Consider the following 113340-nt stretch of genomic DNA (forward strand, 5'->3'; position numbering starts at 1 on the left):
CGGCGAGCCGGTGTTCAAGGTGTGGTGCCACTGGGTGACGATGTCCGCGGCCCGGTCGGCTTTCCAGGACTCGGGGAGGTAGATGCTGAAGCCGTACCAGCGTTCCCCGCCCAGCTCGTCGCCCGCCAGCTCGGCACGGGGTCCGTCCTGCGGGCCCGGGTTGTTCCTGTCCAGCTCGAACCGGACCGCGCTGGCTCCTGCCCGGACGGGTTCGGGCGACCGCGCGATCGAGGCCTGTGGCCGGCCGCCCGGGTTGCGCAGGTCCGCGTCGTACTGCGCTTCCCAACCCGGTGGTGGCTCTGCGGGAATTCGTTGCTGCGCCGTGCTTTCCCAGTCCAACGTGTGCTGCACCGCCGCTTGCACCGGAGTCGCACCCAGTGCGGCGCAGAAGACGGCGAGCGCGACGACTGATCTGCTCGATTTCATCGGCTTCTCATTCACGAGATGGTCACTGACGCGTTCGGACCGTAACCACGCGTTGAGGGACCTCTCCCGCGTCAGACCGCGAGGCGGTAGCCGACCCCTCTGACCGTCTCGATCTTGATGTGCCCGCCGAGCTTGCCGCGCAACGCCGCGATGTGCGTGTCGAGCGTGCGCGACGGCGCCTCCCAGTGCGCCTGCCACACCTGGTCGACGATGAAGTCGCGGCTCACCACCTCACCGGCCCTGGTCGCGAGCAGGGCGAGGAGGTCGAACTCCTTGCGGGTCAACGAAAGCGGCGTGCCGGCCAGCGTGACGGCGCGGGTCGACGTGGAGAGCTGCAGCTCGCCGACCTGGATCGGCGCGTCGTTCTCCGGGCCGGCGCGGTGGGTGCGGGTGCGGCGCAGCACCGCCTCGATGCGGGCGAGCAGCTCCGACGTGCCGAACGGCTTCACCACGTAGTCGTCGGCGCCCGCGCGCAGCCCGAGCACGCGTTCGCGCTCCTCGCCGCGCGCGGTCACCGTGATCACCGCGGTGCCCGGACGGTGCCGCAGCTCGCGCAGCACGTCCAGGCCGTCGCCGTCGGGCAGGCCGAGGTCGAGCAGCACCACGTCGGCCGGCGCGGCCCGGAGCGCGTCCGCGGCCGTGGCCACCCGGTGCACCTCGTAGCCGGCGTGCCGCAGTGCGGTCAGCAGGCCTCTGGCCACCCGGTCGTCATCTTCGACGACGAGCACGCGCACAGATCACTCCGGTTTGACGGTCTCCGGGGAGTTGACGGACTCCTTGGAGCTCTTCTCGTCCGCTGCAACGTCTTCTTCGGCTTTGGGTTCTTCAGGTGCTGCGACGGGTTCCTCACCGGCGGGCTCGTCGGTGGCGCGCAACGCGGCGACGTCCTCGCGCTCACCCCGCGACCTGGCGAGGATGAAGTAGACGACCGCGCCGATGAAGACCAGCCCCGACACGAACACGTTGACGCGCGTGCCGAAGATCAGCGTCGCCTCGTCCGTGCGCATCAGCTCGATCCAGAACCGCCCGGCCGTGTAGCCGGCGACGTAGAGCGCGAACACCCGCCCGTGGCCCAGCCGGAACTTGCGGTCGGCCCACACGATCAGCAGCGCGACGCCGAGGTTCCACAGCAGCTCGTAGAGGAACGTCGGGTGCACGATCTGGATCGGCGTGTGGTCGCGCGCCACACCCGCCAGCGCGTCATCGCTGCCGTCCGGCATGACACGGCGGTAGATCTCCAGGCCCCACGGCAACGTCGTGTCACCGCCGTAGAGCTCCTGGTTGAAGTAGTTGCCGAGCCGGCCGATGGCCTGCGCCACGACGATGCCGGGCGCCAGCGCGTCCGCCATCGCGGGCAGCGGGATGCCCTTGCGGCGGCAGCCGATCCACGCACCCACCGCGCCCAGGGCGATCGCGCCCCAGATGCCCAGGCCACCGTTCCAGATCTCGAGCGCCGCGAGGGGGTTCTTCCCCGGCCCGAAGTACTTCTGGTTGTCGGTGATGACGTGGTAGAGCCGCCCGCCGACGAGGCCGAACGGCACCGCCCACACGGCGATGTCGGTCACCTCGCCCTTGATGCCCCCGCGCGCGACCCAGCGGCGCTCACCCCACCAGATGGCGACGATGATGCCGGCGATGATGCACAGCGCATAAGCCCTGATGGGGAGCGGACCGAGGTACCACACGCCTTGGTCGGGGCTCGGGATCGTGGCCAGGATGCCGTTCAACACGTGGCCCACCGTACCGGTGGCCATGTTCAGGTCTCGTTCGGACGCGCCTTCGTTAGTGGTTCGCGACCTTCACGGTCAACTTAGGGGGTTCGTGATCGCTGAGCCGAGATACTCGGACGCATGACGGTCCTGGTGGTCGGCGGCGGTATCGGTGGCCTGGCTGTGGCGCTCGGGCTGGCGCGTGCCGGGCACCGCGTCACGGTGCTCGAGGCCGCCGCGGTGTTCGAGGAGATCGGCGCGGGCATCCAGGTGGGTCCCAACGGGTTCCGCATGCTCGACGCTCTGGGCGTGGGGCCGGCGGTGCGCTCACGGGCTGTGCACGTGGACGAACTGCGGCTGCGCTGCGGGGTCTCCGGCTCGTTGATCTCCCGATTACCGATCGATGCCGGTTTCGTCGACCGCTTCGGCACGTACGCGGTGGTGCACCGCAACGACGTGCTCACGCCGTTGCTCGACGCCTGCCAGAACGACGAGCGCGTCGACCTGCGGGTCAACAGCGGCGTGGAGGCCTACACGCAGGACTCCTCCGGGGTCACCGCCGTGCTTCGTTCGGGTGATCTCGTGCATGGGACGGCTCTGATCGGCGCGGACGGGTTGCGGTCGGCGGTGCGGCGGCAGCTCGTCGGTGACGGGGATCCGCGGGTGTCCGGGCACACGACCTTCCGCGCCGTCATTCCCGCTGCCGATGTGCCGCGCGACCTGAAGGAGAACGTCGTCACGCTCTGGGCGGGGCCGCGCTACCACGTCGTTTGGTACGTCATCGCTGGTGGGCGGTACGTGAACCTCGTGGCCACGACCGACAACGGCGCCCCGGACCCGATGACCGGCAAACCAGTCGAGCACGAGGACGTGGTGCGGCACTTCAGGCCGTTGTGCGACGACGCCGCGCGGATCATGGAACTGGCCGACGAGTGGCGGGCCTGGGTGCTGTGCGATCGCGAGCCGATCACCGACTGGCAGGACTCGCGGGTCGTGTTGCTCGGGGACGCCGCCCATCCCGTGCTGCAGTACGCCGCGCAGGGCGCCTGCCAGGCGTTGGAGGACGCCGTGTGCCTCTCGTCGGTGTTCGATCCGCAGGACGTGGACGGCTCTTTTGCGCGTTATGTCGCAATGCGTAGTGCTCGGACCGCGCGCGTCCACCACGTCTCACGGTTGATGGGACGGGAGGTTTACCACCCAGCCGGTGACGCCGCCGCGGCCCGTGACGCGATGTTCGCCTCGTGGACCCCGGTTGACCTGCACGAACGACTGGAGTGGCTCTACGGTTAGAAGTTGATGGTGACCGGGAACGGTCGCTTGATCGTCAGCACGCCGTTCTCGCTTCGCGCGATCTCGATGTACTCACCCTCGTCGCCGAGTTCGAGCAAGGTCGCCTCCGGAACGTCCTTCACCGGATCGATGATCAGGTAGTAGGAAACACCGGCTTCCGCATACACCTGGCGCTTGACGACCAGATCCTTCAACCGAGTGCTCTTGGAGAGCACCTCGCCGGCGAGCAGAACGTTGGAGACCGGGAACGTGATATCGGCATCACACGGTTCGACCACGGTGAAGTCGGGGATCAGCAGTCGGCCGGTGGCCAACTCGACGTTGAGCTCGACGGTGGCCTCGAACTCCTCGGGACACGCGCGATCCAGTGCTGCGAACATCCTGCCCACCAGCAGCTGGTGCCGGTAGCTCCCCAGCGGGCTCACGTAGAGCATCCCGTCAACGAGTTCGATGCGTTGACTGTTGTCCTCCGGCAAAGCGAGGACGTCATCGAGCGTCCACGGACCCTCGTGGTTGGGCAACAGGAAGTCAGGCTTGGCCTCTGCTGGAGCCGCCACAGGGCATCACCTCCGAAAACCGCCCGGCGACCACCAGTGTGGCACGCCGGGCGGGTAGCTGGCTTGTGCATACAACCAAGATCGCAGTTGGAGGGTCCTCCAAGCCATCACACGATGGCGGCCGCCGAGCGCACACCCTTCGCCAGGTCAGCGGCCAACGCGCGCACCGCGGCGTCGCCCTCGTTCGCTGCCGACACGAACGCCGACCCGACGATCACGCCGTCCGCGAACCCAGCGATCTCGGCGGCCTGCGCACCGGACTTCACGCCCAGCCCGACCCCGACCGGGATCGACGAATGCGCACGAACCCGCGCCACCAGCTCAGGAGCCTGCGACGACACGACGTCACGAGCACCGGTGACACCCATGACCGCGGTGGCGTACAAAAACCCGGACGACGCACGAGCCGTCATGTCAATGCGGTCCTCCGTTGACGACGGCGCCACCAGGAAGACTCGGTCGAGCCCGTGCGCCTCGGAAGCCGCCATCCAGTCGTCGGCCTCGTCCGGCACGAGGTCCGGTGTGATGAGCCCAAGGCCGCCGGCCGCCGCGAGGTCACGCGCAAACGCGTCCACGCCGTACTTCAGCACCGGGTTCCAGTACGTCATCACGACCGCACGCCCACCGGCCTCGGCCACCGACGAGACGACGTCGAACACGTCCCGCACGCGGAAACCAGCGCTCAGCGCCTGCTCGGCCGCCGCCTGGATGGTCGGACCGTCCATCACGGGGTCGGAGTACGGCAGGCCGACCTCGATCAGGTCGCAACCCGCCTCAACCATCGACCGCAGGTAGTCCTGGGAACCGGAAACCGTGGGGAACCCGGCCGGCAGGTACCCGACCAGCGCGGCCCGCGACTCGGCCTTGGCCGCCGCGAAAACGTCAGACACCAACGACATCAGGCCTGTCCCCCGTCACCCAGGCCGAAGTACTTCACGGCCGTGTCCATGTCCTTGTCGCCACGGCCGGAGAGGTTCACGACCAGCAGGCCGTCCGGTCCGAGCGACGGCCCCAGCTTCAGCGCACCGGCGAGGGCGTGCGACGACTCGATCGCCGGGATGATGCCCTCGGTCCGCGACAGCAGTGCGAACGCGTCCATGGCCTCGGCGTCGGTCACCGGGAAGTACTCGGCGCGGCCGATGTCCTTCAGGTGCGAGTGCTCGGGACCCACGCCGGGGTAGTCGAGGCCAGCGGAGATCGAGTGGGCCTCGGTGATCTGCCCGTCCTCGTCCTGCATCACGTACGACATCGCGCCGTGCAGCGAACCGGGCGAGCCGGCGGTGAGGGTCGCGCCGTGGCTGCCGGTCTCGACACCGGCGCCACCGGGCTCGATGCCGACCAGGCGCACGTCCTGGTCGTCGATGAAGCCGTGGAAGATGCCGATCGCGTTCGACCCGCCGCCGACGCACGCGACGACGGCGTCGGGCAGGCGGCCTGCCTTCTCCAGGATCTGCTCGCGCGCCTCGATGCCGATGATCCGGTGGAAGTCGCGGACCAGCAGCGGGAACGGGTGCGGGCCCGCGGCCGTGCCGAGCAGGTAGTGCGTCTCGTCGACGTTGGTGACCCAGTCGCGCAACGCCTCGTTGATCGCGTCCTTCAGCGTGCGCGAGCCGGACTTCACCGGGATGACCTCGGCGCCCAGCAGCCGCATGCGCGCGACGTTCAGGCCCTGCCGCTCGGTGTCGACCTCGCCCATGTAGACGACGCAGTCGAGCCCGAGCAGCGCGCACGCCGTCGCGGTCGCCACGCCGTGCTGGCCGGCGCCGGTCTCCGCGATCACGCGCTTCTTGCCCATGCGCTTGGTCAGCAGCGCCTGGCCGAGCACGTTGTTGATCTTGTGTGAACCGGTGTGGTTCAGGTCCTCGCGCTTGAGGAAGACGCGCGTCCCGGCGTGCTCCGCGAACTTCGGGGCCTCGGTCAGCAGGGACGGACGGCCCGCGAAGTCCTTCAGCAGCCGCTTGAACTCGCCCACGAACTCCGGGTCGATGCGCGCCTTGTCGTACTCGGCGGCCAGCTCGTCCACCGCCGCGATCAGGGCCTCCGGGACGAACCGGCCACCCCACGGGCCGAAGTGGCCACGTGCGTCGGGATCATGCGGCGTGGGCGTGAACTGGCCCATCGAGTCACTCCTCTTGCAGAACGCCTTATCGGCTCGGCCTCGGGCACGCCGGGTGCGACCCGGCGGTCACGAGCTTGTTCACGGCGGCCTTGGGGTCACCGCTGGTCACCAGGCTTTCGCCGACGAGCACCGCGTCGGCGCCCGCACCGGCGTACGACATCAGGTCGCCGGGCCCGGTCACGCCCGACTCGGCGATCTTGATCGTCTCGAAGGGTAGTCCCGGAGCGATACGGCCGAAAACGTCTTTATCGACCTCCAACGTGTGGAGGTTGCGCGCGTTCACACCGATGACCGTCGACCCCGCCTCCAGGGCCCGGTCGGCCTCCTCCGCCGTGTGCACCTCGACGAGCGCCGTCATCCCGAGGGACTCGACGCGGTCGAGCAGCGACACCAGCGCGTTCTGCTCCAACGCCGCCACGATCAGCAGCACCAGGTCGGCGCCGTGCATCCGCGCCTCGTGCACCTGGTACGGCGAGACGATGAAGTCCTTGCGCAGCAGGGGGATCTTCACCGCCTTGCGCACCGCGTCGAAGTCGGCGAGCGACCCGCCGAACCGCCGCTGCTCGGTGAGCACGCTGATGACCGACGCGCCACCCGCCTCGTAGGCGGCCGCGAGCTCGGCCGGCTCCGGGATCTCCGCCAGCGCGCCCTTGGAGGGGCTGCGGCGCTTGACCTCGGCGATGACACCCACGTTGGGCCCGCGCAACACAGACATCACGTCGAGCGGCGGGGCTGCCTTGGCCGCGCGCTCCTTGACGACGTCGAAGGACAACTGAGCCTCGCGAGCGGCGAGATCCTCACGCACACCTTCGAGGATCGACTCGAGAACCGTCACAGTCTTGCTCCCCTTCCCGCTAGGGGGATGCTAACCCCGGCGGAGTAACGCCCCAGCCACCGGGGGTTCAGTGTCCACGCAGCTAGCCGAGGCCATGCGTGCGTCACATGCGTGAACGCGGATGAATGATCTTCACTCGTTCGAGGAAGGCCCACCGGCCGCCTTATCGTCGGTTGGATCATCTCCACGCTCCAGTGCGCGCCACATGTCGGTCTCGGGGTCGTGCGCGCGGGTCTTCTGCCCGCCCACTCCGATCTTCGGCATCCGGCCCCCCAGTGCTACCTGAAGCACACCGGAGGCCACGACGAGCACGCCACCGGCGATCGCGAGCCAGTGGCCGTTGAACGCCGCCACAACGCCCACGAGGACCAGCAACACGCCGAGGATCCGGCGCGCCACGCCGCTGAGCGCAACCACGGCCGCCACGGACGCGAGGCAGAGCAACGCGACCGGCACCGAGCCCGCGCCCCAGAACGCACCCGCCGCGCCCACGAGCAGGAGCGCGGCGATCCACAAAGGACGGCTATTGGTCAACAGCGGGCCGCATCGTCTGGGCGGTGGCGATCGCGGCCAGCACCGCGCCCGCCTTGTTCAGGCACTCGTTGTCCTCGGCCAGCGGGTCCGAGTCGGCCACGATGCCGCCACCGGCCTGCACGTAGGCCACGCCGCCCCGCACGAGAGCGGTCCGGATGGCGATCGCGGTGTCCGCGTCCCCGGCGAAGTCGAAGTAGCCCACCACGCCGCCGTAGAGGCCGCGCCGGGTGGGTTCCAGCTCCTCGATGAGCTCCATCGCGCGCGGCTTGGGCGCACCGGACAGCGTGCCGGCCGGGAAACAGGCCGCGACGGCGTCGTAGGCCGTCTTGCCGTCGGCCAGCTCACCGGTCACGGTCGACACGATGTGCATGACGTGGCTGTACCGCTCGACCTTGAAGAAGTCGACGACGTGCACCGAACCCGGCTTGCAGACGCGCCCCAGGTCGTTGCGGCCGAGGTCGACGAGCATCAGGTGCTCAGCGCGTTCCTTGTGGTCGGCCAGGAGGTCCTTCTCGAGCAGGGCGTCCTCCTCCGGGTCCTCGCTGCGCCAGCGGGTGCCCGCGATGGGGTGGGTGGTCGCCTTGCCGTCGCGCACCGTGACCAGCGACTCGGGGCTGGAGCCCACGATGTCGAAGCCCTCCAGGCGCAGCAGGTACATGTACGGGCTGGGGTTGGTCGCGCGCAGCACCCGGTAGATGTCGAGCGCGTCGGCGTCCGTCTCGATCTCGAACCGCTGCGACACGACGACCTGGAACGCCTCACCCGCCCGGATGGCCTCCTTGGCCTTCTCGACGGCCGCGAAGTGCTCGGCCTGCGAACGCCGGCGCCGGAACGCGGGCTTCGGCCTGCTGAACACCGCGGCGGTCGGCGGCGCGGGCGTGTGCAGCTCGGTCGTCATCTCGTCGAGCCTGCGCACCGCGTCGTCGTACGCGGCGTCCACGAGCTCCGGCGAGTCGTCCCAGTTGATCGCGTTCGCGATGAGCGTGACGGTGCCCTCGTGGTGGTCGAGCGCGGCCAGGTCGGTCGCGAGCAGCATGACCAGCTCGGGGATCTGCAGGTCGTCCTCGGCGATGACCGGCAGCCGCTCCAGCCGCCGCACCGCGTCGTAGCCGATGTAGCCGACCATGCCGCCGGTCAGCGGGGGCATGCCGGGCAACGGGTCCGTGCGCAGCACCTCGACGGTCTCGCGCAGGGCCTGCAGCGGGTCGCCACCGTCCGGCAGTCCGACGGGCCGCGTGCCCGTCCAGTACGCCTCACCACCGGTCGCCGTGAGCGCCGCGGAGGACCGCACGCCGATGAACGACCAGCGCGACCACGAACGCCCGTTCTCCGCCGACTCGAAGAGGAACGTGCCGGGCCGGTCCGCGGCCAGCTTGCGGTAGAGACCGACCGGCGTCTCCGCGTCCGCCAGCAGCCTGCGCACCACCGGGATCACCCGGCGGTTCACCGCCAGCTCGCGGAACTCCTCGCGCGTTGGGCTCACGGCCCCAAGACCAGCGGCGGCCACAGCCCCGATGACGCTCACCATGTCCGCAATTGTTGCATAAATTCAACATCTGTTGAACTATGACCCGTGTGGAGCAAGTGAACCAGAAACGCCGCGGCCGCCGCGCCGCGGGCGAGGACACCAGGGCGGCGCTGATCGCCGCGGCTCGCGAGGTGTTCACGGAAAAGGGCTTCGACGGCGCGACGGTCCGCGCGATCGCGGCCAGGGCCGGTGTGGACGCCGCGATGGTCAACCACTGGTTCGGCGGCAAGGAAGGCCTCTTCGCCCAGGCGGTCCTGCAGGTCCCGATCGACCCGGCGGAGATCATCAAGCGCCTGCTCGACGGCCCCGTGGACCAGCTCGGTGAACGCATCATCCGCACGTTCCTGACCATCTGGGACGCCACCGGCGGTGGCGCGTTCGCGGCCATGGTCCGGAGCGTGACGAGCAACGACAAGGTGGCAAGCGCCCTGCGGGAGCTCTTCGTGAACACGATCTTCCGCAACCTGACCGGACACCTGGGCGTCGACCGGGCCGACCTCCGCGCGACGCTGTGCGCGACCCAGATGATCGGGCTCGGCATGGTCCGCTACGTCGTCCACTTCGAACCGCTCGCCTCAGCCGACGTCGAAGCCCTGGTCAACGCGATCGGTCCGAACCTGCAGCGCTATCTCACGGGCGACCTGGACTAGCCGTCCGCGAGCAGCACCGTCGCGTCGAAGCACGTGCGGTCACCCGTGTGGCAGGCGGCGCCCACCTGGTCGACGACCAGCAGCAACGTGTCGCCGTCGCAGTCGAGCCGCACCTCGTGCACGTACTGCGTGTGCCCGGACGTCTCGCCCTTCACCCACAGCTGCTGGCGGCTGCGCGAGTAGTAGGTGGCGCGGCGCGTCGTCAACGTGCGGTGCAGCGCCTCGTCGTCCATCCACGCCACCATGAGCACCTCGCCGGTGCCGCGCTGCTGGGCGACCGCGCAGACCAGCCCGTCCGGCGTGCGCTTGAGCTTGGCCGACAGAGCAGGATCGAGCGGGCTGCTCAACGGGTTCCTCCCAGGTGTTCGCGAGCCGGTGCGGTGTTGAGCAGGACCACTCCGTAGATGTGCACGGCGGCGAGCACGCCGGACGCGACGCGGGCCCACACCGGTCCGTTGGCCAGCACGATGACGAGATGCAGCAACGCCACGAGGATGAACGCGATCATCGCCGGGTAGTGCATGAACCGCAGCCGCAACAACAACGCCACCGCCACGGGCAGTTCGACCAGCGCGACGAACGACGGCAGCTTCAGCACGTCGGCGTCCCCGGTGGCGCGCCACAGAACGAGCCCCACTACGAAGAACACCGCTGCCCCGCCGAACGCGACCGCCGAGGCCACCCGCACCTCGACCGGCGTCATCGCACCACGACGCCGGCTGCGCGCAGGCCGTCCTTGACCTCGCCGATGCGGAGCTGTCCGAAGTGGAACACGCTGGCCGCCAGCACGGCGTCGGCACCGGCCGCGACCGCAGGCGGGAAGTGGTCGATCGCACCCGCGCCGCCGCTCGCGATCAGCGGCACGTCGACCTCGCGCCGGACCAGCTCGATCAGCTCCAGGTCGAACCCGGCCTTGGTGCCGTCGGCGTCCATCGAGTTCAACAGGATCTCGCCGACGCCCAGCTCCTGACCGCGCGCCGCCCACTCCACGGCGTCGATGCCCGTGCCGTTGCGCCCGCCGTGCGTGGTGACCTCGAACCCGGTGCCGCCGGGCACGCGCCGTGCGTCGACGGACAGCACGATGCACTGGGCGCCGTACCGCTGGGAGCACTCTTTGAGCAGCTCCGGCCGTGCAATGGCGGCCGTGTTGAGGCTGACCTTGTCCGCCCCCGCGCGCAACAGCTTGTTCACGTCCTCGGGGCTGCGCACGCCGCCACCGACCGTGAGCGGGATGAACACCTGCTCGGCCGTGCGCCGCACCACGTCGTACGTCGTCTCGCGGTCGCCGCTCGACGCCGTCACGTCGAGGAACGTCAGCTCGTCGGCACCCTCGGCGTCGTACGCCCTGGCCAGCTCGACGGGATCGCCCGCGTCGACGAGGTTGGTGAAGTTGACGCCCTTCACCACCCGGCCCCGGTCGACGTCGAGACAGGGGATGACGCGAACAGCCACTGACATGCGCGAAAGCCTACAAGGGGTGCCGTTCCCGCACGTCGCCGACCAGCGCAGGTCACATCAGTCCGAGCCGCTGCACCAGCTGCCCGGCCTCGCTCGACGCGCCAACGCCGAAGTCGGCACCGCGTCCGGCCACCACCGGGCGGTCTCCGCCGAGTCGATCCCGTCCACCGCGACCGCAACCCTTGCTGACGCATCAGCGGGCGCAACGCGGCACTAGGCTCAGTGACGTGATCACTGAGCTGGGCAAAGGCGAGTACCTGCTGCTGACGACGTTCCGCAAGGACGGCACCCCGGTGCCCACGCCGGTCTGGGTCGCTCCCGGCCCCACCGACGACGTGATCTACGCCTGGACCCCCAAGGAGACCGGCAAGGTCAAGCGGATCCGGCGCAGCGGCGACGTGGAGATCGGGCCGTGCGACTTCCGCGGCAACCCCAAGGGCGAGTCGGTCAAGGCTCGCGCGCGGCTGCTTGACGACGACGCCAGCGACGACGTCCGTTCGCGGATCGTCAAGAAGTACGGGTTCATGGGCTGGCTGACCATGACCGGCAGCAAGCTGCGCCGGGGCCGCACGGGCACGATCGGCATCGAGATCACGCCGGCGAGCTGAGCGTCAACCCGAGGTTGACCCGCCCGCAAACGTCAACCTAAAGTTGACGCATGATCCAGTTGACCGACCTCATCGTCACGGTCGCTCAAGAGGCCGACGACGCCCTCGTGCGCCTCGCGAAGGCCGTCGAGCTGAGCGGTCAGCTGAACGAGCTCGGCGACCACCTGATCGGCCACTTCGTCGACGAGGCACGGCGTGGTGGTGCGAGCTGGGCCGAGATCGGCGAGAGCCTCGGCGTGACGAAGCAGGCCGCGCAGAAGCGGTTCGTGCCCAAGGAGTCGCCGGAGCTCACCAAGCCGTCGATGGAGCGCTACACCCAGCGCTCGCGCCGGGTCATCGCCCTGGCGCGGCACCACGCGCGGTTCAGCGAGCGCATCGGCACCGAGCACCTGCTGCTGGGGTTGCTGGACGAGTCGGGCGGGCTCGCGGCCAAGACCATCGCGAAGCTCGAGTCCGGCGACGGCAGCACGCGCATCGCGGTGCTGCACCGGCTCGACAACGAGGCCAAGCAGCGGCCGGAGAAGCAGCCGTACTCGACGCACTGCAAGAAGTCACTCGAACTGGCCGTGCGGGAGGCGCTGCGGATGGGCCACATGTTCATCGGCACCGAGCACATCCTGCTCGGCGTGCTGCTCGAGGAAGGTGGGACCGCGGCCGACGTGCTGCACTCCACCGGAGTCACGCACGCGGCCGCGGCCGCTCACATCGAGAAGATCGTCAACGGACCGCAGCGAGTGCTTCCGGGAGCGTGAAAGCACCGGCGTACAAGGCTTTGCCGATGATCGAGCCTTCCACGCCGTCACGCGAGAGCTTCGCCAGCGCGACCAGGTCGTCCACAGTGGACACGCCGCCGGACGCGATCACCGGCGCGTCGGTGCGGGCGCAGACCTCGCTCAGCAGCTCGAGGTTCGGGCCCGTCAGCGTGCCGTCCTTCGACACGTCCGTCACGACGTAACGCGCGCAGCCGTCGCGGTCGAGCCGATCGAGGACCTCCCAGAGGTCGCCGCCGTCCGACGTCCAGCCGCGGCCCTTCACCCGGTGGCCCTGCTCGGTGATGCGGACGTCCAGGCCCACGGCGATCTTCTCGCCGTGCGCCGCGATGGCCTTCGCGCACCACTCCGGGTTCTCCAGCGCGGCCGTGCCCAGGTTCACGCGGGCACAACCGGTGGCCAGCGCGGCCTCCAACGACGCGTCGTCGCGGATGCCGCCCGACAGCTCCACCTGCACGTCCAGCTCGCCGACGACGCGGGCGATCAGCTCGCGGTTCGAGCCGCGGCCGAACGCGGCGTCCAGGTCGACGAGATGGATCCACTCCGCTCCGTCGCGCTGCCACTGCAGGGCCGCGTCCAGCGGCTCGCCGTAGTTCGTCTCGGTACCGGCTTCGCCCTGCACGAGCCGGACAGCCTTGCCATCAGCCACGTCAACAGCGGGGAGGAGTGTGAACGTCACCCGCTCAGCCTAGCGTCCCCCAGCACGAGGGCGGCCACGCGCTCCTGGGCGTCCGCGGTGCGCGCAAATGTCGCCGGCACGGGCGTGACCAGGAACCCGACGAAGCTCGGGTACTGCTGCGCCAGCGCGAGGTGCATGTACTGCGTGCTTTCAAGATCGGCGTCGGTGCGGTCCGCGCACGGCGCCTGCGGCGACCCTTCCGGCATCAGGAAGAGCTCCTTGCCCGGCGCCCGCTGCTCCAGCTTGGTCATCCGCTCCTCGAGCTCCACGTAGCCGGCGCAGTGGTCGTGGAACGCGACCGCGTCGGCCTCCGCCGGCGGCTGGAACGCGTCGTCGATCGCGGGACCGGCCACGACGAACACGACCTTCTTGCCGGGGAAGAGCTTCTTGATCTGACGCGCGGTGCCGGCGTCCCTGACCACGAAGCCGTCGACGTGCCGCTCGGCGGCCGCGGACGCACCGACCTCGACGAGGTTCAGGTTGCTGTGCCCGCGCACGTCCTGGGCGCGGGCACCGAGGTAGCCGTAGTAGCGCAGGGTCGCACCGAGCCGCTTGCGCAGGTGATCGGAGTTCAGCGCCTCGATCTTCAGGTCGTCGACGAGGCTCGCCGTCGTGGCGCTGCCGGAGCCGAGGTAGACCCACAGCCGCTCGGTCGGGACCTCGGCGCCGAGCGCGATGTTCCGCTGTTCGCCGTTGACGGTGACGTCGAGCGCGGCGCCGGAGAGCTTCAGCGTCACGGCGAACGAGTTGCGCGGCGTGACCGACGTGGACACCACCGGCTTGCCCGGCTGCGAGATCTCCACGGTTCCGTTGGCGCGCAACCGGAAACCGAGATCGATGTCCTGTCCGGACGGATGCCCCGTGATGTTCGCAGAGCGGGCGAGCACGATCGACGACCACCCGTCCGCGGCCGGCGTGAGCTTCGCCGAGATCGTCGAACCGGTGGAGGGCGCGTCGAGGCGCACTGCGGTCGTGTCGCCGCGCATCGACAGCGTTCCTGGCCGGCGCGGATCGTTGACGTGCACGGAGCCGCCCGCGACGCGGCTGTACGTGACGGCGCCGGTGCCCTGGCGTTGTCTGAGGTTGTCGTTGAGGCCGTTGGTCAACGGGTTGTGCACGGCCCCGTCGAAGTTGTCGTGGAACGGTGCCGGTACGGCGAGTGCGCCCCCAGGCACAGCAACGGAGGCAGCCGTCAAAGCGGCTACCGTCAGCAGTCGTGTGATCACGACAAGGTAGTCAACCAGTTCTGCAGCAGCTGCGCGCCCGCATCGCCGGACTTCTCCGGGTGGAACTGGGTCGCCCACAGCGGTCCGTTCTCCACCGCGGCCACGAACTCGTCGCCCGAGTGGTCGGCCCACGTGACCAGCGGCGGCTTGATGTGGTCGGCCGCCTCCAGCTCCCACTTGCGCACGCCGTAGGAGTGCACGAAGTAGAACCGGGTGTCCTCGTCGAGCCCGGCGAAGAGCTGCGAACCCTCCGGCGCGCGGACCGTGTTCCAGCCCATGTGCGGCACGATCGGCGCCTCGAGGCGTTCGACCGTGCCCGGCCACTCGCCGCAGCCCTCGGTCAGCACGCCGTGCTCGATGCCGCGCTCGAACAGGATCTGCATGCCCACGCAGATGCCGAGCACCGGCCGGCCGCCCGCGAGGCGCTCCCCGATGATCCGGGCGCCGCGCACGGAGTTCAGGCCCTCCATGCACGCGGCGTAGGCACCGACGCCGGGCACGACCAGGCCGTCGGCGTCGCGCGCGGCCTTCGGGTCTGCTGTCACCTCGACATGGGCGCCGACCCGCTGAAGCGCGCGCTCGGCCGAGCGCAGGTTGCCGGAGCCATAGTCAAGTACGACGACACGTGCCACGACCACAGGTTAGTCGGTCGGGGCGGCACCCTGCGTAACCGGTATGACCGGCAACACGGTGTTGATCGGTTTCCGGCGCACCAGCTGGCGCTGCAGCGACACCAAGAGGACGACCAGCAGCACGACGAGCAACGCGCTGAGCGTGTAGTACACCACCATCGACAGTTGCAGCAGCACCGTCACCAGCCCCGCCAGCGCGATCAACGGCAGGAACAGCGCGAGCGGCCACCTCTGCGCTCGTGGCGGCTGCAGCGACTCCAGCACGCCGTCCGCCCGGCCCTCGCCGGTGAGCTCGGCGACCTGCGCCACCTCCGCGAGCCCTGCGGCGCGGAAGAACTCCGGGATCGCCTCGCGGCCGTTGTCGAAGTCGCGGATGCGTTCGAGCGCGCCCTTGCGGCTGGCCGCCGGGTGCAGCGCGGTGAGCTTGTCGATGGCGTCCTGCTGCCACTTGTCCTTCTCGCGCAGGTTGACCAGACCGGCCGTCGAGCGGTCGAAGAACCTGCCGACCGGGCCCGACTGCTTGGCCTGCGCCGAGAGTTCGAGGATCGCCTCTCGCGAGCCCCACATCGAGGCGCGGCCGAGCGTGGTGGTGAAGAGGTAGAGCAGCGCGGCGTCGTCGTTCCACACCGCCAGCGCGGCACCGCCCCCGATCTTGCGCACCCTGTTGGTCATGTACGCGGCCTCGCTGAGCGTGGTGGCCGGCGAGGGCAGCAACACCGTGCCGGACTGCACGGGGACGAGCGCCGCGGGGCCCACGTTGCGGCTGTGCATGGCCTTCTGCAGCTCGGCGGCACCCAACGGGGTCCAGATCAACATTCTCACGCGCACATCATTCCTCCTCGGCCGCGCGGGCCCAGGCCGACATGCCAAGAACGTCGCGCTCGGGGAACGGCTCGGTGCGTCGCGCACGGAGAATCGACACGACGCTCTGCCCGGATCCCACCACGAACGCGAGCGTCAACAGCACGTACAGCACCACGGTGAACTCCGTGGGGAACGGCGCCCAGCTGAAGACCCACCCGGACACGGCCAGCCCGGCGATCGCGCCGAGGAGGTGGACGACCGGGTTTCCCGCAGGGATCTGAGCTGCCCCGCTGCGCTCGCCGAAGAGACGTTCCCACCACTGCTTCTCGTGCTGCGGCACGGCATCGTCGACCTCGCCGGCGTCGATCTTGATCAACGCGGCGGCGTCCAGCGCGAAGCCGGCGGACTCCAATGCGATCCGCAGCGCGCTGAGCCCGTCGAGCACACCGTGTGCGCGCACGGCCTCAACGGCGCCGGCGAGCCAGCTCAGCCCGTCCGGCAGACGTCTCGGCGGGGCCGGCTCGAAGATGTCATCAGGACCGAACCGCCACCCGCGCACCGCGCCGTCGGAGTAGACGATCCACGCGGTCGTCTCCGTCCAAACCAGACCGACCCGCACGCCTTTCACGGCGCGCAGGTTGTCCGCCACCGTGTCGGACGTGTACGGATCCGGACCGAGCACGAACGTGCCGTGCGGAACGGGCACCAGCAACCGAGGCCGGGCCGCGCGTCTGCTCAACGCCGTCCGTGTCGAGTCCGGATCTGATGTGGTCCAGATGACCACCCGCGGGGTGTGCACGGTCAGGCATCTTGCCTGACCGTGCGGCTTTTCACCCCTAAACGACGCGAGAAGGCGCGCCGGTCCAGTCATCCCCCATGACTGCGAACATGTTTCTTCACCCCCTGAAGAAACTCCGCACAGCACTCCCCAGCCCCACCACGTCGAGGTCGTGCGCGGCGTCATGATCCTCGGCCGTGCCGTAGTTGCGGAGCTCTGCGTGTCGTTTGACGCCTATACAACGCACGCGGTGCGGGAATAGTTGCAAGGCATCGGAAATCAGATGAGCTGAAGTTCCCTCGAGGTACGGCTCGACCACCATGACGTCGGCGTGGTCGGTGGCGCTCACCGCCTTGACCAGTCCGTCCGAGTCGAACGGTCGGACCGTGGCCGCGTACAGCACCGTGACGTCGGCGTTCTCCGCGTCCACCGCCTTCAGCACGCGGTCGAGCATCGGTCCAACGGCAAGCACCACCCCCCGTTTTCCGTGACGCAGTGCGGTGAATCCCTCACCCACCGGATACGCCTGACTGTTCTCGTGCAGCGAAAGCCTGACGTAGACCCGGTTGTCGCCCATCAAGGCTTCCTTGAGCAACGGCGTGACCTCGTCCGCATGGCCGGGCACGTGCACCGTCCAGCCCGGCAACGTGTCGAACAACGCGACATCGCCCGGCGACTGGTGCGTACGCCCCCACACCGGGTCGTCGTAGGAGGCGCCGATGCTCACGAACACCGCACCCACGTCCTGATGACCGATGTCGAGCTTGATCTGCTCATACGGCCGTTCAACGAGAAACGGCGCATAGCTGTGCACGACCGGCCGCAGTCCGGCCAACGCCAGACCGCCCGCCACGCCCACCATGGTCTGCTCGCGGATCCCGACGTCCACGACGCGTTCGTTCTCCTGCGGGAACTCGTTGCTCGAGATCACCGCCGTCACCACGGCGATCCGCGGGTCGTTGTCGATCTCCTCGTTGACCGTCTTGACGAAGGCCTGGCGCATCGTGGTCATCAGTAGCTCTTCTCGATCTTGGCGACGACCACGTGCGGGCGGTCGTGCGGCGCGGTCAGTGCGGCGAAGACGGCCTCGTGGTCGCGGCCGTCGACCTCGGCGGTCGACCAGCCCTCGACGGCGAACCTCTGCGCGATGCCGCCGGGCCACCCGTACATCGCGGACTGGTTGTCGATCACGATCGCGGTGAGGTTCGCGACGTTCAGCCTGGCCGCCACCGCGATCGCCTCGTGGTTGCTGCCCTCGTCCAGCTCACCGTCACCGACCAGCACGAACGTCCTGCCCGGGCTGCCGTGGATCCGCTGCCCGAGCGCCGTCCCCACCGCGATCGGCAACCCGTGCCCGAGCGAGCCGCTGCTGATCTCGACACCTTTGACGAGCACCCGGTCGGGGTGCTGGCCGAGCGGGCTGTCCCACGACGTCCATTCGTCCAAAGTGGACTCTTCGATGAACCCCTTTTCGGCGAGGACGGCGTAGTACGCCATCGGCCCGTGCCCCTTGGAGAGCAGGAACCGGTCGCGGTCGGGGTCGTCAACGGTCGCCGGCGTGACGTTGAGGACGCGGTCGTAGAGGACCCAGAGCACGTCGATCGTGGAAGCCGCAGCCCACTCGTGCTTCTCGTCCCCGGTCATCCTCGCGAAGAGCTCTGGTATCCGTTGCATGCCACCAACTGTTCAACCTCGACCATGCTGGAGGTCAAGCAGCTACGATGATCGGGTGAGCAAGTTGCCGGAAATGCTGACCATCGGCCAGGTGGCCGACCGCAGCGGAGTCCCCCACACCGCCCTGCGCTTCTACGAGGACCGCGGCCTGATCGCCTCGGTCCGCACCGCGGGAAACCAACGCCGCTACCAACGCTCGGTGCTGCGCCGTCTGGCCTTCATCCGCACCGCACAACGCGTGGGCCTGACTCTGGAGGACGTCCGCGACGCCCTGGCCCAACTTCCCGACAGCCGCACGCCCACCAAATCCGACTGGGAACGCCTCTCCCGCTCCTGGAAGACGGAGCTCGACGCCCGCATCGACGCGTTGTTCCGGCTGCGCGACCGGCTGACCGGCTGCATCGGGTGCGGCTGCCTTTCGCTGCGCAGTTGCGCATTGCAGAACATCGACGACGAGCAGGCGTCGCACGGCCCCGGCGCTCCCAAGCTCAAGCCGGTGCTGGAGGGCGGCACGGTCTAGCCGGTTGCCAGGAACTCCCGCACCGCGCTCAGGTACCCAGCGGGCTCGTCTACGTGCACCATGTGGCCCGCCTCCTCCAGCACGACGGCACGCGCCCGCGGGATCAGCTCCAGCGTCGGCTCGACCAGACCGACCGGGAACGTCATGTCCTGCCGCCCGTGCAGCAACAGCACCGGGATGCCGAGCGCCGCGATCCGTTGCGCCGCATCGGGGAGCCGCGGTGAGACCAGACTCCCTGCCAGGAACGGCCGCGCCCACTCGCCGCCGAACCGGATCTCCTCCAGCCGCCGCAGGTAGCCGGGCATCGCCTCGGCGCGCCTGATGTTCGCGGACGCGGCCGCAAAGGCCTCGGCGCGCACGCACTCTTCTGGCGAGAGGTTCGACTGCCACGGGTCTTCCTGACGTGCCAGGATCTCGTCCCGCTCGGTCCACCCGGCGAAGGCGTCCGGCGGCACCGGCAACACGCTGCTGCCCGACACGATCAGGCTGCGCACGCGCGACGGATGCGTGATCGCGAACCGCTGCGCCACCATGCCGCCGTACGAGTGGCCGAGCACGTCCACGCGCTCGACGCCGAACGCGTCCAGCACGCGGACGAGGTCCCGCATGATCCCGTCCGGGTGGTACTCCTCCTCCGGCACGCGGCCTGACCTGCCGCAGCCGCGCAGGTCGGGCATCAGCAGCCGGCAGTCGAGGCGCTCCAGCGGGTCGCGCAGGTAGCTGTGGTCCCAGTCGGGGCCGCCGTGGATCGCGAGCAGCGTCCGGTCGGTCGTGCCCTCCTGCCAGGCCACGAAGATCTCGGGCCCGCCGGGCACCACTCGGTCACGCAACACGTTCCCCCCGAAGTTTCAGCACACACCAGAGCAGCAGCAACAGGGCCATGCCGCTGAACACGAAGTCGCCGACCTCCGTGCCGCCCAGCTCCGGCTTGACCGGGAACGAGCACCACACGTAGGTCAGCACGGCACCGGCGGCCAGCGCGAACCGGTGCCGCTGGTCCCACCCGTCTCGCCGCGACCAGCGGGACACCAGCACGATCCCGAGTGCCACGACCACGCACCAGATCGCCACACCCACCCATTCGAACCAGTCCGCGCCGATCAGCGTCACCGAACCCCAGTACGCGCTGGTCCCCACCAGTGAAGCGACACCGACCAGCAGCGGCGCGGGCGGCGAGCCGGGCAGCGCCTCGGCAGACCGAACCCGGAACGCGAGCACGACCAGCAGCACGATGGCCACGCCCGCATAGGCGAACTGCCACCACTGGGCCATGAAGCGTTCCTCGGTGTAGTTGCCGTAGAACACGAACGCCGAGCCGGCCAGGAACAGCAGGCCGAACAGGACGAGGCCGCGCGTGCGCAGCCACGGGCCGCGGCGCGACAGGGTTTCGACCAGGGCGATCGGGACGCAGATGCTCCAGATCGTGTGCAGCGCCAGGATCGACTGCACGACCTCGACGCTCGTGCCGAGGAACGGGACGTAGGACGGGCCGGTCAGGTAGTCGTGGCCCGCGTAGGAGTGGTTCCAGATCAGCTGGTCGACCGGGCCCTCCTCGATCAGCGCGTACGCCGCGGCGAGCAGGAACATCGACGGCCAGCCGCCTGCGCGTCTACCCAGCTCGCGGACCAGCACGGCCCCGGCGCCGTACAGCGGGGCGAGCAGGAGGCCCAGGCCCATGTCCGTGATCGGGATGTTGCCCAGGAGGAACTCGCCGACGAACGGCGCGAGGAAGAACAACCCCAGTACCGGCCACACCGGACCCATCGAACCGCAAAATCGGTGGACGTGTTGTGGTTTCCTGAGGAGCAAATGGAAGAAGACAGAATGATCCGCTTGTCGAAGCGGATGTCCAAGGCGCTGCGGCACCAGCCGGAGCGCATCGGCCTCACCCTCGACGCCAACGGCTGGGTGCCGGTGGCCGAACTCCTCGCCGCGCTGAAGGTCTCCGCGGACGAGCTGCGCGAGGTCGTGGACCGGAACGACAAGAAGCGCTTCACGATCGACGGCGACCGCATCCGCGCCAACCAGGGGCACAGCGTCGAGGTGGACCTCGGGTTGCCCACCGCCACGCCGCCGGACACGTTGTTCCACGGCACGGTCGCGCAGTACCTCGACGACATCATGCGTGACGGCCTGCGCCCCATGTCACGGCACGACGTGCACCTCTCGCCCGATCAGGAGACGGCGCGGCGGGTGGGCTCGCGGCGCGGGCGGCCGGTGATCCTCACGGTCGACGCCAAGGCGATGAACGACGACGGGCACGAGTTCCGGCTCAGTGCCAACGGGGTCTGGCTGACCCAGCACGTCCCCGCCCGATACCTGGCCGCGCCGTGAGAGAGGTCGTCGAGACCGGCTACGACGCGATCGCGCGGGCCTACCTCACCTGGTCGGCGCAGATCGCCGACGACCCGCGGCTGCACTACCTCGAAGAGTTCGACAGCCGCCTCGAGACCGGTGCGAAAGTCCTCGAACTAGGCTGCGGCGCGGGCGTCCCGGTCACGCGCAAGCTCGCCGAACGCCACGACGTCCTGGGTGTCGACCTGTCCCAGCAGCAGATCGATCTCGCCAGGACCAACGTGCGCGGTGCGCGGTTCGAGAAGGCCGACATGACGGCACTCGACTTCCCGGACCACACGTTCGACGGCATCGCCGCGTTCTACTCGATCCTGCACGTGCCGCGCGCCGAACAACCCGAGCTCATCGCGAAGATCGCCCGCTGGCTCAAGCCCGGCGGCCTGTTCCTCGCCTCACTCGGCACCGGCACGCCGGACGTCACCGAGACCTGGCTCGGCGTGGAGATGTTCTTCAGCAGCAACCCGCCCGCCCGCAACCGCGAGCTCCTCGCCGAGCACCTGGAGATCGTCATCGACGACCTGGTGACCATGCACGAGCCGGACCCGGCCACGTTCCACTGGGTGCTCACACGAGCCAGAGGACCGCGCCAACCACCGCGATGACGAGCAGCACCAGCAGGATGATCGCCATGAACTTGGCGGTCTTCCACGTCGAGTAGACGCCACCGGCCAGAAAGCCCGCGAGGGCCAGCAGGCCGATGACGACGACTTCCTTCGGCATCAGAGCACGCCCTTGGTCGACGGGATGCCGCCGACGCGCGGGTCGGGCTCCACGGCCGCACGCAGAGCGCGCGCGATCGCCTTGTACTCGGCCTCCGCGATGTGGTGCGGGTCGCGGCCGTACTCGACGCGCACGTGCAGCGCGATCTGGGCGTGGAAGGCCAGCGACTCGAACACGTGCCGGTTCAGCACGAACGGGTAGTTGCCGCCGATGACGAACGAGTTGAACTGCTCCGGCTCGCCGCGGTGCACGGTGTAGGGGCGGCCCGAGACGTCCACCGCGGCGTGCGCCAGGGTCTCGTCCATCGGGATCCAGCAGTCGCCGAAGCGGCGGATGCCCTTCTTGTCCCCCAACGCTTCCCGCAGCGCCTGGCCCAGCACGATCGCGATGTCCTCGACCGAGTGGTGGGCGTCGATCTCGACGTCACCGGTGGCGCGGACGATCAGGTCGAAGCAGCCGTGCACGCCGAACGCGGTCAGCATGTGGTCGTAGAACGGCACGCCGGTGCTGATCTCGACCTGGCCGGTGCCGTCCAGGTCGATCTCCACGTAGACCGACGACTCCTTGGTGGTGCGCTCCACCTTGCCAACGCGACTCACCGGCTGACCTCCTTGCTGGCCGCGAGGAAAGCGTCGTTCTCCGCGGGCGTTCCGATGGTCACCCGCAGGTGACCCGCGATTCCGACGTCCCTGATGAGCACGCCGTGGTCCAAATAGGACTTCCAGACCTCACGTGCGTTCTCGAACCAGCCGAACAGCACGAAGTTCGCGTCCGAGGGCACGACCTGGAAGCCCATGCCCGTCAACGCCGCCACCACGCGGTCGCGTTCGGCGGCCAGCTTCGCCACCGAGCCCAACGTCTCGGCGGCGTGCCGCAGCGACGCCCGCGCGGCCGCCTGCGTCAACGCGGACAGGTGGTACGGCAACCGCACCAGCTGCAGAGCGTCGACCACGGCCGGTGCGGCGGCGAGATAACCCAGCCGCCCGCCCGCGAACGCGAAGGCCTTCGACATCGTGCGCGAGACGATCAGCCGCGAGCCGTACTCGTCGAGCAGCCCGATCGCGCTCTCCTGCGACGAGAACTCCGCGTACGCCTCGTCCACGACGATCATGCCGGTGGTCGACGCGATCAGCAGGCGCAGGTCTTCCAGCGGGATCGACTGCCCCGTCGGGTTGTTCGGCGACGTCACGAAGACGACGTCCGGCCGCGTCTCGGCGATCACCGCGGCGGCCTTCTCCACGTCCAGCGAGAAGTCCGGCCGGCGCGGCGTCGGCGTCCACTCGGTGCGCGTGCCGGCGGCGATGATCGGGTGCATCGAGTACGACGGCTCGAAGCCCAGCGCCGTCCGCCCAGGCCCGCCGAACGCCTGCAGGATCTGCTGGAGGATCTCGTTGGACCCGTTGGCAGCCCACACGTTCTCGGCGGTGAGCGTGACCGACGTCGCCTCGGTCAGGTACGCCGCCAGGTCGTCGCGCAACGCCACCGCGTCCCGGTCCGGGTACCGGTGCAGCTCACCCGCGATCTCGGCCACCGCAGCGACCACGTCCGCAGCCAGCGCGTCCGTCGGCGCGTACGGGTTCTCGTTGGTGTTCAAGCGGTACGGCACGTCGAGCTGCGGCGCACCGTAGGGCGTGCGGCCGCGCAGATCCTCGCGCAGGGGCAGATCGGACAGCTCCACCCGAGCGCCGACGACAGGCTTCATCGAGCGAACCTCGCTGTGACGGCCTGCCCGTGCGCGGGCAGGTCTTCCGCGTTGGCCAGCACGACGACCTTGTCCGCGACGTCGCGCAGTGCTTCCTCGGAGTAGTCGATCACGTGGATGCCGCGCAGGAACGTCTGCACGGACAACCCGGACGAGTGCCGCGCACAGCCACCCGTGGGCAGCACGTGGTTCGAGCCCGCGCAGTAGTCGCCGAGCGACACCGGCGAGTACGCGCCCACGAAGATCGCGCCTGCGGACCGGATCCGCCCCGCCACCTCGCGCGCGTCGCGCGTCTGGATCTCCAGGTGCTCGGCGGCGTAGGCGTTGACGACCCGGACACCTTCGTCGACAGAAGACACCAGCACGGTGCCGGACTGCTTGCCGCCCAGCGCCGTGCGGATCCGCTCGACGTGCTTGGTGGCAGCGATCTGGCGCTCCAGCTCGACGTCCACGGCGTCGGCGAGTTCGACGGAGTCGGTCACCAGCACCGACGCGGCCAGCGGGTCGTGCTCGGCCTGGCTGATCAGGTCGGCGGCCACGTGCACCGGGTCGGCCGTCGAGTCGGCGAGAATCGCGATCTCGGTCGGCCCCGCCTCCGCGTCGATGCCGATCAGACCGCGCAGCAGCCGCTTGGCCGCGGCCACGTAGATGTTGCCGGGACCGGTGACGACGTCGACGGGAGCCAGTTCACCGCCGTCGGAGTCCACGCCGCCGTACGCCATCAGCGCCTGCGCCTGGGCGCCACCCACGGCCCACACCTCGTCGATGCCGAGCAGTGCGGCGGCGGCCAGGACCGCCGGGTGCGGCAGGCCACCGAACTCGGCCTGCGGCGGCGAGCACACCACCAGCGACTCGACACCGGCGATCTGCGCGGGCACGACGTTCATGACCACGGTCGACGGGTACATGGCCAGACCACCGGGCGCGTACAGACCGACGCGCGCGACCGGCACCCACTTCTCCGTGACGGTGCCACCGGGCACGACCTGCGTCGTCGTGTCGGTGCGGCGCTGGTCGGCGTGCACGCGGCGGGTGCGCGTGATCACCTCTTCCAACGCCTCGCGCACGGCCGGGTCCAGCGAGGCCAACGCCGACTCGATCGCTGCGGCGGGCACCCGGACAGAAGTGGGACGAACGCCGTCGAACTTCTCCGTGTACTCGAGTACCGCCTCGACGCCACGAGCCGCGACCGCGTCCACGATCGGACGCACCTGATGCAGCGCCGCGTCCACGTCCATCTCGGCGCGCGGCACGGCGGCGCGCAGCTGAGCGGGAGTCGTGGTGCGACCTCGCAGGTCGATGCGGCTGAGCATGCCCTACAGGGTAGTTCCTGCCGAATTCTGTCAACGGTCAGCCCGCTAACGGCGCTACCTCTGCCTGTTACCGCACGGCCACGCTCGGTTGCGCACCACTCCGTCGCAAACCCCTGCTGATGATGGAGGAAAGATGTTCAGCAAGAGCCGCGGCAAGATCGCCGCAGTGCTCGCCATCTGTCTGCCCGTGCTGGTCGCGGGCATGGCGACGCCCAGTGCCGCCGACTCCGGCCGCTATCTGCTCGAAGTCACCGCGAACACCTCGGCCGAACGCACCCAGATCGCCGAGATCGGCGTCGACGTGCTCGGTGCGACGAAGCTCACCACGGTCTCGGTGGTCGCGGACAAGGCCCAGTACCAAGCCCTGCAGGCGACCGGTCTGCCGATCAAGTACGTCGGCGACTTCGAGCAACAGCTCAAGAGCCTGGGCAAGGTCCAGTTCGCCGACCCGCAGCCGGGCCAGATCGGCACCCAGGACTTCCCGTCCGGCTACACCGGGTACCACAACTTCGCGGAGATGACCGCGGAGCTGCAGCAGACGGTCCGCGACCACCCGAGCCTCACGAGCATGCGCAGCATCGGCAAGAGCTTCCAGAACCGGGACATCTGGGCGCTCAAGCTCAGTGACAACGTGGCCTCCGACGAGAGCGAGCCGGAGGTGCTGTTCGTCTGCGGCCAGCACGCCCGCGAGCACCTGACCGTCGAGCAGTGCCTGCAGATCATCAAGCGCTACACCGACAACTACGCCACCCCGGCGATCAAGAACCTGGTCGACAGCCGCGAGGTCTGGATCGTCCCGATGATGAACCCGGACGGCGCCGAGTACGACATCGCCTCCGGTTCGTTCCGCGGCTGGCGCAAGAACCGCCAGGGCAACGGCACCGACCTCAACCGCAACTGGGGCTACAAGTGGGGCTGCTGCGGCGGCTCCAGCGGCAGCTCGACGTCGGACACCTACCGCGGCACCGCAGCGTTCTCCGCGCCGGAGACCGCCCGCATCCGCGACTTCGTGAACTCGCGCGTCGTCGGTGGCACCCAGCAGATCAAGACGTTCATCGACTTCCACTCGTTCTCGGAGCTCGTCCTGTGGCCGTACGGCTACACCAAGGCGGACACCGACACCGGCCTCAACGCGGACGAGGCCCGCGCGTTCCAGACGCTCGGCCGGCAGATGGCCGCCACCAACGGCTACACGCCGGAGCAGGCGAGCGACCTGTACATCACCGACGGCACCAGCGACGACTGGATGTGGGGCCAGCACAAGATCTGGGCCTACACCTTCGAGCTGTACCCGAGCAGCGGCGGCCTCAACGGCTTCTACCCGCGCGACACGGTGATCCCGGCGCAGACCGCCCGCAACGACCGCGCGGTCGACCTGTTCCTGGGCTACTCGGACTGCGTGAAGCGGGTCATCGGCCAGACGTGCTGACGATCCCGCCGACCCGGTCCAGCGCCTGATCGATCTCCACGGGAGTGACGAAGTAGTGCGGGGAGGCCCGCACTACTTCGTTCAGGCCCCGCACGCCGTCGACACGTTCGTCGGCGTCTCTGACCGCGCGAAGAAGGTCATCGGCCAGACGTGCTGAGGATCCCGGCGACCTGCTCGGCCCGCAGCCGATCCTTGATCTCCATCGCCGGCACCGTCGACGACGCGGCACAGCCCGCAACGACCGCGCGGTCGACCTGTTCCTGGACTACTCGGACTGCGTGAAGCGGGTCATCGGCCAGACGTGCTGACGATCCCGCCGACCCGGTCCAGCGCCTGATCGATCTGCTCGGGAGTGACGAAGTAGTGCGGGGAAGCCCGCACCACCTCGTCCAGCCCCCGCCTCGTCATGTCGATCCGCGTCGAACCGACCTGCGACACCGTCACGGCGACCTGCTCGTCCCACAACCGGTCCTTGATCTCCATCGCCGGCACCCCCTCCGCCGTGAAGGTGACGATGCCCGACTGGCGTTCGCCGAGATCCCGAACCGTGATCCCGTCGATCGCCCGCAGGCCCTCGCGCAAGCGCTTGGCACGGTCGGCGACCTCGGCCTCGATGACGTCGAGGCCCTTGTCCAGGGCGTAGCGCGCGGCCGCGATCATGCCGAGCCGGTCGGCGATGCTGCACTCCCACAGCTCGAACACCCGAGCGTCGTCGCGCAGCCGGTACTCCATGGGCCCGGTCCAGGCGCCGCTGTGCAGGTCCACCAGACGGGGGTGGAGCTTTGCTCGCACTTCGTCGCGTACGACCAGAGCGCCCGTACCGCGCGGTCCGCGCAGCCACTTGCGACCTGTACACGCCAACATGTCGTAGTCGAGGCCACGCAGATCGAGCTGTCCGGTCGACTGGCAGGCGTCGAGCAACACCAGCGCACCGACCTCGCGGGCCGCCGCGGTGATCTCGTTCACGGGGTTGACCAAGCCGCCGTTCGTCGGAACGTGCACGAGCGAGATCAGCTTGACCCGGTTGTCAAGGTTCAGGGCGTCGAGGTCGACCTGTCCGTGGACGTCGGAAGGGATGACCTCGACGACCGCCCCGGTCTCCGCCGCACGGCGCAGCACCGGGATCGCATTGCCACCGTATTCGACCTCGGTGACGAGAATTCGGTCCCCGGCCGACAGCGGCACCGCGTCGAACGCCGCCAGCCATGATCGAGTTGCACTGTCCGTGAAGGCGACCTCGGACGGGTGACACCCGAAGAACTCGGCGAGCACCCCGTAGCCCGCCTCCAGGTCATCCCGGCGTTCTGCGGCGGCGCGGTAGCCGCCGATCTCCGTTTCCCGGCGAAGATGCCCGATGACCTCGTCCACTACCGGAGCCGGAGGGATCGAGGAACCTGCGCTGTCCAAGAAGATCAGATCGCTCACCAGCCCAACTGTGCCACCATCGAGTACATGGGGGATCGCTCGTTCGGGTACAGCGCCCAGGTACGGCCGTTCTTGTGGGTTTTCCTCGTGCTCACACCCGTGGAAATCCTGCTCATCGACCTGCTCGTGCCGTGGTTCTGGTTGCGCGCCGTGCTGCTCGTGTTCGGCCTCATCAGCGGCCTGCTGCTCGGGTGGCTGCTCTGGATGCTGCACAAGTTCAAGCACGAGATCGACGACGAGTACCTCTGGCTGCGGTACGCGCGCGAGTTCGAGTACCGGATCCCGTTGAGAGCCATCGAGAACGTCACGCAGGGCATGACCAGCCGCTCGCTCAACAAGACGCGGTCCGTTGTGGACGGAACGCTCGTGCTGGAGATCGCCAACACCACCAACGTCCGCGTCAGCCTCAACGAACCGCAGGAGATCGACCTCGGACGGCGTGGCGCACATCAGGTGACGAAGATCGAGTTCTGGGCCGACGACCCCGACGGCATGGTTCGCGCGCTGCGAAAATAGGCTCCCCACCATGGTGGAGATCCCCTACGGCAAGCGCATGCGGCCGCGGTACCTGCGGTTCCTGATCATCACGGCGGTCGGGATCGCGTTGGTCGCGTTTGCCTTGGACATCCCGTGGCTGCTCATCACGCTGATCGTGCTCGGCGTGCTGAACGCCGTCGTGTGTGTGGGCGCTCTCTACGTGCTGTACCGCCAGCCGCACACCATCACGGACGGCGAACTGCGGCTGCGTCAGCTGGGCTTCTTCGACTGGCGCATCCCCACCGCAGATCTGAGCACGGCGCAGGTCGCCGAACGCTCCCACAAGGGTCAGCGCAGCGTCGAGGTGATCGGGGAGGCGCTGGTCATCCAGTCGCTGACCAAGACGAACGTCTCGGTGCCGTTCCGCGAGCCGCAGCTGGTCGACCTGGGCAAGACCGGGCCCAAGCAGGTGCGCAAAGTCGAGTTCTGGGCGGACGACCCGGAAAAAGCCGTCCGCGAGATCAACCAGAGGACTACTTAGGCTCCCACTTGTCGAGGTTCCACCACGGACCCCAGGCCAACGCGCCGTAGGAGTTCGGGTCGACCACGGCCTGATAGCCGTTCCACGAGTCACGCAGCACGTACGCGTGCTCGGGGAAGACCAGCACGGCCATCGACGGCGCCGCGACGAACGCCTGCTGGAAGAGCTTGTACGACACCGCTCGCTGGGCCGGGTCGATGAGCTTGCGGCCGTTGTCCAGCGCGGCGTCGGCTGCGGGACTGCCCTGCCCGCGCAGGTCGTAGAGCATCAGGTCCGGGTCGAACGGCGAGCCCTCGCCGTACAGCAGCGCATCGGCTCCCATCCGCGGCCGGATCGCCTCCCACGACAGGCCGGCCAGCTGCACGTCCACGCCCACGGCCCTGGCGTCGGCCGCGAACGCCGTCGCCAGGTCGGCGCGCAGGTCGTCGCCGAGCGGGTACATCAGCGTGAAGCGGGCCGGGACGCCTTCGCGCACCCGGATGCCGTCCGCACCGGGCACCCAGCCTCCCGCGTCGAGCTGCCGGGCGGCCTCGGTCTTGTCATAGCGGAACTTCGCGGTCGGGTCGAACTCCTCGGCCAGCGCGTCCGGCACCGGCGTGTAGGCGATCGTGCCCTTGCCGTCCAGCAAACTGTCGATCATGCCCTGGCGGTTCGAGGCGTAGTTCAGCGCGAGGCGGATGGCGGCGTTGCCGGTCACCGGGTTCGCCGCGGGCAGCCGCACCGCGCGGTAGTCGGCGCTGCGGTGGTACTGCACGAGCAGGCCCGACTTACCGGTGAACTGCGCGGCGATCTTGGGCGGCAGCACCGTGCCGTCGAACTCGCCGTCCTGCATGCGGCGCGCGCGCTGGTTGTCGTCCGTCACGAACACCACGGTCAGCTTCTTGACCTTGGGCACGCCGTCGAAGTACGTCTCGTTGGCGTCCAGCAACAGCCGGTCGCCCTTCTTCCACTCGGTGACCTTGTACGGACCGGTGCCGACGGGCTGGCCGTCCGGCTTCGCCTGCTCGCTGGGCAGGACGCCGAGGGTGAGCAGATGTGGGAACGCCGCGTACTGCTGGTCGAGGGTGAAGCGGACCGTCGACGGGCCGATCTGCTCGACGGCCTTGAGCGTGCTGAACCTGTCCTTCACCGGGTTCTGCAACGCGGCGGTGTAGGTCGCGACCACGTCCTCCGCGCCGAACGTGCTGCCGTCGGTGAACTTGACGTCACCCCGCAGCTTCACCGTCCAGCTCAGCCCGTCCGCGGCCGGTTCCGGCAGGTCGGCGGCCAGCTGCGGCTTGAGCGAACCGTCCTGGCGGTGTTCGACGAGACCGTCGTAGATCTTCGACACGCCCTGCGCGCCGTAGCCGAGCAGCGGGTTCAGCGTGGCCGGCTCGTCGCGGTCGGCCAGCACGATGGACGTGCCGTTCGTGCCACCGTCCGGGCGGGGCGTGGCGGTCTCGGTGCAGCCCGCGACGGCCAGCAACACGACGAGCAGCAGTGGGAAACGCACGGTTCCGGACCCTACAGTGATCCGCATGCGCATCGCTGTGAGTCAGATCAGCTCCACCACCGATCCCCGGTCCAACCTGGAGCTCGTCCGCGACGCGGTGCGCAGGGCCGAGGGCGCGCGCGTCGTCCTGCTGCCCGAGGCGACCATGTGCCGGTTCGGCGTGCCCCTGAGCCCCGTCGCGGAGCCGTTGGACGGTCCGTGGGCGTCTGCGGTGCACGAGATCGCCGCCTCGCACGACGTCGTGGTGGTGGCCGGCATGTTCACGCCCTCTGGCGACCGCGTCACGAACACGATGCTGGTCACCGGGCCGGACATCCACGTGGGCTACGACAAGATCCACCTGTTCGACGCGTTCGGGTTCCAGGAGTCGCGCACGGTCGCTCCTGGCTCCACGCCGCTGACCTTCGAACTGGACGGCGTCACCCTGGGCGTCGCCACCTGCTACGACATCCGCTTCCCCGAGCTGTTCCGCGCGCTGGCGGACGAGGGTGCGTCAGCGGTGCTGGTCGGGGCGTCGTGGGGCGCGGGGCCGGGCAAGAAGGAGCAGTGGGAACTGCTGGTGCGGGCACGGGCGCTGGACTGCACCTCGTGGGTGGTGGCGTGCGGGCAGGCCTACCCCGGCGAACTGGGCTCGTCGGCGCCGACCGGCATCGGGTACTCGACGGTCGCCGACCCGTTCGGGAACGTGGCTCTGCAGCTGGACGACAAGCCCGCCGTCTCGGTCGTTGAAATCGACACCGAGGGGACGGTGGAACAAGCTCGCTCCGTCCTTCCTGTGCTGGCGAACCGACGGCTACGTTGACCTTCATGCGCATCGTTTCGGCTGTAGTGGCCGCTTTGCTGTTGTTCTCCGGTGTCGCCTCGGCGACGCCCTCGCGCGGGGTGACCGCTCGCGAGATCGCCAAGTGGTCCGTCGGCGACCGCGACTACGTCGTCCGCGAGATCACCGTGGCGCCCGGTGGCAGCACCGGCTGGCACCACCACGACGGCACGCTGTACGCGGTGGTGAAGAAGGGCGTGCTGACCCGCACGATGTCCGACTGCACCACCAACTTCGTGCACCACCGCGGGGACGCGTTGATCGAGGAACCCCACCACGTGCACATCGGACGCAACCTCGGCACCGAACCGATGGTGCTGCAGGTGGTGTACGTCAACCCGGCCGGTACGCCGCTGTCGCGCGACGAACCGAATCCGGGTTGTTCGTTCGAGTGAGCTAGCGAAGGTCCAGGCCGAGGTCGAGTGACGGCGACGAGTGCGTGAGACCGCCGACCGCGAGGTAGTCCACGCCCGTCTCGGCGTACTGGCGGGCCACGTCCAGCGTGAGCCCGCCGGACGCCTCCAGCCGCACGTTCGCCGGCCGACGGCGAACGGCCTCCAAGCACTGCTCCGGCGTGAAGTTGTCCAGCAGCACCAGTTCCGCGCCCTCTGCCAGCGCCTCGTCGAGCTGCTCCAGGCTGTCGACCTCGACCTCCATCAGCAGCTCCGGCGCGTGCGCACGGGCTGCCCGGATCGCGGCACCGACGGAACCCGCCGCGGCGACGTGGTTGTCCTTGATCAGGATCGCGTCGCCGAGGCCCATGCGGTGGTTCACGCCGCCGCCGCAGCGCACCGCGTACTTCTGCAGCAAACGCAGGCCCGGCAACGTCTTCCGCGAGTCGCGGACGGCAGCGCCGGTGCCCTCGATCGCGTCGACCCAGCGGGCGGTCTGCGTGGCGATGCCGGAGAGGTGGCAGATCAGGTTCAACGCCGTGCGCTCGACCGTGAGCAGGCCGCGGGCCGGGCCGGTGAGCACCAATGCGGGCTCGCCGGGCACGGCCTTTGAGCCGTCCGTGGCCTCGGTCAGCACCTCGACCTCGGGCAGGTAGCGCTGGAAGGCCGCGCGGGCAATGGAAACGCCGCACAGCACTCCGCCAGCGCGGGGTGTGATCTCCGCGGTGGCAGTGGCCTTCTCCGGCACGGTCGCCAGGGTGGTGGCGTCCAGGCCGTAGCGGAGGTCCTCCTCCAGGGCGAGCTGGATGACCCGGTTCGCGTCGTCCCAATCGATGGTCATGCGACCCCCTCTGCCAGAACAGGATCGGCCAGCACGGGCTGACCGGTCGGGGTGAGCCGGACGAGCTGACTGCGTTGCCACGCCTCGGAACGCGAGGTGTGGTCGGTGCGGACGTGGCAACCGCGCGACTCGGTGCGCTCGGCGGCCGCGGCGATCAGCGCGCGGGCGGCCATGGTCAGCGCCGCGTCCTCCACGAGCTCGCGCGACTCCAGCTGCTTGTCCACAGTGGACACGTCGAGCACCGAGCCCACCACCGCAAGCCCCTCGGCGTCACGGCCGATCGCGGCGTAGCGGGACATCACGCGCTGAAGCATGTCGCGGTCCGCGACGGGCGCGGTCGGCAACGCGACCTCGGGCGTCCTGGCCGCAACCACCAGACCGAGGGCGAGATCCGCGGCCACGGCTTCGGCGGCACGGGTGCCGCAGACCAGGCCTTCGAGCAAGCTGTTGGAAGCCAGGCGGTTCGCACCGTGCAGGCCGGTGCGGGCGACCTCACCGACGGCGTAGAGACCGGTCACGCCGGTGCGACCGTCGACGGACGAAACCACGCCACCACAGGCGAAGTGAGCAGCCGGGGCGACGGGAATCGGGTCCACCGCCGGGTCGATGCCGACCGAAACGCAGGCCGCGTACACGGTCGGGAACCGGGAAGCCATGTCGTGCAACGAAGTCGCGTCCAGGAAGACGTGGTCGTCGACGCCACCGGGTTCCAAAGCCATGTGCCGGGTGATCGCGGCCGCCACGACGTCGCGCGGGGCCAGGTCTTCCAGCGGGTGCACGCCCTGCATCACGCGGGCGCCGGTCGCGTCGACCAGCACGGCACCCTCGCCGCGCACGGCCTCCGTGACGAGCGGGCAGCGGCCACGAGCGCCGCGGCCGGTGTACAGCACCGTCGGGTGGAACTGGATGAACTCGACGTCGGCGGCCAACGCTCCGGCACGCAACGCCAGCGCCAGGCCGTCACCCGTTGCGACAGCGGGGTTCGAGGTCGCCTGGTACATCTGGCCGATGCCACCGGTCGCGAGCAGCACGGCCGGTGCGGAGAGAACGCCGGGCACGCCGTTGCCGTCCAGCACCAGCAAACCGCACACCGCACCGAGCGGTGTCTTCACCGCGTCGACCGCGACGTGGTTCTCCAGCAGGGGAACCCGTCCGTCCACAGTGGCCTTCAACAGCGCCCGCTCGACCTCGGCACCGGTCGCGTCACCACCGGCGTGCACGACGCGGAACGCGCTGTGCCCACCTTCGCGGGTGCGCTCCAGCAGTCCGTCGGGCCGGGCGTCGAACACGGCGCCGCGCTCGCGCAACCGGGCAACAGCAGCAGGTCCGTCGGAGATGATCGCCGTGACCGCAGCGGAGTCGCAGAGGCCCGCGCCCGCCGTCAGCGTGTCCTCGATGTGCCGCCCGACCGAGTCGCCGGGGTCGTGCTGGTCCTCCATGACGACGGCGACGCCGCCCTGAGCCCAGCGGGTGTTGCCGTCGTCGCCCGCCGCCTTCGTGACGACGAGAACGCGAAGTCCCAGCTCACGAGCGTGCAACGCGGCCGTCAGCCCCGCCACGCCCGTACCGACCACGATCAGGTCGGCCCGCGCCTCCCAGCGCGCGGCCATCACTCACCGCCGCCGGGCTGGCCGATCTCGATCATGCGCTGCACGGCACCCTGGGCCCGACGAGCGGTCTCCAGGTCCACGTGCACCTCGTCCAGGCCGTCACGCACGCACCGCAGCAGCGCGGCCGGGGTGATCATCTTCATGTAGGTGCAGGACGCGCGGTCGTTGACGGCGCGGAAGTCGATCTCCGGGGCGGCCTTGCGCAGCTGGTGCAGCATGCCGACCTCGGTCGCGACGAGCACCTTGCGGGCGTTCGTCGAACGCGCGGCGGTGATCATGTCGCCGGTCGAGAGGATCTTGACCTTCTCCGCCGGCACGATGCCCTCGCCGCTCAGGTACAGCGCCGACGTCGCGCAGCCGCACTCCGGGTGGATGAACAGGTCGGCGTCCGGGTTCGCGGCGGCGCGCTCAGCCAGCTCCGGGCCGTTGATGCCGGCGTGGACGTGGCACTCGCCCGCCCAGATGTGCAGGTTCTCGCGGCCGGTCTCGCGCTTCACGTGCGCGCCCAGGAACTGGTCCGGGCAGAACAGCACCTCGCGGTCGGCCGGGATCGAGCGCACCACGTCGACGGCGTTCGACGACGTGCAGCAGATGTCCGTCTCGGCCTTCACCTCGGCGGTGGTGTTCACATAGGACACGACGACCGCGCCGGGGTGCTGCGCCTTCCACTCGCGCAGCTGGGCGCCGGTGATCGAGTCGGCGAGCGAGCAGCCGGCGCGCTCGTCCGGGATCAGCACGGTCTTCTCCGGCGCGAGGATCTTCGCCGTCTCGGCCATGAAGTGCACGCCGCAGAAGATGATGGTCTGCGCGTCGGACTGCGCCGCGATGCGCGACAGGGCGAGGGAGTCGCCGGTGTGGTGGGCGATGTCCTGGATCTCGGGCAGCTGGTAGTTGTGCGCCAGGATGACGGCGTCGCGTTCCTTCGCGAGTCGCAACACCTCGTCGCGCCACGCGGCGTTCGGCTCGACGCCACCGAATACACCTGACGCGGTTCGCTCCACAGTTGCGGTAGCGACCATGACTGCCTCCTCGGTCCAGGTTTTCGCCTGATGGTCGAAAACGTCGCCGATAGTATCAGCCGAGTGGCGGGCGTGGGACATGAAGTTCTGGCAGCTGTGCTGCGGGTGAGAGGTGCGTCACTCCAGGTCATGCTGTGGGAGCGCGCACGGGAGCCGCACGCTCACCGCTGGTCGCTGCCCGGTGGGGAGCTGCGGGTGGACGAGGACGTGGAGTCCTCCATCCGCCGTCAGCTGACCGAAAAAGTCGACGTGCGACAGTTGTCACACGTCGAGCAGCTCGCGGTTTTCAGCGCCCCGGACCGCGTACCCGGACCCCGCGTCGTGGCGACCGCGTTCCTCGGCCTGGTCCCTTCGGACGCCGATCCGGAGCGTCCGGCGGACACCGAGTGGCACTGCGTGGACACGCTTCCTCCAATGGCGTTCGACCACGCCGCGATCGTGCATCGAGCGCGGCACCGGCTCGCCTCGAAGCTGTCCTACACGAACCTCGGCTTCGCTTTGGCGCCACCGGAGTTCACGATCTCGCTGCTGCGCGACCACTACTCGGCCGCACTGGGTTACCGGGTGTCCGCGACGAACCTCCAACGGGTGCTGTCGCGCCGGTTGCTGCTGGAACCGACGGGTGGTACCGCTCCCCCCGGCCCGTCCGGTGGCCGCCCGGCCGCCCTGTTCCGGTTCAGCGCCAAGGGAATCAAGGTGACCGATCCGTTCGCCGTGTTGAGACCGCCGGGATCCGGCCGTCCGGCGGGCGGGAGTGGCACCCCGTAACGTGGACGCGTGGCCGAGACGCTTCCACTCTTCCCCCTGGGCACGGTGCTGCTGCCTGGGGCGTCTTTGCCGCTGCACATCTTCGAGCCGCGCTACCGCCAGCTCGTCGTCGACCTGATGACCGGCTCGTTGTTCGGCCGCACGTTCGGGGTCGTGTGCATCAAGGAGGGCTGGGAGGTCGGCGCGGACAACGTCCGTTCCCTCGAGGACATCGGCTGCTCCGCCGACCTGCTGGACGCCCGCCCGTTGCCGGAGGGCCGCTTCGACATCGTCACGCGCGGAGTGCGCCGCTTCCGCCTGCTGGACGTCGACTCCACGACCGCGCCGTACCTGCTCGGCCGGGTCGAGTACCTGGACGACGCGCCGGTGCCGGAGGCCGCGCTGGAGGTCGTGCCGATCCTGGAACGCGGAGCGCGCGCGGCACACGAGCGGTACTGCGGCGCGGCCTGGCACCGCGAGGACTGGTCCTCCCCCGCCGACGACGTGGAACTGGGCGCGCTGTCGTACCTGCTGGCCGCGGACTGCCTGCTGCCCGTCGAGGACCGGCAGCGGTTGCTGGAGGAGACCTCGCCGGCGCGGCGGCTGCGGTTGGTCCGGCGGATGCTGCACCGGGAGACGGGGATTCTCAGCGCGTTGAAGGCCGTTCCGGTGCCGTTGACCGAGTTCGGGCACGTGCCGAACCCGAACTAGAAGAACCTCTTGAGCGCCGGCACGAGCAGGCTCGGACGTTCCGCCGGACTGTCGTGGCCTGCTTGCTCGACGAGGACCTTCTCGGCCTGCGGCAGCAGATCCCCAAGTGCGTGAAGGGCATTCCGGTGGTGGCGCGCCGACTTGGCGCCGCCGAGCAGCAGCACCCGGCTGCGGAGCGCCCTGAACCGCTCCAGGTACCTGCTGCCCTCCTTGGCGAGCCGGAAGTCGTGCCGCACCGTCGGCGGCCGGCGCGGCATCATTCGCAACCTGCGTTCCCGTTCCGGGCTGATCGGCGGCTCGTAGGCGGCGACGTGCGTGATGCCGGACAGTCGCAGTGCCGCCTCCAGCGCGATCACCGCACCGGAACCCACGCCGAACACCCGCCCGGCGCCGGTGGCCTCCAGCACCGCCCAGACGTCCTCGACCTCGGCCAGGAGGCCGTGTTCGCCACGACCGCGGCGGTCGACGACGTGCACGGTGAAGTCGCTCGCCAGCTCGTCCGCCAAGTCCTGGTAAACGTGCGAGGTGTCCAGCACGCCGTGGACGACGAGCAGGCCGGGGCCCGTGCCGGTGCTGCGACAGCCGATGGTCGTGCCGTCCGCTGAGGTGATCACCTCGTCGCCCCCTCTGCTCGCCTGTCACCCCAACGCCCGCACCCCCGTGAACCGTTGAACCGCATCCGGGACCGGCCGTTCGTCGGATCGTTGAATTGTGGCCTTGTGGGATTGTTGAACAATCCTTAGAGTGAGTGCCACATCACAGTCGACCACTCCTCCACCACGCTGCGAGGTGTCCCATGAGCACGACCACGACCGAGGACACAGGCCGTTTCGCCTGGTTCCGCAGTCTCGGCCAGAAGGGCAGGCGCGCGTTCGTCGGCGCGTTCGGCGGCTACGGGCTGGACTCGTACGACTACTGGGTCCTGCCGCTGAGCCTGGTCGCGATCACCGGCTACTTCGGCCTCACCAAGGCGGAAGCCGGGTTGCTGGGCACGTCCACCCTGCTGATGAGCGCGATCGGCGGCGCGGTGGCGGGCATCATGGCCGACCGCTTCGGCCGTTCCAAAACGCTGATCATCACGGTGGCCGCGTACGCGTTCTTCACCGTGCTGTGCGGGTTCGCGACCAACTACGAGACCCTGCTGGTCTTCCGCGCCCTGCAGGGACTGGGCTTCGGTGGCGAGTGGGCGGCCGGCGCGATCCTCGTGGCCGAGTACTGCAAGCCGAAGTACCGCGGGCGCACGGTGGCGTTCATCCAGAGCGCGTGGGCGGTCGGCTGGGGACTCGCGGTCATCGTCAACACCCTGGTCGCGTCGCTGGCCGACCCTGCGTGGTCGTGGCGGATCATGTTCTGGACCGGTGCGCTGCCCGCGATCCTCATCTTCTACGTGCGCCGCAACGTCGACGACGCACCAGTGGCCAAGGCGCAGGGCAGTCAGAGGGGCACGTTCCCGAAGATCTTCCAAGGTCCGATTCTCAAGACCACGCTGTTCGCGGCACTGCTCGCCACCGGTGTCCAGGGCGGGTACTACACGCTCGCGACGTGGCTGCCGACGTTCCTGCAGACCAGCCGCGGTCTCACCATCATCGGCACCGGCGGCTACCTCGCGTTCCTAATCACCGGCGCGTGGATCGGGTACGTCTGCGGCGGCTATCTCACGGACTACCTGGGGCGCAAGAAGACCTTCGTGCTGTTCGCGACCTCCAGCGCGCTCCTGATCGTCGCGTACACGCAGATTCCCAACGGTGCCAACACATTGGTGATGTTCCTCGGCTTCCCGCTCGGGTTCTGCATGTCCGCCATCTTCAGCGGGTTCGGCAGCTACCTCAGCGAGCTCTACCCGACGCACCTGCGCGGCACCGGACAGGGCTTCACGTACAACCTCGGGCGCGCGTTCGGCGCCGTGTTCCCCGGCCTCGTCGGATTCATGGCCGACCGTCTCGGCATGGGTGGTGCGATGCTGTTCGGGGCGGCGGCCTACGGGATCGCGGTCGTCGCGCTGATCTGGCTGCCGGAGACCGTGAACAAGGAGCTGGAATGACGACCGCGGGCAAGGCACCTGGCCAGGCGCAGGCCAACCTGATCGCCATCCCGAAGGACTGGGCGTACGACTTCCTCCTCTTCACCCACCGCAACCCCAAACCGTGCCCGGTGCTCGACGTGCTGGATGCCGGCGAGACGGTCAGCGCGCTCAAGCAGGACGCGGACGTGCGCACCCACGCGCCGCGCTACCGGATCTGGGAGCACGGCGAGCTCGTGGCCGAACCCGAGAACGCCACGGACTTCTGGCGCGACGACCTGGTGACGTTCCTGATCGGCTGCAGCTTCACGTTCGAGACCGCACTGGAAAGCGCGGGAGTGCCGCTGCGGCACGTGGATCAGCGCAAGAACGTCTCCATGTTCGTCACGGACATCCAGTGCCGGCCCGCGGGACGGCTGCACGGGCCGATGGTCGTGTCGATGCGCTGGATTCCGGAGTCCCTTGTGGACATCGCCCACAAGGTGACGGCGCTGATGCCGTCGGTGCACGGGGCTCCGGTCGGTGCGGGCGACCCGCGGATGCTCGGGATCAAGGACATCGAGCAGCCGGACTTCGGCGACGCGATCGAGCCGGAACCCGGTGACGTGCCGGTGTTCTGGGCCTGCGGGGTGACTCCGCAGGCGGTGCTGATGAAGTCCAAACCGCCGTTCGCGATCACGCACGCGCCTGGTCAGATGTTCGTGACCGACATGCCGGACTTCGCCTACCGAGTGGGGTAGGAACCCGGAGGGCGGTGCCTCAACCGAGGCGCCGCCCCAAGTCGTCCAGGCCGTTCCAGGCCGCGCAGCAGCCGTACGCCAAGGCAGCGGCGAGCGGCCACGCCAGAATTCCCCACCACGTCTCCAGCGTCGGCGCCACGAGCAGGGTGTCGTTCGGCTTGATCGTCGACGGCATCGGGTACGCGCCCGCGGCCAGGTTGCCGCCCAGGTACTGCGCGAACCACGCCGCCGCGAACGAGCCCGCCGTCATGCCCAGCATCACGACCGGCCCGCGCCGCTGCCGCAGCAGCCACACCGCGATGCCGGTGATCGCACCCGCGCCGAGCCCGATCAACACGAACACCATCAGCGCGTCGAGCCGGTGATAGCTCTCCACCCCGATCGGGTAGAACTTGTTGTCCTGCGCCGAGACGATCTTGAGCTGCGCCGGGGCGAGCCACGACCACAGGTAACCGGCGGGCAGCCCGAACGCGAACGTCGTCAGCAGCACCACCAGGCCCGGCAGCAGATCCCGCTTGACCACGACCTTCGGCCGCGGCCGGATGTAGTGGTAGACGTACGGCGGCTCCGGCAGGGGTTCGATGCGAACCGGGGCTGCTTTCTCGTCCATTCGCGAGAGGTTACTACCGCGCGCTGGTGATCTCGCCGTGGCGGCTGCAGCGCGCCGCCCAGCCGTCCGGTGTCACCTGGACGACCATGCGGCGCGCGCACTCCGAGCAGTACCTGGGCGGGTCGATCATGGACAGGCGCTGACGGCAGAACGCGTGGTCGCCGTCAGCGGTGTCCTTCCCGCAGAAAGAGCAGTACGTCATCACAGGAGTCACAGGGTCTGGCTCAGCGCCTTGATCGGCATCGACAGCTCTTCCAGCATGTCGAGGTCCTGCTGGGCCGGGCGGCCGAGGTTCGTCAGGTAGTTGCCGACGATGATCGCGTTGATGCCGCCGAGCATGCCCTGCTTCGCGCCCAGGTCGCCGAACGTCAGCTCACGACCGCCGGCGAAGCGCAGGATCGTGCGCGGCAGGGCCAGCCGGAACGCGCCGACCGTCCGCAGCGCCTCGGCGCCCTCGACAACCGGGTAGTTCTCGTACGGCGTGCCGGGGTTCGGGATGAGGAAGTTGAGCGGCACCTCGTCCGGCTCCAGCTCGGCCAGCTGCACGGCGAACTCCGCGCGCTGCGCCAGCGACTCGCCCATGCCGATGATGCCGCCGCAGCAGACCTCCATGCCGGCGTCGCGGATCATCTTCAACGTGTCCCAGCGCTCCTCCCAGGAGTGCGTGGTGACGACGTTCGGGAAGTGCGAGCGGGCGGTCTCGAGGTTGTGGTTGTAGCGGTGCACGCCCATCGCGACGAGCTCGTCGACCTGCTCCTGCGTGAGCATGCCGAGCGAGCAGGCGATCTGGATGTCGTTGCCGTCCGCGCGAATGGCCTTGATGCCGTCCCGCACCTGCGAGAGCAGCCGCTTGTCCGGTCCGCGCACGGCGGCGACGATGCAGAACTCGGTCGCGCCGGTCTCCCGCGTCTGCCTGGCCGCGCGGACCAGGCCGGGGATGTCCAGCCACGCACTGCGCACCGGCGACGGGAACTGGCCGGACTGCGAGCAGAAGTGGCAGTCCTCCGGGCAGCCACCGGTCTTCAGCGAGACGATGCCCTCGACCTCGACCTCGGGGCCGCACCAGCGCTCACGCACCTCGTGCGCCAGCGCCAGGAGCTCGGGGATCCGGTCTTCAGGTAGCTCGAGCACCTTCAGCACCTGAGCTTCGGACAGGCCGACACCTCGTTCGAGCACCTGCTCACGAGCCTCGTCGAGCACGTCGATCTGTTCCGGAGCTGCGGTCACGGTCTCTCCTCCTCCTGTGGCCTGGCGAGCACTATGCCTCACTGAATCCTTCATCGTGGAGCGACGTAGGTCACTGGACCGCGAACTGAGCCGCGAACGTCTCCGGGTCGAACTCGCCGCCGAACCACGGTGAAAACGATCTCTTGGCCACCGCCAGGAAATCCACAGAACCGAGCTTCGTCACACCCTGGGGCAGCGCGCCGAGCAGCGGACCGCTCGCCGCCTGCGGCAGATCGGCCAGGTTGGTCAGGGAGGCGAGGTCGGGGTGCAACGGCCAGCTGCCGACCACCACGCCCAACGACTCGATGCCGCGCCGTTGCAGCGCCTCGGCCGTCAGCGTGGTGGCGTTCAACGTGCCCAGGCCGGCCTGCGCCACGATCAGCACGGGCGCGTTCACCGCCCACGCGATGTCGGCCAGGGTCGACCCGCTCTCGTCGAACCGCACCAGCAGCCCGCCCGCGCCCTCGACCAGCACCAGGTCGTGGTCGGCGTCGAGCTCGACGACCGCCGACGCCACGTCGGCGGGGTGCACGGTGGCCATCCCCGCCCGTCTCGCCGCGGTGTCAGGCGCCAGCGGGTCGGGGTATCTGGCCAGCTCACGGGTGGTCACGTCACCCGCCAGCCGGGCCACCTCGGCCACGTCACCCGGCTCCCCCGGCAGCAGGCCCGTCTGCGCGGGCTTCAGCACCGCGACCCGTCTGCCTTCTGCCCTGGCCAGCGCCGCGATGCCCGCGGTGACGGCGGTCTTGCCGACCTCGGTCCCGGTTCCGGTGATCACCAGCACGCTCACAGGCACTCACCTTAGGACGTGACCTACCGTGACAGCATGAGTGAGCAACCGATCGTGATGTACGGCGCCGAATGGTGTGGCGACTGCCGCCGGGCAAAGTCGTGGCTGACCCGCAACAACGTGCCGTTCACCTACGTCGACGTCGAGAACGACGACGCTGCTCGCGACAAGGCGATCGAGATCTCGGGCCGCAAGCAGATCCCCGTCGTGGTGCTCCCGAACGGTGAGTTCCTGGTCGAGCCGACCGACACTCAGCTCGCCGCCGCGATCACGCCCTGACAGATCGCCGCGACGTCGTCGTCCGTGCTGATGAACGGCGGCATCGTGTAGATCAGGTCGCGGAACGGCCGCAGCCACACGCCGGCGTCCACGGCCGCCTTGGTGACTCGTGCCATGTCCACGGGCTGATCGAGCTGCACAACGCCGATAGCGCCCAGCACGCGCACGTCTTTCACACCGGGCAACGCGCGTGCGGGCGCGAGGCCGTTCTTGAGCCCGGCCTCGATGCGCCCGACCTCGCGCTTCCAGTCCTGGGACAGCAGCAGGTCGATCGACGCCAGTGACACCGCCGACGCGAGCGGGTTGCCCATGAACGTCGGCCCGTGCGCGAGGACCGGCACCTCGCCCTTGCTGATCCCGTTCGCCACCCGTGACGTGCACAAGGTCGCGGCCATCGTCAGATAACCACCGGTCAGCGACTTGCCGAGGCACATCACGTCCGGGCTGACGTTCGCGTGGTCGGCGGCGAACAGCTCGCCCGTGCGCCCGAAGCCCGTGGCGATCTCGTCGAACACCAACAGCACGTCGTGTGTGTAGGCAAGCTCACGCAGCACGTGCAGGTAGCGCGGGTCGTGGAACCGCATACCGCCGGCACCCTGCACGACGGGCTCGACGATGATCGCGGCGAGCTCGTCGGCGTGCTGCTCGACCAGGTCAGCGAGGTGCTGGACGTAGGCGGTGTCCATCTCGGCCGGCGGCGCGTCCGCGAACACCTGCTGGGGCAGAATTCCATGCCAGAGCGAATGCATGCCGCCGTCGGGGTCGCACACGGACATCGGGTTGAACGTGTCCCCGTGGTACCCGCCGCGCCACGTCAGCAGCCGCCGCTTCTCGGGCCGGCCCTGCGAACGCCAGTACTGCAGGCACATCTTGATCGCGACCTCGACCGACACCGAGCCCGAGTCGCACAGGAAGACGTGCTGCAACGGCTCAGGCGTGATCTCGACGAGCTTCGTCGCCAGGCGGATCGCGGGCTCGTGCGTGAGCCCGCCGAACATCACGTGGCTCATCCGGCCGAGCTGGTCCCGCACGGCCTCGTCGAGCACCGGGTGCCGGTAGCCGTGAATGGCCGCCCACCACGACGACATGCCGTCGACGAGCTCACGGCCGTCCGCGAGCGTGAGCCGGACACCCGAAGCCCCGGTGACGAGCAACGGCTCCTGGGTGCCCGGCATCGGGCCGTACGGGTGCCAGACGTGCGCCTGGTCGAGCTTCAGCAGGTCGTCCACCCGCCGAAGGTTAAGCGAGCTTCACCGGCAGCGTGTGCAGACCGCGGATCAACGTGCTGTCCCGCCACACCATCGTCTCCGGCTCGGCGGCCAGCTGCAGGTTCGGGAACCGCGCCAGCAGCTGCGTCAACGCCACGTCGAACTCCAGCCGGGCCAGCGGCGCGCCCAGGCAGAAGTGGATGCCGTGACCGAACGCGACGTGCCCCTGCGCGGACCGCGTGACGTCGAGCTGGTCGGCGTTCTCGTACTTCTCCGGGTCCCGGTTCGCCGCGATCAGCGACACCATCACGAGCTCGTCGGCGGGGATCGTGACGCCACCCAGCTCGACCGGCTCGGCGGTGTAGCGGAACGTGGCGATGTTCACCGGTCCCTCCAGCCGCAGGAACTCCTCCGTGCTGGCCGGGATCAGCTCCGGGCGGTCCTTGAGGATCTGCAACTGGTCCGGGTTGCGCAGCAGCGCCAGCACGGCGTTGCCGATGAGGTTCACCGTCGTCTCGTGGCCGGCCACGAGCAGAAGGAACGCCATCGACACCAGTTCGGCGTGGTTGAGCCGGTCGCCCGACTCGTCCGCGTGCACGAGCGCGGAGAAGAACGTGTCGTCCGGTTCCTCGTTCGCGACGCGGTCGACGTGCCCGATCAGGAACTGCGCCATCTTCCCGGACGCCTCGGCGATCTGCTCCTGCGTGCCGTAGGACAGCAACGTGTTCGACCACTCGCGGAACTCGTCGCGGTTGTCGATCGGGATGCCGAGCAGCTCGCAGATCACCGTGATCGGCAGCGGGAACGCGAAGGCCTCCAGCAGGTCGACCTCGTCGCCGTCGGTCAGCTTCGCGATGAGCTCGGCCGCGATCTCCTGCACGCGCGGGCGCATCAGCTCGATCCGCCGGGCCGTGAACGCCTTGGTCACGAACTTGCGCAGCCGGGTGTGGTGCGGCGGATCCATGTTCAGCATGTTCGCCGAGAAGGTGCTGGCCGGCGGGCGGCGCTCCGCGTCCGGAGGCGAGTGCAGCTCGAAGACGTGTCCCCCGGCCGTCACGTCCTTGCTGATCCGCGGATCGGTGAGGGCGATCTTGGCTTCTTCGTAACGAGTCACGAGCCAGACCTTGAGCCCACGCGGCAGGTGGACTTCTTGCACGGGCCCCTCGGCACGCAACATGGCGTGCACTTCGTGCGGGTTCTGGACGTAGTCGGCGGGCAACTGGGTGAGTGTCGTCACCTCACCCAGTTAACCCCGTTAACTCATCGCTCGCCACTAATTCTCGAGCGATCCTCAGCGTTGGATCGTCACGCCCCGGATGGTCTTGAGGTCACCGAAGAGCGACGGCGTCGGCTGGACCCGGTAGTTGTCCACCACCAGCAACTCCTTGGTGCGGTCGCGCTTCTGGACCTCCAGGTGCACCGCGACGTGGCCCTCGTGCGACTTGAGCGTGATCTTCAGTTCCTCGATCAGCTCCGGCGTCAACGTCTTGGTGTGCAGGCCGAGCACGAGCGGCGGGTCCGCGTCGGGGTTCATCTCCGCGTCGCTGATGTCGAGCGGGACGACGCCGTCACCGAAGATCGCCATCTTGTCCTCGCGCCAGTTCACCCGCCCCTTCACGCACACGGCGGAGTCGAGCTCCAGGTCGTCGCGCAGGACCTCGTAGGACTTCGGGAAGAACAGCACCTCGATGGACGCGTCCAGGTCCTCGATGACGGTGATCGCCCACGGCAGGCCGTTCTTGTTCACCCGGCGCTCGATCGACGAGATCATGCCGGAGACGATCAGCTCGCCTTCCTTGGGCGGGTCGTCGAGCACGACCGCGATCGGCCGGGGCGCGAACTTCCGCAGGATCCGCTCCGCGCCGTCGAGCGGGTGCGAGGACACGTACAGCCCCAGCATCTCCTTCTCGAGGCTGAGCATCTGCTTGCGCGGGTACTCGTCGGTGCCGAACTTGAGGTGCGCGAGCGGGGAGGTGCTGTCGTCCGGTTCGTCGCCGCTGTCGGCACCGAACAGGTCGAACTGGCCCTCCGCCTCCTTGCGCTTGATCGGGACGACGGCGTCGACCGCGTCCTCGTGCACCTGGATCAGCGACAGCCGGGTGTTGCCGAACGAGTCGAACGCGCCGGCCTTGATCAGCGACTCGATCACGCGCTTGTTGCAGGCGACGAGCTCGGACTTGTCCATGAAGTCCGTGAAGGACGTGTAGGCGCCCTTCTCCTTGCGGGTCTTGATGATCGACTCGACGACGTTCGCGCCGACGTTGCGGATCGCGCCGAGACCGAAGCGGATGTCCGTGCCGACCGCGCTGAACCGCAGCGCCGACTCGTTGACGTCCGGCGGGAGCACCTTGATGCCCAGCCGGCGGCACTCGGCGAGGTAGACCGCCGACTTGTCCTTGTTGTCACCGACCGACGTGAGCAGGGCGGCCATGTACTCGGCGCGGAAGTTCGCCTTGAGGTACGCCGTCCAGTACGAGATCAGGCCGTACGCGGCAGCGTGCGACTTGTTGAACGCATAACCGGCGAACGGGAGAATCGTGTCCCACAACGCCTTGATCGCCTCGTCGGAGAAGCCGCGCGGGTCGTTGCGCATGCCCTCCTGGAAGCCCTCGAACTCCTTGGCCAGAACCTCGGCCTTCTTCTTGCCCATCGCCTTGCGGAGCACGTCCGCTCGACCCATGGAGTAACCGGCGACCTCCTGGGCGATGAACATGATCTGCTCTTGGTAGACGATCAGACCGTGCGTCTCGCCGAGGATCTCCTTGAGCGGTTCCTCGAGCTGCGGGTGGATCGGCTTGACTTCCTGACGGCCGTTCTTGCGGTCCGCGTAGTCGTTGTGCGCGTTCACACCCATCGGACCGGGCCGGTACAGCGCGCCGACCGCGACGATGTCCTCGAACGACGTCGGCTGCATGCGGCGCAGCAGGTCGCGCATCGGCCCGCCGTCCAGCTGGAACACACCGAGCGTGTCACCGCGGCCGAGCAGGGCGTACGTCTCCGGGTCGTCCATCGGAAGCGTGTCGAAGTCCGGGACCGCGTCCTTGCCGCGGTTCATCTCGATGTTCTCGATGGCGTCGCCCATGACCGTGAGGTTGCGCAGCCCGAGGAAGTCCATCTTCAGCAGGCCGATGTTCTCGCACGACGGGTAGTCCCAGCCGGTGATGAACGAGCCGTCGTCGCGGTACCACAACGGGATGGAGTCGGTGAGCGGGTCCTTCGACATGATGACCGCACACGCGTGCACACCGGCGTTGCGGATCAGGCCCTCGAGACCGAGCGCGGTGTCGAAGATCTCCTTCACCTGCACGTCGGTCTCGAGCAGCGTCCTGACCTCGGCGGCCTCGCCGTAGCGCGGGTGGCTCTTGTTGATGATCCCGTTGAGCGGGATGTCCTTCGCCATGATCGGCGGCGGCAGCGCCTTCGAGATCTTGTCGGCGATCGCGAAGCCCGGCTGCCCGTGGTGCACGCGCGCCGAGTCCTTCAGCGCCGCCTTGGTCTTGATGGTGCCGAACGTGATCACCTGCGCGACCCTGTCCGCGCCGTACTTCTCGCTGGCGTACCGGATCATCTCGCCGCGCCGGCGGTCGTCGAAGTCGATGTCGATGTCGGGCATGGCGGTGCGCTCGGGGTTGAGGAACCGCTCGAACAGCAGACCGTGCGGGATCGGGTCGATGTTCGTGATGCCGAGCGCCCACGACACCGCCGCACCCGCGGCCGAACCACGGCCGGGACCAACCCGGATGCCGACGCTGCGCGCGTAGTTGATGAGGTCGGCGACGATCAGGAAGTACGCGGGGAAGCCCTTGTCGATGATGACCTGGGCCTCGAAGTCACACCGCTTGATGTACTCGTCCGGCACCTCGGAGCCGCGGAACCGCCACTCGAGCCCGCGCCTGATCTCCTTGCGGAACCACGAGGCCTGGTCCTCGCCCTCGGGCACCTCGAAGTTCGGGATGCGATCCTTGACGGTCCAGATGTCGTCGTAGGACTCGATCATCTCCGCGACGAGCAGCGTGTTGTCGCACGCCTCCGGCAGGTCCTTCCAGACCTGCCGCATCTCCTCAGCCGACTTCAGGTAGTAGCCGTCGCCGTCGAACTTGAACCTGTTCGGGTCGGTCAGCATCTTGCCGGACTGCACGCACAGCAACGCCGAGTGCGTGTCCGCCTGGTCCTTGGTGACGTAGTGGCTGTCGTTGGTCGCGAGCGGCGGGATGCCGAGCTTCTTGCTGATGTCCAGCAGCCCCTCGCGAACCCGGCGCTCGATGTCGAGGCCGTGGTCCATCAACTCCAGGAAGAAGTTCTCCTTGCCGAAGATCTCCTGGTAGTCGGCCGCGGCCTGCAGCGCCTCGTCGACGTGCCCGAGCCGCAACCGCGTCTGCACCTCACCGGACGGACACCCGGTGGTGGCGATGATGCCCTCGGCGTGCTGCGCGACGAGCTCGCGGTCCATCCGGGGCTTGTAGTAGTACCCCGTCTTGCTCGCCTCGGTGTGCAACCGGAACAGGTTCCGCAGCCCAGTGGCGTTCTTCGCCCACATGGTCATGTGCGTGTAGGCACCGGCACCGGAGATGTCGTCGCCGCGCTGACCGGGGTCACCCCAGAACACGGGCTTCTTGTGCAGGCGGTTGTGCGGGGCGAGGTAGGCCTCGATGCCGATGATCGGCTTGATGCCGGTCTTCGTGGCCGTCTGGTAGAACTCGTCGGCCCCGTACATGTTGCCGTGGTCGCTCATACCGACAGCGGTCATGCCGAGCCGCTCGGCCTCCTCGAACAGCGGGGCCACCTTGGCCGCACCGTCGAGCATCGAGTACTCGGTGTGCACGTGCAGATGCACAAACGAGTCCGCCACCAGCAACCCCCTTGTGTAGCAAGCATTTAAGCGCGAACAAGGGACTGTCACGTCCTGCGCCGGTCAACCCTACAGGCCTGCGCTCAGAACGGTGTCAGGACACCCCGTGCCGAACCTCACCCGCTCGTTGATCTCGATCGGGTACGCGGTGACACGACCCCGCGCGGCGCCAGGTAGCGTTCAATTCGTGGTGGCCCCTGATCCCGTAGACGCACGCCTGCTCGCCCTCCTAGCGGAGTCGGGCCGCGCCGCCGTGCACGAGATCGCCCAACGCCTGGGCATGGACCCCCGCGAAGCGGCTATGCGCCTGATCACGCTCTCCGGCAGCGGCCTCCCTCTTCTCGTCGGCGTCGAATGCGACCCGAACGGCATCCGCCGAGCCCTCGCCAACGCCGCCGCCTACGGCAACTACATGGGCGGCCCGCCGAGCGGCCCCTACTCCGTGCACCAGAGCGGCCCCCACCAGGTCCCGTACGCGCAGCAGCCCCCGATCAGCCAGCCGTTCCCGGCCCAGCCCCAGGCAGCACCGCAGCAGACCACCTGGGGCCCGCCCCAGTCCGCGGGGCGGGTGCGTGCGGACCAGCCGCAGCCCAGGCCCGTCTCGCGCACCGGCAAGATCGGCGCGGCGCTGGAGGCCGACAGCCTGGAGGGCGCGCACCTCTCGATCCAGCTGGTCGAGGTCGTCGACCCGGCGGACTTCCTGTTCACGGCGGCCGGATACAAGCTCGCCGAGGGCGAACGGTCCGTCGTCGTGCACACCGAGGTGATGAACACCTCGCAGGTCCCGTACACGTCGTTGCCGGACATGTACCTCGTCCTGGTCACCAAGACCGGCGAGACCGTGACGAAGGCCCCGGTGTCGTTGTCCTCGCGGCCCGCGCACAAGCTGGGTGTGCAGCCCGGTGAGACCGCCGGCGGCCACACCGTCTTCGTGCTGCCGGACACGACCGAGGTCATCCAGGTCCGCTGGAGCGTCCGTCCCGAGGTCGACCTCAACACGCTGGTGTGGACCGTCGAGGACTGAGCACGTCCAGCGCCGCGGCGTGCAGTCCTGGCGCGGCGGCCACGTACTCGCTGCTGGTCACCGTCCACGGTTCGCCGTCTAGGTCGGTGACGACTCCGCCCGCTTCCTGCACGAGCAGCACACCGGACGCGTGCGAGCGCACGTTGTCGTACTGCCAGTGCAGATCCATCCGACCAGCGGCGACCTGCGCGAGCTGATGGGTCACCGGCACGGAGATCCGGACGTAAAGCGCCTCCTTCGCCATCGCGCTGTACGACGCGCCCACCCGGTCCGCCATCTCCGGTCCCTGACCTGGCTGGGCCTGGCCGGTGCCCGCCAGCGCACCGTCCAGTGAGGTCTTGCCGGAGACCTTCAGCCGCACGCCGTTCAGGAACGCGCCGCCGCCCTCGGTCGCCGTGAACATCTCGTCGGACAACGGGAAGTACACGACGGCCAGCACCGGACGGCCGTCGCGGACCAGGCTCACGCCGATGTTCCAGTCGGCCATGCCGTGGACCGCGTTCAGGTTGCCGCCGACCGGGTCGATGAGCCACCACTCCCCCGGCTCCAGCGGACCGGAAGCGTGCTCGTCGTTGAGCCAGCTCGCACTCGGGCGAATCTCGGCCAGTTCGGGCTTCAGCAGGTCGACCACGGCGGCATCGTTGGCCTGCAGCGCCGGGAGCAGCTCGGTGAGGCTCGAGGTGCGGGACTCCGTCGAGTACCGCTTCAGCACGCGCGCTCCGGCACGGCGGACGGCGGCGGTGGTGGCGGGGAGCATGGTTTCCTCCAAGATTGACTGTCATGCAAGCGGATCTGAACCTGTTGACCGTGCTGGACGCCCTGCTCGAGGAGGGCAGCGTGATGGGGGCGGCACAGCGGCTGCACCTGTCGTCACCCGCGGTCAGCCGCACGCTCGGCCGGATCAGGAAGGTGACCGGCGACGACATCCTCGTGCGGACCGGCCACACGATGACGCCGACGCCGTACGCGTTGGGGATCAGGGAAGAGGTGCACCGGCTGGTGCGGGAGGCCAACGCCGTGCTGTCGCCGAGCCGGGAACTGGACCTCGCCGCGCTCGACCGCACGTTCACCGTGCAGTGCCACGACGCGCTGACCTCGTCGTTGGTGCCGGTGCTGGTAGGCAGGATCGCGGAGCAGGCACCTGGCGTGCGGTTGCGGGTGCTGGCCGAGCATTCCGCCGACACCGACGGCCTGCGGCACCGGGTCGACCTGGAGCTCGGCGGCGGCACCCCGGACCTGCCCGAGTTCCGCTCCGAGACGCTCGGCACCGATCCGCTCGCCGTGGTCATGCGGTCCGGTCACCCGTGCGCCGGCCACCTCGACCTGGCCGGCTACGCGGCCCAGCCGCACGTGCTGGTCTCCCGGCGCGGCCGGCTCACCGCCCCGATCGACGACCTGCTGGCGTCGGAAGGCTTGCACCGCAAGGTGATCGCGACCGTGGCGACGGTCGGGGCGGCCCTGCAGATCGCGGCCGCGAGCGACGCCCTGGTCACCACCACGGCGATCCTCTGCCGCCCGCTGGTCGAGGCGTTCGGGCTGATCACCCGGCCGTTGCCCGCCGAGTCACCGGACGCGCCGATCAACTGCAACTGGCACCAGCGCTACGACTCGGACCTAGCCCACGCGTGGCTGCGCGACCAGGTGCGGACGACCCTCACCCAAGTGCTAGCGCCGTGACCGGCGCCCTTCGCCGCGTCTTCCGGCGCTCAGCAGGGCACCTCGCGGCACCGGCCCACGCCCACAGCCGACCAGGATGAGGACGCGGGGCCGGCACCACGATGCACCCGTCTGAGCGGCGAAACACGGGGCGAAGGCTGCCGGTCACGGCACTAGCGCGATCACGCCTGGGAAACGCGGATCTTCGGCCTCGTCGAGCATGGCGGCCGCGACGGTCTCCCTGCTGACCTTCGCGCCGAGATCGAACGGCGGCGCCTCGTCCAGCCCGACCGTGCGCCGACCGGGGCTCTCCGGTTCGTCGCTGAGCACCCCGGCGTGGAAGACGGTGCCCCCGGCGGCGAGGACGGCGTTGTCGGCCGCGATCTTGTCCGGGATCCGGTCGCCCAGGAACTTCCAGAGCACGGCGGCGCCCTCGCCCGCCGCCTCGGCCGACGCGCCCGTTCCGTACGCGCCGAGCCAGATGATCCGGCGCGGCCCGGCTGCGACGACCGCCTTGGCGCCGTCGAGCAGCACGCCCGCGCGGTCGGTGCCGAGGCCGGACAGGACGACGGAGTCCGCGCCGACGACCGCCGCGATGCTCGCCGGGTCGCTCACATCCCCGGCGACGCCGCGCAGGTTCGGGTGTTCCAGGCCGATGTTCCGCGGATCACGGGCGATCGCGGTGACGGTGTGACCGCGCTCCAGGGCCTTGCGGGTGAGAGCGAGACCGGTCCGGCCGGAAGCCGCGAGAATTGTCAGGTGCATGCGGAAAACGCTATTGAGCACACCGATTAACATCAAGTGCAACGTCGTCAACCGGTGATTTACCCAGGCGCAATCAGCCTTCTTCGCGGAGCTTTTCCAGCGAGGACGCGAGGTCCGCTGGGTATTCCGACGTGTAGGTGACCCACTGGCCGTCGGCCGGGTGGTGGAAGCCGAGCTGCCGCGCGTGCAGCCACTGCCGGGTGACGCCGAGCCGCTTGGCCAGCGTCGGGTCGGCCCCGTACGTCAGATCGCCCACACACGGGTGGTGCAGCGCCGAGAAGTGCACACGAATCTGGTGCGTGCGCCCGGTTTCCAGGTGCACCTCGACGAAGGACGCCGCCCGGAACGCCTCGATCACCTCGTAGTGGGTGATGGACGGCTTGCCGGAGTTCATCACGGCGAACTTGTAGTCGTGCTTCGGGTGCCGGTCGATCGGCGCGTCGATGGTGCCCTTGATCGGATCCGGGTGGCCCTGCACGATCGCGTGGTAGACCTTGTCGACGGTCCGCTCTTTGAAGGCGTGCTTCAAAGCCGAGTACGCCGACTCCGACTTCGCGACGACCATCACGCCCGTGGTGCCGACGTCGAGCCGGTGCACCACACCCTGGCGCTCGGCAGCTCCCGACGTGGCGATGCGATGACCAGCGGCCGCGAGCCCACCCACGACGGTCGGACCCGTCCAGCCCGGCGACGGGTGCACGGCCACACCCACGGGCTTGTCGACGACGATGATGTCGTCGTCCTCGTGGATCACGATCAGACCCTCGACCGGGATCGCCTGCACGGTGATCGGCTGTGGGGGCGCGGGCAGCGTGATCTCCAGCATCGCCCCGGCCGTCAGCCGGTCTGACTTGCCGACGACCCGCCCGTCGATGAGCACGTCGTCCGCGTCGGCAATCGCCGCCACGACAGTCCGCGACAACCCGAGCAACTTGGCGAGGCCCGCGTCAACGCGCATGCCGTCCAGCCCGTCGGGAATCGGCAGCGTTCGGTATCCGCTCACGCGTCGACCTTCTTCTCTTCTTTGTGAACGGTCCCGTCGTAGTCGTGCTGCATGAGCGCCAGCACCACGATCGTCACGCCACCGCAGACGATCGCCATGTCGGCGACGTTGAACACCGGCCACACGCGGCCGAACGGGTCGAAAAGCGACAGGAAGTCCACCACGTGGCCGCGCATCGGGCCCGGCTGCCGGAACAGCCGGTCGGCGAGGTTGCCGACGGCACCGCCCAGGACCAGGCCCAGGCCGATGGCCCACGGCTGGGAGCGGAGGTTGCGCGAGATCCACAGGATGAACCCGGCGACGCCCAGCGCGATGAGTGCCAGGATCCACGTCATGCCCTCGGCCATGCCGAACGCGGCGCCGGGGTTGCGGACGAACGTCAGGTAGAGCACGCCGCCGAACAGCTTGATCGGGTCGGCACCCTCGAGGAACGCCACGGCCAGGACTTTCGTGAGCACGTCCAGGGCCAGCACGACGCCCGCCAGGATCGCGAGGATCGTGGTCCGCGGCTCCGGCAGCGAACCCGTGATCGAGAACTCGGGCTCGACGACGTCGTCGTCGGCCACGACACGCTCGGCGGGCTTCTCCTCGGCGGGCTTCTCCTCGGCGGCCTTGCCGGTCTCGACGGCTTTGCCCGCCTTGGCGGCCTCGGCGGCTGCAACCACCTCGATGGCTTCGGTGGCTTCGGCTGCCTCGACGGCCGCGACCGCCTCGTCAGCCCACGAGGTATCGGGTTCCTCGACCGGCTTCGGCGCGCTGACCTGCTCCTGCGCAGGGTCGGCGGCAGCCTTCTCGGCGGCCTTGGACTCGTCACTCACCAGGTCATTGTCCACTACCGGAACTACGCGAGGAACGGCGGCAGGGTTCGGCTGTCGTCCTCGGGCACCCAGCGGCCGTCGCGCTGCGTGTAGGTCCACTTCGGACCTTCGGTGACCAGAGTGCGCAGCGCCGCCACCAAACGGTCCACGTGCTCGGTCGTCGTGCCCAGGCCGATCGACGCGCGGACGGCGCGCTCCTCGTGCGATCCGACCTGCTTGACGAGCCGGCCGACGATCACGTGCGCGCAGAACGCGCCGTCGCGGACGCCGATGCCGTACTCGCAGGAAAGCGCCGCCGCGAGGAAGCCCGCGTCGAAGCCGGAGATCGTGAAGCTCACGACGCCCACCTTGTCGGCGTCGGTCAGGATCGACAGCTCGCGGAAGCCCGGCACCCCGCGCAGCCCCTCACGCAGCCGCTGCAGCAGCTCCTGCTCGTGCGCGACGGTCTGCTCCCAGTGCCGCGACAGGATCTCGCAGGCAGCGGCCAGCGCGTGCACGCCGACTACGTTCGGGCTGCCGGCCTCGTGCCGCTCGGGCACCGCGGACCAGGCGACGCCCAGGCGGTCGCCGTGGTCGGTGACCTTCGAGGTCGCACCGCCGCCCACGAGGTACGGCTGGGCTTGCTGCAGCCAGTCCGCGCGGCCGACCAGCACACCCGCACCGAACGGCGCGTAGATCTTGTGGCCGGAGAACGCGATGTAGTCGACACCCAGCTCACGCACGTTGATCGGTCGGTGGGGCGCGAGCTGCGCGGCATCCAGGGCGATGCGCGCGCCGTGCGAGTGAGCGACCCGAGCCAGCTCCGCGACCGGCCACAGCTCACCCGTGACGTTGGACGCCCCGGTGACGATCACGAGCCGAGGACCGACCGGGGCGGCGGCCAGAGCCCGGTCCAGCGCAACAACAGCAGCAGCGGCGCCGAACGCAGTGTTTGATTCTTTGGCGAGTGCGGGAATGCGCTGAACGTTCGGCCCACGCCACGGCAGCAGAGCAGCGTGGTGCTCGCTGTCGAAAAGCACCACTGCGGTGCCGCGAGGAACGCTGCGCGCCAACAGGTTCAGCGAATCGGTGGTGTTGCGGGTGAAGACGACGGTGTCGGACGAGTGCGCGCCCACGAACTTGCGGATGCGGTCACGCGCCTGCTCGTAAACGCGGGTCGAGACCTGCGAGGCGAACCCGGCGCCGCGGTGCACACTCGCGTACCAGGGCAGCAGCTCGTCGACCGCGTCGCGCACCTCCTGCAGACACGGCGCCGAAGCCGCGTGGTCGAGGTTGGCGTAGCTGACGCGCTCGCCGGTGACGAGCGGAACCCGCAGGTCAGAGCCGACGACAGCCGGGACCGTGGTGACCGTGCCAGGGGTGATCGCGAGCGTCATCGAGCTGCCTCCGAGGCCAGGGGCCCCGTTTCGCGAAGGCCCGCGCTTGACCGGCGCCCCACGCGCCGGACCAGGTCCTCACCAAGGGCACCCCACCGCGGTTGGAGGGTTGCCGGCCAGCAAGCTTGGGCTTGACGCTGGCTCTCATGACCTGCCGATGACGTTAGCGGAGCCCACAGCCAGGAGTCGACCTCTGATCACATGCTGAGAAGCCTCGCAGACCGACCTATTCGCCGGTCTCGCCCTTCCACCGTGCGTAGCGGCCGGCCCGGTCGACGGCACGTATGCGCCGCTCAGTGGCGTCGCGCGATTCTTCGGTGGTGACGATGAGCAACTGGTCGTCGGTGTTCAGCCGGGTCGTCGGCTGTGGCGTGAAACTCTTCCCGGCCCGCACCACGAGGCTCACCGTGGCACCGCTCGGCAGCCGCAGCTCGGACATGTAGACGCCGTGCAGCTTCGACCCGCGCTGGATGTGCACCTGCAGCAGCTCGGCACCGAGCTCGTCCAACGGCGAGGCGTCGACCTGGACCTCCTGCGCCTCCCCCGTGCGCACCAGGCCGAGCCGCCGCGCGAGGAACGGCAGCGTCGTGCCCTGCACCAAGGTCAGCACGATGACCAGCACGAACACCGCGTCGACCAGCTCGCGCGCGCCCTCGACGCCCTGGATCAACGGGATCAGCGCGAACACGATCGGCACCGCACCGCGCAGCCCCGACCACGAGAGGAACGCCTGCTCCCGCCACGGCACCTTGAACGGCAGGGCGGCGAGCACGACGGACAGCGGCCGCGCCAGGAACGTCACCACCACCCCCGCGATCAGCGCGGGCACCAGCACGTCGAACAACCGCGACGGGGAGGCGTAGAGGCCGAGTAAGACGAACAGCCCGATCTGGGCGAGCCAACCGAGGCCCTCGGCGAACGAGAGCGTGTCGGCGCGGTGCGGCAAGCGCGCGTTGCCGAGCACCAGAGCGGCGACGTAGGTGGCGAGGAACCCGGACGCGTGCGCAAGATCGCCCGCCGTGTAGGCCATCACGCACACCGCCACGGTGGCGAGCGGGTACAGACCGGTGGCCGGCAACGCCGCGCGTCTCAGCCCGGCCCCGCTGAGGAAGCCGAGCGCGACGCCGATGAGCGCGCCCGCGGCCAGTTCGTAGAGCACCAGCAACGGCGCGGTCCACGTGATCTGGTCCGAGGATGCCAGCAGGACGACGGCGATGTAGACCGGCGCGTCGTTGAGGCCGGACTCGAGTTCGAGGGCGCCCGTGAGCCGTGGTCCCACGCCCAACGACCGCAGCACGCTGAAGACGGCCGCAGCGTCCGTGGACGACAGCACCGCGCCCCACAGCAGCGCCATCCGCCAGTCGAGGCCGAGCAGGTAGTGCAACGCCGTGCCGGTGATCGCCACGCTCACCGCAACGGCCACTGTGGACAGTGCCACGCCTAACCACAGCGACGTCTTCACGGCGTGCCAACGGGTCGTGAGCCCGCCCTCGGTCAGGATCAGCACGAGTGCCGCGATGCCGAGGGACTGCGTGAGGTCCGCGTCGTCGAACTTGATGCCGAACACCGACTCGCCCAGGAGCACGCCGATGCCGAGATACAGCAACAACGAGGGCAGGCCGAGCCGAGTCGACACCCGCACCGCGATCACGGAGATCAGCAGAACGGCTGCGCCGATGCCCAGCACGACCGTGATGTCACCCACCTGGACCATTCTGGTTGATCACCACCGGATTGGACGAATCAGGCGCGTTAACAACACCAGCCATTCGCACCTACCTCGTTCATGCGCAGCGGAGCATGTTGATCAGTGGCTCAATCCCAACCCTGCACGGAGTTGAACCATGAGGATCCTCATCGCACTGGCGGCCGCCTTGACGGTGGCCGGAACCACGACGGCGGCTCAGGCGGCACCGACCGTCCTGGCAGCACCGAACATCAACGTCGCGAACGTCCAATCGCACCTCAACCAGTTCCAGTCGATCGCGAACGCCAACGGCGGCAACCGCGCGCATGGACGTCCGGGGTACCTGGCCTCGGTGAACTGGGTGAAGAGCAAGCTCGACGCGGCGGGCTTCACCACGCGGGTGCAGTCGTTCACCTACAACGGCGCCACCGGCTACAACCTGATCGCCGACTACCCCGGCGGTGACGCGAACAACGTCGTCATGCTGGGCGGCCACCTCGACAGCGTCACCTCGGGCCCCGGCATCAACGACAACGGCACGGGCTCCGCGTCGATCCTGGAGGTCGCCCTCCAGATGAAGGCCACGAACTTCAAGCCGGCCAAGCACGTGCGGTTCGGCTGGTGGGGCGCGGAGGAGCTCGGCTTGCGGGGCTCACGGGCGTACGTGGCCTCGTTGCCCGCCACGGAGATCTCGAAGATCAAGGCGTACCTGAACTTCGACATGACCGGCTCGCCGAACCCCGCCTACCAGGTCTACGACGCCTCCCACTCCACGTTCCCGCCGGGTTCGGCGGCGTTGCAGCAGCGACTGCAGGCGGGTTTCACGTCGCTGAACGTCCAGTCGGAGCTGGTCGACGTCCAGGGCCGCTCCGACCACGGTTCCTTCGCCGCGAAGGGCATCCCGGTCGGCGGCACCTTCTCCGGCGCCGAGAAGACCAAGACCGCTGCCCAGGCGGCGAAGTGGGGCGGCACGGCCGGCCAGCGCTTCGACCGTTGCTACCACCAGGCCTGCGACACCACGTCGAACATCAACGCCACGTCACTCGACCGGCACGCGGACGTGATCGCCTACGCGTTGTGGGCGACCGCAGCCTGAGTCAGCACCTGCACGGCCTCGTCGAGCACCGGTTCGACGAGGCCGGGCACGGTCGCGAACATCTGCACCTGCCCCAGGTAGAGACTGAACGCGATCAACGCGCGCTTGCGCGCGTGGTCCTCGTCGAACCCGAGCTGCTCGAACAGCTCAGCCAGGTAGCCGATCCGCTTCTTCGTGACGCGCTGCAGGACCGGCGCGATCACCTCGTTCTCCGCACCCGCCAGCAACGCCAGCTCCACCGAACCCTCGCGGTCGCGGTCGAGCACCGTGCCGAACAACGTCCTGAGCTTGTCGTGCGGGGTCTGCTCGGCCTCGACCAGCTCGATGACCTTCTCGGTGTGCTCCCGCTCCCACCGCTCGGCCGTGGCCTTGAGCAACGCCTCCCGGTTCGGGAAGTGGTGGTAGACGCTCCCCTTCGTCGCCCCCGCCCGCGCCGCGAGCGGCTCGATCGCGACGGCCTGCAGCCCGCCCTCGGCCAGCGCTCTCAGCGCTATCTCAGTCCAGTCGTTGCGATTCCTCCGCACCACGCTTCCATACGCTACCGTACGGTTCAGGAACATACGGTTGCGTATGGAAGGGGCGAATCATGATCAAGAACGTCCACACCCGAGACCTCGGCGTGCCCGCCGGCCAGTTCGTCGAGCGCATGCCGGAGCTGTGGCCGCCCGCGTGGGGCAAGCAGGAGTTCGACCGGCCGCTGGGCGTCGGCGCCGACGGCGGCCACGGCCCGATCCGCTACCACTGCACGGACTACACACCGGGCGAGTCGATCACGTTCGCCTTCTCGGACGGCGAAGGCACGCACACCCTCTCCGCGTCGGGCACCGTCGTGCGCCACGAGCTCATCGGCCACTTCAGCTTCGCGAACCGGGTGCGCTGGGCGCTGGTGATCCGCTGGCTGCACGACGCGTGCCTGGAGGACCTGTTCGACAACTTCGAGCAGGCAGCGGGCCGCGTACCCGCCGCGCCTGCGAAGTGGTCGCTCTGGGTCCGGCTGGTGCGGCGAACGTTTCGGCTGAACAGCCGTCAGCCGGCGCGCACCAGCAGCTGAGCCTGCCGGAACCGCTCACCCTCCTGCGGCTCCCGCACCATCCGCGCGACCTCGGCGAGACCGGCCTGCCGCAGCAGGTCCGCGAGGCTGTCGGGCGACCACCGGTAGGCGAGCGTCACCTTGTGGTCGAACTCCTGTGGCTGCGGGTCGTCTCCGGCGAAGAACCCGAGCAGCAGGTGGCCGCCCGGCTGGAGCACCCGCGCGAACTCCGCGAACACGCCCGGCAGCTGCGGCGGCGGTGTGTGGATGACCGAGTAGAACGCGAGGATGCCGCCGAGCGCCCCGTCCTCGACGTCCAGAGCCGTCATCGACCCCTCGTCGAACCTGAGGCCCGGATGTGCTTGGCGGGCAAGGGAAATCATCTCGGACGACAGGTCGATGCCGAACGCGTCCAGGCCGAGCCCGTGCAGGTGCGCGGTCAGATGACCGGGACCGCAACCGATGTCGGCGACCGGTCCACCGGCCCGCACCAGATCAGCGAACGCGGCCAGCAGCGCCCGTTCCAGCGGCAGGGTTTCGAGGATGTCGCTGAACAGCTCGGCGTAAAGGGTTGCCACGGCGTCGTACGCAACTTTGGTGTCCTGCAAGGAGAACTGGTCGGTCACGACTGAAGACCGTACTGCCTCTGGGGGCGAGGCGGCATCGCCTCGCCCCCAGAGATCACGCACAGCGCGCGCGAACCGGTGTGTACGTGCCCTCGCGGTACGAGCCGCCGTACAACGACCCGTCGTCCGCGAACTTCTCGTAGACCGCGGTGACCGGAGGCTGTTCGACCTCGCCGTTGGCGCGCCAGACCTTTGCCGGGCCGGGCATCTCACCGTCCGGCGTGATCCCCAGGACGTCGCCGGACGGCGTGACGTCCCTGCTGTCGACCGAACCGGTCAACGTGCGGACGACGTTGCCCTGCAGGTCCCACTCCACGCCGACCGCGCCGGCACCCGTGGAGTAGCCGACGATCCGGCTGTTCCGGATGGCGCGGACCACGGTTTCGGTGTGGCCGGGTAACGGCCGTAAGAGCGTGCGAACGCCGTTCTCGTCCCACACGTACGACTGCGTGGCCTCCTCGGCGAGGCCGAAGCGCCAGCCCGCCACCCGACCCTGCTCGTCGATGCCCGCGACGGTCCAGCTGGCACCGTCGTCGGTGCCGGAGAGCATGCTCGGCACCGACGAACCCGCCGGCCAGATCACCATCGGGGCACCCGACCGGCCCACCGCCGCACCGGCCGAGTTGATGGCCGCCGCCCAGGCGTAGTTGTGCCCCGGCAACGGGTTCAGCTCCGTCCCACCGCGGAACGCCCGCCCCTCCGAGGAGTTGATCAGCACGGTGCCCGCGGCGTTCACGTCGTTCGGGAACCGGCCGGACTCCAGCCGCACGGACTCCACAGAACCGTTGTGCCACAACAGCGCCACGTCCTGCCAGCCCGAAACTCCCACGCCCAGCACGTAGCTGCCGTCGTGAGCAGCGCCGGTGATGACCGAGAAACGCGTGTCCGCCGGCAGCGGCAGCTCTTCGGAAGCCCACGTGCAGGCAGCTGCCGAGGCCGAGCCGGACGCGAACACCGCTGAAGCGACCAGGGCCGCGATCAGCAGGGCTCTCATCGCGTGCCATTCGCACAGTCGAGGAGGAGCGGAGTGCCCCGATCGCTGCCGCCGCCCCAGGACGTGTAGATGTCATCGTCGTCGGTCAGCGCTGCGTAGTTGGCCCCGGACGAGTTGAGCACCTCGCGACCCGACTCGGCGTCGAACCACACCGACATGCCCCAGGAATCCTGGGACAGCACGTGACCGCGGGTGTTCACGGCCGCCGGCGTGACGAAGTACGGGTAGGTGGCCGTGATCTCGCCGGAAGTGTTCCAGCGCACCGCCTTCGCGTCCTCGGTACCGGCGTCGAGCGTGCCCACGGCGTGCGCACCGCGCACCGCGCGCACCTCGGCCGTCGCGCCGAGCGGAACCGCGCCGGACGCTCCGATCCAGTACGTCCCACTGGAGTTCGACGCGAGCACCGAGCCGTCGTCGGCCAGGCCCCGCACCGTCCAGGACTCGTCGAGGCCCGGCACCCTCTGCGGCGTCGAGGAACCGGCCGGCCACAGCACGGGTAAACCGGCGGACAGGCCGAGGACATCGCCACGTTCGTTCAGGTCGACAGCCTTGACCTGATACTCCCCGGACAACCCTCGCAGCGGCTCGTAGCCGCCGGCCTGCTGCCAACGCGACGCCGACGAGGGCGACGTCACCAGCACGACGCCGGACGAGTTCACGTCGTGCGCCCAGATCGGGCCCCCGCGAAAGACCGCCAGCTGGTCGAACTCCTGCCCGTCCTTCCAGATCAGGATCGTGGAGCCGTACATCGACCAGAACGACCCGTTGCCGACCGCGAACGAACCGGAAGCCGCAGTCACGTGGCCGAACTTCACCGCGGGCGGCACCGGAAGCTCAACCTGGTTCCAAGTTGTGCAGGCAGCCGGATCAGCCGACGCGGTGGCGGGCGCCACCACCCCGGCGGACAGCACCAGCGCGCCCACGAAGACGCGCCATCCCCCAGACAAGACCATCGCAATCCCCTTTGCTAGTTGGCCTGGTTCGACCGTAGCGACGGGGTCTGACAATTTTCTGCCGCGGAGACGACGCGGGGCCGCTGTCCGAGAACAGCGGCCCCGTACAACTGCGATCACACTCGGGCGACAGCCACCTTGACCTTCAGGCCGTCACCGACGGTGCCCTCGGAAACGCCCTCGCCGAACACCACCGACGACGTCAGCGTCTCCGCCTGCACGAACTCCAGGTGCGGCGTCACGGCCGAGCGCACCTCGTCCGGCAGCTCCAGCGTCAACGTGATCCGGTCGGACACGTCGAGCTGAGCGTCCTTGCGCGCCTGCTGCACCACGCGCACGAGGTCACGCGCGATGCCCTCGGCCTCGAGCTCAGGCGTCACCACGGTGTCGAGCACGACCACGCCCGCACCGCCCGGCAGCGCCGCCGTGGCAGCCGGATCCGTTGCCACCAAACGCTGTTCGTACTCGCCCTCGAACAGCTCGACACCGGCGGCGACCACCCGACCGTCCACTTCGGACCAGTCACCGGCCTTCACGGCCTTGATGACCTTCTGCACGTTCGGCCCGAGGCGCGGACCGGCCGCGCGCGCGTTCACCACGAGCTGGAACTGTCCGTAGGCGTCGACGTCCGTGGACAGCGTCACCTCCTTGACGTTGACCTCGTCGCGCACGATCTCGGCGAAGTCCTCCAGCGAGGCCGCCACCGGCGACGCGACCGTCAAGCGCGCCAACGGAAGCCGCACGCGCAGCTTGTTCGCCTTGCGCAACGACAGCGCCGTCGAGCACACGTCGCGGACCTCGTCCATCGCCGCCACGAGCGCGTCGTCGGCCGGCACGTCGGACACCGACGGGAAGTCCGTCAGGTGCACCGAACGCCCACCGGTCAGGCCCCGCCACACGACCTCGGTCGTGTACGGCAGCAACGGCGCCGCCACGCGCGTGACGACCTCCAGCACGGTGTGCAGGGTGTCGATCGCGTCCTGCTCACCGTCCCAGAACCGCTGCCTCGACCGCCGCACGTACCAGTTCGTCAGCACCTCCAGGTACTCACGCACCAGCTGGCACGCACCGGAGATGTCGTAGACCTCCATCGCTGCCTGGACGTCGCGCACCAGGTCGTGCGTCTTCGCCAGCGCGTACCGGTCGAGCACGTTCTTCGAGTCGACGCGCCACGTTCCCTCCTTCCCGGAAGCGTTGGCGTACAACGCGAGGAAGTACCAGGAGTTCCACAACGGCAGCACCGCCTGGCGCACCGCGTCCCTGATGCCGCGCTCGGTCACCACCAGGTCGCCACCGCGCAGGATCGGCGACGCCATGAGGAACCACCTCATCGCGTCCGAGCCGTCGCGGTCGAAGACCTCGTTGACGTCCGGGTAGTTCTTCAGCGACTTGGACATCTTCTGGCCGTCGTCACCGAGCACGATGCCGTGCGCCATGCAGTTGCTGAACGCCGGCCGGTCGAACAGCGCCGTCGCCAGCACGTGCATGGTGTAGAACCAGCCGCGCGTCTGCCCGTTGTACTCGACGATGAAGTCGCCGGGGTAGTGGTTCTCGAACCAGTCCGCGTTCTCGAACGGGTAGTGCACCTGCGCGAACGACATCGAACCCGACTCGAACCAGCAGTCGAGCACGTCCGGGATGCGCCGCATGACCGACTTGCCGCTAGGGTCGTCCGGGTTCGGCCTGGTCAGCTCGTCGATGAACGGCCGGTGCAGGTTGTCCGGGCGCACGCCGAAGTCGCGCTCCAGCTCGTCCAGCGACCCGTACACGTCCGTGCGCGGGAACTCGGGGTTGTCCGACACCCACACGGGCAGCGGCGAGCCCCAGTACCGGTTGCGCGAGATGTTCCAGTCGCGCGCGTTCTCGAGCCACTTGCCGAACTGGCCGTCCTTGATGTGCGTCGGCACCCAGTTGATCTGCTGGTTGAGCTCGACCATCCGGTCCTTGAACTGCGTGACCGCGACGAACCACGCCGACAGCGCGCGCTGGATCAGCGGGTTGTTGCACCGCCAGCAGTGCGGGTACGGGTGGTCGTAGGTCTCGTGCCGCAGCAGCAGACCGGCCTCGCGCAGATCACGGATGATCTGCTTGTTGGCCTCGAACACGTGCACACCCGCGTACGGGCCGGCCTCGGCGGTGAACTTGCCGTCCGGTCCGACCGGCACGACGACCTCGATGCCCGCCGCGTCCGTCACGACCTTGTCGTCCTCACCGAACGCCGGTGCGATGTGGACGATGCCCGTGCCGTCGTCGGTGGTCACGTAGTCGGCCGTCAGCACCTGGTGCGCGTTCTCGCGGCCCACGAAGAAGTCGAACGGCGGCAGGTACTTCTTGCCGACCAGGTCCGAACCCTTGTAGCGGGCGACGACCTCGGGCTCCTCGCCGAGCTCACGCGCGTACGCCGCGACGCGGGCCTCGGCGAGCAGGTACTTGTCACCGTCCGCGCCCACGACCGTCACGTAGTCGACGTCCGGGTGCACGGCGGCGGCCAGGTTGCTCGGCAGCGTCCACGGCGTGGTCGTCCAGACCAGGGCCTTCTCACCGGACTCGAGACGCAGCGCCACCGTGACGGCCGGGTCCTGCCGGTCGCGGTAGGCGTCGTCCATCTTGGTCTCGGTGTTGGACAGCGGCGTCTGGCAGCGCCAGCAGTACCAGAGCACCCGGAAGCCCTCGTAGATCAAGCCCTTGTCCCACAAGGCCTTGAACGCCCACATGACGCTTTCCATGTAGTCGAGGTCGAGCGTCTTGTAGTCGTTGTCGAAGTCGACCCAACGAGCCTGGCGCGTCACGTAGTCGCGCCACTGGTCCGTGTACTGCAACACGGACGTGCGGCACGCCTCGTTGAACTTCTCGATGCCGAGCTCGTCGATCTCGTGCTTCTGCGTGATGCCGAGCTGCTTCTCCGCCTCGTACTCGGCGGGCATGCCGTGGGTGTCCCAGCCGAACCGGCGCTCGACGTGCTTGCCGCGCATCGTCTGGTAGCGCGGCACGACGTCCTTGACGTAGCCGGTCAGCAGGTGCCCGTAGTGGGGCAGGCCGTTGGCGAACGGCGGGCCGTCGTAGAAGACGAACTCGTTGTCGCCGTTGGCGCCGGCCGGGTTGCGGTCGATGCTCGCCTGGAAGGTCTCGTCGTCCTTCCAGTACCCGAGCACGTCCTGCTCGAGGTTCGGAAAGGACGGCTGCGCCGGGACCTCGTTCTGTCCGGCCCTGGGGTAGGCCATCTCCACTGCTCCTCGCGGTCACGTAGGACACGCGAGGACGACACGCCGATGTGGCTCGGCCTGCCGCGGTACCACCCCGCTTGCTCACCCCTGCTTGTCGAACACAGCGGGTGAGCCTCTCGTTCTTCGGCTGTGACGGGCCGGTCCCGTCCGGTTCTACTGAGGTTCGCTGAACCCGTTCTTCCGGAGGCTCCCCGGTGATGGCCGGATCGGTGCCTGTAGCTACAGGGTACGGGTGCGCGCAAACCGTATGCTCGCCGGATGTCGTTGACCATCGCGTTGTCGATCGTGCTGGCCCTGCTGTTCGTGGCCACGGGTGCGGGCAAGCTGTTCGGGGCGAAGGCGTCGCTGGAGGCCCGCGACCACTTCCGGATGAGTCCCGTGTTGTGGCGCACCATCGGCTCGCTGGAGTGGGCCGGCGCGGCGGGCCTGGTGGTCGGCCTGGTCACCTGGGACTGGATCGCGCACGCGGCCACCGTGGGGCTCGGGCTGCTGATGGTCGGCGCCACGATCACCCGGTTGAGGTACGACTCGAAGCCGAGCGGCGTCGTCGTGGACCTGGTGCTGCTGGCACTGCTGAGCACGCTGCTGTTCCTGGACCGGTGACGCACTCCTTCCACGTCCTCGGCACGCCGGAGGTCCGGCGCGGCGCCGCGCTCGTCGACGTCGGGCACGCCCGGCAGCTCAGCGTGCTGGCCGTGCTGCTGGTGGACGTCAACCAGGTGGTCAGCGTCGACAAGCTGCTCGTGCGGGTCTGGGGCGAGGCGCCGCCGCGGCAGGCCAAGTCCGCGCTCTACAGCTACATGTCCCGGCTGCGGACCGCGTTGGACGGGCTGCCGATCGTGCGCCGTTCCGGCGGGTACGTGCTGGAAGCGGATCCTTTGTCGATCGATCTGCACCAGTTCCGGTCGCTGGTCGCTCGTGGTTCGCACGGTGAGGCCATGGCGCTCGTGCGCGGCGAACCGTTCGAGGGCCTGCACGGCGCGTGGTTCGACGGTCTGCGCGAGACACTGGCCGGCGAGATCACGGCCGCCGAACTGGACCACACCGACGCACGGCTAGCGGCCGGCGAGCACCGCACGTTGGTCGCCGAACTGACGGCGCGCACTTCCGAACGTCCACTCGACGAACGGCTCGCCGGACAGCTGATGCGCGCGTTGGTCGGCGCCGACCGACGGTCCGATGCGCTGGCCTACTACTCGCGGCTGCAGCACCGGCTCGCGGACGAGCTGGGCCTCGACCCAGGCCCCGCGCTGCGCGACCTGCACGCGTCGCTCGTCCAACGTCCACAGTGGAGTCCACACCAGCTTCCGCCGGCACCAGAGGGTTTTGTCGGCCGGGAAACCGAGCTCGCGGCGCTCGACACCGGCCCGATCGTCACGATCACGGGACCGGCGGGCACCGGCAAGACGTGGCTCGCGTTGCACTGGGCGCACGCCCACACCGCCGACTACCCGGACGGCCAGCTGTTCGTGGACCTGAACGGCAGCGACCCGGCCGATGTCGTCCGCGAGTTCATCACCGCCTTGGGCACCAGTCCGGACGGCATCCCACCGGAACCGCACGCGCAGACAGCGCTCTACCGCACGTTGCTGGCAGACCGGCGCATGCTGATCGTCCTCGACAACGCCGCCGACACCGCACAGGTCGTACCGCTGCTGCCGGGAACGCCGCAGTGCCGCGTGATCGTGACCAGCCGCGAACGCCTGCCGGGCCTCGTCACGGCCCACGGCGCGCGCCCGGTGGTCCTCTGAGTAGATCCACTCATGGCTGCGGCGCCGTCGCCTGCGCCAGACTTCGCCTGAGGTGATCGGGGGATCACCTCGGAACATGATTGGGGGCTTCATGATTCGCTCTGTGCTGGCCGCGGCCGCCTTACTGCTCGCCACCGCCGTTCCTGCCTCGGCCGACGCCACCGGCTACCTCATCTGGGACTCAGATCCAGACGCATCGCCCACCCACGGCAATTCGGGCAGCTGGACGCCGCCCGAGCTGTTCTCCGTGCGCGAGGACCCGGAGGACGGCAACCTCATCCGGATCAAGGGCGAATCCCCGGACTCGCGGGACTACATCATGATCGAGCTGGCCCGCAACGACGGGCAACGCATCGGTGAGGGCCACTTCGCGGACCAGAAGGTGCTCGTCGTGTACCACGGAATCGGCACGTGGGACGACGGCGGAGACTTCGCCGTCGAACACATCGCCTACAACGCGGAGGGCCTGATCTCGGAGTTCGACGGGGCCGTCGAGCACCACAACGGGGACCGGCCGAACTCGACGTTCCGCGCGAAGATCAGCTACCGGCGCTGACCTCCGGCACGGTGGTCGTGTTCCGCCGGGCACGCTTGCGGAGCACGACCACGCCGACGATCACCGCCAAGAGCAGCACGCCGCCACCGATCGGCAACCACCACCGCTCGAGAAAGGTCGGCGGCGGCGCGGTCTCGCGGACGAACGCCCGCACCTTGTCGCGCAGCGCCGCGTCCTCGACGAGCTTCACGAAGCCCGCCGTACCCGGCACGATCTCCAGCTTCGCGTTCGACGCGGCATCGGCGACCTGCCGCGCGTGGTCCGCCAGCCGCGTGTCCTCGAGACCCTCGACTCCAGCTTGATGCCTTGAACGGCGTGAGCAGGAACATCGCCTTCAGGTCGGGGATCTTCGCAGCTGTCGAGGCGATCGCGGTGGCGCCGGTGCCGGCACCGCCCGCCACGATCGAGGTGGCACCGCGGCTGCCGAGCTCCTTCGCGGCACCCAGCACGTCGAGGTCGTACCGGTTCCTGTTCTCCCGGAGGCGCAAGGTGCGCATCTCGTAGAGGAGCACCTGATAACCGTCGTCCGCGAGCTGCCGCGCCAGCGGGAACCAGTCGCAGAGGACCTCGGTCTGGGTGTGCGCGAGCAGCACGCCACTGGATCCGCTGCCGAACACCAGACCGGGCAGCTCGACGCCGTCCTCGGTCTTGAACCTGATCGCGTCCTCGCGGAGGTCCGCCGGCACGGATCTCAGCGACATGAAGTCTTGATAGCGGGCGACCGCGCCGCTCGTCCGCGAAACGGACGCAATGCGCTGGATCAGCCGAGCGCGCCCAGTTGCTGCAACATGCCCAGATCGTCCCGCACCGCCCAGTGCTCGACGATCTTGCCGTCACGCAGCCGGAACATGTGCGCGAGTTCGACGGAGACCTTGCCGCTCGAAGGGGTGGGCACGCCGCGGAACCCCGGCGCCTGCCAGGTGCCCTCCCGGCGGCCGTAGACCACCACGAGATCACCGTCGGCCACGAGGTGCTGCTCGACCCAGCGCTGGTCCGGCTGGGCAGCGAGGGAGAAGCCGAGGACGGCCTTGATGTTGTCGACGCCGTGCTGACGTTCGGGTGCCGCCGCGTGGTTGACCACGTCGGGGGCGCACAGCTCGTCGGCGAGGTCGAACCTGCCTTGGCCGACGACCTCGTCGAGGAACCTGCGGACGACCGCCTTGTTCTCAGTCATCGGAGACCTCGCGCTGGGCGACGCGGTGGCGGGACACCAAGGTCGCGTCGGGCCGGCACACGGCGCACGGCGTGAACTGCAACTGCCGTGCCTCCTGCACCGGGAGGCCCAGTGCGGGCCTCCCGGCGAGCCAGGAACACGAGCTCAGGTGGTACCGGGGCCGCTCGTCCAGCACCCGCACCTCGTCCACCAGATCGGCCACCGCGAGCAGGTCTGCCGCGTCGGTGTCCTCTTCCGGTGGTTCCTCGTCAGCGGGCGTGTCGGCTTCAGCCACGCTTTCTGGCGAAACCACTACCCGTTGATCATCAGCTACAGCATGTTGATCTACACTCCGCGCGACGGCTGCGGGGTCCCCCGGACGTCGTCGCCACCAGTCCCAGATCAGGACCAGGGCGGCGAGCACACTCGCGCCCACGGACGACCACGCCCAGATGTTGTTGGACGTGGTCAGCGCAGGAACGAGCAGCCCGAGGGCAGCCAGCACCAGAAGTAGAACTACGAAGAGCACCTAATGAACAGTAGTTCAGCCCGCTTCGGCGCGTGCGCCGAAGGAGTAGCCCTGGGAACGGCCCTCGGACGGTGCGGCCGGGCCGCGGTCCTGGAGGTCGCGCAGGGACGACTCGAGCATCGTCTTCAGTCGCGTGCGGTACTCGCGCTCGAACGTCTGCAGCTTGTCGATCTGCTTCTCGAGCGTGTTCTTCTCCTGGGTGATGTTGCCCATCACCTCGGCGTGCTTGCGCTGCGCGTCGCGGTCGAGCGCGGTGGCCTTCTCACGGGCCTGCCGCTCGAGCGTCTCAGCGCGCGTGCGCGCGTCGTTCAGCATGGTCTCGGCACGCGTGCGCGCCTCGTTGACCATCGTGTCGGCCTTGGCACGAGCCTCGGACAGCAGCTGCTCCGACTTCGTGCGAGCCTCGGACAGCATGCCGTCGGCCTCGGCCTTGGCCTCGCCGGTCAGCCGGTCCGCCATCTCCTGGGCGAGACCCAGGACCTTCGCGGCCTGCACGTGGTGGTCACCGCCACCACCGGGAGACGTCTGCTCCATCACCGTGGGCGGCGGGACCGGCGCCAGGCGGCGCGGCTCCTCGACCGGCATACGGCTCGTCATGGGACCAGCGGAAGAAGCCTTCGCGCGCGCATCGTCGAGGTCGGCACGCGCGGTCTCGAGCTGCTGGTCGAGCTGCTCGACCTGCTGACGGAGGTCGTTGTTCTCCTCGATCAAGCGGGCCAGCTCGCCCTCAACCAGGTCGAGGAACGCGTCCACCTCGTCCTCGTTGTAGCCCCGCTTGCCAATCGGCGGCTTGCTGAATGCAACGTTGTGCACGTCAGCGGGGGTCAACGGCATCGGATCACCTCTCGCACTCCTGGGCTGCGGTCATCCCCGGTTCCCCGTCACCTGGGATCTGCGAATCGCATCAGAATGATAACGACCAGCCACAGCACAATAATCGATAGGTCCAGCCCGACGCCCCCGATCCGCACAGTCGGGATGATCCGACGCACAGCACGGACCGGTGGGTCGGTCACGGTGTAAACGGTCTCCAGCGTCACGGCTACGCCGCCCGCGGGGCGCCACTCCCTCGCAAAGGTCCTCACCATCTCGACCACGACACGCGCGGTCAGGAACAGGGAGAACGCGAAGAGGACGTAGAAGATGACGAGTCGGATCGGGTCCACGGGGTCAACTCTAACCGTGGTTGCCGAACCCACCTTCCGCCAGCTTCCTCCGGTCCTCCGCCGTCACGTCAACGTTGGGCGGTGAGAGAAGGAACACCCTGCTCGTGATCTTGTCCATCGACCCGCGCAGAGCGAACGCGAGACCGGCCGAGAAGTCGACGAGACGCTTGGCGTCCGCGTCGTCCATGTCGGTCAGGTTCAAGATCACCGGAGTGCCGTCGCGGTAGTGCTCCCCGATCGTGCGCGCCTCGCTGTAGTTACGGGGGTGAAGCGTGGTGATGCGCGCCAACGGGTTGCCTGCCGGCTCAGCGACCGGGCGCAGTCTGCTCACGGGCTCGCGCTGCGGCTCGACTGCGAGTGCGCCGTGCACGGGTGCATCGGCGTTCCAGCGTCGCGTGCTCGAGGGGCTGCCCCCGCGCCGCGACTCCGGCTCGTAGTCGTCCGACTCGTCGATGTCGGCCCGGTACCCGGAGCCCGAGAGCTCCGACCGGCCCGGTGTGAACACACGGCTGCGCCGCGGATAGGGGTCGTAGTCGTCGGCCTCGGCCGCGTACTCGGACCGGTAGTCGCCGTAGCGGCCGCGGTCGTCGTCGTAGCCGGGGTCGTCTGCGTACTCGGCGGGGACCATCCCGAAGTAGGCCTTCAGCTTGTGCAAAGCGCTCATTCCAGCCCCTCCTCGGCGGTTCCCCACTCTTAGGGACGGTGCGGACGGTCCCGAGGTTCCCGACAACCTAAGGCAACGTTAGCCGTCGACTGCCGAGCAACGCCGTTCCGACACGCACACAGGTCGATCCGTGCGAGATGGCATCCTCCAGGTCTCCGCTCATCCCCGCTGACACATCGCGGACACTGGGATGATCATCACGTAGGCCTGATACCACTGACGCCAACGCCTCAAACGCCTGCGATGGCTTCATCGTCAGGGGAGCGACAGTCATCGCACCTCGGAGAATAAGATCACCCGAACGAGTGATCGCGCCAGCGAGTTCACCGACATCCGGGATCGGGCAGCCGCCTCTCGACGTGTCGCCGTCGATGCTGACCTGCAGCAACACGTCGAGCTGGACGCCCTTCGCGTGAGCCGCTCGCGCCAGTGCCTCGGCCAATCTGACGCTGTCCACCGAGTCGACCTGATCGGCCCATTCGACGACGGACTTCGCCTTGTTCCGCTGCACTCTGCCGACCATGTGCCATCTCGCATCGACGAGATGTCTCAATTGGCCGACCTTCGCACTCGCTTCCTGATCGCGGTTTTCGGCGAAGTTCCGCAGCCCGAGTTCGTACAACAGCTCGACATCGCTCGCGGGCCAGGTTTTCGTCACCGCGAGCAACATCACTTCGGAACGATCACGCCCGGCCGCTTCGCACGCGTTCGCGATGCGTTCTTCGACCTCCGCGAGGTTCGCTTTCAGCTCTTCCCGGCGACTGCTCACGGCTCGATCCAAATGACCGACGCGAGCCGCCCGGTCGGAGCTTGCCTGCGGTGGCTGAAGAGGTCCTTCTCCTCGAACGTGCAGCGCGGATCGACGCCGATCTTGCCGACCCCGGCGCTCGCCAGCTGGTTCCACAGCCCGGCGCGCAGATCGAGAGCGGGAGTGCCCTTGCGCGACTTCGAGGCGCTGCCGGGCAGGTGCTTCTCGACGTCCTTCTGCATGTCGGCGGGCACCTCGTAGCACTCGCCGCACACCGCTGGGCCCAGCAGGACCTCGATCCGTTCCAGCTCGGCGCCCTGAGCCAGCATCGCTTTGAGCGTCTCGACGACGACCCCGACACGCGCGCCGACACGCCCGGCGTGGACCGCGCCGACCACGCCGGCCTCCTGATCACCGAGCAGCACCGGGACGCAGTCGGCCGTGAGCACCACGAGCCCGAGACCAGGCTGTTTCGTCACTGCGCCGTCGGTCGCCTCCAGCGGCTCGGCCCGCGGACCGTCGACCACCCCGACCGTCCGGCCGTGCACCTGTTCCATCCACACCAAACGGTCCGGCGTGAGACCGATGCCCTCGGCCAGGCGAGCGCGGTTGGCTTCAACGGCCTTCTGATCGTCCCCCACGTGATCACCGAGGTTGAACGAGTCGAACGGAGTCTTGGAAACGCCACCAGCGCGTGTGGTGACAACACGACGAATGCGCACACCCACACCCTAAAACGATGAAGGGCTCCTTCCTCCACCTGAGGTGGAGGAAGGAGCCCTTCATCGAGCTCTCAGCGCCGCATGAAGGGCGGCACGTCCACCTCGTCGTCCGGGTCCTCCGTGACCGGGACCGGACGCGACGGCAGCGAGCCGTTCTGCGACAGCGACCGCGGCACCGAAGGCACGTATCCGTTGCCCTGCACCGGCGAGGGCTGCGGCGGCACCGTGGTGGGCGGCTGCGGCTGTGGCTGCGGCACCGGCGGGGCGGGCTGCTGGACCGGAGGAGGCGTCTGCACCACGGGCGGCGGAGGCGTCTGCGCGACCGGCTGAGGCGTCGGGGCGTGCGTCGGCGCGGCCGTCGCCGTGGCGATCGGCCCGGTAGCCGTCCGCGGCGCCGAGGACAACGCCGTCGGCTCCAGCTTCTTGTGCGTGGGCCCACCGCTGTCGAACCCGGCCGCGATCACCGTGACCCTGACCTCGTCGCCGAGGGAGTCGTCGATGACCGTACCGAAGATGATGTTCGCGTCCGGGTGCGCGGCCTCCTGGACCAGCGACGCGGACTCGTTGATCTCGAACAGGCCCAGGTCCGAGCCGCCGGCGATGGACAGCAGCACGCCGTGCGCGCCCTCCATCGAGGCCTCGAGCAGCGGAGAGTTGATCGCCTTCTGCGCGGCCTGGACCGCGCGGCCCTCACCGCGTGCGGAACCGATGCCCATCAACGCCGATCCCGCGCCGGACATGACCGACTTGACGTCGGCGAAGTCCAGGTTGATCAGACCGGGGGTGGTGATCAGGTCGGTGATGCCCTGGACACCGGAGAGGAGGACCTCGTCCGCCGAGCGGAACGCGTCCATCAGGCTGACACCGATGTCGCCCAGCTGGAGCAGCCGGTCGTTGGGGATGACGATCAGGGTGTCGCACTCGTTGCGCAGCGCCTGGATGCCGTCTTCCGCCTGCTTGGCGCGGCGCTTGCCCTCGAACGAAAACGGCCGCGTGACGACACCGATGGTCAGTGCCCCGAGCTTGCGGGCGATCGAGGCCACCACCGGCGCGCCGCCGGTGCCCGTGCCGCCGCCCTCACCGGCGGTCACGAAGACCATGTCGGCCCCCTTGAGGACCTCCTCGATCTCCTCGCGGTGGTCTTCGGCGGCCTTGTGCCCGACCTCGGGGTTCGCGCCGGCACCGAGGCCGCGCGTCAACTCGCGGCCGATGTCGAGCTTGACGTCGGCATCAGACATCAGCAAGGCCTGTGCGTCGGTGTTCACCGCGATGAACTCGACGCCCTTGAGCCCGACCTCGATCATGCGGTTGACGGCGTTGACGCCGCCACCACCGATGCCGACGACCTTGATCACCGCGAGGTAGTTGTGCGGGGGCGTCATCGGATCCGCCTTCCTGATCGTGGTCCGTGCTGTGGTGCTGGGTGGTGATGCACCCGGATTGAAACTCTCAACCTCTCGTCGAGGTCCAGAGTTATGTCAACCCCATATGTTCCTGCTGGACGGTAAGCACCGGCGGTGCGTCGGTCCAGCAGGCGCGCCGTAGGGTCCCAACACTGTGCGCTACTACTCCCCGGTCGTGCCGTCAAGTAGTGCGCACGGCCCTGAGGACGACGCACCACAAGCGTAGTCGGACCTCGAATCAGAGATCGTCTCGCCCGCCTTATCGATGCTTTTCTGTCGGTGGTGCTCGCTAGCGTCGCCTCATGGGGATGAAAAAGCTGTGCATCGCCCTCGTGGCGATCGCACTGGGGGCAGTGACGGTCGCACCCGCGAGTGCGGCGCAAGACGGAAACCAGATCATCGAGATCGAGAACGTCGCGTTCGGGCAGTGCCTGCAGCCCTCGACGCCGGAGCCGCACTCCCGGATCGCGTTCGGCGACTGCGGCGGCGCGGTCAACCAGCGGTGGGAGCTGATCCCGGTGGGCGGGGGCAAGCACCTGCTGCGCAACCTGGCGAGCAACGAGTGCGTGGGCGACACGTACGGCCACTACTACTGCGACGACGAGGAGGTCACGGCACAGACCGAGCTGGTGACGGCCGCGGACGGCACCACGCGCTTCAAGTTCGGGGACGAGTACCTGGAGGGGTTCGCGTACTCCGACGGCAGGCGGGACGCCTGGATCACCCGCTTCGCCGACACCCGCGAGCAGCGCTGGCGGGTGCGCCAGGTCGGCACGACGACGCCGGTCGACACCACCGGGCAGATCGTCCGGATCCGCGCGGTCAGCTTCGACTACGGCTGCATCAGGGTGTCGGACGGCCCGTGGCAGCTACCGACCGGCAAGTGCGTCGACTCGCCGGAGGAGAAGTTCCAGCGGATCGAGCTCGGCGACGGCAGGACGGCGTTTCGCAGCGTCGCCAACGGCAAGTGCGTCACCGCGAGGAACGACACGCAGTCGTACCTGGACGTCAACGTCGACTGCACGCCGGACGACGTCCGCCAGCAGTTCACCGTCGAGCCGACCAGGACCGGCTCGGTGCGGATCCGGCAGTCTGCCGGCGATCGTTACATCACGCCGGGTTCCGACGTCTACCTCAGGACACGGGACCGCAGCCTCAACATGTGGCAGCTCTGGGAGCTGCTGCCGGCCTAGCTTGAGTTTTAACCTCTGAGTGGCTGGGCGAGACCCTGGTTGATCATGAGTGAAGCCCTTGGTTGATCATTCTTCTTGTCTAGGGAAGAAGATCGTCACCAAGGGCTTCAGTTGATCAGTGTGCACGATGCCGGTTCTGCCGGTGCGGTCGGGGAGCTGTCCGGGCTACGGCAGGAGTTCTACCGGTGCCTGACGCGGCGGGCGGACGCGTTGTTCGAGCTGACCGACGCTGTGTTGTGTGCGGACGGGCCGGTCCGCTCGGTCGCGGAGTTGTCACTGGCCGGTGAGCATCGCCGCGGGCATGGCAGCGGCTATGCCGCGCTGGCCCGGGGCCGGGTGGACATCGACCGGTTACGCACCGCCCTGGCGGCGGTGTCGCTGCCTCGTGCGGCGGACGGGCGGCTGGTGCTGGCGGTGGACGTCACCTGCTGGCTGCGCCCGGAGGCGCACACGTGCCCGCAGCGGATCCTGTGTCACACCTACGGCCGGGGCAAGGACCAGCACATCATGGTGCCAGGCTGGCCCTACTCGATCGTCGTCGCCTTGGAGAGCGGGCGGCACTCGTGGACCGCGCCGCTGGACGCGGTCCGGCTCGCGCCCGGCGATGACGCCGCGAGCGTGACCGCCCGCCAGATCCGTGGTGTCGTGGACAGGCTGGTCACCGCCGGGCACTGGTCGCCGGGGGACCCGGAGATCCTGCTCGTCGCCGACGCCGGCTACGACGGACCCCGGCTCGCGCACGTGCTGGCCGATCTTCCGGTCGTCGTGCTGGTGCGGATGCGGCCGGACCGGGTGTTGCGCCGGCCCGCGCCGCCGCTGCGGCCTGGCCCCAGTCCGGGCCGGCCTCGCCGCCACGGCGACGAGTTCGCCTTCGGCGACCCGAACACGTGGGGCGAGCCGGATATCACCCTCGAGACCACGACCCGGCTCTACGGTCCCGCGCTGATCCAGGCCTGGGACCGGCTGCACCCCAAGCTCACCTCCCGCACCGCCTGGACCGGACACACCGGAGACCTGCCCATCCTCGACGGCACCGTGATCCTCCTGCAGGTCGAGCGCCTGCCCTCCGGGGCGATCCCGAAACCCGTGTGGCTCTGGCACTCCCGCACCAGCCTCACCCAGACCGAGATCGATCTGGCCTGGCAGGCGTTCCTGCGCCGCTTCGACATCGAGCACACCTTCCGCATGCTCAAACAGACTCTCGGCTGGACCACCCCGAAACTGCGCTCACCCGAAGCGGCCGACCGCTGGACCTGGCTTCTCCTTGCCGCCTGCACCCAGCTCCGCCTCGCCCGCGATCTCACCACCGATCTGCGCCGCCCCTGGGAGAAACCCCGGCCGGCCCAACGACTCAGCCCGTCACGGATCCGCCGGGGGTTTCGCAACCTGCGTCCACAACTGGCCTGTCCCGCCCGTGTCCCGAAACCCTCACACCCCGGCCCAGGACGCCCCGCAGGACTGCCCAACCACCGGCCCGCAGCACGCCATGACGTCCACACCGTCACCAGCGCAAACAAGCAGAAACCCCAGCGCGGCAAGAAGACCCAGTCGAGCAACCCACGACCTCGCCGAACAGGTTAAAACTCAAGCTAGTCGCGCCGGATGATCGGGCGGTCTCCTCGACGGAGATCGCCCGATCTCGTCACTTTCCGCTCTGCAGCGAGTGATCAACCGCTACCGTCGGTAGATGGGGACGAAGATGCTGAGCGTCGCGCTGGCCGCGATCGCTCTGGGGGCAGTGATGGTCGCACCAGCGAGTGCGGCGCCGGAAGGCAACAAGATCGTCGAGATCAAGAGCGCGGCCGAGGGGCTGTGTCTCGACTTCAGCAGAACTGACACGCCCTACGCGGGCCTGGGTGCCTGCACGGGCAGTGCCGCGCAGCAGTTCGAACGGATCCCGACCGCGACGGGCTCGTACCTGCGCAACGTCGGGGACGGGCGCTGCCTGGACGGGTACCGCGTCAGCGTGGTGGAGAAGCGGTGCGAGCCCGACATCACCGGCCAGCGGTTCCAGGAGGTGCCCGATTCCGACGGCGCGGTGAGACTCTCGGCCACGGGGCAGAAAGGCACCACGTTCCTCGACTCGGTGCTGTTCCCCCTCTACGGCGAACTGGCCATGTCGGACGACCCCGCGCGGCCGACGCAGCGCTGGTTCGTCCGCGAGGTCGGGACGGTGCCGCCGCCGCAGCTCGCCACCGTGGTCAAGGTGCGGCACGCCGAACAGGACATCTGCCTGTCCGACAGCCAGAAGTACATGAACGAGCTGAAGCCCTGCGACACCGCGCCGGGCTTCGAACGAATCGACGCGGGCAACGGACTCGTCGCGCTGCGCAGCCAGGCGAGTGGCAAGTGCCTGGCGCTGTTCCGCAGCGAGTACGTGTGGCTGCAGACCTGTGCCGTCAGCTCGGCCGCACAACAGTGGAAACTCTCCGATGACGAGCTCGGCAACTACACGGTGTCGAACGGGGACCGATACCTGACACCACGGGACAACCAGGTGAAGGCCCTGAGCTTCTTCGGAATCGGCCTCGCGCAGCACTGGCAGCTCCCGGCGGCCTAGTCGCCCGCGTGCCGGGCGGTCTCTTCGACGGAGACCGCCCGGTCACCGCATCGCAGTCACACGCTGCGCCGCGAGCCGTCCGGAGATGAGCACCGGCGGCACCCCGACACCCGGTGTGGTGCCCGCGCCGGCCAACGCCACGTTGTCGGCCCCCTTGACGACGTTGCGCGGCCGGAACGGTCCGGTCTGCGCGAAGGTGTGCGCGAGCCCGAACGGCGTGCCGGCCGCGTTGGCCCAGTCCGGTGGCGTGACGAGGTGCTCGTCCTGGATCGCCGCGCCGAATCCCGTCAGGCCGCGCTCTTCCAGCGTGGCGACGAGCTCGTCGCGGTACCGGGGGCCGATGCGCTGCCAGTCGATCGGGCCGGTCTTCAGGTTCGGGCACGGTGCCAGCACGTAGTGCAGGCCGTTCTGGGCGTGCGTGACGAGCAAGGACGGGTCTGCCATCAACCGTCCCTTGTGGACGATCTCGGCGAACGTGTCGCGCCAGGCCGCGCCGAACAGGATGTTGTGGTGCCCGAGGTCCCACGTGCGATCCGTCGCGGCGTGCAGCACCACGGCCGATGGCGACCAACGGTGCTTCAGCAGCCGTTGCGGGCGCTTGCCGAGCAACCGGTACGCGTCTGGCAGCTCGCACGCCAGCACCACGGCGTCTGCAGCGATCCGCTCGTCGGCGGTGTGGACGGCTCGGACCCGTGCGCCGCTCCACTCCAGACGTGTGACTGTTGTGCCGTAACGGAACTCCGCGCCGTGCTTCTCCGCGGCCTTGCTGAGCGCTTGCGGCACCGCGTGCATCCCGCCGCGTGGGTAGTACACGCCCGCGATGGTGTCCATGTACGCGATGACCGCGTACGCCGCGAGGGCCTGCTGCGGCGGCACACCGGCGTACAAAGCCTGGAACGAGAACAGCCGGATCAGCCGCTCATCCGTGATGAACCGGCGCAACTGCGGTTCGAGCCGGCCGAACCCGCCGAGCAGAGCCAGTTTCGCGAGCTCCGGCCGGACGAGGTCCAACGGCGAGTCGAAGTTGGCGCCGATGAAGTGCTCGCGCTGCACCGCGTACAGCTCGCCCAGCCACCGTCGCAACGACCGATACCCGGCCGCTTCCCTTGCACCGCAGACGTTCCGCACCTCGTCCTCCATCGCGGCGGCGTCCGTGTGCACGGCGATCCGAGAACCGTCCGCGAACCGCGCGTGGTAGGCCGGATCGACCCGGTCGAGGGTCAGCCAGTCCTGCCGCCGCTCCCCCACCGCGGCGAACGCCTCGTCCAGGTACTCCGGCATCGTCAGCACCGTGGGCCCGCTGTCCGCGGTGAACCCGCCCACCCGCACGGTCCCGGCGCGACCGCCTGGCACATCAGCCTTTTCGAGCACGGTGACCTGCCGGCCGGTGCCTTGCAGGTGCAACGCGGCCGACAGTCCGGCAAGACCGGCGCCCACCACCACGACGTGTCCTGCCATGCGTACTTCCTTCGGGTGACAACGGCAAATATCGCTAATGCCGCGCGGACCAGTCCGATGAGCACGGTAGTCGTTCATCACCTGGAGGCATGTCTTGGCATCCGCACCCGCGTCCGTCCGTTCGCTCCTCATCGAGGCGATCGTGTTGGAACTCGTGACAAGCAGGTGGGGCAGCCTGTTCGCACGAGTCGCGATGGCGCGACTGAAGCCGAGCGGCTGGTAGGACGCGGCCAGCCGACGTCGACTAAAACTTGCGGGGCCCGCATATTTGCGGGTCCCGCAAGTTTTGGTAGCGTGGGGTCATGGGGTTGCGGGAGCGCAAGAAGGCCGAGACACGCGCGGCGCTCAGCTGGGCGGCGGTGCGGCTGACCGTCGAGCGCGGCTACGACAACGTCAAGGTCGAGGACATCGCCGAGGCCGCCGGTGTCTCGCCGCGCACGTTCAACAACTACTTCTCCAGCAAGGGCGAGGCGATCGTCGCCAGGCACGTCGACCGGTGGACGGGCATCGCCGAGGCGTTGCGCGAGCGTCCGGCGGACGAGCCGTTGTGGGAGGCGATCAGCCACTCGGTGCTCCTGCGGTTCCAGCCGGACGTCCACGCGACCGCGAGTCCACCGCCGGAAGGAGTGGACTGGGCCGCCGGCGTGCGCACGATGGTCGCCCATCCGGCCTTGCTGGGCGAGATGTTGCGGGGCGCGGCCGGGGCGGAGGCGGAGATCGCCGCCGCTGTCGCCGAGCGCACCGGCACCGATCTCACCGAAGACCAGTACCCGCACCTCGTCGCGGCCGCGGTCGCGGCCGCGATCAACACCGCCACCGCGCACCACCTGCGCACGGATCAGCAGGCCTCACTGCGAGAGCTGCTCGAGGACGGTCTCGCCCGGCTGGCGGTCGGCTTCTCCTAGACATCCATCGCGGACGATCAGCCCGGCGGCAACGGCCGGGCCGATGTCCCCTGCCCGGAAACGGAAATCCTCATGATCGACGTCGTCATCGCAGGAGCAGGACCCAACGGGCTCATGCTCGCGTGCGAACTCGCCTTGGCCGGTGCACGGCCGCTCGTGCTGGAACGCCGCACCGGCCCGTCCGACGAACAACGCGCCAACGGACTGGTCGGCCAGGTCGTGCGCATGCTCGACCGGCGCGGCCTGTACGAACGGCTGACCGCGCCCGGCGCCACACCCGAGCCCACCCCGGGCTTCATGTTCGGCGCGTTTCCGTTGGCCCTGCACGACTTACCGGACAACTCGCTCTACGCGCTGATGGTGCCCCAGCGCCGCATCGAGGAGATGCTCGCCGAACGCGCCGACGAACTGGGCGTGGAGGTCCGGCTCGGCCACGAGGTCACAGGACTCACGCGGCACGAGCATTCCGTGACCGTCGAGGTGAACGACACGGCGGCGGTCGAGGCGGCGTTCCTGGTCGGCGCGGACGGCGGCCGCAGCACCGTCCGCAAGCTCGCCGGGATCGAGTTCCCCGGCGTCACCACCGACGACTCGGTGTCGTTCACCGGTCACGTGAGCGTCCCGCCGGAGTTCGTCGCCGCGGACGGCAGCCTGGTCGTGCCCGGTTTCGGCGTGGTGCCAGCGTTTCAGCACCTGCGGACCGAGCGCGGCCTGATCGTGTGGGCGCTCTTCCCCGACCGGGACCCGCTGGTCGCCACGATCGAGTGGGGACAACCCGCCGAGGGCGAGGCAACGCTCGAGGAGCTGCGCGCCAGCGTCGCCCGCGTTCTCGGCGCGGACGTGCCACTCGGTCCACCGGCCGGAGCAGGACCGCATCTCCTGCGCCGGCTCTTCGGCGGCAACACCCGCATCGCGGCTCGCTACCGCGACGGTCGCGTGTTCGTGCTCGGCGACGCCGCACACGTGCACTCGGCCATCGGCGGCCCTGGGCTCAACCTGGGTCTGCAGGACGCGGTGAACCTCGGCTGGAAACTGGCCGCGGTGCTGCGCGGCCGGGCACCCGTGGGGTTGCTCGACACCTACGAGTCGGAGCGGCGCCCCGCGGCCCAGCGCGTCACCATGCAGACCCAGGCCCAGTCGTTGCTCGTCCGGCCCGGCAGCGAGGTGACGGCGCTGCGGGAGCTGTTCGGCGAGCTGCTCGCGTTGGAGCCGACGCGCCGGCACATCGCGCACCTCATGTCCGGCGCCGACATCGCCTACGACATGGGCAAGGCGACCGGCGATCTCGTCGGCCGATGGGCACCGGACTTGCCCGGCCTGCGCGACCTCACCCGCCACGCCCGGCCACTCCTGCTGGACCCGACCGGCGAACTCGACGCAGGCCCCTGGGCGACGCAGGTCGACACCGCGACGATCCCCGAGCTGGACACCGCTCTGCTGCTGCGGCCTGACTGCTACGTCGCGTGGCAGGGAACCACGGACGAGGGCCTGCACGAAGCGCTCGCCACGTGGGTCGGGAACCAGGCCTAGGAAACCGTGGCCAGGTCCGGGGACGACACGTCGTACGTCGTGCCCGGCCGCGAGAGCAGCACCAGCAGCACGGCCGCCTTGCGCGGGGTGTCGTCGGAGCTGCCCCACTTCACCACGCGGTTGCCGCTCAACGTCACCTTCACGTCCGCACCGGACGTGGCAGCAACGGAAACCACGTCGGGACGGAGCTTCTCCGGCAGCTCGTTCAAGACCCCGACCACGGCGCGGGTGGCCGGGTCCGCTGACGACGGAGCGGCGAGCACCAGCTCAGGCACACCTGGTGCCGCGGTGGGGAGAACCGCGTAGTCCTTGCCGGTGGAGTCGACCAGGTGGAAGCCGTCCGGCAGCTTCACCGAGCCGATCGGCACGCGTTCGGTGATCAGCAGCCGGACGGTGCCCGGCAGCTGGCGTTCCACCTCGATGGACGCGATCCGGGGGACGGCGGCCACGCGCTCGCGGATGCCGACGAGGTCCAGGCGCACCAACGGAGAGCCCGGCTCGATGGCGGCGGCGCGGCGGACCTCGTCTTCGGTGAGGACCACTGAGCCGTGGACGTCAACGTGGCGGACGCCCAGCAACGGCGTGAAGAACACGCTGTAGGTCAAACCGATGATGGACAACAACGTCAGCAGCGCGACCAGGCGGCGGCGCAGGATGATCCTGCGCCGCGCCCGGTACTCGGCGCTCTTCGGCCGCCGGTTCGAGGCGGGGCGTACTCGCGTGGACCTGCCGCGAACCGGGGCGCTCATGCCTGCTCTTTGTGCGACAGCGCGCTGACGATCTCGGGGCCGAGCATCGTCACGTCGCCCGCGCCCATGGTCACCACCAGGTCGCCCTCGCGGACCAGTGCCGCAACCAGGACGGGCACGCGGTCGAACGACGGCTCGTAGTGGACGGAGGTCGTCACCTGCTCGGCGATCAGCCCACCGGACACACCCGGCTCCGGCTCCTCGCGGGCGCCGTACACGTCCAGCACCACGACCTCGTCGGCCAGCGACAGGGCGGTGGCGAACTCGGCAGCGAACATCCGGGTCCGGGAGTACAGGTGCGGCTGGAACACCACGACAACACGACCCGCTCCTGCGACCGGACGCGCCGCACGCAGCTGTGCGTCGACCTCGGTCGGGTGGTGCGCGTAGTCGTCGTAGACGGACACGCCACCGGCACGGCCCTTGAACTCGAACCGCCGCCGCACGCCACCGAAAGCGGCGAGGCCTTCGAGCAACCCTGCCTGGTCGGCACCCAGCTCCAAACCGGCCAGCAGAGCAGCGATGGCGTTCAACGCCATGTGCTCGCCCGGCACCGCGACCTGGACCTCGACGGCCACACCGTCGATCTCGACCGACGCGAGGCCACCAGACTCAAACGGCTTGTAGTCGACGATCCGTGCGTCAGAAGCAGTTCGGCCGTACTCCCGCACACGGATGCCACGAGAGCGCGCCTCTGCGATCAACCGCGCCGCGCCCGGATCGTCCACACAGGACACCAGCACGCCGCCCGGCACGATCCGGTCCAGGAACGAGTCGAACACGGCCGTGTACGCCTCTACGGTGCCGTGGTGGTCGAGGTGGTCCGCCTCGACGTTCGTCACGACGGCGACCGACGGCGAGAAGAACAGGAACGAGCCGTCGGACTCGTCGGCCTCAGCGACGAAAACGCCGCCGGTGCCCTGGTGCGCGTTGGCACCGGACTCGTTGAGGTCACCACCGATGGCGAACGACGGGTCCAACCGGCAGTGCTGCAACGCGACGGTCAACATCGAGGTGGTCGACGTCTTGCCGTGCGTGCCGGCGACGCACACGACCCGGTGGTCTTCCATCAGCGCGGCAAGGGCTTCCGCACGACGCAACACCGTGATGCCGCGCTCGCGAGCCGCCGCGTACTCCGGGTTCGTCTCCTTGATCGCGGTCGACACCACGACCTCGGTCGGACCGCCGACGAGCTGATCGAGGTTCGCCGCGGCATGTCCGACGGCGATCTGCGCGCCCTGGGCACGCAGCGCCAGCACGGTCCGCGAGTCCTTGGCGTCCGAACCGGACACCTGCACACCGCGAGCCAGCAGGATCCTGGCGATGCCGCTCATGCCGGCACCACCGATGCCCACGAGGTGAACGCGCTCGAGGCTCACTTCTTGATCACCTCCAGCACGGCGCGGGCGAGAATTTCGTCGGCTTCACGACGGCCGGTGCCCAGCGTCGCCGCGGACATGGCGGCCAGCCGGGCCCGGTCGGCCATCAGCGGCACGACCAGCGACGCGACCTTCTCCGGCGTCAGCTCCTCGTCCGGCACCAAAATCCCACCGCCGGCGGACACGACCGGACCGGCATTGAGAGCCTGCTCGCCGTTGCCGTGGGGCAGCGGCACGAACACTGCGGGCAGTCCGACGGCCGACACCTCGGCGACCGTCATCGCACCCGAGCGGCACAGCACGGCGTCCGCGGCGGCGTAGGCCAGGTCCATGCGCTCCAGGTACGGCACCGGCACGTACGCGGGCGCACCCGGAACCTGTTGCACCGCAACGGTGTTCTTCGGGCCATAAGCGTGCAGCACGCCGACGCCCGCCTGAGCGAACGCGGCCGCGGCGGGTGCCACGGCCTCGTTGATCGAGCGCGCACCCTGCGAGCCACCGAACACCAGCAGTACCGGAGCGTGCGGGTCCAGGCCGAAGAAGCGGCGGGCCTCGTCGCGCAACGCCGCGCGGTTCAGCAACGTGATCGACTGGCGCAGCGGAATGCCGATGATCTGCGCGTCCGCCAGGCCGGAGTCCGGCACGGCGGCCGCGACGTGCTCGGCGAACTTGGCGCCGACCTTGTTCGCGAGACCGGCCTTGGCGTTCGCCTCGTGCACCACGATCGGCACGCGGCCGCGCGCGGCCAGGTACGCGGGCAGCGCCACGTAGCCGCCGAAGCCGACGACGACGTCCGCGCCGACGCGCTCCAGGACCTCACGCGTCTGCTTCACCGCGCCGCGCACGTTCAGCGGCAGCTTGAGCAGGTCGAGCGTGGGCTTGCGCGGCATCGGCACCGGCGGGATCAGCTCCAGCGGGTAGCCGCGGGCCGGCACGATCTTGGTCTCCAGGCCGCGCTCGGTGCCGAGTGCGACGACGCGTGCGTCCGGTCGCAGCCGCATGACCGCGTCGGCCAGCGCCAGTGCCGGCTCGATGTGGCCGGCGGTGCCACCACCTGCGACCACGACGCACGGACCACTGGGGGCAGGGTGCCCGGTCAAGACTTGCCTCCGGATATTGGTTTTGACTACGAACAATCAGTTGTAGCGCCCGCGACCGCGGGTCGACCGGCCTTGTTCGGAACGGCTCTGGTTCACCCGTCGCGTCTCGCGGCGACGGTACTCCGAGGGAGGAGCGGACCTTCCTGCCATACGACGTTCGTCCACGACCGGAAGTTGCGCGGTGCGCCGGCCGGGCGCGCGCGGAGGTGTGGACGGACGCACCGGCTTGCGCTTGGGCGGCGGCTTGTAGGCCTCGGGGGCGGGCAGCTTGAGCAGCCCGCCGACCCGGCCAGGACCCAGGGACCGCAACGCCGCCACGGCCTCGGGCTCGTGCCGGGCGCAGTTCGCGAGGATGCCGAACACGATCATGGTCATCACGACGGACGTGCCGCCGGAGGAGATCATCGGCAGCGTGATGCCGGTGACGGGCAGCAGCCGCACGACGTAGCCGATGTTGATCGCGGCCTGCGCGACCAGCCACACCGTCAGCGTCGCGGACACGATCCGGATCCACGGGTCGGTGTTGCGCGAGGCGACCCGCAGGCCGACCCACGCGAGCAGGCCGAACAGCGCCAGCACCAGCGTGCACCCGACGAAGCCGAGTTCCTCGCCGATCACCGCGAAGATGAAGTCCGACTCGACGTTGGGCAGGTACCGCCACTGCGAACTGCCCTGCGCGAGCCCCTTGCCGAACAGGCCGCCCTCGGCGAGCGCGAACATTGCCTGGCGGGCCTGCAGACCGGCGCCCTGCGGGTCGGCGTTCGGATCGAGGAACGACGTCACGCGCTGCAGCCGGTACGTCGCACCGATCGCGAGCACGACGGCACCCGCCACCGCGCCACCGGCGATCACGCCGAACAGCCGCATCGGCGCACCCACGAACCACAGCAGGCTGATCAGCACCACGCCGAGCGTGATCGTGCCGCCGAGGTCGGGCTGCAGCATGACCAGCGCGAACACCAGCATCGCGACCGGCACGACCGGCACCAGCAGGTGGCGGTACTGCGACAGCAGCGCGCGTTTGGTGACCAGGACGTGCGCGCCCCACAACGCCAGCGCGAGCTTCACGGCCTCGATCGGCTGGAACGAGATCGGCCCGACGGTGAACCACGACTTGGCGCCACCGCGGACGTCGCCCAGCGGCGACAGCACGAGGGCCAGCAGCAGCACGCCGATGCCCATCGCGGCGGTCGACAGGTGCCTGAGCCGGCGCAACGGGAACCGCAGCACCAGCCAGAACAGCACCGCGCCGACGCACACGTAGATCAGCTGCTTCTGGAACACGCTGTAGGCGGACACGCCTGACGCGACCTGTCCAGGCGCCGACGCCGACAGCACCATCACCAGACCGAGCACGGTGAGCATGCCGAAGATCGCGAGCAGCAGGTGGAAGTCGGCGAGCGGACGACCGAGCCACGCCGTCAGGCCGCCGCGCAACGACGTGACGCGGCCCGCAGGCCGCACCTTGCGCTTGGCACTCGTCTTCTCCGCGACGACGCTCATCGGCCGATGAGCTCCTGCACCGCGGCCGTGAACGCCTGCCCGCGATGGGCGTAGTCGGTGAACATGTCCATGGAGGCCGCCGCCGGCGCGAGCAGCACGGTGTCCCCCGGCCTCGCAAGTTCCTGAGCAGCCCGTACCGCGACGGTCATGGGCTCATCGTCCCCTGTGTCAAGCACACGAACGGGGACATTCGGCGCGTGTCGCGCCAGAGCGTCCGCGATGACCTGCCGATCCTGGCCGATCAGCACCACGCCGCGCAGCCGGTGGGCTTCTGTCCGCACCATTTCGTCCACCGAAGCGCCCTTGAGCAGACCACCGGCGATCCAGACGACGCTGTCGAACGCCCGCAGTGACGCCACCGCGGCGTGCGGGTTCGTCGCCTTCGAGTCGTTGACATATTGGATATCAGCACCGTCGACGGCGACGAGCACCGCGCGGTGAGCTGCAGGTTCGAACGCTTCCAAGCCCTCGCGCACAGCCTCGGACGGCACGCCGTACGCGCGCGCCAGAGCCGTGGCGGCCAACGCGTCCGCGATACCGGGAGGACCGGCCGGGCGGATCTTCGCGACCTCGATCAGCGGCTCGTCGTCGGCGAACGCGCGGTCGACCAGCCAGCCGTCCCGCACGCCGAGCTGGCCTGCGGCAGGCTCCTCCAGCGTGAAGCCGACCCGGTCAGGCGCGGGCGAAGCCTCCAGCAGGTCCACGACGAGGTCGTCGTCGAGCCAGCCGATCGCCACGTCACCGGTGAGGACCCTGGCCTTGGCCTGCGCGTACGGCTCCATGCCGCCGTGCCAGTCGAGGTGGTCCTCGGCGAGGTTGAGCAGCGCGCCCGCCTGCGGCCGCACCGACGGCGCCCAGTGCAGCTGGAAGCTCGACAGCTCCACGGCGAGCACCCGGCGACCGGCCAGCAGTGCGTCCACGACGGGCAGACCCACGTTTCCGCAGGCCACGGCGTCCGCGCCGGCCGCGTGCAGGATCGACTCCAGCATGCCGACCGTCGTGGTCTTGCCGTTCGTGCCCGTCACCGCGAGCCACACCGGCGGGTCGGCCAGCTCGGCGGCCATCCGCCAGGCCAGCTCGACCTCACCGATCACCTCGATGCCCGCCGACGACGCGGCCGCGAGCAGCGGGCTCGACGGCTGCCAGCCGGGGCTCGTGACCACCAGCGACGTACCGGCCGGCGGTTCGATCAGGCCCGGCACCAGGTCGACGCCCTCGAGCAGGCTCTCCAGCGCCATCAGCCGTTCCGCTGACGAGTCCGTCACCACGACCTCGGCGCCCGCCGCGAGCAGAGCCTCCGCGGCGGACCGGCCGGTCACACCAGCACCGGCGACCAGCACCCGTGAACCGGCCAGCTTCGTCATCGCTAGAACCCGCCTGTCAGCCACTCGCTGTAGAACACGCCAAGACCGAACATGCAGCAGATGCCGCCCATCAGCCAGAACCGGATGATGACCGTGGTTTCCGCCCACCCGGCGAGCTCGAAGTGGTGGTGGAACGGCGCCATCCGGAACAGGCGCCGTCGTGAGGTGCGGAAGACCGCGACCTGCAGCGCCACCGACAGGGCCTCGACCACGAACAGACCACCGATGACGATCATCAGCAGCTCGGTGCGGGTCGCGATCGCGAGACCCGCGACCAGGCCGCCGAGCGCGAGCGAACCGGTGTCACCCATGAAGATCTTGGCGGGAGCGGCGTTCCACCAGAGGAAGCCGATGCAACCCGCCATCGCGGCCGCGGCGATCACCGCCAGGTCCAGCGGGTCGCGCACGTCGTAGCAGCCGGCGACGGCGAAGGTGGAGCAGTTGTAGCGGAACTGCCAGAACGAGATCACCACGTAGGTGCCGAACACCATCGCCGACGAGCCACCGGCCAGACCGTCGAGGCCGTCGGTCAGGTTCACGGCGTTGGACCAGGCGGCGACCATGCCGTAGCAGAAGACGACGAAGCCGATCATGCCGAACGAGACCACGGTGATGTCGCGGACGAACGACAGGTTGACCGACGCGGGCGTCAGGCCGTCCTTGTTGGGGAACTGCAACACCAGGACCGCGAACGTGATCGTCGCGATGAACTGGCCGACCAGCTTCGCCGTCTTGTTCAGGCCCAGGTTGCGCGCCTTGCGGATCTTGATGAAGTCGTCGAGGAAGCCGACGAGCCCCAGCGACGTCGTCAGCATCAGCACGAGCAGGCCGGACGCCGTCGGGGTCTGGCCGGACGCCGATGCCGACATCGAGTTCACGAGGTGCGTGCCGAGGTAGCCGGCCCACATCGCGACCAGGATGGCGAGACCACCCATGGTCGGCGTGCCGCGCTTGGTCTTGTGGTGCTGCGGACCGTCCTCGCGGATCTCCTGGCCGAAGCCCTGACGGGAGAAGATCTTGATCAGGTAGGGCGTCAGCAGGATCGACACCGCGAGTGCGATCGCTGCCGCGATCAGGATGCTCTTCACTTGGTTCCTGCCTCCAGCAGGGCCTCGGCAATGCGCCACAGGCGATAGGCGTTGGATGCCTTGACCAGCACTACGTCACCGGGCCGGACTTCCCCCTGCAGCAACTCGATCGCCGCGTCCGCGTCCGGCACCCTGACGGATTCGTCTCCCCAAGATCCTTCCAGGTGCGCACCCTGGTGCATCGCGCGGGCCGCTTCACCGACGACGACCAGCTTGCTGATGTCCAGGCGTACCACCAGGCGGCCGATCTCGTCGTGCTCGCGCACCGCGTCGTCGCCCAGTTCCGCCATCGGGCCGAGCACGGCCCAGCTGCGGCGGGCAGGCGTGGTGGCGCGCGAGATCGTCGCGAGTGCCTTCAACGCCGCCCGCACCGAGTCCGGGTTCGCGTTGTACGCGTCGTCGATGACTGTCACGCCATCGGCCCGGTCGGTGATCACCATGCGGTGTGCGGAAACCCGTTCCGCCGCGCCGAGCCGTTCCGCGACCTCTGCCGGCGTGGCGCCGAGCTCGAGTGCGATGGCGGCGGCGACCAGCGCGTTCGAGACCTGGTGCGGACCGTGCAGGCCGAGCTTGACCTGCGCGTCGCCCTGCGCGGTCTTCAGCGTGAAGCTCGCGCGGGCCTGCTCGTCCAGCTCGATGTTCTCCGCCCGGACGTCCGCTTTGGGATTCTCACCGACGAGGACGACCTTGGCCTTCGTGCGGCTCGCCATGCCCGCGACCAGCGGGTCGTCGGCGTTGAGGATCGCGACGCCGTCTTCCGGCAGCGACTCGATGAGCTCACCCTTGCCCTGCGCGATGCCCTCACGTGAGCCGAACTCGCCGAGGTGGGCGGTGCCGACGTTCAGCACGGCGCCGAACTTCGGCGGGGCGATCTCGCAGAGGTTCGCGATGTGGCCGATGCCGCGCGCGGACAGCTCCAGCACGAGGAACCTGGTGTCCTCGGTCGACCGGAGCGCGGTCCACGGGTGGCCCAGCTCGTTGTTGAACGACTCCGGCGGCGCGATGACGTCGCCGACCGGCCGCAGCACCTGGGCGATCAGGTCCTTCGTGGACGTCTTGCCGGCCGAACCGGTGACGCCGACGATCGTGAGGTCCTTCAGCCGGTCGGTGACGTGCCTGGCGAGCTTGGCCAGCGCGGCCAGCACCGCGGCGCCCTCGCCGGTCTTGTCACCCGCGAGCACGTAAGCGTCGGCGTGCTTGGCCTCCACCGGCGGCGCGATCACCGCGGGGGCGTCGACCTCCCGGCCGGCCAGCACACCCGCCGCGCCTTGGGAAACGGCCTGGGCGGCGAAGTCGTGGCCGTCCACGCGTTCACCGGGCAGGGCCAGGAAGAGGCCACCCTCGGTGACCTTGCGGGTGTCGAACTCGATGGAACCCGTGACCACCGGGGAGCCATCGGTTGCGTGCAACCGTCCGCCGACGATCTCAGCGATCTCGGCGAGCGTGAGTGCGATCAACGGTGCGCCTTTCTGATCGCGGCGGTCAGCGTCTCGACGTCCGAGAACGGGTGGATCACGCCGGCGATCTCTTGTCCCGTCTCGTGTCCCTTGCCCGCCACGACGACGACATCTCCCGGATGTGCCAGCTCGACGGCCTTCTCGATCGCGAGCTTCCGGTCGCCGATCTCGAGCACCTCGCCCCTGTTCGCGGTGGCGAGGGCCCCTTCGAGCATGGCGGCCCTGATGGAGGACGCGTCTTCGCTCCTCGGGTTGTCATCGGTGATGATCAACACGTCGGCTCGTTGCGCCGCGGCCTCGCCCATCAGCGGCCGCTTGGCCCGGTCGCGGTCACCGCCGCAGCCGAGCACGATGATCACCCGGCCGTCGGTCTTCGCCCGCACCGCGTCCAGTGCGAGCGCGACGGCGGCGGGCTTGTGCGAGTAGTCGACGACCGCGGTGAAGCTCTGGCCCTCGTCGACGCGCTGCATGCGGCCGGGGACCTGGACGTTGCTCAGGCCTTCGGCGATGGCTTCGGCGCTGATGCCCTCCGCGTGCAGGCAGGCGATCGCGAGCAGGGCGTTCGCGACGTTGAAGCTGCCCGCGAGCGGGAGGTGGATCTCGATGTCGCCGTCGGGACCGTGCGCGGTGAACGTCTGCTCACCGGTCGCGCTCACCTCGACGTTGCTCGCGGTCCAGGTGGCGGGCTTGGTGGTGGCGACGGTGATGGTGCTGGGCTTCACGAGCCGCTCGCCCCACTCGCCGTCGACGCAGACGACCTCCTTGCGCGCGCGGCCGTCGAACAGCTGCGCCTTCACCTCGAAGTACTCCTCCATCGAGGCGTGGAAGTCGAGGTGGTCCTGGCTGAGGTTGGTGAACGCGCCGATCTCGAACTCGGTGGCGGCGACCCGGCCCAGCTCCAGCGCGTGGCTCGACACCTCCATCGCGACGTCGGTGATGCCGCGCTCGGCCATGACCGCGAACAGCGCCTGCAGGTCCGGCGCCTCCGGCGTGGTGTGCGAGCTGTCGAGCTGCTCGGTGCCGATGCGGGTGCCGACCGTGCCGATGAGACCCGTCTGCTTGCCGGCGGCCTTCAGCACGGACTCGATCATGTACGTGGTGGTGGTCTTGCCGGACGTGCCGGTGACCCCCCACAGCTTGATCTTCGTCGACGGCCGGCCGTAGACGTGCGCGGCGAGCAGGCCCACCACCTCGCGCGGGCGCGGGTGGATCAGCACGGGCAGGTCCTTCAGGGCCTCGCGAGCGGCACCGGCTTCGTCCGTGAGCACCGCGACGGCACCGTTGGCGATGGCCGTCTCGGCGAAGTCGGCACCGTGGACCCTGGCACCGGGCAGCGCGGCGTAGAGGTCACCGGGGACCACGTGCTGAGCACGCAGCGTCACCCCCGTCACCTGGACGTCGGCATGCGCTGGCCTGGTCAGGTGCACGTCGGCGACCGCGGCGAGAGCAGCCACGGAAGCAGGGCGAACGGCGTTGGGGCGGGGCGGGGCGGTCGCGACCTTGCCCTCGAGCTTGGCAGGCACGGGCAAGAGGCTACCGGCGTGCGCGAAGTGGCCGAGCGCCGCGTTGGCAATCGGGTGATGATCTGCCCGGATGGGCCGTTCGAGTGGCCTTGTGGGTTGCGCTTCAGGAGTGAGCCCGTCCGGCCGAACAAGTTCCTGCCCGGTTTGGGACTTTGGGCCCTGTGGACGCCGGGGCACGCGCGGTGAGGTATGAGGCGGCAGGAGGCGGCGATGAGAACAACCACGACGGTGCAACCCAGGAGGTTTTCCTTCTGGGCACCGGATTTCAGTCGTTCCGTGACGGTAGGTGTCGACACTTCCGAAACCGCGTATCACGCTTTCGAGTGGGCCGCGCGCCACGCGTGGTCGCTGCGCACAGACCTCCAGGTCTACCTCGCGGACCCCAGCGACACGACGGTCCAGCGAGTCCTGGAACGACTCCCCATGCTCACCGCCCACTTCCGCCCGAGCGGAGACGACCCGGTGGCCGCACTGGTGAGGGCGTCGGACTCCAGCGCGACCTTGGTCTTGGGGTGCAAGGGCGAACAGCACCGCAGCCTGGGTCTGGGCTCCCTCGTCCTCCCGGTGTTGCGCCGCGCGCGGTGCGGAGTCGTAGTGGTGCGCGGACGACCCCCGGCGATCCGTGGCGAGTACGGCTGGATCACCGCGGCCGTCGGCGGGTGCGAAGACCCGGTCGTGCTCCGACGCGCGGTCGAGCTCTGCCGCACCCGCCGAGCGTCTCTGCGCCTCCTCCACGTCCACCCGCCGGCCCAGCACGGCGTCTCCGTACCCCGCGACGAGGCCGCCGTCCGCCGCGCCGTGCTGTTCTTGCGCACCACGGCTCCTGAGCTCACGCCCGAGGTGGTCGTCGAGTCCCGTCATCCGCACGAAGCGCTGGCCTCTTTGGACTCGGACCTCGTTGTCGTGGGACGCGGTGGGCAGCACGACGGGGTCGGCTTGATCACCCGTGCTGCGCTCTACCACGCCGCTTGTCCGGTGTTGGTGGCTCGACCCGAGCCTCTGCACGACGACCGGGTGATGCCATAGCCGAAAGCTCGTTCGGCCGCGCACGAAGTCTTTAGTCTGTGCCGATGCCGCCTGTCGACGCGACTACGCTCCGAGGCGCCCTGCTGACCCTCGCCCAGGACGACACCGCCTGGTTGGACGCGGTCGACCGGCTGCTGGGACGGGTGCTGACGGGCACTTCGATCCACACGTCGATCCGGGGTCTGTACGGGTGGATCGACGGTGGTGAGGCGCCGAAGCTGGTCCAGGACCGGCTGGCGGACTTGATCGTCCAGCTGCCGGGCATGAGCAGGAGCGGTCGGCTGGACCCGGTCATCGCCGTGCACACGGTGCTGGTCGCGACGGCGTTCTTCGAGACAGCCCGCGAGTTGCTGACCGACGACCTCGATGTCGCGGACGAGAGCGAATGGCAGCAAGAAGATCATTCGTTCGTCTCGTACCTGTACTCGGACGAGGTGCCTGCGCCTTCCATCACCCGGTTCTTCGCCGACAACGTCAGCACCGTCGGCAGGTGGGCGGCCGACCGGGGCGAGCGCGTCCACCGGATCCTGCGCAGAACGAGCCCGCGCGGTGGCAGCAAGCTGCTGCTGGAGGCCGCGTTCGTGACACGGGTGGTCGCCCGTTACGAGATGGACTTCCGCGCCTTGGCCGTGGACCTGCCCGAGTTCGCGACGTGGGCCGAGATGCGGCCACGCCGGCGCGCGGATGCTGCAGCGGACCACTGGATCGACAACGTGGCGAACGACGCGCATGCGACGTTGCACAGCGCGAACGAAGCCGCGTTGAACTCCCCGCTGCCGAGCAACCCGGTCCTTCCTCCGCTCGGCGCTCTCTACATCGCCGCCGGCTACCGCCTGGCCGTGGCCAGCCCGCTGGCGAGGCTGGCCGACGAGAGCTGGTGGTCGTCCGAGACACAGCTCCGACATGACTTGAACCTGATGCTCGTCCGTCATTTCACCAGCCCCGATGCCTACCGGCTGCCCATGCTGGTCATCGGCGGGCCGGGCTCTGGGAAGTCGGCGCTGACGATGGAATTCGCCGCCCGCAGGCCCGACACCGACTACATCGTCGTTCGCGTGCCGCTGCGAACCACCGCCTCAGGAGCATCCGTCCAGAACCAGATCAAGGAGGCCCTGCGGGATCAGACCGACGGCCGGGTCGAGTGGGCCGACCTCGTCCGCCAGGGCATCGGCAAGACGTGCCTCGTGGTCCTCGACGGTCTCGACGAGATGCCGCAGGTCCCTGGCTCGTCGCGGAGCTTCCTCGACGAAGTCGTCTGGTTTCAGCGCATGGAGGCCAGGGTCGGCCGCCCAGTGGCGGTGCTGGTCACCACCCGGACGTCGTTCCTGGACCAGCTGCTCATCCCGGACGGCACCCCCGTGGTCGCGCTCGCGGACTTCGACGACGACCAGATCGGCCGGTGGATCTCGGCGTGGAACCAGGCGACGGCCGACACGCAACGACGTCCCATGACGGTCGAGGCCGCACTCGCTCATCCGGATCTCGCGCGAAACCGTTGGGGTTGTTGCTGCTCACGCAGCAGATTACCGATCCCTCCGCACCCAACGAGAGCGTCGTGCCGAGAGATGTGTTCGCGGCCGCCATCGACGCGTTGGCGTCACAATCGCCCGACTTCCCGGTGCCGGGCGCCGCCGCGCTGGGAATGCTCAACCGCGGCTGGCGGCCGATCTCCGCCGAAGAGCTCCGCGCCGATCTCGCGGCACTCGGTCACACGGACATGAGCACCGTCGAATCCGTGCTCCGCGACCTGGAACAGCAACCTGCCTCGTTCGCCGAGTACCGCATCGCCTCGCTGGTCGTGGACGTGCTGTTGCAGAACGACGCGCTGCTGTCCTCGTTGCTGTCGCACACCCTGCTGTCTCTCCGGCCGGCCACGTTGACCTTCCTCCCGCAGGTCACCGACGGAATGCCTGCACAGCAACGGGCACGGCTGACCAAGACGCTCGACGACCTGATCCAGGGGTACCTCAGCCGGACCGACACCTATGTGCGCCCGGCCCACCGCCCTGCGTCATCCGACGTGGAACGCGCCATTTACACGGCGAACCTGGTGCTCCTGCGGCTGTTCGTGCGGCCGGACACCAGAGGAATACGCCTCGCGGCAAACCAGTCGTTCGCTCTCGCCAAGCTGTGGTCGAAGACGCTGGACAGCCTCAGCATGCGCAACCTGCAGTCGCTGATCACCATCCACGAGGACGGATTCGCACGGCGCACGCCTCGCGCTGCGCATGGAGAGGCTCAACTCACGCTCACAGGCCCAGCGGAGGGCGTCGACTTCGTCCACCGCGGGCTGACATCCGACCCTCGCGCGGTCACCCAGCTGAACTGGTCGTCCGACGGCGACCTGTTGACGACCAGCTACGGCGGCGAAACGGTCGCGTGCTGGCGAGTCGCGGAGCACCTGCCACCGCACGTCATCGGTGAGCTGCCCAACCTCACCGACCTCGACTGGCATCCGACGCGTCCAATCGCGGCGGTAGTGCAGCGGACGCGGAAGACCGAGTCACGTCGTCTGATGCTCACGCGTTTCGAGGACGGGTCGACCCGCGAACTGTGCGAGATCGGGCCTCTCAGCCGGGTCGCCTGGTCGCCGGACGGCGGATCGCTGGCCGTGTTCAGTCCTCTGGGGCTGTGGATAGTGGACGCCGCCACCGGCGAACAACGCACGGTGACAACGTTCAAAAACCTCGAACATCAGTCATACCGCCTGAAACCCCGCTGGTCCAAGGACGCCGACCACATCTGGGTCGCCGCCGGGGGCACCGTGTGCGTAGCACTCACGAGCGGCGAAGTGGTGCATGCAGTCGAATTCGCCATGCACGCGCGCGACATCTTGGTGCAGGAGAGCGGGCATGGCCTGATCGCCTTCACCCCGCCGGGCAAGCCCGAGATCGAGATCATTCCTTTCTTCCGCTTTGACGGTGCCTCGGTCCTGGAGGGACACACCAAGCTCGTCACCTGCGCCAGGTTCTCCCCGAACGGTGAGTACCTCGCGTCGATGTCGATGGACAACACGATCAGGATCTGGCGGTGCGAGGACTGGCAGTGCGTCGCGGTGCTGCCCCGCGAGGAGATCAGCGGCCGCGGCGGACTCGCCTTCCACCCGACGAAGCCGCTGCTCGCGATCAAGGACCGCAACGGCGTCGACGTCGTCCGTCTCGACCACCAGGTGCTCGGCAGGATCGGTGCTGCACGGACGTCACGCAGGTACGCCAACGCCAAGATCGTGCTCGTCGGAGACACCGGCGTCGGCAAGTCGGGGCTGGGCCTCGTGATGAGCGGCCAGCCGTTCGCACCGACGGACTCGACGCACGGCCGCAACGTCTGGACGTTCGAGAAGTCCATCGAGACGACACCGTCCGGCGACGTCCAGACGAGGGAAACGCTGCTGTGGGACCTCGCAGGCCAGCCCGGCTACCGGATGGTGCACCAGTTGCACCTCAACGAAATCGCGGTGGCGCTGGTGGTGTTCGACGCGCGCAGCGAGACGGATCCGTTCGCCGGCGTGCAGTACTGGAGCCGCGCGCTGGCGCAGGCGAGGCGGCTCGACGGCGCGGCCGCTGTGCGGCTGAAGGCTTTTCTGGTAGCCGCACGGACCGATCGTGGTGGCACGGCGGTGAGCAGGGCGAGGATCGAGCGGGCCGTTCAGCAGTACGGGTTCGACGGGTTCATCGAGACCAGTGCGAAGGAAGGGTGGGGCGTCGACGAGCTGATCCGCGCGGCGCGTGGTGCGATCGACTGGGACGCCGTGCCCGTCGTCAGCTCGACGGCGTTGTTCCAGTCGATCAAGGACTTCGTGCTCGAGGAGAAGCGCCAGGGCCGCATTCTGTCTACTGTGGACGATCTGTTGCACAGCTTTCGCCGCCTCCGGCAGGAGGAGACGCCGGCCGAGCACCTGCTGGACAGGTTCACGACCTGTCTCGGACGACTGGAGAGCGTCGGCGTCATCAGGCGGATGGCATTCGGCGACTACGTCCTGTTGCGGCCAGAGCTCCTGGACGCCTACGTGTCCTCGCTGGTGCAGGCTGCGAAGGACGAGCCGGACGGGCTCGGCTTCGTACCTGAGGCGGACGCGCTCGCGGGTACCTTCCGGATGCCCGAGTCCGAACGGCTGACCAACGAGCAGCAGGAGCGAATCCTGTTGATCACGGTCGTGGAGGAGCTGCTGCGGCGCGAGATCGCGCTGAAGGAGGTCACCGACAAGGAAGTCGACCTGATCTTTCCGTCGCAGTTCACCAGGGAACGGCCGGAGGCCCCGCAGGTGCCAGGACAGGACGTGGTGTTCACGTTCGACGGCGACCTGCAGTCGATCTACTCGACGCTCGCGGTGCGGCTCTCGCACTCCAGACTGTTCCAGCGCGGCCCGATGTACCACAACTCCGCCTCGTACCTCGCGGACGCGGGAGGAACCTGCGGCATCGCCATCCGCGAGATCGCGGAGGGCAGGGGCGAACTGGTGCTGTTCCACGACGAGCGCGCCCAGCCGATCGTCCGGCGGCAGTTCGAGGTCTACGTCGTCGAGCACTTGGAGCAACGGGCAGGCAACGTCGTGACGCGCCGGGTGCGCAGGTGCCGGCCGTGCAACTACGCGATCGACGACGAAGTCGTGCAGCGCAGGCTCGGCCGCGGCCTCACGACGGTGATCTGTCAGATCTGCGACGGAGTCGTCTCGATCACTGATGCCGACCAGCCCGACGTCCGGCCGGCGGTCGCGGAGATGAACGCCAACGCCAACGCCCAACGCGACCAGGACGTCGCCGCCACGACCCTCAAGGGCAAGCGCGAGGCCGAGGACTACGACGTCTTCCTGTGCCACAACGTGAAGGACAAAACGCAGGTATTGGAGATCGCCAGGCGGCTCGAAGCGCACGGCATCCTGCCCTGGCTCGACGTCGACGCCATCCAGCCCGGTTCACGGTGGCAGGACGAGATGGCGAAGGGAATTGAGAAGAGCAGGTCGGCGGCTGTGCTGATCGGACCGGCCGGGTTCGGGCCGTGGCACGACGCCGAGATGCACCTCATCAACGACTGGTCCGTGCGCGATGCCCGCCGACGGGTCATCCCAGTGATCCTCGACGGCACGGACGACGATCTCGAACTGCCCGGCTTCCTGCGGGTGTGGTCCACCATCGACATGCGGATGGCGGACCCCGACCCGATCGAACAGCTCATCTGGGGGATCACCGGCGAGCAACCCCGCTGGGCTCTAGCAGCCCTTGCGCAGGACGGTTCCCGTCGTGCCCGGCAGCGACACCGAATGGACCGTTGAGCCCTTTTCGTTGGTGTGGGCGTCAGCAAGCCGCACGTTGACGGCTGAGCTGCCGGTCTTGTTCGCGTTGACGATCACCGTGCCGCACACGAAGTCGCGCTGGAACACGTTGGACGCCACCGAGAAGTACGGCCCGGTGGCCGCGCCCAGGTTCCAGTCGTACTCGGGGCGCCACACGGAGGCGTTGTCGTAGCGGTCGGTCTCCTGGATCTCGGAGATCGCCGCGTGTGAGCCGGCGGCCAGCAGGTAGCTCGCGAAGGCGTAGCGGAACGGCTGCTCGGCGCCGCTGTGGTGCGGCTGCACCCAGGTGATCTTGCCCTTGGCCTCGTTGGCGGCGATCTCGGCTACCTGACGGCTCCAGCCCTGCGGGTACTCGGAGAGGAGATCGTTGTCGTTGAAGGTCAGCCACCACTCGTCGAAGCCGCCGTCCAAGTACTCGACGTAGGAGTCCCACGCGCCGTCGTGGAGGCGGGCGTTGGACATGTTGGCGACGGTTTTGAGGCCGGCGTCGACGAACTTCTGCCTCGTGTTGGCGAGCATCGAGCGGTAGGCGTCGCGCATCGCCTCGTCTGTGGGGTACGAGGCCGGGCAGACGCCATCGTGGTAGGTGTCGCAGGCGAACAGTGCGTTGTCCATGAACACGCCGTCGAACGCGCCACGCGACGATGCGATCACGTTGTCGGCCCAGGCGTTCTGGTAGTCGGTGTTGCCGACGTCCATCTGCCAGTGGCCCTCGTATCCGTCGTACTCGAAGCGCTGCCCCTGGGAGTCGAGCAGGAACCACGAGGGATCGGCCGCGCAGTAGCCGACGCCGGTGGGGAGATCGGTTTCGTCGACGCCGTTCGAGCACGCGTAGCTGCGCGTCGAGGAGAGGTCCTTGTAGACGAAGGTCTGGATCTTCGGATTGGCCGCCTTGAACTTCGCGGCCAGATCGGTTTCCCAGGCGTTCAGCACGACGTAGGAACGTCGCGAGGCCTCGGCCGTGATCATTTCGGACGTCGTCGGCGTGCTGTTCATGTGCAGCCAGTACGACTTCGTGGAACTCTCTTCTTCGGACGCCTGAGCTGCGGGGACAACAGATGCCGTCACCGCGCCAACCAAGATCAAATATCCCCACGAACGCACGCCAAACCCCATCTCGCCTTGCACTCCGGTTTCGGAGTATTAGACCTGGCGAAATGCGTCTCATTACGAAAAAGTGCGGGGTGATTTTCACTGTGAAACAATGAAATGCATCATTGCCACGCCTGGGCGTGTCTCAGATCACTTGCAAGAAGCGCAGGCGTCACCAAGAATGCGCGACCCCGCGAAACGAGCTACATCTGCAGCTGCACGAACGGCGTCTGCTCCGTCGACATCGGCACCTGGAAGCGCTGGGTCAGGTAGGTGGCGATGTCGTGGAACAACGGCGCCGCCGTCCCGCTGAGCGGGGTGCCGTGCGGGTTGTCGAGCATGATTCCGACGACGTAGCGCGGGTTGTCCGCCGGGAGGATGCCGGCGAACGTGATCCAGTACTGCGTCTGCGAGTAACACTTGCAGGTCTGGTCGATCTGCTGGGCCGTGCCGGTCTTGCCCGAGATCTGGTAGCCCGGCAGGGCCGCCGGGAGGCCGGTGCCGTTCTGGTTCGCGTCGCGCGGGTTGACCTGGGCGACATAGCGGAACATGTCGCGCACGGTCTTCGCAGTCTCCGGCGAGACGACGCGGACGCCTTCCGGGCGCTGCTTCTCGTTGCGCGCGCCCTCCTCGCCGATCTCGGCACGGATCAGGCGGGGCGGCATGCGGAGGCCGTCGTTGGCGATGGCCTGGTACATACCGGTCATCTGCAGCAACGTCATCGAGAGACCCTGGCCGATCGGCAGGTTGCCGAACGTCGAGCCGGACCACTGGTTCAGCGGCGGCACGACACCGGACTCCTCGGCGGGCACACCGGAGTTGAGCCGGCGGCCCAGGCCGAACTTCTGCAGCATCTCGGCGTAGCGCTCCTTGCCGACCTCCTGGGCCGCCATCAGCGTGCCCACGTTCGAGGACTTGGCGAAGACGCCGTTGAACGACAGCGGCACGGTGCCGTGGGCCCACCAGTCCTTGATGACGCGGTCGGAGACCTTGATCGAACCCGGCACCTGCAGCACGTCGTCCGGCTTGAAGAGGCCGTACTCGACGGCCGCGGCAGCCGTGACGATCTTGTTCACCGAACCCGGTTCGAAGCTCGACGCGACCGCCGCGTTGCGCTTCTGGTCCTCCGAGGCCTTGCCGAAGTCGGTCGGGTCGTAGGTCTTGTCGTTGGCCATCGCGACGATCTCGCCCGTGCGGCTGTCCAGCACGACGGCGGAAGCGTTGGCCGCGCCCGACTTCTTCGCGTAGTCGGTGACCATCTTCTGCACCGCGTACTGGGTGTCGATGTCGATGGTCAGTTCAAGGCTCTTGCCCGGCAACGGCTGCACGAGCTCGCGTTCGGTGTTCGGGATGACGAGGGTGTCGTCGCCCGACATCGTGTCGACCACACGACGGCCCATGCGACCGGCGAGCACGTTGTCCTGCGCGCTCTCCAGGCCGAGGATGCCCTGGACGGTCGGCGGCTTCTCCTCCTGGCGCCAGTTCGCGGCGCCGATGATGTTCGACGCCAGCTCGCCGTTGGGGTAGATGCGCTTCGAGCGGTACTCGGAACCGATCTCCGCCCGGTACTTCTCGACGATCTTCGCCGCCTTGGCCGGTTCCGCCTCGCTGACCAGGACCTCGTAGCTGATGTCCTTCACCAGCTGCTGGTAGATCGTTTCCTCGTCGGTCTTCTCGCCGTTGACCTCGGGACCGAGCGTCGCGGAGATGAACTTGGCGACCTCACGGGCGTGGTCGTCGTAGCTGACCGGGTACCGCTCCGGGTCCTTCGCGCGGGCCTCGTCCCACGTCTTGCGGGCGCGCTGCGGCAGGATGTAGAGCGCGCGCACCTCGATCGAGAACGCGAGCTGGTTGCCGTTGCGGTCGAGGATCGAGCCGCGTTCGGCGGGGATGTTCTGCCGGGTCGTGCGCTGCTTCTGCGCCTGCTCCGCCAGCTCGTCGGCCTGGATGCCCTGCACCTGCACGAGCTTCGCGCCCGCGATCAGCAGCGCGCCGATCAGCAGGATGCGGCCGACCGCGATGCGCAGCCTGCTGTTGCCGCTCAGGCGCGCGGTCGGGCGAGGGCCGCGCACCGACAACGGGCGGCGCGGCCCCCTCTGCTGCGGACCCGGCATCAGCCACCCGCCGGCGGAGTCTGGTTACCGGGCGGCGGAGTCTGACCAGCGGGCGGCGTCTGGCCGGCCGGGGGCGTCTCCGGGGACGGCGGTGGCGGCGGCGTCGACTTGGTCGGCGCGCTCGGCTTGCCGAACTCCTCGATCGAGCCGTCCGGGTTCTGCCGCAGCCGCGCCGGGTTCGACGGCTCCACGAGGCCCATCTCGGTGGCCCGGCGGGCCAGGTCGGTCGGCGACTCGAGCAGCGCCACCTCGCGGCGCAGCTGTTCCATCCGCAACGTCAGCTTCTCCGCCTCGGCCCGCGCCTCCTGCAGGCGGTACGTGTCCGCGGCGGCCTGGGTCGAGAAGTACATGATCCCGGCGACGCCCGCGCCCAGCACGAGCATCACCAGCACCACGAACGGGGCCTTCGACACGGCCTTCTGCTGCGGCACGGCAGCGCCGCCGCGCAGGTTCTGGGCGCGCTGGGCCCGGCGGGCGTAGGCGCGTTCGGCACCCGCGGTCCGGCGCCGAGCCTTGTCCTGGTCCTCGCGCGGCTTCTTGGAGGGGTCGCGGGGCGACGGCTCGCCGACCCGTGCGGGTGCCGTCATCTCGGTGCTCCGATCCGTTCCGCCGCGCGCAGCCGCACTGGCGCCGCGCGCGGGTTGTCCTCGATTTCCTGCTCCGACGCGAGCTCCGCGCCCTTCGTGAGCAACTTGATCTCGGGCCCGTGGCCCGGCAGTTCGACCGGCAGCCCCGGCGGCGTCTTCGACTTCGCCAGCTCCGCGAACGCCTGCTTCACCATCCGGTCCTCAAGGGACTGGTAGGACTCCACGACGATCCGCCCGCCGATGCCCAGCACGCCGAGCGCGGCGGGCAGGGCCAGCCGCAACGACTCCAGCTCGCCGTTGACCTCGATCCGCAGCGCCTGGAACGTCCGCTTGGCCGGATGCCCGCCGGTGCGTCGCGACGCCGCGGGGACAACGTTGTACAGCAGCTCGACCAGTCGCCCGGAGTTGGTGAACGGCTCCTTCTCGCGTTCCTTCAGCACCGCAGACGCGATCTTGCCCGCGAACCGCTCCTCGCCGTACGTGGAGAGGATCCGCGCGAGGTCGCCGTGCGAGTACGTGTTGAGCACGTCCGCCGCCGTCATGCCGGTGCCCTTGGACATCCGCATGTCGAGCGGCGCGTCCTTCGAGTACGCGAACCCGCGCTCCTCCTCGTCCAGCTGCAACGAGGACACGCCGAGGTCCATCAGCACACCGTCCACATGCGAGTAGCCGAGGTCCTCCACGGCTTCGTCGATGTGGTCGTAGGTGACGTTGACGAGCTTGACCCGGTCACCGTGGCGCGCGAGCCGCTGGCCGGCCATCTCGATGGCCTGCGGGTCGCGGTCGAGGCCGATCAACGTGAGTTCGGGGTGGGCGCTCAACAACGCGTCGGAGTGGCCACCCATGCCGAGCGTCGTGTCGACCACGACGGCGGGCTTGCCTTCGAGCGCCGGAGCGAAGAGTTCCAGGACGCGGTCCAGCAGCACCGGAACGTGCCGCGGCTGATCCATCGTCCCTCTACTCCCCTGATGCGCGGATCGGGTGACGTCAGGTCCCCGCCCGCCCGTCGAACCTGGCGCCGGGGAAGGTGCGCCAGGGCCGATAGTCGAGCGGACCGAGGCCTCACGGCACCCGAATCGCGTGTGGAACATCCGGCCTGTTGCTCGGCTGACCGCCATCAGAAGACGCCCGGTATGACCTCCTCGCGAGCCGTGGCGTAGCCGTCCTCGTGCTCTTCGAGATAGGTCTGCCAGGCGGTCGCGTCCCAGATCTCCATCCTGGTGAACGCGCCGACGACCACGCACTCCTTGGTCAGCCCGGCATACCGGCGCAGTTCCGGTGCGATCAGAACGCGGCCCTGACCGTCCGGACGCTGCTCGTCCGTACCTGCGAACAGATACCTCTGGTAGGCGCGTACGGCGTCGTTGGTGAACGGCGCCTCGGCGACCTTCCTCGCCATCTGCTCGAACTCAGCCCGGGGAAACACGTACAGGCAGTGGTCCTGGCCTTTGGTGACCATGAGACCTCCCGCCAGTTCGTCCCGGAACTTCGCAGGCAGTGTCAGCCGACCTTTGTCGTCCAGGCGCGGGTAGTGAGTGCCGAGGAACACGGCAGCCACCTCCCTTGCCGGGCGACGAGACCGGCAGTGGAGCCCCCGTCTGCCCCACCGGCCGCCACAGTACCCCACTTTTCACCACAGTCAACGCTGAAACAGGTGTTTGCACACCAACCCGTGACCCGTTTGCCCTGGTAGACGAAGTGGGGAGGCGTGGGGGGATGGTGGGGGAGCTGGTCAGTCACCACCTTGCCGAGTGAGGGTTCAGGCCCGATTCAGCACTCGAACGGCCTAGAAATTTGCGGCAAAACACGGGGTTGGGACGCGGTGGTGGGGGAAGGTGGAAAGTGGTGGCGCGAACCCGGTGCGGCCCGCAGGTGTAAGCAGTCGGAGGGGACTGTCGGTGCGGCCCGCTACCGTGATGACGAAATGGTCACGGTGGTCCTGGCACACCGGCCCCTGCGAACGTCGCATCCGTTCGCAGTTCGGGTAACGGCGCTTAGCCGTGGTTTGACACACTGCGTGAAACGCTCACACGTCCGTGTTCCGGACACGGCTGCTGGAGGTTTAGTGACACCGGGAAGCCCAAGCGCGAACAGCCACGCGCCGGTCGATCAGGTCCTGGGGGAGTTGCACGGCGCCGTTCAGCGGATCGCCGCCAACGTCGAACGGGTGCTCGTCGGCAAACCCGACGTGGTCCGGCTCGCCCTCGTGACGCTGCTCGCCGAGGGGCACCTGCTCGTGGAGGACGTGCCGGGTGTCGGCAAGACCTCTCTCGCGAAAGCGCTTGCCCGCTCCATCGACTGCACGGTGAGCCGCGTGCAGTTCACGCCCGACCTGTTGCCGAGCGACATCACCGGCTCGTCCATCTACAACCGGCAGGAGAACGACTTCGAATTCCGGCCGGGACCGATCTTCGCGAACATCGTGGTCGGCGACGAGATCAACCGCGCCTCCCCCAAGACGCAGTCCGCGCTCTTGGAGTGCATGGAGGAGCACCAGGTCACGGTCGACGCGCACACGTACCCGCTCGGGTCGCCGTTCATGGTGATCGCGACGCAGAACCCGATCGAGATGGAGGGCACCTACGCCCTCCCCGAGGCGCAGCGCGACAGGTTCACCGCGCGCGTGTCGGTCGGCTACCCCGACCCGGCGGCCGAGCTCGCGATGGTCGACGAGCACGCCGGCCACAACCCGCTCGACGACCTGCGGCCCGTCTCGGACGCGGCCCAGATCCTGCGGCTGATCGAAGCCGTGCGCCGGGTGCACCTCTCCCCCGAGGTGCGCCGGTACGCCGTCGAGCTGGTGTCGGCCACGCGTCGTCTGCCGGAGCTGCGGCTGGGCGCGTCGCCGCGGTCCACGTTGCACCTCGTGCGGGCCGCACGGGCGCAAGCCGCGCTGGCCGGTCGTGACTTCGTGGTGCCGGACGACATCCACGCGATCGCGATCCCGGTCCTCGCGCACCGGCTCGTGATGACCGCGGAGGCGCAGGCCGCTCGCCGGTCCCCCGCCGAACTGATCAGGGCGCTGCTGCAGCGGGTGCCGGTGCCGACGGCGGCACTCGACCCGAGCGCGGCATTCGTCCGCAGCATGAACAACAACAACGCAGGGACGCCACGCTAACCATGCGCACCGCACTCTCCGGTCTGACGACGCGCGGAAGATGCTTGCTGGCCGCGGGGTTCGCTGCCGGAGTGTGCGCCGCGGTGTTGAACGAACGCGACCTGCTGCGGGTCGCGGCCTTCGTGATCGCGCTGCCCCTGTTGGCCGCGTGGCTCGCGACGAGGGCTCGGGTCGGCCTGCACGCCGCCCGGTTCCTCGCGCCGAGCCGCGTGCCGGTCGGGGCCGCGTCCGAGGTGAAGCTCGACCTGCGCAGCACCGGGCGGTTGCCGACGGGCGGACTGATGCTCGAGGACACCGTCCCGTACGCGCTGGGCGCGCGGCCGCGGTTCCTGGTGGAGCGGTTGCCGCGCAACGCGCCCACGACGTTGCGCTACCCGCTCAAGCCGGTCATGCGCGGCATCCAGCAGGTCGGCCCGCTGATGGCGCGGATCACCGACCCGTTCGGCCTCGCGGAGTTCGACCGCGAGCTGGCCGGCCGCTCGCGGCTGGTCGTGGTGCCGCGGGTGGTGCGGCTGGCGGGTCTGCCCGGCGGTTCCGGCATGGGTGCGGGCGACGACGGCTCGGTGCGGCTGCGGGCCGGGCAGGGCGAGGACGACGCGGTGGTGCGCCCGTACCGGCACGGCGACGACCTGCGGAAGGTCCACTGGCGGTCCACGGCCCGGCGCGACGAGTTGATGGTGCGCGTCGAGGAACGTCCGTGGCGCGGCGGCACGACGGTGCTGCTGGACCACCGGGTGCATGCGCACCGTGGCAGCGGACCCACGGCTTCACTCGAATGGTCGATCTCGTTCGTGGCGTCGATCTGCCTGCACCTGCACCACTTCGGCCACCAGGTGCGCCTGGTCGCCGAGGACGGGCGGGTGCTCGCGGGCGGGTCGTCCGACGGCGGGCACAGCGACCACGTGGTGCTCGACTCGCTGGCGGCGCTGCAGGGCTCGCACCGGCGAGAGCTCAGCGCGGGGATCGACCCCGGCGCGGGCCAGGAGGTCATCGCGGTGCTCGGCGGGGTGTCGCCGGCGTCCGTGGAAGAGCTGATCAGGTACCGGCCGCGCGGCATGCGCAGCCTGGCCGTGCTGCTGGACGTGAACGCCTGGGCCGGTGGCACGGACGCCACCGCGCCGGATCCCGAGGACGCGCGGCGCTTGCTGACCAGCGCGGGCTGGGGCGTGGCGATCGCGCGGCCGTCGGCGTCGATGCAGCAGGTGTGGCAGGAGTTGTGCGCCTCGGCCAGTCACCGGGGGCCGTCCATGCGCTCGGAGGTGGGCTGAGATGGGGTCCCGTTCCGCTCCCGCGAAGGCCACCGAGCCCGAGTGGTTCACCTCGGCCACGCCGTGGATCGCGGCGCTGGCCGTGCTGTGCGCGTCGACCGCGTTGTCGGGCGTCATCGAGGGTGACCTGTGGCTGGTGCGCATCGGCGTGGTGATCGTCGCGATCACCGTGACCGGCGCGTTCCTGCGGGCCACCAGGCTGACCCCGCCGCTGGTCGCGATCGCCCAGGTCTTCGTGTTGTTGTGCCTGCTCACGGCGTTGCACACGCGGTCGGGCATCTTCCTGTTCATCCCCGGCCCCGACGCGCTGGGCGAGCTCGGCGACGTGCTCGCGGAGTCCGTCGCGCAGGTGCAGACCGGGGTGCCGCCGGTGCACGCGACGCCGGCGATCCAGGCGCTCGTGGTGCTGGCGATCGGCCTGGTCGCGGTGCTGGTCGACACGCTGGCGGTCGCCGCGGCGGCCCCGGCGGCGTCCGGCCTGGTGCTGCTGTGCGTGTTCGCGGTGCCCGCGTCGCTGGCCGACGAGATGCTGCCGTTCTGGACGTTCGTCCTGGGCGCGGCGGCGTTCGCGATGCTGCTCGCGGTCGACGGTCAACACCGGCACGAGGCGTGGCGCGGCCGGCTCGGCTCCGGGTCGGCGAGCGGGACGGGTGGTTCGGCGACGACGGTGGCGTCGATCGCGATGGTGATCGCGCTGATCGTCGGTGCGGGCTTCACGATCGTCGGCACGGTCGGCCGGCTGCCGATGGGCGGCAGCGGCGGCGGTGGCAAGGGCGGCATCGGGCTCAGCGAGATGACGTCGTTGCGCGGCATGCTCAACCGCGGCCGCACCGCAGAGGTGTTCTACGTGCGCGGCCTGCCGGAGCAGACGTACCTGCGCGCGACCACGCTCGCCAAGTACGTGCCGGACAAGGGCTGGGAGCGCGGCAGCGACCCCGGTGGCCAGGCCGCGCGCGGCGAGCTGCCCCCGCAGGCCGGCGACCGCGGCGAGGGCAAGACGACCCGGATCGACATCGAGCCGCGCGACTGGCGGAGCTTCTGGCTGCCGACCTACGGCGCCGTCCGCAGCATCGAGACCCCGGACGACGACTACCGCTTCGACGTGAAGAAGGGCGTGATCTTCAGCCAGCGGGAGCGGGAGCCGGAGCCGTACACGATCGACACGGTGCTCTCGACGCCCACGAAGCAGTCGCTGCGGCTCGCGTCCGGGCAGCAGAACGCGGTGGACAACGAGTACAAGAAGTACGACGGCGTCGAGCAGCAGGTGATCGACCTCGCGAACAAGATCGTCGAGGGCACCACCAACGACTTCGACAAGGCCGCCGCGCTGACGGCGTTCTTCAACGGCCCGACCACCGAGTTCAAGTACGACCTCAAGACCCAGGGCGACGTCAACAAGGACGCGCTGACCGACTTCGTGACCAAGGGCAAGGTCGGCTACTGCGAGCAGTTCGCGTCGGCGATGGCCGTGATGGCCCGCGTCGTCGGCCTGCCGTCCCGCGTCGCGATCGGCTTCACCGCCGGTGTTCCGTCGGCCGACAACTCCTACCGCGTGATCAGCACCGACGACGCGCACGCGTGGGTCGAGATCTTCTTCCCGAACTACGGCTGGATGACCTTCGACCCGACCCCGATCGACGACGGCCGCGGCGTCGTGCCGCCGTACCTGCGCGAGACCTCGCCCGGTGCCGACGAGCAGGTGCCGACCGAGACGAAGACCGAGACGGTGGCGCCGTCGGCGTCCGGGTCGGCCCAGCCGTCCGCCTCGCCCGACGGCACGGAGGACAACCAGGGCCAGCAGCAGGCCCCCACGCAGGAGACACCCGCGTGGCTGCTGTGGGCGCTGGGCATCGTGCTCGTGCTGGCGGCGCTGCTGACGGTGCTGCTCGTGCTCGCGCTGCTCGGCGTGCTCAGCGCCGGCCTGATGGGCCTGACGTGGGCGCGCAAGCTGCTGATACCCGCCGCGGCCGCGCTGTGGCTGATCGGCGCCGGGCTCGCGGCCGCGTTGATCTCGTGGTGGCTGGCGGTGCCGCTGGTGCTCACCGGGCTCGTGCTGGCGCCGTTGCTGGTGCGCACGGTGCGCCGGCGCAACCGACTGCACACCGTCGCCGCGCTCGGTCCGGGGGCGGCCACGGCTGCCTGGAGCGAGCTCATGGCGGAGTCGATCGACCGCGGCGCGCCCGTGCCGCCGGCCGAGACGATCCGGACGGCCGCCCGCCGGTTGGCGCGCGAGCACAACCTGGACGACGCGGGCAAGGACGGCCTGCGCGTGGTGATCGGGGCGATCGAGCGCTCCTGGTACAGCGCGAACCCGGCCGCCGACCCGGCGCTGCCCGCTGCCCTGGCCGCAGTGCGACAGTCGTTGCGACAGAACGCGCCGCTGTCGTTGCGGGCGCGCTTGTTCCCGACGTCGGTGCTCAAGCCGACGCCCGCGCCCGTGGCCGACACACCCGAGCGCGAGCCCGTTCCGGTCTAGTCCCAACGCGAAGGGCCCGCTCCCCTGGTGGGGGCGGGCCCTTCGCGTTGAAGTTCTCTCTCGGCTTACTGCTCTTCGTCGAAACGCTTGCGGAAGCGCTCCTCCATCCGTTCGGAGAACGAGCTGCGGCTGCGGGTCGGCTTGCCGTCTTCCTGCGTCCCTTCGGCGACCTGGTCACCACGACGCAGCGTCGTCAGGGTGATGAGCACACCGAAGAACATGAGCAAGAAGCCGAAGACGCTCACGACGGGGATCCCGACGATGGCGAGCTTCGACAGGAAGCTCACACCGGCGACGAGCGCCGCCACACCAACGACGAACAACACGATGCCCTGTACACGGCGCCGTTTGGACGGCCGCCGCAACTTGGCGCCTCGTACGGTGGATGCGAACTTCGGGTCTTCGGCGTAGAGCGCGCGCTCGATCTGGTCGAGCAGTCGCTGCTCGTGCTCGGAGAGTGGCATCGTTCCTCCTCCGGCACAGCGGTCGCGGGCGCCGGGTGTTTTCGGTTTCCGCCGAACCCGGCGGACGACCCACCCTGGGGACGTCACCCCCCAGGATACGATCCGCGCGGCCCGGCGACTACCCAGTCGGCCTTCTCATACGGTCGGTTCTGTCACCATCATCCTTCTAGGGCAGCGGTGAGGCCGTCGTGAGGCCTCCACGGGCCCTTGTGGCCATGCGTTCACGCCCAGTTCGACCGCCGGATCCGGCCGGGCAACGCTGCCTTGTTCCGATCGGCGCCATGACCGATCTCATCGTCAACGGCGACGCCGAGCAGGGCCTGACCGGCTGGCTCACCGTCGCGGGCGCCCCCGTCGTGCTGCGGTACGACACGGGGCAGGGGTATCCGGGGCCCGGTGATCCCGGTCCGGCACAGCGCGGTGCCTCCTTCTTCGGCGGCGGCAACGCAGCACTGAGCACTCTGCGACAGAGCGTGACGTTGCCGCGCCGCTCGTCTCAGTTCGTCCTCTCCGGCTGGCTGGGCGGTTACGCCGCACAGCAGGACGGCGCCCGCCTGTCCGTCGAGTTCCTGGATTCGGGCGGCACCCCGCGCGGCCTCGTCGTCCTCGGCCCGGTGACCGCCGAGGAACGCTCCGGGCGCACCGGGTTGGTGGAACGCTCCGCGCGCGGCACGGTTCCTCCCGGCAGCCGAACCGCCGTGGTGACGCTGCAGCTGACCCGATCCGGCGGCGGCAGCTCGAACGACGGCTACGCGGACAACATCTCGTTCACGGTGGAGGCCCGCTGATGCTGAACCGACGTGATCTCCTGCGTGCTGCAGCTTCCGCCGGCGCTTTGGGGACCGTGTGGCCTCTTGCCTCTGGTCTGTCGCCCGCCGAGGCTCATGCGGCCGCGCTCGATCTGGGTGCTTCCTGGGACGCGGCGCCGTTCTGCCTGGGCGTCGGGTCCGGGGATCCGTTGCCGGACAGCGTGATCCTGTGGACGCGACTGGTGGTGGAACCGCTCGCGTTCTCGCAGCCACTGCCCGAGGTCGTCGAGGTTTCCTGGACCGTGGCTTTGGACCGCACGATGCGCTCTGTCGTCGCGCGCGGCACCGTCGCGGCATCGAACCTGTTGGGACACAGCGTGCACGTGCCGGTTTCCGGCCTGCGTCCCGGCCGCACCTACTACTACCAGTTCCGCGCTCTGGGTAAGCGCTCTCGCGTCGGCCGCACACGCACGGCCCCCGTCGGTCCCGTTGCGCGCGCACGCTTTGCGACGGCCAACTGCCAGGCGTTCCACGACGGCTTCTACGCGGCCTGGGCGGGCATCGCTGCCGAGAAACTCGATTTCGTCGTGCACCTCGGCGACTACATCTACGAACACGGCCAAGTCGGCGGCGCACACGTGCGTGATCACGAGGGCGCGGCCGTGCTGTCCCTCGCGGACTACCGGCGGCGCCATGCGTTGTACAAGGGCGATCCGTCTTTGCGCGCCGCCCACGCCGCGCACCCGTTCTTCCTGACCTGGGACGATCACGAGGTGGTCAACGACTACAGCGGTTCCGAGGGCTCCGCGCCGTTCGTGAAGCGCCGTGCCGCTGCCTACCAGGCCTGGTACGAGCACCTGCCGATCCGCTCGGGTTCGGCGCTGGAGCCGCAGATCTACCGGCGGCGGCAGTGGGGTTCGCTGCTGGATCTCACGGTTCTCGATCTGCGGCAGTACCGGTCGGCGCAGAACCTTCCTGACGGCACGATCCTCGGTCCTGTGCAGAAACAGTGGCTGCTGGACGGCATTTCCTCGGCGCGCGAGACCTGGCAGGTGTGGATCAACTCGATCATGCTGTCTCAGCTCGCCCGGCCCGGTGGTGGCTACTACTTCACCGATCAGTGGGACGGGTTCTTGCGGGAGCGTCGCGAGGTGCTCGGCCACGTGGCTTCCTCGGGGATGAAGGACCTCGTTGTGCTGACCGGGGACTGGCACTCGGCGTTCGTCGACGACATCCGGCCGGACTTCGACGACCTGTCGTCGCCGGTGATCGGCACCGAGTTCACGGCGCACTCGATCACGTCCGGCGCCTACTCGCCGGAGTGGAACGCGGTGAACGGGCCGGTGCTGGGCGCCGCCAACCCGCACCTGAAGTACTTCGAGGGCAACCGGTACGGGTACGACGTGTACGAGGTGACGCCCTCCCGGTTCTCCGCGCACATGCGGGTGATCGGGGATCGGCGTGATCCTGCTTCGCCGGTTTCGACGCTGACCACTTTCCACGTGGATCGCGGGACGGCCGGCAGCTACGAGGACCCTGCGACGGTGGGCTCGCCCGCGCAGTACCGGCGCCCCTGAAAGTGTCAGACCCGCTGACTGTGCTGGATGCTGGTCAGCGGGTCTGACAGGTTTTGCCGGGTCAGCTCGCGATCTTGTAGGCGCGGATGATGGTCACCTCGCCCGTGTTGCCGGCGGCGTCGGTCGTCTTCGCCCGCAGTGACGCGGACTTCGCGCCGTTCGGGTGCTTCACGATCGCCTTGTCGCCGGCCACCTGGACCTGCTTCCAGGTCGCGCCGTCGTCGAAGGAGACCTCGACGGTGACGCGCTTGACCTTCGGCGTGTTCTGCTGCTGCTCGACCTTCAGCGGGACGATCAGGACGCGGCCGTGGGCGGTGTCGTTGTCGTCCAGCCTGGGCAGGAAGCGGACCACCGTGAGCGGCAGGTGGGTCACCTCGGTGGTGTGCTTGGCCTTGAAGGTCCAGGTGCCGCTGACCTTCGTGGACACCTCGGCGGTGCGGCTGTGCTCGATCTCCGTCCGGTACGAGCCTTCTGCTGCCGGCACGTCGAAGATCGCGCCCGGCTGGGGCTGCTCGCCGAGCTTGGTGCCGTTGTGGAACAGCGTGGTCTTCGCGGTTCCGGTGCCGACCCGGCCTTCGCCGCCGTTGCTGTCGGTGAAGAGCGGGACCCGGACGGCGATCTGGTCTTCGAGCCGCGCGAGGCCGAAGCTCGGAGCCGCCGGAACGGACGGGCCGAGGACTGCCTTGCCGAACGTCTGCGTGTACTTCTTGCCTGCCTTGTAGGAGCCGGCCGGCGTTTCGGCCGAGTACTCGCGGGCGTTGTCCGGGGCGGTGCGTTCGTAGATCCAGCTCCACTTGCCGCCCGTGGTGTTGACCAGGTCGACGGCGCGGCCGTTGTCGGGCACCGGTGTGAACCAGGCGAAGCCGCCGCTGCCGTCGGTCGGGTGCGGCATGGCCGCGACGCTGTGGCGGTAGCCCTCGCCTGCCGGGCGGAAGGTGCTCGTCATCTCGGCGAGCTCGGTCGCCTTGGCGGTGCGCTCGAAGCCTGTGGGCATGCCGCGCTCGGTCCACATCAGGCGGTAGCTCACCGGCGTCTTCTCGTCGCGCGGGGTGCCTTGGGACTGCTCGGCCAGCGTCGTCGTGAAGCCCGGCGCGTCCGGGCCGAGCTGGGCCGTGAGGACCTTGCCCGCGAGGCCGTCGAAGAAGGCCCAGCCGCTCCCGTACGGCTGGCCCGCCACCTTGGTGGAGTACACGACCGTGCCGATGATGCCCTTGGCCGCCGCGTCCGGGGTCTTGAGCGCGACCGGCTTGGCCTTGCGGGCGTCCACCGTGATCGCGGTCTTGCCGGCCACCTCGAACCTGGGCTGCACCATGAACACGACCTTTCGGTCCGGCGTGAAGACCGGGCTGTCCACGATGTACTCGCCCTTGGGCAGCCGGACGTTCTTGGCCTGGGCCGAGTAACCCTTGCCGGTCTTGGTGTTGATGAACACCGTGCCGTGGTCCGCTGTGGGGTTGCCGTCGACACCGAGCACCGAGACGCCGACGTCGTAGCTCTCGACCTCGCGGTTGACGCTGATCAGCGTGCGCTGGCCGTTCGACGCGACGAGCGCGCCGCTGTAGGCACCGTCGGCCGCGTTCACCTTGGTGTCAGCGGTGATCGTGGCCTTGGCCTCGCCGCCGGCGGGAACGGTGACCTTCGCCGGGGACACGGCGAACAGACCGGCGGGCGAGGGCTTGCCGTCCGGTCCGGTGACGTCGACGGTGAGGTCGAGCGTGACGGGTTCCTTGCCGGCGTTGCGGTAGGTGACCTCGCGGACGACCTTCTGATCGTCGTCGTGCGGCCACTGCTGCACGCCGAAGTTGATGTTGGCGGGCTCGGAGATCACCTGCTGCGCCAACATCTTCGGCACGTCCACACGTCCCGTGCCCTGGTCGAACGGCTTGAGCGCCGGGTTCGCCTTGGCCGACGCCATGATCGTCGCCTTGAGCCGCGTGCCGGTCCAGTCCGGGTGCTGCTGCTTGAGCAGCGCGACGACACCGGCAACGTGCGGGGTCGCCATCGAGGTGCCGGACATCGCGACGTGGCCCTGAGTTCCGGCCTCGGCCGCCACGATGTCGACGCCGGGCGCGGTCACGTCGGGCTTCACCCCACCGTCCGCGGCCGGGCCACGGCTGGAGAACGGCGCGATGCCGTCGTTGCGGTCCACAGCCCCGACGGTCAGCGCTTCCTCGGCGCTACCGGGCGACCCGATGGTCTCCGGGCGCCCGGAGTTGCCCGCCGCGATCACGAACAGCGCGCCGGTCTCGGCGGAGATCCGGTTGACGGCCGCCTCGATCGGGTCGATCTCCGGGGTGTCACCTCCTCCCAGGCTCATGTTGATGACGTGCGCGCCCTGCTCGGCGGCCCACTGCATGCCGCCGAGGATCGCCGACTCGGTGCAGCCACCCGGCTGGCAGACCTTGCCGTCGAGGATCTCCGCGTCCGGCGCGACACCGCGGTACCTCTCGCCCTTGCTGGCGATCGTCGACGCGACGTGCGTGCCGTGGCCGACCTCGTCGGTGTTGTCCGGCGACCCGGTGAAGTTCTTCTCGGCGACCTGCCTGCCCTGCAGATCCGGGTGCTTCTCGTCGACACCCGTGTCGAGCACGGCGACCTTCACGCCCTTGCCGGTGACGCCCGCCTGCCACGCCTCCGGCGCGCCGATCTGCTTGGTGCTGCGGTCGAGCGTCACCTTGCGGACGCCGTCGAGCCACACCTTCTCGACCGCCC

The 113340-nt window shown here is 69.1% G+C and carries 113 protein-coding genes and 1 riboswitch (2 of these 114 running past the window's edge); of the genes, 39 read left to right on the forward strand and 74 right to left on the reverse strand.

Translation table 11 applies throughout. The features are described from left to right. The 3 genes from DI276_RS51570 to lgt all read right to left on the reverse strand — a co-directional run. A protein-coding gene (locus tag DI276_RS51570; protein WP_198681174.1) for a polysaccharide lyase family 7 protein crosses the window boundary here: on the reverse strand, positions 1 to 426 show its beginning. Its footprint begins 1464 nt before the window's first position; the window shows 426 of its 1890 coding nt (coding positions 1-426); it begins with the start codon at positions 424 to 426; the stop codon falls past the left edge of the window. A gap of 71 nt (positions 427 to 497) precedes the next feature. Next, a complete protein-coding gene (locus tag DI276_RS38615; RefSeq protein ID WP_112273027.1) occupies positions 498 to 1160 on the reverse strand; it encodes a response regulator transcription factor in 663 nt (220 codons plus the stop codon). A 3-nt stretch (positions 1161 to 1163) separates the two neighbouring features. Continuing rightward, the gene (lgt, locus tag DI276_RS38620; RefSeq protein WP_112273030.1) at positions 1164 to 2180 is read right to left on the reverse strand and encodes a prolipoprotein diacylglyceryl transferase; all 1017 of its coding nucleotides are present in this window, start codon (positions 2178 to 2180) and stop codon (positions 1164 to 1166) included. A gap of 96 nt (positions 2181 to 2276) precedes the next feature. Here lgt and DI276_RS38625 point away from each other — a divergent pair, with 96 nt between their 5' ends. Continuing rightward, positions 2277 to 3425: an FAD-dependent monooxygenase gene (locus DI276_RS38625; RefSeq protein ID WP_112273032.1), complete on the forward strand. Its 1149-nt coding sequence runs from the start codon at positions 2277 to 2279 to the stop codon at positions 3423 to 3425. On the opposite strand, the gene DI276_RS38630 is transcribed toward DI276_RS38625, so the two are convergent. From DI276_RS38630 to DI276_RS38655, 6 genes are all read right to left on the reverse strand, one after another. Further along, complete coding sequence (locus DI276_RS38630) at positions 3422 to 3982, reverse strand: Uma2 family endonuclease (RefSeq protein WP_112273034.1); 561 nt, start codon at positions 3980 to 3982, stop codon at positions 3422 to 3424. The two genes, DI276_RS38625 and DI276_RS38630, sit on opposite strands and share 4 nt — an antisense overlap. A 107-nt stretch (positions 3983 to 4089) precedes the next feature. Beyond that, positions 4090 to 4881 carry a tryptophan synthase subunit alpha gene (trpA, locus tag DI276_RS38635; RefSeq protein ID WP_112273036.1) on the reverse strand — a complete coding sequence of 264 codons (792 nt, stop codon included), beginning with the start codon at positions 4879 to 4881 and terminating at the stop codon, positions 4090 to 4092. Then, complete coding sequence (trpB, locus tag DI276_RS38640; RefSeq protein ID WP_112273038.1) at positions 4881 to 6101, reverse strand: tryptophan synthase subunit beta; 1221 nt, start codon at positions 6099 to 6101, stop codon at positions 4881 to 4883. Before trpB ends, trpA begins: the two co-directional genes overlap by 1 nt. Before the next feature lie 25 nt (positions 6102 to 6126). Continuing rightward, complete coding sequence (gene trpC, locus DI276_RS38645; RefSeq protein ID WP_112273040.1) at positions 6127 to 6936, reverse strand: indole-3-glycerol phosphate synthase TrpC; 810 nt, start codon at positions 6934 to 6936, stop codon at positions 6127 to 6129. 132 nt (positions 6937 to 7068) lie between these two features. Further along, entirely contained in the window at positions 7069 to 7452 is a 384-nt protein-coding gene (locus tag DI276_RS38650) for a Trp biosynthesis-associated membrane protein (protein WP_232837212.1), read from the reverse strand. A 7-nt stretch (positions 7453 to 7459) separates the two neighbouring features. Then, complete coding sequence (locus DI276_RS38655; RefSeq protein WP_112273044.1) at positions 7460 to 8998, reverse strand: anthranilate synthase component I; 1539 nt, start codon at positions 8996 to 8998, stop codon at positions 7460 to 7462. 38 nt (positions 8999 to 9036) lie between these two features. Between DI276_RS38655 and DI276_RS52715 the strand changes: the two genes are divergently transcribed. After that, positions 9037 to 9648 (forward strand): TetR/AcrR family transcriptional regulator, encoded by a 612-nt coding sequence (locus DI276_RS52715; protein WP_112273046.1) that lies wholly within the window; start codon positions 9037 to 9039, stop codon positions 9646 to 9648. Here the strand turns inward: DI276_RS52715 and hisI are convergent. Genes hisI through hisF form a run of 3 tightly spaced genes read right to left on the reverse strand, consistent with a single transcriptional unit; the run spans position 9645 to position 11106 of the window. Continuing rightward, positions 9645 to 9995, reverse strand: a complete 351-nt coding sequence (gene hisI, locus DI276_RS38665) for a phosphoribosyl-AMP cyclohydrolase (protein ID WP_112273048.1) — start codon at positions 9993 to 9995, stop codon at positions 9645 to 9647. The genes DI276_RS52715 and hisI overlap by 4 nt on opposite strands. Then, positions 9992 to 10351, reverse strand: a complete 360-nt coding sequence (locus tag DI276_RS38670) for a hypothetical protein (protein ID WP_112273050.1) — start codon at positions 10349 to 10351, stop codon at positions 9992 to 9994. The genes hisI and DI276_RS38670 overlap by 4 nt, the downstream gene beginning before the upstream one ends. Next, entirely contained in the window at positions 10348 to 11106 is a 759-nt protein-coding gene (gene hisF / locus DI276_RS38675; RefSeq protein WP_112273052.1) for an imidazole glycerol phosphate synthase subunit HisF, read from the reverse strand. Before hisF ends, DI276_RS38670 begins: the two co-directional genes overlap by 4 nt. Between hisF and DI276_RS38680 the strand changes: the two genes are divergently transcribed. From DI276_RS38680 to DI276_RS38690, 3 genes are read left to right on the forward strand one after another with little or no spacing between them, the layout of a single operon-like run. Beyond that, the gene (locus DI276_RS38680) at positions 11105 to 11323 is read left to right on the forward strand and encodes a hypothetical protein (protein ID WP_157985219.1); all 219 of its coding nucleotides are present in this window, start codon (positions 11105 to 11107) and stop codon (positions 11321 to 11323) included. The two genes, hisF and DI276_RS38680, sit on opposite strands and share 2 nt — an antisense overlap. A gap of 10 nt (positions 11324 to 11333) precedes the next feature. After that, complete coding sequence (locus DI276_RS38685) at positions 11334 to 11714, forward strand: PPOX class F420-dependent oxidoreductase (RefSeq protein ID WP_112273056.1); 381 nt, start codon at positions 11334 to 11336, stop codon at positions 11712 to 11714. Positions 11715 to 11764: 50 nt separating this feature from the next. Further along, positions 11765 to 12466 (forward strand): Clp protease N-terminal domain-containing protein, encoded by a 702-nt coding sequence (locus DI276_RS38690; protein WP_112273058.1) that lies wholly within the window; start codon positions 11765 to 11767, stop codon positions 12464 to 12466. Here the strand turns inward: DI276_RS38690 and priA are convergent. The 7 genes from priA to DI276_RS38725 form a co-directional block, all read right to left on the reverse strand. Then, positions 12432 to 13163 carry a bifunctional 1-(5-phosphoribosyl)-5-((5-phosphoribosylamino)methylideneamino)imidazole-4-carboxamide isomerase/phosphoribosylanthranilate isomerase PriA gene (priA, locus tag DI276_RS38695; protein ID WP_112273060.1) on the reverse strand — a complete coding sequence of 244 codons (732 nt, stop codon included), beginning with the start codon at positions 13161 to 13163 and terminating at the stop codon, positions 12432 to 12434. The two genes, DI276_RS38690 and priA, sit on opposite strands and share 35 nt — an antisense overlap. Further along, a complete protein-coding gene (locus tag DI276_RS38700) occupies positions 13160 to 14389 on the reverse strand; it encodes a hypothetical protein (RefSeq protein ID WP_112273062.1) in 1230 nt (409 codons plus the stop codon). Before DI276_RS38700 ends, priA begins: the two co-directional genes overlap by 4 nt. After that, entirely contained in the window at positions 14386 to 15021 is a 636-nt protein-coding gene (gene hisH, locus DI276_RS38705) for an imidazole glycerol phosphate synthase subunit HisH (protein ID WP_198681176.1), read from the reverse strand. Before hisH ends, DI276_RS38700 begins: the two co-directional genes overlap by 4 nt. Positions 15022 to 15030: 9 nt before the next feature. Continuing rightward, positions 15031 to 15843, reverse strand: coding sequence for a hypothetical protein (locus DI276_RS38710; protein WP_157985220.1), 813 nt, complete (start codon positions 15841 to 15843; stop codon positions 15031 to 15033). 7 nt (positions 15844 to 15850) lie between these two features. Next, on the reverse strand, positions 15851 to 16624 hold the full coding sequence (locus tag DI276_RS38715; protein WP_157985221.1) for a hypothetical protein: 774 nt from the start codon (positions 16622 to 16624) through the stop codon (positions 15851 to 15853). A 97-nt stretch (positions 16625 to 16721) separates the two neighbouring features. Continuing rightward, positions 16722 to 17615, reverse strand: coding sequence for a transketolase family protein (locus DI276_RS38720; RefSeq protein ID WP_112273070.1), 894 nt, complete (start codon positions 17613 to 17615; stop codon positions 16722 to 16724). After that, positions 17615 to 18277, reverse strand: coding sequence for a thiamine pyrophosphate-dependent enzyme (locus DI276_RS38725; protein WP_198681177.1), 663 nt, complete (start codon positions 18275 to 18277; stop codon positions 17615 to 17617). The genes DI276_RS38720 and DI276_RS38725 overlap by 1 nt, the downstream gene beginning before the upstream one ends. A gap of 55 nt (positions 18278 to 18332) precedes the next feature. Between DI276_RS38725 and soxR the strand changes: the two genes are divergently transcribed. After that, entirely contained in the window at positions 18333 to 18797 is a 465-nt protein-coding gene (gene soxR, locus DI276_RS38730; protein WP_112273074.1) for a redox-sensitive transcriptional activator SoxR, read from the forward strand. Here the strand turns inward: soxR and DI276_RS38735 are convergent. Both DI276_RS38735 and DI276_RS38740 read right to left on the reverse strand, forming a co-directional pair. After that, the gene (locus DI276_RS38735; protein WP_198681179.1) at positions 18794 to 19627 is read right to left on the reverse strand and encodes an alpha/beta fold hydrolase; all 834 of its coding nucleotides are present in this window, start codon (positions 19625 to 19627) and stop codon (positions 18794 to 18796) included. The two genes, soxR and DI276_RS38735, sit on opposite strands and share 4 nt — an antisense overlap. Further along, positions 19620 to 20552, reverse strand: coding sequence for a DUF998 domain-containing protein (locus DI276_RS38740; protein WP_157985222.1), 933 nt, complete (start codon positions 20550 to 20552; stop codon positions 19620 to 19622). The genes DI276_RS38735 and DI276_RS38740 overlap by 8 nt, the downstream gene beginning before the upstream one ends. Positions 20553 to 20606: 54 nt before the next feature. On the opposite strand from DI276_RS38740, the gene DI276_RS38745 reads away from it, so the two are divergent. Both DI276_RS38745 and DI276_RS38750 read left to right on the forward strand, forming a co-directional pair. After that, positions 20607 to 21131, forward strand: a complete 525-nt coding sequence (locus tag DI276_RS38745; protein WP_112273080.1) for an RNA 2'-phosphotransferase — start codon at positions 20607 to 20609, stop codon at positions 21129 to 21131. Then, positions 21128 to 21754: a class I SAM-dependent methyltransferase gene (locus DI276_RS38750; RefSeq protein ID WP_112273082.1), complete on the forward strand. Its 627-nt coding sequence runs from the start codon at positions 21128 to 21130 to the stop codon at positions 21752 to 21754. Before DI276_RS38745 ends, DI276_RS38750 begins: the two co-directional genes overlap by 4 nt. On the opposite strand, the gene DI276_RS51585 is transcribed toward DI276_RS38750, so the two are convergent. The 4 genes from DI276_RS51585 to hisD are packed head-to-tail and all read right to left on the reverse strand — an operon-like array spanning position 21717 to position 24887. Beyond that, positions 21717 to 21872, reverse strand: coding sequence for a hypothetical protein (locus DI276_RS51585; RefSeq protein ID WP_198681180.1), 156 nt, complete (start codon positions 21870 to 21872; stop codon positions 21717 to 21719). The genes DI276_RS38750 and DI276_RS51585 overlap by 38 nt on opposite strands. After that, entirely contained in the window at positions 21872 to 22471 is a 600-nt protein-coding gene (hisB, locus tag DI276_RS38755; RefSeq protein ID WP_112273084.1) for an imidazoleglycerol-phosphate dehydratase HisB, read from the reverse strand. Before hisB ends, DI276_RS51585 begins: the two co-directional genes overlap by 1 nt. Next, a complete protein-coding gene (locus DI276_RS38760; RefSeq protein WP_112273086.1) occupies positions 22468 to 23574 on the reverse strand; it encodes a histidinol-phosphate transaminase in 1107 nt (368 codons plus the stop codon). Before DI276_RS38760 ends, hisB begins: the two co-directional genes overlap by 4 nt. Further along, a complete protein-coding gene (hisD, locus tag DI276_RS38765) occupies positions 23571 to 24887 on the reverse strand; it encodes a histidinol dehydrogenase (protein WP_112273088.1) in 1317 nt (438 codons plus the stop codon). Before hisD ends, DI276_RS38760 begins: the two co-directional genes overlap by 4 nt. Positions 24888 to 25020: 133 nt before the next feature. Here hisD and DI276_RS38770 point away from each other — a divergent pair, with 133 nt between their 5' ends. Further along, entirely contained in the window at positions 25021 to 26316 is a 1296-nt protein-coding gene (locus DI276_RS38770; protein WP_112273091.1) for a M14 family metallopeptidase, read from the forward strand. Between the two features lie 288 nt (positions 26317 to 26604). On the opposite strand, the gene DI276_RS38775 is transcribed toward DI276_RS38770, so the two are convergent. Further along, positions 26605 to 27741 (reverse strand): aminotransferase class V-fold PLP-dependent enzyme, encoded by a 1137-nt coding sequence (locus DI276_RS38775; protein WP_232837213.1) that lies wholly within the window; start codon positions 27739 to 27741, stop codon positions 26605 to 26607. Positions 27742 to 27768: 27 nt separating this feature from the next. Here DI276_RS38775 and DI276_RS52720 point away from each other — a divergent pair, with 27 nt between their 5' ends. Beyond that, positions 27769 to 28257: a hypothetical protein gene (locus tag DI276_RS52720; protein WP_232837214.1), complete on the forward strand. Its 489-nt coding sequence runs from the start codon at positions 27769 to 27771 to the stop codon at positions 28255 to 28257. 10 nt (positions 28258 to 28267) lie between these two features. Beyond that, entirely contained in the window at positions 28268 to 28759 is a 492-nt protein-coding gene (locus DI276_RS38785; protein ID WP_112273095.1) for a hypothetical protein, read from the forward strand. Here the strand turns inward: DI276_RS38785 and DI276_RS38790 are convergent. Then, a complete protein-coding gene (locus DI276_RS38790; RefSeq protein WP_232837215.1) occupies positions 28752 to 30251 on the reverse strand; it encodes an ABC transporter substrate-binding protein in 1500 nt (499 codons plus the stop codon). The genes DI276_RS38785 and DI276_RS38790 overlap by 8 nt on opposite strands. 25 nt (positions 30252 to 30276) lie before the next feature. Between DI276_RS38790 and DI276_RS38795 the strand changes: the two genes are divergently transcribed. Further along, positions 30277 to 31053 carry a carbon-nitrogen hydrolase family protein gene (locus DI276_RS38795; RefSeq protein WP_112273461.1) on the forward strand — a complete coding sequence of 259 codons (777 nt, stop codon included), beginning with the start codon at positions 30277 to 30279 and terminating at the stop codon, positions 31051 to 31053. Between the two features lie 5 nt (positions 31054 to 31058). Then, entirely contained in the window at positions 31059 to 31466 is a 408-nt protein-coding gene (locus DI276_RS38800) for a cupin domain-containing protein (RefSeq protein ID WP_112273099.1), read from the forward strand. Position 31467: 1 nt separating this feature from the next. Here DI276_RS38800 and nadC read toward each other — a convergent pair whose 3' ends face one another. Genes nadC through nadA form a run of 3 tightly spaced genes read right to left on the reverse strand, consistent with a single transcriptional unit; the run spans position 31468 to position 34933 of the window. After that, positions 31468 to 32304 (reverse strand): carboxylating nicotinate-nucleotide diphosphorylase, encoded by an 837-nt coding sequence (nadC, locus tag DI276_RS38805; RefSeq protein WP_112273101.1) that lies wholly within the window; start codon positions 32302 to 32304, stop codon positions 31468 to 31470. Continuing rightward, positions 32301 to 33914, reverse strand: a complete 1614-nt coding sequence (locus tag DI276_RS38810; protein ID WP_112273103.1) for an L-aspartate oxidase — start codon at positions 33912 to 33914, stop codon at positions 32301 to 32303. Before DI276_RS38810 ends, nadC begins: the two co-directional genes overlap by 4 nt. Beyond that, positions 33914 to 34933 carry a quinolinate synthase NadA gene (nadA, locus tag DI276_RS38815; protein WP_112273105.1) on the reverse strand — a complete coding sequence of 340 codons (1020 nt, stop codon included), beginning with the start codon at positions 34931 to 34933 and terminating at the stop codon, positions 33914 to 33916. Before nadA ends, DI276_RS38810 begins: the two co-directional genes overlap by 1 nt. A gap of 99 nt (positions 34934 to 35032) precedes the next feature. On the opposite strand from nadA, the gene DI276_RS38820 reads away from it, so the two are divergent. Together DI276_RS38820 and DI276_RS38825 are read left to right on the forward strand one after the other, a co-directional pair. After that, on the forward strand, positions 35033 to 35701 hold the full coding sequence (locus DI276_RS38820) for an NUDIX hydrolase (RefSeq protein WP_112273464.1): 669 nt from the start codon (positions 35033 to 35035) through the stop codon (positions 35699 to 35701). 9 nt (positions 35702 to 35710) lie between these two features. Then, positions 35711 to 36391: an LON peptidase substrate-binding domain-containing protein gene (locus DI276_RS38825; RefSeq protein ID WP_112273107.1), complete on the forward strand. Its 681-nt coding sequence runs from the start codon at positions 35711 to 35713 to the stop codon at positions 36389 to 36391. On the opposite strand, the gene DI276_RS38830 is transcribed toward DI276_RS38825, so the two are convergent. Next, a complete protein-coding gene (locus tag DI276_RS38830) occupies positions 36388 to 37005 on the reverse strand; it encodes an alpha/beta fold hydrolase (RefSeq protein WP_112273109.1) in 618 nt (205 codons plus the stop codon). The genes DI276_RS38825 and DI276_RS38830 overlap by 4 nt on opposite strands. Before the next feature lie 182 nt (positions 37006 to 37187). Between DI276_RS38830 and DI276_RS38835 the strand changes: the two genes are divergently transcribed. Continuing rightward, entirely contained in the window at positions 37188 to 38432 is a 1245-nt protein-coding gene (locus tag DI276_RS38835) for an MFS transporter (RefSeq protein WP_112273111.1), read from the forward strand. Continuing rightward, positions 38429 to 39151, forward strand: coding sequence for a putative hydro-lyase (locus tag DI276_RS38840; RefSeq protein WP_112273113.1), 723 nt, complete (start codon positions 38429 to 38431; stop codon positions 39149 to 39151). Before DI276_RS38835 ends, DI276_RS38840 begins: the two co-directional genes overlap by 4 nt. A 19-nt stretch (positions 39152 to 39170) precedes the next feature. On the opposite strand, the gene DI276_RS38845 is transcribed toward DI276_RS38840, so the two are convergent. The 4 genes from DI276_RS38845 to bioD form a co-directional block, all read right to left on the reverse strand. Continuing rightward, entirely contained in the window at positions 39171 to 39761 is a 591-nt protein-coding gene (locus DI276_RS38845) for a DUF2567 domain-containing protein (RefSeq protein WP_112273115.1), read from the reverse strand. A 13-nt stretch (positions 39762 to 39774) separates the two neighbouring features. Beyond that, a complete protein-coding gene (gene bsaP, locus DI276_RS38850) occupies positions 39775 to 39963 on the reverse strand; it encodes a biotin synthase auxiliary protein BsaP (RefSeq protein WP_112273466.1) in 189 nt (62 codons plus the stop codon). An 8-nt stretch (positions 39964 to 39971) separates the two neighbouring features. Next, positions 39972 to 40988, reverse strand: a complete 1017-nt coding sequence (gene bioB, locus DI276_RS38855) for a biotin synthase BioB (protein ID WP_112273126.1) — start codon at positions 40986 to 40988, stop codon at positions 39972 to 39974. A 70-nt stretch (positions 40989 to 41058) separates the two neighbouring features. Beyond that, a complete protein-coding gene (gene bioD / locus DI276_RS38860; protein ID WP_112273128.1) occupies positions 41059 to 41778 on the reverse strand; it encodes a dethiobiotin synthase in 720 nt (239 codons plus the stop codon). Between the two features lie 36 nt (positions 41779 to 41814). On the opposite strand from bioD, the gene DI276_RS38865 reads away from it, so the two are divergent. Next, positions 41815 to 42057, forward strand: a complete 243-nt coding sequence (locus DI276_RS38865; protein WP_112273468.1) for a glutaredoxin family protein — start codon at positions 41815 to 41817, stop codon at positions 42055 to 42057. Here the strand turns inward: DI276_RS38865 and DI276_RS38870 are convergent. From DI276_RS38870 to dnaE, 3 genes are all read right to left on the reverse strand, one after another. Continuing rightward, positions 42030 to 43232: an adenosylmethionine--8-amino-7-oxononanoate transaminase gene (locus tag DI276_RS38870; RefSeq protein WP_232837235.1), complete on the reverse strand. Its 1203-nt coding sequence runs from the start codon at positions 43230 to 43232 to the stop codon at positions 42030 to 42032. The two genes, DI276_RS38865 and DI276_RS38870, sit on opposite strands and share 28 nt — an antisense overlap. Positions 43233 to 43296: 64 nt before the next feature. After that, complete coding sequence (locus tag DI276_RS38875; RefSeq protein ID WP_232837217.1) at positions 43297 to 44502, reverse strand: cytochrome P450 family protein; 1206 nt, start codon at positions 44500 to 44502, stop codon at positions 43297 to 43299. Positions 44503 to 44556: 54 nt separating this feature from the next. Further along, positions 44557 to 48117: a DNA polymerase III subunit alpha gene (gene dnaE, locus DI276_RS38880; protein WP_112273472.1), complete on the reverse strand. Its 3561-nt coding sequence runs from the start codon at positions 48115 to 48117 to the stop codon at positions 44557 to 44559. Positions 48118 to 48301: 184 nt separating this feature from the next. Between dnaE and DI276_RS38885 the strand changes: the two genes are divergently transcribed. Then, positions 48302 to 49138, forward strand: coding sequence for an AsnC family protein (locus tag DI276_RS38885; protein WP_112273474.1), 837 nt, complete (start codon positions 48302 to 48304; stop codon positions 49136 to 49138). On the opposite strand, the gene DI276_RS38890 is transcribed toward DI276_RS38885, so the two are convergent. Continuing rightward, on the reverse strand, positions 49107 to 49895 hold the full coding sequence (locus DI276_RS38890) for an inositol monophosphatase family protein (RefSeq protein ID WP_232837218.1): 789 nt from the start codon (positions 49893 to 49895) through the stop codon (positions 49107 to 49109). The genes DI276_RS38885 and DI276_RS38890 overlap by 32 nt on opposite strands. A 23-nt stretch (positions 49896 to 49918) precedes the next feature. Here DI276_RS38890 and DI276_RS38895 point away from each other — a divergent pair, with 23 nt between their 5' ends. Continuing rightward, positions 49919 to 50815, forward strand: a complete 897-nt coding sequence (locus DI276_RS38895; RefSeq protein WP_112273135.1) for a LysR family transcriptional regulator — start codon at positions 49919 to 49921, stop codon at positions 50813 to 50815. A gap of 144 nt (positions 50816 to 50959) precedes the next feature. On the opposite strand, the gene DI276_RS38900 is transcribed toward DI276_RS38895, so the two are convergent. From DI276_RS38900 to DI276_RS38920, 5 genes are all read right to left on the reverse strand, one after another. Further along, positions 50960 to 51559, reverse strand: a complete 600-nt coding sequence (locus DI276_RS38900) for an NAD(P)-dependent oxidoreductase (RefSeq protein ID WP_112273137.1) — start codon at positions 51557 to 51559, stop codon at positions 50960 to 50962. Positions 51560 to 51632: 73 nt separating this feature from the next. Beyond that, on the reverse strand, positions 51633 to 52517 hold the full coding sequence (locus DI276_RS38905; RefSeq protein ID WP_112273476.1) for an RluA family pseudouridine synthase: 885 nt from the start codon (positions 52515 to 52517) through the stop codon (positions 51633 to 51635). 41 nt (positions 52518 to 52558) lie between these two features. Next, positions 52559 to 53380, reverse strand: coding sequence for a signal peptidase II (gene lspA, locus DI276_RS53325; protein WP_332874741.1), 822 nt, complete (start codon positions 53378 to 53380; stop codon positions 52559 to 52561). Positions 53381 to 53403: 23 nt separating this feature from the next. Further along, positions 53404 to 54756: an aminotransferase class V-fold PLP-dependent enzyme gene (locus DI276_RS38915; protein ID WP_112273139.1), complete on the reverse strand. Its 1353-nt coding sequence runs from the start codon at positions 54754 to 54756 to the stop codon at positions 53404 to 53406. 37 nt (positions 54757 to 54793) lie between these two features. Continuing rightward, positions 54794 to 54908, reverse strand: a riboswitch (SAM riboswitch). Between the two features lie 74 nt (positions 54909 to 54982). Further along, complete coding sequence (locus tag DI276_RS38920; protein WP_112273480.1) at positions 54983 to 56461, reverse strand: potassium/proton antiporter; 1479 nt, start codon at positions 56459 to 56461, stop codon at positions 54983 to 54985. A 139-nt stretch (positions 56462 to 56600) separates the two neighbouring features. On the opposite strand from DI276_RS38920, the gene DI276_RS38925 reads away from it, so the two are divergent. Further along, the gene (locus DI276_RS38925) at positions 56601 to 57539 is read left to right on the forward strand and encodes a M28 family metallopeptidase (RefSeq protein WP_112273141.1); all 939 of its coding nucleotides are present in this window, start codon (positions 56601 to 56603) and stop codon (positions 57537 to 57539) included. Here the strand turns inward: DI276_RS38925 and DI276_RS38930 are convergent. Beyond that, positions 57512 to 58066 (reverse strand): TetR/AcrR family transcriptional regulator, encoded by a 555-nt coding sequence (locus DI276_RS38930; protein WP_232837219.1) that lies wholly within the window; start codon positions 58064 to 58066, stop codon positions 57512 to 57514. The two genes, DI276_RS38925 and DI276_RS38930, sit on opposite strands and share 28 nt — an antisense overlap. Positions 58067 to 58125: 59 nt before the next feature. Here DI276_RS38930 and DI276_RS38935 point away from each other — a divergent pair, with 59 nt between their 5' ends. Beyond that, complete coding sequence (locus DI276_RS38935) at positions 58126 to 58590, forward strand: SRPBCC family protein (protein WP_112273145.1); 465 nt, start codon at positions 58126 to 58128, stop codon at positions 58588 to 58590. Here DI276_RS38935 and DI276_RS38940 read toward each other — a convergent pair. From DI276_RS38940 to ileS, 4 genes are all read right to left on the reverse strand, one after another. Next, on the reverse strand, positions 58566 to 59195 hold the full coding sequence (locus DI276_RS38940; protein WP_112273147.1) for a class I SAM-dependent methyltransferase: 630 nt from the start codon (positions 59193 to 59195) through the stop codon (positions 58566 to 58568). The two genes, DI276_RS38935 and DI276_RS38940, sit on opposite strands and share 25 nt — an antisense overlap. Positions 59196 to 59250: 55 nt before the next feature. Beyond that, on the reverse strand, positions 59251 to 60189 hold the full coding sequence (locus DI276_RS38945) for a hypothetical protein (protein ID WP_112273150.1): 939 nt from the start codon (positions 60187 to 60189) through the stop codon (positions 59251 to 59253). Next, positions 60186 to 61142, reverse strand: coding sequence for a hypothetical protein (locus DI276_RS38950; protein WP_157985224.1), 957 nt, complete (start codon positions 61140 to 61142; stop codon positions 60186 to 60188). Before DI276_RS38950 ends, DI276_RS38945 begins: the two co-directional genes overlap by 4 nt. A gap of 116 nt (positions 61143 to 61258) precedes the next feature. Continuing rightward, complete coding sequence (gene ileS, locus DI276_RS38955; RefSeq protein WP_112273482.1) at positions 61259 to 64363, reverse strand: isoleucine--tRNA ligase; 3105 nt, start codon at positions 64361 to 64363, stop codon at positions 61259 to 61261. Positions 64364 to 64624: 261 nt separating this feature from the next. On the opposite strand from ileS, the gene DI276_RS38960 reads away from it, so the two are divergent. From DI276_RS38960 to DI276_RS38970, 3 genes are all read left to right on the forward strand, one after another. Further along, positions 64625 to 64969, forward strand: coding sequence for a DoxX family protein (locus DI276_RS38960; RefSeq protein ID WP_112273154.1), 345 nt, complete (start codon positions 64625 to 64627; stop codon positions 64967 to 64969). Further along, positions 64966 to 66117 (forward strand): AfsR/SARP family transcriptional regulator, encoded by a 1152-nt coding sequence (locus DI276_RS38965; RefSeq protein WP_112273156.1) that lies wholly within the window; start codon positions 64966 to 64968, stop codon positions 66115 to 66117. Before DI276_RS38960 ends, DI276_RS38965 begins: the two co-directional genes overlap by 4 nt. A gap of 91 nt (positions 66118 to 66208) precedes the next feature. Further along, on the forward strand, positions 66209 to 66673 hold the full coding sequence (locus tag DI276_RS38970; protein ID WP_157985225.1) for a hypothetical protein: 465 nt from the start codon (positions 66209 to 66211) through the stop codon (positions 66671 to 66673). Here the strand turns inward: DI276_RS38970 and DI276_RS38975 are convergent. Next, a complete protein-coding gene (locus DI276_RS38975) occupies positions 66657 to 66884 on the reverse strand; it encodes a tumor necrosis factor receptor family protein (protein ID WP_112273161.1) in 228 nt (75 codons plus the stop codon). The two genes, DI276_RS38970 and DI276_RS38975, sit on opposite strands and share 17 nt — an antisense overlap. A 104-nt stretch (positions 66885 to 66988) precedes the next feature. Here DI276_RS38975 and DI276_RS38980 point away from each other — a divergent pair, with 104 nt between their 5' ends. Continuing rightward, positions 66989 to 67177, forward strand: coding sequence for a hypothetical protein (locus DI276_RS38980; protein WP_157985226.1), 189 nt, complete (start codon positions 66989 to 66991; stop codon positions 67175 to 67177). 256 nt (positions 67178 to 67433) lie between these two features. On the opposite strand, the gene DI276_RS38985 is transcribed toward DI276_RS38980, so the two are convergent. The 8 genes from DI276_RS38985 to ftsZ all read right to left on the reverse strand — a co-directional run bounded on the left by DI276_RS38985 (position 67434) and on the right by ftsZ (position 73037). Beyond that, entirely contained in the window at positions 67434 to 67847 is a 414-nt protein-coding gene (locus DI276_RS38985; protein ID WP_112273165.1) for an ester cyclase, read from the reverse strand. Further along, positions 67840 to 68355 carry a hypothetical protein gene (locus DI276_RS38990; protein ID WP_112273167.1) on the reverse strand — a complete coding sequence of 172 codons (516 nt, stop codon included), beginning with the start codon at positions 68353 to 68355 and terminating at the stop codon, positions 67840 to 67842. The genes DI276_RS38985 and DI276_RS38990 overlap by 8 nt, the downstream gene beginning before the upstream one ends. Before the next feature lie 15 nt (positions 68356 to 68370). Further along, positions 68371 to 69189, reverse strand: a complete 819-nt coding sequence (wag31, locus tag DI276_RS38995) for a DivIVA-like cell division protein Wag31 (protein WP_112273169.1) — start codon at positions 69187 to 69189, stop codon at positions 68371 to 68373. Positions 69190 to 69236: 47 nt separating this feature from the next. Beyond that, a complete protein-coding gene (locus DI276_RS39000; protein ID WP_112273484.1) occupies positions 69237 to 69512 on the reverse strand; it encodes a YggT family protein in 276 nt (91 codons plus the stop codon). A gap of 19 nt (positions 69513 to 69531) precedes the next feature. After that, positions 69532 to 70185, reverse strand: coding sequence for a cell division protein SepF (locus DI276_RS39005; protein ID WP_112273171.1), 654 nt, complete (start codon positions 70183 to 70185; stop codon positions 69532 to 69534). Between the two features lie 67 nt (positions 70186 to 70252). Further along, positions 70253 to 70954: a YggS family pyridoxal phosphate-dependent enzyme gene (locus DI276_RS39010; protein WP_112273173.1), complete on the reverse strand. Its 702-nt coding sequence runs from the start codon at positions 70952 to 70954 to the stop codon at positions 70253 to 70255. Further along, entirely contained in the window at positions 70951 to 71655 is a 705-nt protein-coding gene (gene pgeF / locus DI276_RS39015) for a peptidoglycan editing factor PgeF (RefSeq protein WP_112273486.1), read from the reverse strand. The genes DI276_RS39010 and pgeF overlap by 4 nt, the downstream gene beginning before the upstream one ends. A gap of 71 nt (positions 71656 to 71726) precedes the next feature. Next, positions 71727 to 73037 carry a cell division protein FtsZ gene (gene ftsZ, locus DI276_RS39020; RefSeq protein ID WP_112273175.1) on the reverse strand — a complete coding sequence of 437 codons (1311 nt, stop codon included), beginning with the start codon at positions 73035 to 73037 and terminating at the stop codon, positions 71727 to 71729. Between the two features lie 323 nt (positions 73038 to 73360). Between ftsZ and DI276_RS39025 the strand changes: the two genes are divergently transcribed. The 3 genes from DI276_RS39025 (at position 73361) to DI276_RS39035 (ending at position 76811) form a co-directional block, all read left to right on the forward strand. After that, a complete protein-coding gene (locus tag DI276_RS39025; protein WP_157985227.1) occupies positions 73361 to 74251 on the forward strand; it encodes an RICIN domain-containing protein in 891 nt (296 codons plus the stop codon). Positions 74252 to 74371: 120 nt separating this feature from the next. Beyond that, complete coding sequence (locus DI276_RS39030; protein WP_198681198.1) at positions 74372 to 75832, forward strand: NF041680 family putative transposase; 1461 nt, start codon at positions 74372 to 74374, stop codon at positions 75830 to 75832. 106 nt (positions 75833 to 75938) lie between these two features. Beyond that, on the forward strand, positions 75939 to 76811 hold the full coding sequence (locus DI276_RS39035) for an RICIN domain-containing protein (RefSeq protein WP_112273191.1): 873 nt from the start codon (positions 75939 to 75941) through the stop codon (positions 76809 to 76811). Between the two features lie 42 nt (positions 76812 to 76853). On the opposite strand, the gene crtI is transcribed toward DI276_RS39035, so the two are convergent. Then, complete coding sequence (gene crtI, locus DI276_RS39040) at positions 76854 to 78269, reverse strand: phytoene desaturase family protein (protein ID WP_112273193.1); 1416 nt, start codon at positions 78267 to 78269, stop codon at positions 76854 to 76856. Positions 78270 to 78571: 302 nt separating this feature from the next. Here crtI and DI276_RS39045 point away from each other — a divergent pair, with 302 nt between their 5' ends. Together DI276_RS39045 and DI276_RS39050 are read left to right on the forward strand one after the other, a co-directional pair. Further along, positions 78572 to 79174 (forward strand): TetR/AcrR family transcriptional regulator, encoded by a 603-nt coding sequence (locus tag DI276_RS39045; RefSeq protein WP_112273195.1) that lies wholly within the window; start codon positions 78572 to 78574, stop codon positions 79172 to 79174. 72 nt (positions 79175 to 79246) lie between these two features. Further along, positions 79247 to 80704 carry an FAD-dependent monooxygenase gene (locus DI276_RS39050; protein WP_112273197.1) on the forward strand — a complete coding sequence of 486 codons (1458 nt, stop codon included), beginning with the start codon at positions 79247 to 79249 and terminating at the stop codon, positions 80702 to 80704. Here DI276_RS39050 and DI276_RS39055 read toward each other — a convergent pair. From DI276_RS39055 to DI276_RS39090, 8 genes are read right to left on the reverse strand one after another with little or no spacing between them, the layout of a single operon-like run. Beyond that, positions 80701 to 81453, reverse strand: coding sequence for a cell division protein FtsQ/DivIB (locus DI276_RS39055; RefSeq protein WP_112273199.1), 753 nt, complete (start codon positions 81451 to 81453; stop codon positions 80701 to 80703). The genes DI276_RS39050 and DI276_RS39055 overlap by 4 nt on opposite strands. Beyond that, on the reverse strand, positions 81450 to 82832 hold the full coding sequence (gene murC / locus DI276_RS39060; RefSeq protein ID WP_269814341.1) for a UDP-N-acetylmuramate--L-alanine ligase: 1383 nt from the start codon (positions 82830 to 82832) through the stop codon (positions 81450 to 81452). The genes DI276_RS39055 and murC overlap by 4 nt, the downstream gene beginning before the upstream one ends. After that, entirely contained in the window at positions 82829 to 83947 is a 1119-nt protein-coding gene (gene murG, locus DI276_RS39065) for an undecaprenyldiphospho-muramoylpentapeptide beta-N-acetylglucosaminyltransferase (protein ID WP_198681199.1), read from the reverse strand. The genes murC and murG overlap by 4 nt, the downstream gene beginning before the upstream one ends. A gap of 21 nt (positions 83948 to 83968) precedes the next feature. Next, the gene (gene ftsW / locus DI276_RS39070; RefSeq protein WP_112273203.1) at positions 83969 to 85435 is read right to left on the reverse strand and encodes a putative lipid II flippase FtsW; all 1467 of its coding nucleotides are present in this window, start codon (positions 85433 to 85435) and stop codon (positions 83969 to 83971) included. After that, positions 85432 to 86799, reverse strand: a complete 1368-nt coding sequence (gene murD / locus DI276_RS39075; protein WP_112273205.1) for a UDP-N-acetylmuramoyl-L-alanine--D-glutamate ligase — start codon at positions 86797 to 86799, stop codon at positions 85432 to 85434. The genes ftsW and murD overlap by 4 nt, the downstream gene beginning before the upstream one ends. A gap of 2 nt (positions 86800 to 86801) precedes the next feature. Continuing rightward, positions 86802 to 87887: a phospho-N-acetylmuramoyl-pentapeptide-transferase gene (gene mraY / locus DI276_RS39080; RefSeq protein ID WP_112273207.1), complete on the reverse strand. Its 1086-nt coding sequence runs from the start codon at positions 87885 to 87887 to the stop codon at positions 86802 to 86804. Next, on the reverse strand, positions 87884 to 89344 hold the full coding sequence (locus DI276_RS39085; protein ID WP_112273209.1) for a UDP-N-acetylmuramoyl-tripeptide--D-alanyl-D-alanine ligase: 1461 nt from the start codon (positions 89342 to 89344) through the stop codon (positions 87884 to 87886). The genes mraY and DI276_RS39085 overlap by 4 nt, the downstream gene beginning before the upstream one ends. Next, positions 89341 to 90867 (reverse strand): UDP-N-acetylmuramoyl-L-alanyl-D-glutamate--2,6-diaminopimelate ligase, encoded by a 1527-nt coding sequence (locus tag DI276_RS39090; protein ID WP_112273211.1) that lies wholly within the window; start codon positions 90865 to 90867, stop codon positions 89341 to 89343. Before DI276_RS39090 ends, DI276_RS39085 begins: the two co-directional genes overlap by 4 nt. 276 nt (positions 90868 to 91143) lie before the next feature. On the opposite strand from DI276_RS39090, the gene DI276_RS39095 reads away from it, so the two are divergent. The 3 genes from DI276_RS39095 to DI276_RS39100 all read left to right on the forward strand — a co-directional run bounded on the left by DI276_RS39095 (position 91144) and on the right by DI276_RS39100 (position 97162). Next, positions 91144 to 91893 carry a universal stress protein gene (locus tag DI276_RS39095; protein ID WP_157985228.1) on the forward strand — a complete coding sequence of 250 codons (750 nt, stop codon included), beginning with the start codon at positions 91144 to 91146 and terminating at the stop codon, positions 91891 to 91893. A 44-nt stretch (positions 91894 to 91937) separates the two neighbouring features. Then, on the forward strand, positions 91938 to 93614 hold the full coding sequence (locus DI276_RS52725; RefSeq protein WP_232837220.1) for an NACHT domain-containing protein: 1677 nt from the start codon (positions 91938 to 91940) through the stop codon (positions 93612 to 93614). Positions 93615 to 94708: 1094 nt separating this feature from the next. After that, positions 94709 to 97162 (forward strand): TIR domain-containing protein, encoded by a 2454-nt coding sequence (locus DI276_RS39100; protein WP_232837237.1) that lies wholly within the window; start codon positions 94709 to 94711, stop codon positions 97160 to 97162. Here DI276_RS39100 and DI276_RS39105 read toward each other — a convergent pair. The 5 genes from DI276_RS39105 to mraZ form a co-directional block, all read right to left on the reverse strand. Then, positions 97100 to 98251 (reverse strand): putative glycoside hydrolase, encoded by a 1152-nt coding sequence (locus DI276_RS39105; protein ID WP_157985230.1) that lies wholly within the window; start codon positions 98249 to 98251, stop codon positions 97100 to 97102. The genes DI276_RS39100 and DI276_RS39105 overlap by 63 nt on opposite strands. Positions 98252 to 98478: 227 nt before the next feature. After that, positions 98479 to 100389 carry a peptidoglycan D,D-transpeptidase FtsI family protein gene (locus tag DI276_RS39110; protein WP_112273219.1) on the reverse strand — a complete coding sequence of 637 codons (1911 nt, stop codon included), beginning with the start codon at positions 100387 to 100389 and terminating at the stop codon, positions 98479 to 98481. Continuing rightward, positions 100389 to 100976 carry a hypothetical protein gene (locus tag DI276_RS39115; protein ID WP_112273230.1) on the reverse strand — a complete coding sequence of 196 codons (588 nt, stop codon included), beginning with the start codon at positions 100974 to 100976 and terminating at the stop codon, positions 100389 to 100391. The genes DI276_RS39110 and DI276_RS39115 overlap by 1 nt, the downstream gene beginning before the upstream one ends. After that, a complete protein-coding gene (gene rsmH / locus DI276_RS39120) occupies positions 100973 to 101926 on the reverse strand; it encodes a 16S rRNA (cytosine(1402)-N(4))-methyltransferase RsmH (protein WP_112273232.1) in 954 nt (317 codons plus the stop codon). Before rsmH ends, DI276_RS39115 begins: the two co-directional genes overlap by 4 nt. A 167-nt stretch (positions 101927 to 102093) precedes the next feature. Then, the gene (mraZ, locus tag DI276_RS39125; RefSeq protein ID WP_112273234.1) at positions 102094 to 102525 is read right to left on the reverse strand and encodes a division/cell wall cluster transcriptional repressor MraZ; all 432 of its coding nucleotides are present in this window, start codon (positions 102523 to 102525) and stop codon (positions 102094 to 102096) included. A 516-nt stretch (positions 102526 to 103041) separates the two neighbouring features. On the opposite strand from mraZ, the gene DI276_RS39130 reads away from it, so the two are divergent. Genes DI276_RS39130 through DI276_RS39140 form a run of 3 tightly spaced genes read left to right on the forward strand, consistent with a single transcriptional unit; the run spans position 103042 to position 107838 of the window. Then, complete coding sequence (locus DI276_RS39130; protein ID WP_408610618.1) at positions 103042 to 104094, forward strand: AAA family ATPase; 1053 nt, start codon at positions 103042 to 103044, stop codon at positions 104092 to 104094. A 2-nt stretch (positions 104095 to 104096) separates the two neighbouring features. Continuing rightward, positions 104097 to 105362, forward strand: a complete 1266-nt coding sequence (locus tag DI276_RS39135) for a DUF58 domain-containing protein (RefSeq protein WP_112273236.1) — start codon at positions 104097 to 104099, stop codon at positions 105360 to 105362. Position 105363: 1 nt separating this feature from the next. Continuing rightward, positions 105364 to 107838, forward strand: coding sequence for a transglutaminase family protein (locus tag DI276_RS39140; RefSeq protein WP_112273238.1), 2475 nt, complete (start codon positions 105364 to 105366; stop codon positions 107836 to 107838). Positions 107839 to 107903: 65 nt separating this feature from the next. Here the strand turns inward: DI276_RS39140 and DI276_RS39145 are convergent, their stop codons facing one another. Continuing rightward, complete coding sequence (locus DI276_RS39145; RefSeq protein ID WP_112273240.1) at positions 107904 to 108302, reverse strand: DUF3040 domain-containing protein; 399 nt, start codon at positions 108300 to 108302, stop codon at positions 107904 to 107906. Positions 108303 to 108583: 281 nt separating this feature from the next. On the opposite strand from DI276_RS39145, the gene DI276_RS39150 reads away from it, so the two are divergent. After that, positions 108584 to 109090, forward strand: coding sequence for a phosphoesterase (locus DI276_RS39150; RefSeq protein ID WP_112273242.1), 507 nt, complete (start codon positions 108584 to 108586; stop codon positions 109088 to 109090). Beyond that, positions 109090 to 110628 carry an alkaline phosphatase D family protein gene (locus DI276_RS39155; protein WP_232837221.1) on the forward strand — a complete coding sequence of 513 codons (1539 nt, stop codon included), beginning with the start codon at positions 109090 to 109092 and terminating at the stop codon, positions 110626 to 110628. Before DI276_RS39150 ends, DI276_RS39155 begins: the two co-directional genes overlap by 1 nt. 61 nt (positions 110629 to 110689) lie before the next feature. Here the strand turns inward: DI276_RS39155 and DI276_RS39160 are convergent, their stop codons facing one another. Continuing rightward, on the reverse strand, positions 110690 to 113340 hold the 3' portion of the coding sequence (locus tag DI276_RS39160; protein WP_112273246.1) for a S8 family peptidase. 493 nt of this gene lie beyond the right edge of the window; 2651 of the gene's 3144 nt are visible here — the last part of the coding sequence; its start codon lies off the right edge, out of view — the gene reads right to left on this strand; its stop codon occupies positions 110690 to 110692.

The sequence above is a fragment of the Lentzea terrae genome, from assembly GCF_003265345.1.
GTDB classification, from domain to species: domain Bacteria; phylum Actinomycetota; class Actinomycetes; order Mycobacteriales; family Pseudonocardiaceae; genus Lentzea; species Lentzea terrae.

Excerpts from the sequence above, each read along its gene's own strand:
- lgt (WP_112273030.1), bottom strand. The coding sequence starts at position 2,180 with ATGGCCACCGGTACGGTGGGCCACGTGTTGAACGGCATCCTGGCCACG.
- DI276_RS38625 (WP_112273032.1), top strand. The coding sequence starts at position 2,277 with ATGACGGTCCTGGTGGTCGGCGGCGGTATCGGTGGCCTGGCTGTGGCG.
- trpA (WP_112273036.1), bottom strand. The coding sequence starts at position 4,881 with ATGTCGTTGGTGTCTGACGTTTTCGCGGCGGCCAAGGCCGAGTCGCGG.
- trpB (WP_112273038.1), bottom strand. The coding sequence starts at position 6,101 with ATGGGCCAGTTCACGCCCACGCCGCATGATCCCGACGCACGTGGCCAC.
- DI276_RS38655 (WP_112273044.1), bottom strand. The coding sequence starts at position 8,998 with ATGGTGAGCGTCATCGGGGCTGTGGCCGCCGCTGGTCTTGGGGCCGTG.
- DI276_RS52715 (WP_112273046.1), top strand. The coding sequence starts at position 9,037 with ATGACCCGTGTGGAGCAAGTGAACCAGAAACGCCGCGGCCGCCGCGCC.
- DI276_RS38670 (WP_112273050.1), bottom strand. The coding sequence starts at position 10,351 with ATGACGCCGGTCGAGGTGCGGGTGGCCTCGGCGGTCGCGTTCGGCGGG.
- DI276_RS38680 (WP_157985219.1), top strand. The coding sequence starts at position 11,105 with ATGCGCGAAAGCCTACAAGGGGTGCCGTTCCCGCACGTCGCCGACCAG.
- hisF (WP_112273052.1), bottom strand. The coding sequence starts at position 11,106 with ATGTCAGTGGCTGTTCGCGTCATCCCCTGTCTCGACGTCGACCGGGGC.
- DI276_RS38690 (WP_112273058.1), top strand. The coding sequence starts at position 11,765 with ATGATCCAGTTGACCGACCTCATCGTCACGGTCGCTCAAGAGGCCGAC.
- DI276_RS38720 (WP_112273070.1), bottom strand. The coding sequence starts at position 17,615 with ATGACCACGATGCGCCAGGCCTTCGTCAAGACGGTCAACGAGGAGATC.
- DI276_RS38725 (WP_198681177.1), bottom strand. The coding sequence starts at position 18,277 with ATGCAACGGATACCAGAGCTCTTCGCGAGGATGACCGGGGACGAGAAG.
- DI276_RS38745 (WP_112273080.1), top strand. The coding sequence starts at position 20,607 with ATGGAAGAAGACAGAATGATCCGCTTGTCGAAGCGGATGTCCAAGGCG.
- DI276_RS51585 (WP_198681180.1), bottom strand. The coding sequence starts at position 21,872 with ATGCCGAAGGAAGTCGTCGTCATCGGCCTGCTGGCCCTCGCGGGCTTT.
- DI276_RS38760 (WP_112273086.1), bottom strand. The coding sequence starts at position 23,574 with ATGAAGCCTGTCGTCGGCGCTCGGGTGGAGCTGTCCGATCTGCCCCTG.
- hisD (WP_112273088.1), bottom strand. The coding sequence starts at position 24,887 with ATGCTCAGCCGCATCGACCTGCGAGGTCGCACCACGACTCCCGCTCAG.
- DI276_RS38770 (WP_112273091.1), top strand. The coding sequence starts at position 25,021 with ATGTTCAGCAAGAGCCGCGGCAAGATCGCCGCAGTGCTCGCCATCTGT.
- DI276_RS52720 (WP_232837214.1), top strand. The coding sequence starts at position 27,769 with ATGGGGGATCGCTCGTTCGGGTACAGCGCCCAGGTACGGCCGTTCTTG.
- DI276_RS38785 (WP_112273095.1), top strand. The coding sequence starts at position 28,268 with ATGGTGGAGATCCCCTACGGCAAGCGCATGCGGCCGCGGTACCTGCGG.
- DI276_RS38795 (WP_112273461.1), top strand. The coding sequence starts at position 30,277 with ATGCGCATCGCTGTGAGTCAGATCAGCTCCACCACCGATCCCCGGTCC.
- DI276_RS38800 (WP_112273099.1), top strand. The coding sequence starts at position 31,059 with ATGCGCATCGTTTCGGCTGTAGTGGCCGCTTTGCTGTTGTTCTCCGGT.
- nadC (WP_112273101.1), bottom strand. The coding sequence starts at position 32,304 with ATGACCATCGATTGGGACGACGCGAACCGGGTCATCCAGCTCGCCCTG.
- DI276_RS38810 (WP_112273103.1), bottom strand. The coding sequence starts at position 33,914 with ATGGCCGCGCGCTGGGAGGCGCGGGCCGACCTGATCGTGGTCGGTACG.
- nadA (WP_112273105.1), bottom strand. The coding sequence starts at position 34,933 with ATGGTCGCTACCGCAACTGTGGAGCGAACCGCGTCAGGTGTATTCGGT.
- DI276_RS38835 (WP_112273111.1), top strand. The coding sequence starts at position 37,188 with ATGAGCACGACCACGACCGAGGACACAGGCCGTTTCGCCTGGTTCCGC.
- DI276_RS38840 (WP_112273113.1), top strand. The coding sequence starts at position 38,429 with ATGACGACCGCGGGCAAGGCACCTGGCCAGGCGCAGGCCAACCTGATC.
- DI276_RS38845 (WP_112273115.1), bottom strand. The coding sequence starts at position 39,761 with ATGGACGAGAAAGCAGCCCCGGTTCGCATCGAACCCCTGCCGGAGCCG.
- bsaP (WP_112273466.1), bottom strand. The coding sequence starts at position 39,963 with ATGACGTACTGCTCTTTCTGCGGGAAGGACACCGCTGACGGCGACCAC.
- DI276_RS38865 (WP_112273468.1), top strand. The coding sequence starts at position 41,815 with ATGAGTGAGCAACCGATCGTGATGTACGGCGCCGAATGGTGTGGCGAC.
- DI276_RS38870 (WP_232837235.1), bottom strand. The coding sequence starts at position 43,232 with ATGCCGGGCACCCAGGAGCCGTTGCTCGTCACCGGGGCTTCGGGTGTC.
- DI276_RS38890 (WP_232837218.1), bottom strand. The coding sequence starts at position 49,895 with ATGCTCCCCGCCACCACCGCCGCCGTCCGCCGTGCCGGAGCGCGCGTG.
- DI276_RS38895 (WP_112273135.1), top strand. The coding sequence starts at position 49,919 with ATGCAAGCGGATCTGAACCTGTTGACCGTGCTGGACGCCCTGCTCGAG.
- DI276_RS38900 (WP_112273137.1), bottom strand. The coding sequence starts at position 51,559 with ATGCACCTGACAATTCTCGCGGCTTCCGGCCGGACCGGTCTCGCTCTC.
- DI276_RS38905 (WP_112273476.1), bottom strand. The coding sequence starts at position 52,517 with ATGCGCGTTGACGCGGGCCTCGCCAAGTTGCTCGGGTTGTCGCGGACT.
- DI276_RS38915 (WP_112273139.1), bottom strand. The coding sequence starts at position 54,756 with ATGACGCTCGCGATCACCCCTGGCACGGTCACCACGGTCCCGGCTGTC.
- DI276_RS38925 (WP_112273141.1), top strand. The coding sequence starts at position 56,601 with ATGAGGATCCTCATCGCACTGGCGGCCGCCTTGACGGTGGCCGGAACC.
- DI276_RS38935 (WP_112273145.1), top strand. The coding sequence starts at position 58,126 with ATGATCAAGAACGTCCACACCCGAGACCTCGGCGTGCCCGCCGGCCAG.
- DI276_RS38945 (WP_112273150.1), bottom strand. The coding sequence starts at position 60,189 with ATGAGAGCCCTGCTGATCGCGGCCCTGGTCGCTTCAGCGGTGTTCGCG.
- DI276_RS38950 (WP_157985224.1), bottom strand. The coding sequence starts at position 61,142 with ATGGTCTTGTCTGGGGGATGGCGCGTCTTCGTGGGCGCGCTGGTGCTG.
- ileS (WP_112273482.1), bottom strand. The coding sequence starts at position 64,363 with ATGGCCTACCCCAGGGCCGGACAGAACGAGGTCCCGGCGCAGCCGTCC.
- DI276_RS38960 (WP_112273154.1), top strand. The coding sequence starts at position 64,625 with ATGTCGTTGACCATCGCGTTGTCGATCGTGCTGGCCCTGCTGTTCGTG.
- DI276_RS38970 (WP_157985225.1), top strand. The coding sequence starts at position 66,209 with ATGATTCGCTCTGTGCTGGCCGCGGCCGCCTTACTGCTCGCCACCGCC.
- DI276_RS38985 (WP_112273165.1), bottom strand. The coding sequence starts at position 67,847 with ATGACTGAGAACAAGGCGGTCGTCCGCAGGTTCCTCGACGAGGTCGTC.
- wag31 (WP_112273169.1), bottom strand. The coding sequence starts at position 69,189 with ATGCCGTTGACCCCCGCTGACGTGCACAACGTTGCATTCAGCAAGCCG.
- DI276_RS39005 (WP_112273171.1), bottom strand. The coding sequence starts at position 70,185 with ATGAGCGCTTTGCACAAGCTGAAGGCCTACTTCGGGATGGTCCCCGCC.
- ftsZ (WP_112273175.1), bottom strand. The coding sequence starts at position 73,037 with ATGACGCCCCCGCACAACTACCTCGCGGTGATCAAGGTCGTCGGCATC.
- DI276_RS39025 (WP_157985227.1), top strand. The coding sequence starts at position 73,361 with ATGGGGATGAAAAAGCTGTGCATCGCCCTCGTGGCGATCGCACTGGGG.
- DI276_RS39035 (WP_112273191.1), top strand. The coding sequence starts at position 75,939 with ATGGGGACGAAGATGCTGAGCGTCGCGCTGGCCGCGATCGCTCTGGGG.
- crtI (WP_112273193.1), bottom strand. The coding sequence starts at position 78,269 with ATGGCAGGACACGTCGTGGTGGTGGGCGCCGGTCTTGCCGGACTGTCG.
- DI276_RS39045 (WP_112273195.1), top strand. The coding sequence starts at position 78,572 with ATGGGGTTGCGGGAGCGCAAGAAGGCCGAGACACGCGCGGCGCTCAGC.
- DI276_RS39050 (WP_112273197.1), top strand. The coding sequence starts at position 79,247 with ATGATCGACGTCGTCATCGCAGGAGCAGGACCCAACGGGCTCATGCTC.
- DI276_RS39055 (WP_112273199.1), bottom strand. The coding sequence starts at position 81,453 with ATGAGCGCCCCGGTTCGCGGCAGGTCCACGCGAGTACGCCCCGCCTCG.
- ftsW (WP_112273203.1), bottom strand. The coding sequence starts at position 85,435 with ATGAGCGTCGTCGCGGAGAAGACGAGTGCCAAGCGCAAGGTGCGGCCT.
- murD (WP_112273205.1), bottom strand. The coding sequence starts at position 86,799 with ATGACGAAGCTGGCCGGTTCACGGGTGCTGGTCGCCGGTGCTGGTGTG.
- DI276_RS52725 (WP_232837220.1), top strand. The coding sequence starts at position 91,938 with ATGCCGCCTGTCGACGCGACTACGCTCCGAGGCGCCCTGCTGACCCTC.
- DI276_RS39100 (WP_232837237.1), top strand. The coding sequence starts at position 94,709 with ATGCACGCGCGCGACATCTTGGTGCAGGAGAGCGGGCATGGCCTGATC.
- DI276_RS39110 (WP_112273219.1), bottom strand. The coding sequence starts at position 100,389 with ATGCCGGGTCCGCAGCAGAGGGGGCCGCGCCGCCCGTTGTCGGTGCGC.
- DI276_RS39115 (WP_112273230.1), bottom strand. The coding sequence starts at position 100,976 with ATGACGGCACCCGCACGGGTCGGCGAGCCGTCGCCCCGCGACCCCTCC.
- rsmH (WP_112273232.1), bottom strand. The coding sequence starts at position 101,926 with ATGGATCAGCCGCGGCACGTTCCGGTGCTGCTGGACCGCGTCCTGGAA.
- DI276_RS39135 (WP_112273236.1), top strand. The coding sequence starts at position 104,097 with ATGCGCACCGCACTCTCCGGTCTGACGACGCGCGGAAGATGCTTGCTG.
- DI276_RS39140 (WP_112273238.1), top strand. The coding sequence starts at position 105,364 with ATGGGGTCCCGTTCCGCTCCCGCGAAGGCCACCGAGCCCGAGTGGTTC.
- DI276_RS39145 (WP_112273240.1), bottom strand. The coding sequence starts at position 108,302 with ATGCCACTCTCCGAGCACGAGCAGCGACTGCTCGACCAGATCGAGCGC.
- DI276_RS39150 (WP_112273242.1), top strand. The coding sequence starts at position 108,584 with ATGACCGATCTCATCGTCAACGGCGACGCCGAGCAGGGCCTGACCGGC.
- DI276_RS39155 (WP_232837221.1), top strand. The coding sequence starts at position 109,090 with ATGCTGAACCGACGTGATCTCCTGCGTGCTGCAGCTTCCGCCGGCGCT.